General features: G+C 68.7%; 109 protein-coding genes and 1 tRNA gene (2 of these 110 only partly in view). 59 read left to right on the forward strand and 51 right to left on the reverse strand.

Annotated elements, in window-relative coordinates:
• On the reverse strand, positions 1-1,213 hold the 5' portion of the coding sequence (locus tag ATO4_RS01305; protein WP_083589572.1) for a hydantoinase/oxoprolinase family protein. It extends 881 nt beyond the left edge of the window; 1,213 of the gene's 2,094 nt are visible here — the first part of the coding sequence; it begins with the start codon at positions 1,211-1,213; its stop codon lies beyond the left edge, outside the window.
• A 338-nt stretch (positions 1,214-1,551) separates the two neighbouring features.
• Between ATO4_RS01305 and ATO4_RS01310 the strand changes: the two genes are divergently transcribed.
• The 5 genes from ATO4_RS01310 (at position 1,552) to speB (ATO4_RS01330) (ending at position 7,014) form a co-directional block, all read left to right on the forward strand.
• Positions 1,552-2,568: a TRAP transporter substrate-binding protein gene (locus tag ATO4_RS01310; RefSeq protein WP_210191005.1), complete on the forward strand. Its 1,017-nt coding sequence runs from the start codon at positions 1,552-1,554 to the stop codon at positions 2,566-2,568.
• Between the two features lie 16 nt (positions 2,569-2,584).
• A complete protein-coding gene (locus ATO4_RS01315) occupies positions 2,585-3,193 on the forward strand; it encodes a TRAP transporter small permease (protein ID WP_083589573.1) in 609 nt (202 codons plus the stop codon).
• A 55-nt stretch (positions 3,194-3,248) separates the two neighbouring features.
• Positions 3,249-4,550: a TRAP transporter large permease subunit gene (locus tag ATO4_RS01320; RefSeq protein WP_083589574.1), complete on the forward strand. Its 1,302-nt coding sequence runs from the start codon at positions 3,249-3,251 to the stop codon at positions 4,548-4,550.
• A 205-nt stretch (positions 4,551-4,755) separates the two neighbouring features.
• Entirely contained in the window at positions 4,756-5,919 is a 1,164-nt protein-coding gene (locus ATO4_RS01325; RefSeq protein ID WP_083589575.1) for an SRPBCC family protein, read from the forward strand.
• A 138-nt stretch (positions 5,920-6,057) separates the two neighbouring features.
• Positions 6,058-7,014 (forward strand): agmatinase, encoded by a 957-nt coding sequence (speB, locus tag ATO4_RS01330; RefSeq protein ID WP_245308506.1) that lies wholly within the window; start codon positions 6,058-6,060, stop codon positions 7,012-7,014.
• A 30-nt stretch (positions 7,015-7,044) separates the two neighbouring features.
• Here speB (ATO4_RS01330) and argE read toward each other — a convergent pair whose 3' ends face one another.
• Complete coding sequence (gene argE, locus ATO4_RS01335) at positions 7,045-8,193, reverse strand: acetylornithine deacetylase (RefSeq protein ID WP_083589576.1); 1,149 nt, start codon at positions 8,191-8,193, stop codon at positions 7,045-7,047.
• 203 nt (positions 8,194-8,396) lie between these two features.
• Here argE and ATO4_RS01340 point away from each other — a divergent pair, with 203 nt between their 5' ends.
• Positions 8,397-9,902 (forward strand): MFS transporter, encoded by a 1,506-nt coding sequence (locus ATO4_RS01340; RefSeq protein ID WP_083589577.1) that lies wholly within the window; start codon positions 8,397-8,399, stop codon positions 9,900-9,902.
• Positions 9,903-9,909: 7 nt separating this feature from the next.
• Here ATO4_RS01340 and hutU read toward each other — a convergent pair whose 3' ends face one another.
• From hutU to hutI, 3 genes are read right to left on the reverse strand one after another with little or no spacing between them, the layout of a single operon-like run.
• A complete protein-coding gene (gene hutU / locus ATO4_RS01345; protein ID WP_083589578.1) occupies positions 9,910-11,589 on the reverse strand; it encodes a urocanate hydratase in 1,680 nt (559 codons plus the stop codon).
• Positions 11,590-11,602: 13 nt separating this feature from the next.
• Positions 11,603-13,138, reverse strand: coding sequence for a histidine ammonia-lyase (hutH, locus tag ATO4_RS01350; RefSeq protein ID WP_083589579.1), 1,536 nt, complete (start codon positions 13,136-13,138; stop codon positions 11,603-11,605).
• Positions 13,135-14,373 (reverse strand): imidazolonepropionase, encoded by a 1,239-nt coding sequence (gene hutI, locus ATO4_RS01355; protein WP_083589580.1) that lies wholly within the window; start codon positions 14,371-14,373, stop codon positions 13,135-13,137. The genes hutH and hutI overlap by 4 nt, the downstream gene beginning before the upstream one ends.
• 90 nt (positions 14,374-14,463) lie before the next feature.
• Here hutI and ATO4_RS01360 point away from each other — a divergent pair, with 90 nt between their 5' ends.
• Entirely contained in the window at positions 14,464-15,822 is a 1,359-nt protein-coding gene (locus ATO4_RS01360; protein WP_083589581.1) for a formimidoylglutamate deiminase, read from the forward strand.
• Between the two features lie 72 nt (positions 15,823-15,894).
• On the opposite strand, the gene ATO4_RS01365 is transcribed toward ATO4_RS01360, so the two are convergent.
• Positions 15,895-16,686 (reverse strand): DUF459 domain-containing protein, encoded by a 792-nt coding sequence (locus ATO4_RS01365; protein WP_139802182.1) that lies wholly within the window; start codon positions 16,684-16,686, stop codon positions 15,895-15,897.
• Positions 16,687-16,930: 244 nt separating this feature from the next.
• Here ATO4_RS01365 and ATO4_RS01370 point away from each other — a divergent pair, with 244 nt between their 5' ends.
• The 3 genes from ATO4_RS01370 to ATO4_RS01380 all read left to right on the forward strand — a co-directional run bounded on the left by ATO4_RS01370 (position 16,931) and on the right by ATO4_RS01380 (position 20,822).
• On the forward strand, positions 16,931-18,553 hold the full coding sequence (locus ATO4_RS01370; protein ID WP_139802183.1) for a GDSL-type esterase/lipase family protein: 1,623 nt from the start codon (positions 16,931-16,933) through the stop codon (positions 18,551-18,553).
• A gap of 460 nt (positions 18,554-19,013) precedes the next feature.
• Entirely contained in the window at positions 19,014-20,483 is a 1,470-nt protein-coding gene (locus ATO4_RS01375) for an MBOAT family protein (RefSeq protein WP_083589584.1), read from the forward strand.
• A 12-nt stretch (positions 20,484-20,495) separates the two neighbouring features.
• A complete protein-coding gene (locus tag ATO4_RS01380; RefSeq protein ID WP_083589585.1) occupies positions 20,496-20,822 on the forward strand; it encodes a hypothetical protein in 327 nt (108 codons plus the stop codon).
• 182 nt (positions 20,823-21,004) lie between these two features.
• Here the strand turns inward: ATO4_RS01380 and rpsD are convergent, their stop codons facing one another.
• Positions 21,005-21,622, reverse strand: a complete 618-nt coding sequence (gene rpsD, locus ATO4_RS01385; protein ID WP_083589586.1) for a 30S ribosomal protein S4 — start codon at positions 21,620-21,622, stop codon at positions 21,005-21,007.
• 364 nt (positions 21,623-21,986) lie between these two features.
• Here rpsD and ATO4_RS01390 point away from each other — a divergent pair, with 364 nt between their 5' ends.
• A complete protein-coding gene (locus ATO4_RS01390; protein WP_083589833.1) occupies positions 21,987-22,232 on the forward strand; it encodes a DUF2188 domain-containing protein in 246 nt (81 codons plus the stop codon).
• 251 nt (positions 22,233-22,483) lie between these two features.
• Here ATO4_RS01390 and ATO4_RS01395 read toward each other — a convergent pair.
• A tRNA-Leu gene (locus ATO4_RS01395) sits at positions 22,484-22,568 on the reverse strand.
• Between the two features lie 166 nt (positions 22,569-22,734).
• Between ATO4_RS01395 and lipB the strand changes: the two genes are divergently transcribed.
• A complete protein-coding gene (gene lipB, locus ATO4_RS01400; protein WP_280940472.1) occupies positions 22,735-23,484 on the forward strand; it encodes a lipoyl(octanoyl) transferase LipB in 750 nt (249 codons plus the stop codon).
• A 97-nt stretch (positions 23,485-23,581) separates the two neighbouring features.
• On the opposite strand, the gene ATO4_RS01405 is transcribed toward lipB, so the two are convergent.
• The gene (locus ATO4_RS01405; protein WP_083589588.1) at positions 23,582-23,860 is read right to left on the reverse strand and encodes an acylphosphatase; all 279 of its coding nucleotides are present in this window, start codon (positions 23,858-23,860) and stop codon (positions 23,582-23,584) included.
• Between the two features lie 77 nt (positions 23,861-23,937).
• Positions 23,938-24,897, reverse strand: a complete 960-nt coding sequence (locus ATO4_RS01410; protein ID WP_083589589.1) for a DMT family transporter — start codon at positions 24,895-24,897, stop codon at positions 23,938-23,940.
• A gap of 77 nt (positions 24,898-24,974) precedes the next feature.
• Here ATO4_RS01410 and ATO4_RS01415 point away from each other — a divergent pair, with 77 nt between their 5' ends.
• The 4 genes from ATO4_RS01415 (at position 24,975) to ATO4_RS01430 (ending at position 28,322) form a co-directional block, all read left to right on the forward strand.
• Entirely contained in the window at positions 24,975-25,421 is a 447-nt protein-coding gene (locus ATO4_RS01415) for a YaiI/YqxD family protein (RefSeq protein ID WP_083589590.1), read from the forward strand.
• A gap of 128 nt (positions 25,422-25,549) precedes the next feature.
• A complete protein-coding gene (locus ATO4_RS01420; protein WP_083589591.1) occupies positions 25,550-26,449 on the forward strand; it encodes a cytochrome b/b6 domain-containing protein in 900 nt (299 codons plus the stop codon).
• Positions 26,446-27,228, forward strand: a complete 783-nt coding sequence (locus ATO4_RS01425) for a molybdopterin-binding protein (RefSeq protein ID WP_083589592.1) — start codon at positions 26,446-26,448, stop codon at positions 27,226-27,228. Before ATO4_RS01420 ends, ATO4_RS01425 begins: the two co-directional genes overlap by 4 nt.
• 122 nt (positions 27,229-27,350) lie before the next feature.
• Positions 27,351-28,322, forward strand: a complete 972-nt coding sequence (locus ATO4_RS01430) for a diguanylate cyclase (protein ID WP_139802184.1) — start codon at positions 27,351-27,353, stop codon at positions 28,320-28,322.
• 70 nt (positions 28,323-28,392) lie between these two features.
• Here ATO4_RS01430 and ATO4_RS26805 read toward each other — a convergent pair whose 3' ends face one another.
• The 9 genes from ATO4_RS26805 to pdxH form a co-directional block, all read right to left on the reverse strand.
• Entirely contained in the window at positions 28,393-28,977 is a 585-nt protein-coding gene (locus ATO4_RS26805; RefSeq protein WP_139802185.1) for a hypothetical protein, read from the reverse strand.
• Positions 28,978-29,175: 198 nt separating this feature from the next.
• Positions 29,176-29,925, reverse strand: a complete 750-nt coding sequence (locus ATO4_RS01445; protein ID WP_083589595.1) for an ATP12 family protein — start codon at positions 29,923-29,925, stop codon at positions 29,176-29,178.
• A gap of 79 nt (positions 29,926-30,004) precedes the next feature.
• Positions 30,005-30,670, reverse strand: coding sequence for an HAD-IA family hydrolase (locus ATO4_RS01450; RefSeq protein ID WP_083589596.1), 666 nt, complete (start codon positions 30,668-30,670; stop codon positions 30,005-30,007).
• Between the two features lie 7 nt (positions 30,671-30,677).
• On the reverse strand, positions 30,678-31,664 hold the full coding sequence (locus ATO4_RS01455) for an RluA family pseudouridine synthase (RefSeq protein ID WP_083589834.1): 987 nt from the start codon (positions 31,662-31,664) through the stop codon (positions 30,678-30,680).
• 212 nt (positions 31,665-31,876) lie between these two features.
• Positions 31,877-33,277, reverse strand: coding sequence for an NAD(P)(+) transhydrogenase (Re/Si-specific) subunit beta (locus tag ATO4_RS01460; RefSeq protein WP_083589597.1), 1,401 nt, complete (start codon positions 33,275-33,277; stop codon positions 31,877-31,879).
• 13 nt (positions 33,278-33,290) lie between these two features.
• Positions 33,291-33,713, reverse strand: coding sequence for a proton-translocating transhydrogenase family protein (locus tag ATO4_RS01465; RefSeq protein WP_083589598.1), 423 nt, complete (start codon positions 33,711-33,713; stop codon positions 33,291-33,293).
• Positions 33,713-34,945 (reverse strand): Re/Si-specific NAD(P)(+) transhydrogenase subunit alpha, encoded by a 1,233-nt coding sequence (locus tag ATO4_RS01470; protein ID WP_083589599.1) that lies wholly within the window; start codon positions 34,943-34,945, stop codon positions 33,713-33,715. Before ATO4_RS01470 ends, ATO4_RS01465 begins: the two co-directional genes overlap by 1 nt.
• 83 nt (positions 34,946-35,028) lie before the next feature.
• On the reverse strand, positions 35,029-35,253 hold the full coding sequence (locus ATO4_RS01475) for an aa3-type cytochrome c oxidase subunit IV (RefSeq protein WP_083589600.1): 225 nt from the start codon (positions 35,251-35,253) through the stop codon (positions 35,029-35,031).
• 103 nt (positions 35,254-35,356) lie between these two features.
• Positions 35,357-35,977, reverse strand: coding sequence for a pyridoxamine 5'-phosphate oxidase (gene pdxH / locus ATO4_RS01480; protein WP_083589601.1), 621 nt, complete (start codon positions 35,975-35,977; stop codon positions 35,357-35,359).
• A gap of 66 nt (positions 35,978-36,043) precedes the next feature.
• Here pdxH and ATO4_RS01485 point away from each other — a divergent pair, with 66 nt between their 5' ends.
• The gene (locus tag ATO4_RS01485) at positions 36,044-36,475 is read left to right on the forward strand and encodes an RT0821/Lpp0805 family surface protein (protein ID WP_176222816.1); all 432 of its coding nucleotides are present in this window, start codon (positions 36,044-36,046) and stop codon (positions 36,473-36,475) included.
• On the opposite strand, the gene ATO4_RS01490 is transcribed toward ATO4_RS01485, so the two are convergent.
• Entirely contained in the window at positions 36,462-36,743 is a 282-nt protein-coding gene (locus ATO4_RS01490) for a hypothetical protein (protein WP_083589603.1), read from the reverse strand. The two genes, ATO4_RS01485 and ATO4_RS01490, sit on opposite strands and share 14 nt — an antisense overlap.
• A gap of 19 nt (positions 36,744-36,762) precedes the next feature.
• Between ATO4_RS01490 and ATO4_RS01495 the strand changes: the two genes are divergently transcribed.
• The 4 genes from ATO4_RS01495 (at position 36,763) to ATO4_RS01510 (ending at position 40,089) form a co-directional block, all read left to right on the forward strand.
• Positions 36,763-37,722, forward strand: a complete 960-nt coding sequence (locus ATO4_RS01495) for a DnaJ C-terminal domain-containing protein (RefSeq protein ID WP_083589604.1) — start codon at positions 36,763-36,765, stop codon at positions 37,720-37,722.
• Positions 37,723-37,862: 140 nt separating this feature from the next.
• On the forward strand, positions 37,863-38,684 hold the full coding sequence (gene fabI / locus ATO4_RS01500; protein WP_083589605.1) for an enoyl-ACP reductase FabI: 822 nt from the start codon (positions 37,863-37,865) through the stop codon (positions 38,682-38,684).
• Positions 38,685-38,804: 120 nt separating this feature from the next.
• Positions 38,805-39,416 carry a histidine phosphatase family protein gene (locus tag ATO4_RS01505; RefSeq protein ID WP_083589606.1) on the forward strand — a complete coding sequence of 204 codons (612 nt, stop codon included), beginning with the start codon at positions 38,805-38,807 and terminating at the stop codon, positions 39,414-39,416.
• A gap of 67 nt (positions 39,417-39,483) precedes the next feature.
• Entirely contained in the window at positions 39,484-40,089 is a 606-nt protein-coding gene (locus ATO4_RS01510; RefSeq protein ID WP_083589607.1) for a TIGR00730 family Rossman fold protein, read from the forward strand.
• 48 nt (positions 40,090-40,137) lie between these two features.
• Here the strand turns inward: ATO4_RS01510 and ATO4_RS01515 are convergent, their stop codons facing one another.
• From ATO4_RS01515 to ATO4_RS01525, 3 genes are all read right to left on the reverse strand, one after another.
• On the reverse strand, positions 40,138-40,446 hold the full coding sequence (locus ATO4_RS01515; RefSeq protein WP_083589608.1) for a DUF6105 family protein: 309 nt from the start codon (positions 40,444-40,446) through the stop codon (positions 40,138-40,140).
• Entirely contained in the window at positions 40,446-41,000 is a 555-nt protein-coding gene (locus ATO4_RS01520; RefSeq protein ID WP_083589609.1) for a hypothetical protein, read from the reverse strand. The genes ATO4_RS01515 and ATO4_RS01520 overlap by 1 nt, the downstream gene beginning before the upstream one ends.
• Positions 41,001-41,136: 136 nt before the next feature.
• Positions 41,137-42,792 carry an acyl-CoA dehydrogenase family protein gene (locus ATO4_RS01525; protein WP_245308507.1) on the reverse strand — a complete coding sequence of 552 codons (1,656 nt, stop codon included), beginning with the start codon at positions 42,790-42,792 and terminating at the stop codon, positions 41,137-41,139.
• A 78-nt stretch (positions 42,793-42,870) separates the two neighbouring features.
• Here ATO4_RS01525 and ATO4_RS01530 point away from each other — a divergent pair, with 78 nt between their 5' ends.
• From ATO4_RS01530 to dprA, 4 genes are all read left to right on the forward strand, one after another.
• Positions 42,871-43,824: an aspartate carbamoyltransferase catalytic subunit gene (locus tag ATO4_RS01530; protein WP_083589611.1), complete on the forward strand. Its 954-nt coding sequence runs from the start codon at positions 42,871-42,873 to the stop codon at positions 43,822-43,824.
• Positions 43,824-45,143: a dihydroorotase gene (locus ATO4_RS01535; RefSeq protein WP_083589612.1), complete on the forward strand. Its 1,320-nt coding sequence runs from the start codon at positions 43,824-43,826 to the stop codon at positions 45,141-45,143. Before ATO4_RS01530 ends, ATO4_RS01535 begins: the two co-directional genes overlap by 1 nt.
• Before the next feature lie 118 nt (positions 45,144-45,261).
• Positions 45,262-45,876 carry a glycerol-3-phosphate 1-O-acyltransferase PlsY gene (gene plsY, locus ATO4_RS01540; protein ID WP_245308508.1) on the forward strand — a complete coding sequence of 205 codons (615 nt, stop codon included), beginning with the start codon at positions 45,262-45,264 and terminating at the stop codon, positions 45,874-45,876.
• A 79-nt stretch (positions 45,877-45,955) separates the two neighbouring features.
• Complete coding sequence (gene dprA / locus ATO4_RS01545) at positions 45,956-47,119, forward strand: DNA-processing protein DprA (RefSeq protein ID WP_083589614.1); 1,164 nt, start codon at positions 45,956-45,958, stop codon at positions 47,117-47,119.
• A 24-nt stretch (positions 47,120-47,143) separates the two neighbouring features.
• On the opposite strand, the gene ATO4_RS01550 is transcribed toward dprA, so the two are convergent.
• A complete protein-coding gene (locus ATO4_RS01550) occupies positions 47,144-47,341 on the reverse strand; it encodes a hypothetical protein (RefSeq protein WP_083589615.1) in 198 nt (65 codons plus the stop codon).
• A gap of 247 nt (positions 47,342-47,588) precedes the next feature.
• On the opposite strand from ATO4_RS01550, the gene topA reads away from it, so the two are divergent.
• The 6 genes from topA (at position 47,589) to rpmG (ending at position 55,613) form a co-directional block, all read left to right on the forward strand.
• Positions 47,589-50,387, forward strand: a complete 2,799-nt coding sequence (topA, locus tag ATO4_RS01555) for a type I DNA topoisomerase (RefSeq protein ID WP_083589616.1) — start codon at positions 47,589-47,591, stop codon at positions 50,385-50,387.
• A gap of 4 nt (positions 50,388-50,391) precedes the next feature.
• A complete protein-coding gene (gene rnr, locus ATO4_RS01560) occupies positions 50,392-52,659 on the forward strand; it encodes a ribonuclease R (RefSeq protein WP_083589617.1) in 2,268 nt (755 codons plus the stop codon).
• Positions 52,656-53,096 carry a DUF983 domain-containing protein gene (locus tag ATO4_RS01565; protein ID WP_083589618.1) on the forward strand — a complete coding sequence of 147 codons (441 nt, stop codon included), beginning with the start codon at positions 52,656-52,658 and terminating at the stop codon, positions 53,094-53,096. Before rnr ends, ATO4_RS01565 begins: the two co-directional genes overlap by 4 nt.
• A complete protein-coding gene (locus ATO4_RS01570; protein WP_083589619.1) occupies positions 53,093-53,863 on the forward strand; it encodes a hypothetical protein in 771 nt (256 codons plus the stop codon). Before ATO4_RS01565 ends, ATO4_RS01570 begins: the two co-directional genes overlap by 4 nt.
• Before the next feature lie 183 nt (positions 53,864-54,046).
• Positions 54,047-55,219, forward strand: a complete 1,173-nt coding sequence (locus tag ATO4_RS01575) for an MFS transporter (RefSeq protein ID WP_245308527.1) — start codon at positions 54,047-54,049, stop codon at positions 55,217-55,219.
• Positions 55,220-55,445: 226 nt separating this feature from the next.
• The gene (gene rpmG, locus ATO4_RS01580; RefSeq protein WP_083589621.1) at positions 55,446-55,613 is read left to right on the forward strand and encodes a 50S ribosomal protein L33; all 168 of its coding nucleotides are present in this window, start codon (positions 55,446-55,448) and stop codon (positions 55,611-55,613) included.
• Positions 55,614-55,948: 335 nt separating this feature from the next.
• On the opposite strand, the gene ATO4_RS01585 is transcribed toward rpmG, so the two are convergent.
• Positions 55,949-56,824: an NAD(P)-dependent oxidoreductase gene (locus ATO4_RS01585; protein ID WP_083589622.1), complete on the reverse strand. Its 876-nt coding sequence runs from the start codon at positions 56,822-56,824 to the stop codon at positions 55,949-55,951.
• 213 nt (positions 56,825-57,037) lie between these two features.
• On the opposite strand from ATO4_RS01585, the gene speB (ATO4_RS01590) reads away from it, so the two are divergent.
• The 3 genes from speB (ATO4_RS01590) to argC all read left to right on the forward strand — a co-directional run bounded on the left by speB (ATO4_RS01590) (position 57,038) and on the right by argC (position 60,469).
• Positions 57,038-58,006, forward strand: a complete 969-nt coding sequence (speB, locus tag ATO4_RS01590) for an agmatinase (RefSeq protein WP_083589623.1) — start codon at positions 57,038-57,040, stop codon at positions 58,004-58,006.
• Positions 58,007-58,154: 148 nt separating this feature from the next.
• Positions 58,155-59,294, forward strand: coding sequence for a DegT/DnrJ/EryC1/StrS aminotransferase family protein (locus ATO4_RS01595; RefSeq protein ID WP_083589624.1), 1,140 nt, complete (start codon positions 58,155-58,157; stop codon positions 59,292-59,294).
• Between the two features lie 119 nt (positions 59,295-59,413).
• A complete protein-coding gene (gene argC, locus ATO4_RS01600) occupies positions 59,414-60,469 on the forward strand; it encodes an N-acetyl-gamma-glutamyl-phosphate reductase (RefSeq protein ID WP_083589625.1) in 1,056 nt (351 codons plus the stop codon).
• A gap of 25 nt (positions 60,470-60,494) precedes the next feature.
• Here argC and ATO4_RS01605 read toward each other — a convergent pair whose 3' ends face one another.
• The 3 genes from ATO4_RS01605 to ATO4_RS01615 form a co-directional block, all read right to left on the reverse strand.
• On the reverse strand, positions 60,495-60,797 hold the full coding sequence (locus ATO4_RS01605) for a type II toxin-antitoxin system RelE/ParE family toxin (protein WP_210191006.1): 303 nt from the start codon (positions 60,795-60,797) through the stop codon (positions 60,495-60,497).
• A 6-nt stretch (positions 60,798-60,803) separates the two neighbouring features.
• Entirely contained in the window at positions 60,804-61,070 is a 267-nt protein-coding gene (locus ATO4_RS01610) for a type II toxin-antitoxin system ParD family antitoxin (protein ID WP_083589627.1), read from the reverse strand.
• Between the two features lie 165 nt (positions 61,071-61,235).
• Positions 61,236-62,009 (reverse strand): dienelactone hydrolase family protein, encoded by a 774-nt coding sequence (locus ATO4_RS01615; protein WP_083589628.1) that lies wholly within the window; start codon positions 62,007-62,009, stop codon positions 61,236-61,238.
• Positions 62,010-62,284: 275 nt separating this feature from the next.
• Between ATO4_RS01615 and ATO4_RS01620 the strand changes: the two genes are divergently transcribed.
• Positions 62,285-62,827, forward strand: a complete 543-nt coding sequence (locus ATO4_RS01620; RefSeq protein ID WP_083589629.1) for a formaldehyde-activating enzyme — start codon at positions 62,285-62,287, stop codon at positions 62,825-62,827.
• 130 nt (positions 62,828-62,957) lie between these two features.
• On the opposite strand, the gene ATO4_RS01625 is transcribed toward ATO4_RS01620, so the two are convergent.
• Positions 62,958-64,058 (reverse strand): COX15/CtaA family protein, encoded by a 1,101-nt coding sequence (locus ATO4_RS01625; RefSeq protein WP_083589630.1) that lies wholly within the window; start codon positions 64,056-64,058, stop codon positions 62,958-62,960.
• Between the two features lie 120 nt (positions 64,059-64,178).
• Between ATO4_RS01625 and ATO4_RS01630 the strand changes: the two genes are divergently transcribed.
• Positions 64,179-64,388, forward strand: a complete 210-nt coding sequence (locus tag ATO4_RS01630) for a DUF2842 domain-containing protein (RefSeq protein WP_083589631.1) — start codon at positions 64,179-64,181, stop codon at positions 64,386-64,388.
• Positions 64,389-64,413: 25 nt separating this feature from the next.
• Here the strand turns inward: ATO4_RS01630 and ATO4_RS01635 are convergent, their stop codons facing one another.
• Positions 64,414-65,202, reverse strand: coding sequence for a hypothetical protein (locus ATO4_RS01635; protein WP_083589632.1), 789 nt, complete (start codon positions 65,200-65,202; stop codon positions 64,414-64,416).
• Positions 65,203-65,489: 287 nt separating this feature from the next.
• Here ATO4_RS01635 and ATO4_RS01640 point away from each other — a divergent pair, with 287 nt between their 5' ends.
• On the forward strand, positions 65,490-66,053 hold the full coding sequence (locus tag ATO4_RS01640) for a polysaccharide biosynthesis/export family protein (RefSeq protein WP_083589835.1): 564 nt from the start codon (positions 65,490-65,492) through the stop codon (positions 66,051-66,053).
• Between the two features lie 48 nt (positions 66,054-66,101).
• On the opposite strand, the gene ATO4_RS01645 is transcribed toward ATO4_RS01640, so the two are convergent.
• The 4 genes from ATO4_RS01645 to ATO4_RS01660 all read right to left on the reverse strand — a co-directional run bounded on the left by ATO4_RS01645 (position 66,102) and on the right by ATO4_RS01660 (position 70,836).
• On the reverse strand, positions 66,102-67,466 hold the full coding sequence (locus ATO4_RS01645; RefSeq protein ID WP_083589836.1) for a nucleotide sugar dehydrogenase: 1,365 nt from the start codon (positions 67,464-67,466) through the stop codon (positions 66,102-66,104).
• Positions 67,467-68,243: 777 nt separating this feature from the next.
• On the reverse strand, positions 68,244-69,446 hold the full coding sequence (gene pcaF / locus ATO4_RS01650; RefSeq protein ID WP_083589633.1) for a 3-oxoadipyl-CoA thiolase: 1,203 nt from the start codon (positions 69,444-69,446) through the stop codon (positions 68,244-68,246).
• Positions 69,446-70,132: a 3-oxoacid CoA-transferase subunit B gene (locus ATO4_RS01655; protein WP_083589634.1), complete on the reverse strand. Its 687-nt coding sequence runs from the start codon at positions 70,130-70,132 to the stop codon at positions 69,446-69,448. The genes pcaF and ATO4_RS01655 overlap by 1 nt, the downstream gene beginning before the upstream one ends.
• Entirely contained in the window at positions 70,129-70,836 is a 708-nt protein-coding gene (locus tag ATO4_RS01660; RefSeq protein WP_083589635.1) for a 3-oxoacid CoA-transferase subunit A, read from the reverse strand. The genes ATO4_RS01655 and ATO4_RS01660 overlap by 4 nt, the downstream gene beginning before the upstream one ends.
• Before the next feature lie 161 nt (positions 70,837-70,997).
• Here ATO4_RS01660 and ATO4_RS01665 point away from each other — a divergent pair, with 161 nt between their 5' ends.
• The 6 genes from ATO4_RS01665 (at position 70,998) to hutC (ending at position 75,998) form a co-directional block, all read left to right on the forward strand.
• Positions 70,998-71,759 carry an IclR family transcriptional regulator C-terminal domain-containing protein gene (locus ATO4_RS01665; protein WP_083589837.1) on the forward strand — a complete coding sequence of 254 codons (762 nt, stop codon included), beginning with the start codon at positions 70,998-71,000 and terminating at the stop codon, positions 71,757-71,759.
• A 361-nt stretch (positions 71,760-72,120) separates the two neighbouring features.
• On the forward strand, positions 72,121-72,957 hold the full coding sequence (locus ATO4_RS01670) for a transporter substrate-binding domain-containing protein (protein WP_083589636.1): 837 nt from the start codon (positions 72,121-72,123) through the stop codon (positions 72,955-72,957).
• Positions 72,958-73,059: 102 nt separating this feature from the next.
• On the forward strand, positions 73,060-73,701 hold the full coding sequence (locus tag ATO4_RS01675) for an amino acid ABC transporter permease (protein ID WP_083589637.1): 642 nt from the start codon (positions 73,060-73,062) through the stop codon (positions 73,699-73,701).
• Positions 73,698-74,366 (forward strand): amino acid ABC transporter permease, encoded by a 669-nt coding sequence (locus ATO4_RS01680; RefSeq protein WP_083589638.1) that lies wholly within the window; start codon positions 73,698-73,700, stop codon positions 74,364-74,366. Before ATO4_RS01675 ends, ATO4_RS01680 begins: the two co-directional genes overlap by 4 nt.
• The gene (locus ATO4_RS01685; RefSeq protein ID WP_083589639.1) at positions 74,363-75,205 is read left to right on the forward strand and encodes an amino acid ABC transporter ATP-binding protein; all 843 of its coding nucleotides are present in this window, start codon (positions 74,363-74,365) and stop codon (positions 75,203-75,205) included. Before ATO4_RS01680 ends, ATO4_RS01685 begins: the two co-directional genes overlap by 4 nt.
• A gap of 46 nt (positions 75,206-75,251) precedes the next feature.
• Positions 75,252-75,998 (forward strand): histidine utilization repressor, encoded by a 747-nt coding sequence (gene hutC / locus ATO4_RS01690; RefSeq protein ID WP_083589640.1) that lies wholly within the window; start codon positions 75,252-75,254, stop codon positions 75,996-75,998.
• A gap of 91 nt (positions 75,999-76,089) precedes the next feature.
• Here hutC and ATO4_RS01695 read toward each other — a convergent pair whose 3' ends face one another.
• The 4 genes from ATO4_RS01695 to ATO4_RS01710 form a co-directional block, all read right to left on the reverse strand.
• On the reverse strand, positions 76,090-77,031 hold the full coding sequence (locus tag ATO4_RS01695; protein WP_083589641.1) for a polysaccharide deacetylase family protein: 942 nt from the start codon (positions 77,029-77,031) through the stop codon (positions 76,090-76,092).
• Positions 77,028-77,774 carry an aspartate/glutamate racemase family protein gene (locus ATO4_RS01700; RefSeq protein ID WP_083589642.1) on the reverse strand — a complete coding sequence of 249 codons (747 nt, stop codon included), beginning with the start codon at positions 77,772-77,774 and terminating at the stop codon, positions 77,028-77,030. The genes ATO4_RS01695 and ATO4_RS01700 overlap by 4 nt, the downstream gene beginning before the upstream one ends.
• A gap of 167 nt (positions 77,775-77,941) precedes the next feature.
• Entirely contained in the window at positions 77,942-78,730 is a 789-nt protein-coding gene (locus ATO4_RS01705; protein WP_083589643.1) for an SDR family oxidoreductase, read from the reverse strand.
• On the reverse strand, positions 78,720-79,667 hold the full coding sequence (locus ATO4_RS01710; RefSeq protein ID WP_083589644.1) for a dihydrodipicolinate synthase family protein: 948 nt from the start codon (positions 79,665-79,667) through the stop codon (positions 78,720-78,722). The genes ATO4_RS01705 and ATO4_RS01710 overlap by 11 nt, the downstream gene beginning before the upstream one ends.
• Before the next feature lie 565 nt (positions 79,668-80,232).
• Between ATO4_RS01710 and ATO4_RS01715 the strand changes: the two genes are divergently transcribed.
• The 8 genes from ATO4_RS01715 to bchE all read left to right on the forward strand — a co-directional run bounded on the left by ATO4_RS01715 (position 80,233) and on the right by bchE (position 89,901).
• Positions 80,233-80,445 (forward strand): cold-shock protein, encoded by a 213-nt coding sequence (locus tag ATO4_RS01715; protein WP_083589645.1) that lies wholly within the window; start codon positions 80,233-80,235, stop codon positions 80,443-80,445.
• A 607-nt stretch (positions 80,446-81,052) separates the two neighbouring features.
• Entirely contained in the window at positions 81,053-84,520 is a 3,468-nt protein-coding gene (locus tag ATO4_RS01720; protein WP_083589646.1) for a DEAD/DEAH box helicase, read from the forward strand.
• A 118-nt stretch (positions 84,521-84,638) separates the two neighbouring features.
• Positions 84,639-85,217 (forward strand): DUF1499 domain-containing protein, encoded by a 579-nt coding sequence (locus ATO4_RS01725; RefSeq protein ID WP_176222817.1) that lies wholly within the window; start codon positions 84,639-84,641, stop codon positions 85,215-85,217.
• Between the two features lie 267 nt (positions 85,218-85,484).
• Complete coding sequence (locus tag ATO4_RS01730; RefSeq protein ID WP_083589648.1) at positions 85,485-86,396, forward strand: DMT family transporter; 912 nt, start codon at positions 85,485-85,487, stop codon at positions 86,394-86,396.
• A 69-nt stretch (positions 86,397-86,465) separates the two neighbouring features.
• Positions 86,466-87,080 (forward strand): hypothetical protein, encoded by a 615-nt coding sequence (locus tag ATO4_RS01735; RefSeq protein WP_083589649.1) that lies wholly within the window; start codon positions 86,466-86,468, stop codon positions 87,078-87,080.
• Positions 87,070-87,432, forward strand: a complete 363-nt coding sequence (locus ATO4_RS01740; protein ID WP_083589650.1) for a transcriptional regulator — start codon at positions 87,070-87,072, stop codon at positions 87,430-87,432. Before ATO4_RS01735 ends, ATO4_RS01740 begins: the two co-directional genes overlap by 11 nt.
• Before the next feature lie 146 nt (positions 87,433-87,578).
• Positions 87,579-88,298, forward strand: a complete 720-nt coding sequence (locus tag ATO4_RS01745; RefSeq protein ID WP_083589651.1) for a di-trans,poly-cis-decaprenylcistransferase — start codon at positions 87,579-87,581, stop codon at positions 88,296-88,298.
• Between the two features lie 61 nt (positions 88,299-88,359).
• Positions 88,360-89,901, forward strand: a complete 1,542-nt coding sequence (gene bchE, locus ATO4_RS01750) for a magnesium-protoporphyrin IX monomethyl ester anaerobic oxidative cyclase (RefSeq protein WP_083589652.1) — start codon at positions 88,360-88,362, stop codon at positions 89,899-89,901.
• A gap of 27 nt (positions 89,902-89,928) precedes the next feature.
• On the opposite strand, the gene ureG is transcribed toward bchE, so the two are convergent.
• The 3 genes from ureG to ATO4_RS01765 all read right to left on the reverse strand — a co-directional run bounded on the left by ureG (position 89,929) and on the right by ATO4_RS01765 (position 91,766).
• Positions 89,929-90,561, reverse strand: coding sequence for an urease accessory protein UreG (gene ureG / locus ATO4_RS01755; RefSeq protein WP_083589653.1), 633 nt, complete (start codon positions 90,559-90,561; stop codon positions 89,929-89,931).
• Positions 90,558-91,229: an urease accessory protein UreF gene (locus ATO4_RS01760; protein WP_245308510.1), complete on the reverse strand. Its 672-nt coding sequence runs from the start codon at positions 91,227-91,229 to the stop codon at positions 90,558-90,560. The genes ureG and ATO4_RS01760 overlap by 4 nt, the downstream gene beginning before the upstream one ends.
• Before the next feature lie 93 nt (positions 91,230-91,322).
• The gene (locus ATO4_RS01765) at positions 91,323-91,766 is read right to left on the reverse strand and encodes an urease accessory protein UreE (protein WP_083589654.1); all 444 of its coding nucleotides are present in this window, start codon (positions 91,764-91,766) and stop codon (positions 91,323-91,325) included.
• A 369-nt stretch (positions 91,767-92,135) separates the two neighbouring features.
• Here ATO4_RS01765 and ATO4_RS01770 point away from each other — a divergent pair, with 369 nt between their 5' ends.
• Together ATO4_RS01770 and ATO4_RS01775 are read left to right on the forward strand one after the other, a co-directional pair.
• Entirely contained in the window at positions 92,136-92,648 is a 513-nt protein-coding gene (locus ATO4_RS01770; protein ID WP_139802187.1) for a hypothetical protein, read from the forward strand.
• Complete coding sequence (locus ATO4_RS01775; protein WP_083589656.1) at positions 92,645-93,832, forward strand: GGDEF domain-containing protein; 1,188 nt, start codon at positions 92,645-92,647, stop codon at positions 93,830-93,832. The genes ATO4_RS01770 and ATO4_RS01775 overlap by 4 nt, the downstream gene beginning before the upstream one ends.
• A 106-nt stretch (positions 93,833-93,938) precedes the next feature.
• On the opposite strand, the gene ureC is transcribed toward ATO4_RS01775, so the two are convergent.
• A complete protein-coding gene (gene ureC, locus ATO4_RS01780) occupies positions 93,939-95,651 on the reverse strand; it encodes an urease subunit alpha (protein WP_083589657.1) in 1,713 nt (570 codons plus the stop codon).
• A 205-nt stretch (positions 95,652-95,856) separates the two neighbouring features.
• Here ureC and ATO4_RS01785 point away from each other — a divergent pair, with 205 nt between their 5' ends.
• Complete coding sequence (locus ATO4_RS01785; RefSeq protein WP_083589658.1) at positions 95,857-96,279, forward strand: hypothetical protein; 423 nt, start codon at positions 95,857-95,859, stop codon at positions 96,277-96,279.
• A gap of 271 nt (positions 96,280-96,550) precedes the next feature.
• On the forward strand, positions 96,551-96,988 hold the full coding sequence (locus tag ATO4_RS01790) for a hypothetical protein (RefSeq protein WP_083589659.1): 438 nt from the start codon (positions 96,551-96,553) through the stop codon (positions 96,986-96,988).
• Positions 96,989-97,280: 292 nt separating this feature from the next.
• On the opposite strand, the gene ATO4_RS01795 is transcribed toward ATO4_RS01790, so the two are convergent.
• Positions 97,281-97,586, reverse strand: a complete 306-nt coding sequence (locus ATO4_RS01795) for an urease subunit beta (RefSeq protein ID WP_083589660.1) — start codon at positions 97,584-97,586, stop codon at positions 97,281-97,283.
• A 124-nt stretch (positions 97,587-97,710) separates the two neighbouring features.
• Complete coding sequence (locus ATO4_RS01800; RefSeq protein ID WP_083589661.1) at positions 97,711-98,286, reverse strand: HupE/UreJ family protein; 576 nt, start codon at positions 98,284-98,286, stop codon at positions 97,711-97,713.
• A gap of 387 nt (positions 98,287-98,673) precedes the next feature.
• Between ATO4_RS01800 and ATO4_RS01805 the strand changes: the two genes are divergently transcribed.
• A complete protein-coding gene (locus tag ATO4_RS01805) occupies positions 98,674-98,943 on the forward strand; it encodes a hypothetical protein (protein WP_083589662.1) in 270 nt (89 codons plus the stop codon).
• Positions 98,944-99,155: 212 nt separating this feature from the next.
• Here the strand turns inward: ATO4_RS01805 and ATO4_RS01810 are convergent, their stop codons facing one another.
• The 5 genes from ATO4_RS01810 to argH form a co-directional block, all read right to left on the reverse strand.
• Positions 99,156-100,520, reverse strand: coding sequence for an aspartate aminotransferase family protein (locus ATO4_RS01810; RefSeq protein ID WP_083589663.1), 1,365 nt, complete (start codon positions 100,518-100,520; stop codon positions 99,156-99,158).
• A 901-nt stretch (positions 100,521-101,421) separates the two neighbouring features.
• Complete coding sequence (locus ATO4_RS01820; protein WP_083589665.1) at positions 101,422-104,160, reverse strand: TIGR02302 family protein; 2,739 nt, start codon at positions 104,158-104,160, stop codon at positions 101,422-101,424.
• A gap of 227 nt (positions 104,161-104,387) precedes the next feature.
• Positions 104,388-105,662 (reverse strand): diaminopimelate decarboxylase, encoded by a 1,275-nt coding sequence (gene lysA, locus ATO4_RS01825; RefSeq protein WP_083589666.1) that lies wholly within the window; start codon positions 105,660-105,662, stop codon positions 104,388-104,390.
• A 4-nt stretch (positions 105,663-105,666) separates the two neighbouring features.
• Complete coding sequence (locus ATO4_RS26810; RefSeq protein WP_139802188.1) at positions 105,667-106,035, reverse strand: hypothetical protein; 369 nt, start codon at positions 106,033-106,035, stop codon at positions 105,667-105,669.
• The gene (argH, locus tag ATO4_RS01835) at positions 106,032-107,435 is read right to left on the reverse strand and encodes an argininosuccinate lyase (RefSeq protein WP_083589668.1); all 1,404 of its coding nucleotides are present in this window, start codon (positions 107,433-107,435) and stop codon (positions 106,032-106,034) included. Before argH ends, ATO4_RS26810 begins: the two co-directional genes overlap by 4 nt.
• Before the next feature lie 32 nt (positions 107,436-107,467).
• Between argH and ATO4_RS01840 the strand changes: the two genes are divergently transcribed.
• On the forward strand, positions 107,468-108,169 hold the full coding sequence (locus ATO4_RS01840; RefSeq protein WP_083589669.1) for a TlpA family protein disulfide reductase: 702 nt from the start codon (positions 107,468-107,470) through the stop codon (positions 108,167-108,169).
• 25 nt (positions 108,170-108,194) lie between these two features.
• Here ATO4_RS01840 and ATO4_RS01845 read toward each other — a convergent pair whose 3' ends face one another.
• Positions 108,195-108,650 carry a MarR family transcriptional regulator gene (locus ATO4_RS01845; RefSeq protein ID WP_083589670.1) on the reverse strand — a complete coding sequence of 152 codons (456 nt, stop codon included), beginning with the start codon at positions 108,648-108,650 and terminating at the stop codon, positions 108,195-108,197.
• 246 nt (positions 108,651-108,896) lie between these two features.
• On the opposite strand from ATO4_RS01845, the gene ATO4_RS01850 reads away from it, so the two are divergent.
• Together ATO4_RS01850 and ATO4_RS28040 are read left to right on the forward strand one after the other, a co-directional pair.
• Positions 108,897-109,322, forward strand: a complete 426-nt coding sequence (locus tag ATO4_RS01850) for an organic hydroperoxide resistance protein (protein WP_083589671.1) — start codon at positions 108,897-108,899, stop codon at positions 109,320-109,322.
• 118 nt (positions 109,323-109,440) lie between these two features.
• The gene (locus ATO4_RS28040) at positions 109,441-109,563 is read left to right on the forward strand and encodes an AbrB/MazE/SpoVT family DNA-binding domain-containing protein (RefSeq protein ID WP_210191007.1); all 123 of its coding nucleotides are present in this window, start codon (positions 109,441-109,443) and stop codon (positions 109,561-109,563) included.
• A gap of 379 nt (positions 109,564-109,942) precedes the next feature.
• On the opposite strand, the gene ATO4_RS01860 is transcribed toward ATO4_RS28040, so the two are convergent.
• Positions 109,943-110,156, reverse strand: the 3' end of a protein-coding gene (locus tag ATO4_RS01860) for a 3-hydroxybutyryl-CoA dehydrogenase (protein WP_083589672.1). 668 nt of this gene lie beyond the right edge of the window; the window shows 214 of its 882 coding nt (coding positions 669-882); its start codon lies beyond the right edge, outside the window — the gene reads right to left on this strand; its stop codon occupies positions 109,943-109,945.

Here is a 110,156-nt window from a genome sequence, read left to right on the forward strand (position 1 = left end):
TGCCCGCAGCCGCCGCGTCGAGCTGCATCGTGCCGCCGGCAAAGCCGTCGGGGTCGAGCCGGCCGAGCGTCAGGTCGGCGTCGGTGACGGTCGGCTCGGTGCCGCCGCGCCCATAGGCGACCGGGCCGGGCTCGGAGCCGGCGCTGTCCGGCCCGACGGTGATGCGCCCCAGCCCGTCGAGGCGCGCGATCGAGCCGCCGCCGGCGCCGATCTCGATCATCTCGATCACCGGGATGCGCAGCGGCAGGCCGGAGCCCTTGGCGAAGCGCGACTGGCGGTCGACCTCGAAGACGCGCGCGGTCTGCGGCGTTCCGTCGTCGATCAGGCAGATCTTCGCCGTGGTCCCGCCCATGTCGAAGGAGAGGACACGGGCTTCGCCGCAGGCTTTGGCGACCTCCGCCGCGAGGATCGCCCCGCCCGCCGGGCCGGACTCGACCAGCCGCACGGGGAAGCGCCGCGCCGTCTGCAGCGTCGTCAGGCCGCCCCCCGACGTCATCAGGAGCACCGGTGCCGTAAAGCCCTCCGCCTGCAGCCGCTGTTCGAGGCGCCCGAGATAGCCTGCCATCAGCGGCTGCACATAGGCGTTGACGGCGGTCGTCACCGTGCGCTCGTATTCGCGCGCCTCGGGCGAGACCTCGCTGGAGATCGAGATCGAGATGTCCGGCAGTGATCTGGCCAGGATGTCGCGCGCCCGCGCCTCGTGGTCGCCCCGCGCATAGGCATGGATGAAGGCGATCGCCAGCGCCTCGACCCCGGCCGCCGCGATCGCCGGCACCAGCACTTCGACCGCCGCCTCGTCCAGCGGCTTCAGGACCTCGCCGTCATAGGCGACGCGCTCGGGCACGGTGAAGCGCAGCGCTCGCGGAACCAGCGTCCGCGGCTTCTCGATGCCGAGATCGTACTGGTCGTAGCGGTCCTCGTAGCCGATCTCGAGAACGTCGCGAAAGCCTTCTGTCGCGACGAGCGCCGTCTTGGCGCCCTTGCGCTCGATGATGGCATTGGTCGCCAGCGTCGTGCCGTGCAGCACGAGGCCGACGTCAGCGGGCATGAGCCCATGGGCGGCAAGGAGCCGCATGACGCCGTCGATCACCCCCTCTTCCGGCGCCTTGTGCGTCGTCAGCACCTTGGTGGCGCCGATCGCGCCCGCTCCCGTGTCGAGCGCGACGTCGGTGAATGTCCCGCCGATGTCGATCGCCAGCCGCGCATTTGCCATTCCGGATCACCTCGCTTCCGATTCCGGGCGGGAGGCTAGCATTGCGCCACGGGTTTCTGGTGCTGAAATACTAGGCAAGTTGCAGCTGAAACTTTACCCCCTTAGCGGCGACGGTCGGTCCGGCAGACGCGGCCGGACGCTGCCGCGGACCGATGCGACGCCTGCCGCCCAGCCGATGGGACGAGTTCGTTCTCCCGCCTCCCGCCCCCGTTTCCGCTGTTTGCCGCCCGCCCCGGCAGCCCGCCTCTGCCTATGCCTCCCGGCCTTGCCGGCGGCTGGCACGCGACGTGCAACAGGCGAGGCGAACGGCAAACGCGCCACAAGGAGTGGGGAACACGATGACATCGACAGCCAAGGCCATGATTGCCCGCGCGGCATTCGCAATGACGGTGGCCGCGAGCGTCCTCGCGCCGGGGGTGGTCGGCCCTGCGGCGGCGGCGGAATGGATCATGGCCTCCGGCTATCCCGAGGAGAACTTCCTGACGAAGAACGTCCGGCTGTTCATCGACGAGGTCGGGACGAAATCCGACGGCGCGCTCACCATCGACCTTCAGCCCAACGACTCGCTGATCAAGATCGACTCGATCAAGCGCGCGGTGCAGTCCGGCCAGATCCCGATCGGCGAGATCCGGCTCGGCATCTATGGCAACGAGGACCCGATGTACGTCCTCGGCGGCCTGCCCTTCATCGCTCCGACCTATGCCGACGCCTGGGACCTGAAGGACGCGCAGAAGCCCTATTTCGACAAGATCTTCGACGAAGCCGGCATGAAGGTGCTGTTCTACCAGCCCTGGCCCGGCCAGGGCTTCTACACCTCGTTTCCGGTGACGTCCCTCGACGACTTCAAGGGCGTCAAGCTCCGGATCTACTCGACCGCGACGCAGAAGATGGGCGAACTCCTCGGATTCCAGGCGACGGTGTTGCCCTTCGCCGAGATCCCCCAGGCGTTTTCCACCGGCCTGATCGCCGCGCTATTCACCAGCCCGCAGACCGGCATCGACATCCAGGCCTGGGACTACACGAAGTACTTCACCGACACCGGCGCGATCTATTCCAAGAACGCGGTGATCGTCTCCAAGGCGGCCTGGGACGAACTCGACGAGAAGACGCAAGGGGTAATTCTGGAAGCCGCCAAGGAGGCCGAGGCCCGCGCCTGGACGATGAGCAAGGAGGTCAACGACGACCAGCAGAAGATGCTGGCCGACAACGGCATGACGGTCAGCCCGGCGCCCGAGGCGGTGATCGACCGGATGAAGGAGATCGGCAAGGTGATGCTCGCCGACTGGGAGGCGACCGCGAGCCCCGAGGCGCTGGCGGCGGTCAAGCCCTATTTCGAGAAGCGGGGGATGGAGTGAGCCGGGCGCGCCGTCGATGAGCGATCCCGCCACGTCGTCGAAGCCGGGCGATCCGGCAGCACCGCCGGCGGGGAGCCTTCGCCGGCTCCTCGACGGCCTCTATCTCGCCAGCGGCATTCTCGCCGGCCTGTTCCTCGCCGCGATCGGCGCCACCATCGTGGCGCAGATCGCCGGCCGGCTGATCGGCTGGACCATCGATTCCACCGAGCTCGCCGGCTTCTGCATGGCGGCGAGCACCTTCCTCGGCCTCGCCTACACGCTGAAGAGCGGCACCCATGTCAGGGTCAACCTCCTGATCCGCCGGCTCCCGGCGCCGTTGAAGCGCCCCGCCGAGATCGGCTGCTGCCTCGTCGGCATCGTCGCCTCGGCCTATTTCACGTGGTTCGCTCTCCAGCTCGTCCTCCAGTCCTGGCGGTTCGGCGACACCTCGCCGGGCCTTCTCGCCGCGCCCTTCTGGATCCCCCAGGCCGGCATGGCGATCGGCGGCGCTCTCCTAGTGATCGCCTTCCTCGACGAGATGACGATCGTCTGGCGGGGCGGACAGGCCGGCTACGAGAGCGAGGAAGCCGTGCTCGACCAGTTCGAGCCGGACGGCCGCGCCCCGGCCCTCGAGGTGCCGTCGTGACCGGCCGGGCCGCCGCGACGGCCGCCCCCGCAAGCAACGAAGGGCTGTCGCTCTGATGTCCGCCGGTCTCCTCGCCTCCGTCCTGTTCGTCGTCATGCTGGTGCTGCTCGCCGGCGGGGTGTGGATCGCCATTGCCCTCGGCCTCGTCGGCTGGGTCGCGATCGAATTCTTCACCGCCGCGCCCGCAGGCTCGCTGCTCGCCTCAACGGTCTGGGATTCCAGCTGGAACTGGGCGCTGACGGCGCTTCCCCTGTTCATCTGGATGGGCGAGATCCTGTTCCGCACGCGGCTGTCCCAGGACATGTTCACCGGGCTGTCGGCCTGGCTCGGCTGGCTGCCCGGCCGGCTCGTCCACGTCAACATCATCGGTTGCGGCATCATGGCCGCGGTGGCGGGATCCTCCGCCGTCACCTGCGCCACCGTCGGGCGCATCTCGCTGCCCGAACTGAAGAAGCGCGGCTATGACGAGAGCCTCATCATCGGGACGCTGGCCGGCTCGGGCACCCTCGGCCTCCTGATCCCACCCTCGATCATGCTGATCGTCTACGGCGTCGTCTCGCAGCAGTCGATCTCGCGGCTGTTCATGGCCGGCGTCCTGCCCGGCCTCCTGCTGATCGCCCTGTTCATGGGCTACGTCATGCTGCGCGCCGTGCTCGATCCGGACAAGACGCCGGTCGAGACGGAAACGCTGAGCCTGAAGGAGAAGCTCTCCCGTTCCCGCTTCCTGATCCCGGTGCTGCTCCTGATCGTCGCCATCCTCGGCTCGATCTATGGCGGCTACGCCACCCCCACCGAGGCCGCCACGGTCGGCGTCATCGGCGCGCTGATCCTCGCGGCCTTTTCGGGAAGCCTCGACCGGCACACGCTGCTGGAGACGCTGCTCGGAGCGACCCGCACCTCCTGCATGATCACGCTGATCCTCGTGGCCGCGGCCTTCCTGACCATGGCGATGGGCTTCACCGGCATCCCCCGCCATCTCGCCCAGTGGGTCGAGACGCTGGAGCTCAGCCCCTATGCGCTGATCGCCGTCCTGATGGTGTTCTACATCATCCTCGGCTGCTTCCTCGACGGCGTCTCGATGCTGGTCCTCACCGCCACCGTCGTCCTGCCGATGGTGAAGGACGCCGGCATCGACCTGATCTGGTTCGGCATCTTCGCCGTCATCGTCGTCGAGATGGCGCAGATCACCCCGCCGGTGGGCTTCAACCTCTTCGTCCTGCAGGGCATGAGCGGGCGCGACATCGTCCAGGTCGCCAGGGCCTCGATGCCGTTCTTCTTCCTGATGATCCTCGGCATCGTCATCATCACGATCTTCCCGGGCATCGTGACCTTCCTACCCCAGACGATGATGCGATGAGCCACCGGCTCCGACCGTGCGCGAGCAAGGAACGGCCCGAACGGCGCTGGCTGGCAGCCGGAAAAGGCGTTAGAACGAAGACGAGATCGCGACCGTCCACCCGCCGGAAGCACCGGCAGCCACCGGGCCTGCCTCGGGCCCTGCCGCGATACCGGCGACCCGGCCCTGCCGCCCGCCGCCCACCCGCCGCTTTGGGGTTCGAGCCATGAACGTCCACGATCCGCAGTTTTCGGCCTCTCCCGCCGACGAGCTCGCCGCCAACGTCGCCGTCCCGCTCGAGGCGGCGCGGGCGATGCCGAAGTCGGTCTATACCTCGCCGGACTTCCTCGCCCAGGAACTCCAGCACATCTTCGCGAAGGAATGGCTCTGCGCCGGCCGCGCCGATGCGCTGGACGGGCCGGGGGCGTATCTGACCATGGAGATCGCCGGCGAGCCGGTGATCGTCCTCAGGGACAGGGACGGCGCGCTGCGGGCGATGTCGAATGTCTGCCGCCACCGGATGTCGACCATGCTGCAGGGCCGTGGCACCGTGCGGGCGATCGTCTGCCCTTACCATGCCTGGACCTACAATCTCGACGGGACCCTGCGCGGCGCCCCGGCAATGGCCGCCAACGAGAGCTTCTGCCGGTCAGAGATCGCGCTGCCCGAGATCCGCTGCGAGGAATGGCTCGGCTGGATCATGGTGTCGCTGGACCCGGACGCCCCGAGCCCGGCCGGGCGGCTGAAGGACGTCGAGACCCTGGTCGGCTATCTCGGCATGGAGAACTACACCGAGACCTTCCGCGAGGAGCATCGCTGGAACACCAACTGGAAGGTGCTCGCCGAGAACTTCATGGAGAGCTACCACCTGCCGGCCTGCCATGCCGGGACGATCGGCGGATCCGCCGAAGACCTGATGACCATGGCACTGCCGGAAGGCACCGAGGCCTTCAACTACCATTCCATCCTGCGCAACGATTCCGTGCCGCTCGCCCTCGCCCACCCGGACAACACCACCCTCACCGGCGACCAGCGCCGCACGACCTGGCTACTGTCGATCTATCCGGCGCTCTTCATCTCCCTGACGAACGGCTATTTCTGGTATCTCAGCCTGCATCCGGACGGGCCGGACCACGTCCGGATCCTCTATGGCGGCGGCATGTCGCCGGACTATGTCGGGGACCCGGAGGCCAGGCAGCATTTCGTTGCGGTCAAGGCGTTGCTCGACGACGTCAATGTCGAGGATCGCGGCTGCACCGAACGGGTCTACAAGGGGCTCTGCAGCCATCTCGGCGAACCGGGTCCGCTGTCGCATCTGGAGCGGCCGAACTTCGAGTTCGCCCAGTACATCTCGCGGCGGATCGAGGCGGGCCGAGCCGGGTCTGCCTGACCGCCCCGTCGTCCTGCCCCCGATCGCCTCGCACTGCGGCTCCGGCCGCTGTCGTCGCTCCGCCTTCCGCGCCGTCGACGACCCAGAGGTTCATTTCACCTGTCCACATTCCCGCATGTCCATGAGCTGAGTTCAACCGTGACCGACCAATCCCGCTTCCGGCCGCTCGATTCCGCCAAGGTGCCGCGCTTTGCCGGCCCCGCCAGCTTCATGCGCCTGCCGCTGGCCCGGCCCGACGAGGTGGACATCGCCCTCGTCGGCGTTCCCTTCGACGGCGGCACGAGCAACCGCACCGGCGCCCGCCACGGGCCACGGGAAATCCGCAACCAGTCGAGCCTCGTGCGCCCCTATCACCACACGACGCTGCGCTCGCCCTTCGATGTCGCCCGCATCGCCGATTGTGGCGACGCGCCGGTGAACCCTGTCGATGCGACGGACAGCCTCGAGCGGATCACCGGCTTCTTTCGCGAGATCCGCGATGCCGGCGCCGTCCCGCTGACCGCCGGCGGCGATCATCTGGTCACCCTGCCGGTCTTACGCGGCCTGTCCCGCGGCACACCCCGCGCGCTCATTCATTTCGACGCGCATTCCGATACTTACGACGAGTTCTTCGGCAATCGCTACAACCACGGCACGCCCTTCCGCCGGGCCGTCGAGGAGGGTCTGCTCGATCCCAAACGCATGATCCAGATCGGCCTCAGGGGCGCGATCTCGGACGCCGCCAACTACGACTTCGCCAGGGCCGAAGGCATCCGGATGATCTTCATCGAGGAGCTGATGGCGCGGGGCGTTGCCGACGTCATGGCCGAGGCCCGGGAGATCGCCGGCGCGGGCGAGACCTACGTCTCCTTCGACATCGACATCATCGACCCGGCCTTCGCGCCGGGCACCGGCACGCCGGAGATCGGCGGCGTCACCACCTTCCAGGCGCAGGCGCTGGTGCGCGAGCTGGCCGGCGTCGACATCGTCGGGGCGGACGTCGTCGAGGTCTCGCCGCCGCTCGATCCGAGCGGCATCACGGCGCTCACCGGCGCGACGATGCTGTTCGAGCTGCTCTGCGTGATGGCCGGGGCGGTCGCACGCAGCCGGGCATGATGCTGCGGGCGGCGCCGCTCGGGCCGCCGCTCACAGGCCGGCTTCGAGACGGTCGAGCAGCGCATCCAACATCGCGTCGCAGCGGGCGAGCTGCGCCTCGGTGACGAATTCGTCCGGCCGGTGGCCCTGGTCCATCGAACCCGGCCCGCAGATCACCGCCGGAATACCCGCAGCTTCCGAGAACAGCCCGCCCTCGGTGCCGAAGGCCACCTTGATCGTGGCGTTCGCCCCCGTCAGCGACTTCACGAACCGCACGACCTCGGCGCCCGGCGCGGTGTCGAGGCCCGGATAGCCGCGCGTCGTCTCGATCGCGATCGCAGCGTCGGGGTCGCCGGTCTCGGCGACGATCCGCCCGGCCTCCCGCTCCAGCCGGGCGATCAGCCCGTCCGGATCGTCGGCGGCCAGGTAGCGGATCTCGAAATCCACCTCGGCATGGTTCGGCACGATGTTCGGACTCGTTCCGCCGGCGATCCGGCCGACATGCAGCGTCGTGTAGGGGATGTCGTAGTCGTCGTCCTTCGCCCCGTGCTCGGCCACCTCGGCCTGCAGGTCGCGCACGGCGCGGGAAAAGTCGGCGGCGAGATGCAGCGCGTTCATCGCCTTCGGCGCCAGCGCCGTGTGGCCCTCGCGGCCGTGGCAGCTGGCGCGGTAGAAGCCCTTGCCCTTGTGGCCCGTCGCGACCTTCAGCTCCGTCGGCTCGCCGACGATGCACATCAGCGGCCGGACCGGCGCCCTGGCGAGGATGTCGACGAGGTCGCGCACGCCGATGCAGCCGATCTCCTCGTCATAGGAGAGCGCCAGATGCAGCGGCGTCTTCAGCTCCCGGCGCGAGGCCCGCAGGGCCGCCGCCACCGCGCAGGCGACGAAGCCCTTCATGTCGGCGGTGCCGCGGCCGTAGAGCCGCCCGTCCTTTTGCGTCAGCCGGAACGGCTCGACCGTCCAGGCCTGCCCCTCCACCGGAACCACGTCCGTATGGCCGGAGAGCATCACCCCCGGCACGCCCTCGGGTCCGATGGTGACGAAGAGATTGGCCCTCTCGCCGCTCTCGTGACGCACCCAGTCCAGCCGCGCGCCGGCGGCGGTGAGCAGCCCCGCGACATGGTCCAGCAAAGGCATGTTCGGCGTTCGCGACAGGGTCGGAAAGGCGATCAGGCGCTCGAGGATGGGAAGGGTTTGCATGATGGCATGACTCGCTGGAGGAGATGGCGGTCACAGTCGCTTGGCTGGCGCCGCGAGGCAAGCGGCGTTGCGGGCGGGGTTGCGTGCTGCGGCGCTGCGGGCCTTGCGAAGAACCGTGATCGCGCGGGGATGCATCTTTCCCATCCGGGCATCCGGAATATGTAAGGCGGATAACCTTTTGTCGCCCGCAGTCGATCTCCCCCATGCAGCAGCCCGAAGCGTCCCCCGAAGAGGCGGAGACCACACCGCCCGCCAGTCCGCGCGGCAGCTTCTTCGCCATCTTCCCTTCGATCGTCCTGCCGATGTTCCTCGCGGTCGTCGACCAGACGATCGTCGCGACGGCGCTGCCGGCGATTGCCGCCTCCCTCGGCGAGGTGGACCGCCTGTCCTGGGTGGTGGTGTCCTACCTCGTCGCCACCACCATCGCCGCCCCGGTCTATGGCCGGCTCGGCGACGTCTTCGGCCGCCGGCGGCTGATGGTCGTCGCGCTGGCGATCTTCATGGTGGCCTCGGTGCTCTGCGCCCTGTCCACCGACATCGTCACGCTGACGGCGGCGCGCATCCTCCAGGGCGCCGGCGGCGGCGGGCTGATGACGCTCTCCCAGGCGCTGGTCGGCGAGGCGATCCCGCCGCGCGACCGGGCGCGCTACCAGGGCTATCTCGCCACCGTCGCCGTGTCGTCGAGCGCCTTCGGGCCGGTCGCCGGCGGCTTCCTGACGGAGCATTTCGGCTGGCAGTCGGTGTTCCTCGTCAACCTGCCGGTCGGCATCGGCGCCGTCCTGATGACCCTCCGGCTGCCCGACCGGCGCGGCACCGGCGAGCCCTTCCGCTTCGACACGCTCGGCCTCTTCCTTTTCGCCGCCTTCATCGCCTCGACGCTGATCATGCTGGAAGAGGCCCAGCAGATCGCTTCCGGTGCCTTTCTGACGCCGGTGGCGCTCGGCGTCCTCGCCGTCACCGCCGTCGTCCTCCTGGTGCGCTGGGAGCAGCGGACGCCCTCGCCGCTCCTGTCGATCCCGCTTCTGAAGCACCCGGCGATCTGGCGCTGCGACGGGCTGGCGGCCTGCCACGGCGCCATGCTGGTGTCGCTGATCACCTTCCTGCCGCTCTACTACCGCATGGTCCACGGGGCCTCGGCCGCCGAGACCGGCCTCCTGCTGCTGCCGATGACCATCGGCATCGGGATCGGCTCGCTCACCACCGGCCGCATCGTCGGGCGCACGGGGCAGACGGCGATCTACCCGTCGGTCGGCCTCACTCTGGTGACGATCGCGCTGGTCGCGACGGTGCTGGTGGCGCCGAGCCTCGATTCCGTCGCCCTCGCCTGGTGCTTCGGGGCGATCGCCATCTGCATGGGAACGGTGATGGGCGTCGTCCAGCTGACCGTCCAGCTCGCCTCGGGCCGCGAACAGCTCGGCGCCGGCGCCGCCACGGTGCAGTTCTCGCGCTCCCTCGGTGCCGCCGTCGGCACGGCGACGGTGGGCACCGTGCTGTTCGCCACCATGACCCACGCCAACCCCGCCGCGGGCGAGGCCTTCGCCCATGTCCTGCAGGAGGGCCCGCAGGCCCTTCAGGGCCTCGCCGCCGCCCAGCGAGCCGCGATCACCGACGGCCTCGAGGACGCGTTCCGCAACGCCTTCCTGTGCATCGCGGGCTTCGGGTGCCTGGCGACCGGCCTCGCCTGGACGCTGCCGATCCGGCGGATCTAGCTGGCGTTCAGCCGAGGATGCCCGGCAGCTTCAGCCCCTTCTCCGTCGCACATTCCAGCGCATCCTCGTAGCCGGCGTCGGCATGGCGCATGACGCCAGTGGCCGGGTCGTTCCACAGGACGCGTTCGAGGCGCCGGGCCGCATCCTCGGTGCCGTCCGCGACGATCACCATGCCGGCATGCTGGGAAAACCCCATGCCGACGCCGCCGCCATGATGCAGCGACACCCAGGTCGCTCCGGAGGCGGTGTTGAGCAGGGCGTTGAGCAGCGGCCAGTCGGAGACCGCGTCCGAGCCGTCCTTCATCGCCTCGGTCTCCCGGTTGGGCGAGGCGACGGAGCCCGAATCCAGGTGATCCCGGCCGATCACCACCGGCGCCTTCAATTCGCCCGAGGCGACCATCTCGTTGAAGGCGAGGCCGAGGCGATGCCGGTCGCCGAGCCCGACCCAGCAGATCCGCGACGGCAGCCCCTGGAAGCGGATGCGCTCGCGCGCCATGTCGAGCCAGTTGTGCAGATGGGCGTCGTCGGGCAGCAGTTCCTTCACCCGCTGGTCGGTCCGGTAGATGTCCTCGGGATCGCCCGAGAGCGCCGCCCAGCGGAACGGCCCGATGCCCCGGCAGAACAGCGGCCGGATATAGGCCGGCACGAAGCCCGGAAAGGCGAAGGCGTCGTCGACCCCCTCCTCCAGCGCCATCTGGCGGATGTTGTTGCCGTAGTCGACGGTCGGAACTCCGGCTTTGTAGAGGTCGAGCATCGCCTTCACATGGACCGCCATGGACGCCTTTGCGGCCCTGGTGACGGCCTTGGGATCGCGCTCGCGCTTCTCTTCCCATTCGGCGAGACTCCAGCCGGCCGGCAGGTAGCCGTTGACCGGGTCGTGGGCCGAGGTCTGGTCGGTGAGGATGTCGGGCCTGACCCCGCGCCGCACCATTTCCGGCAGGATCTCCGCCATGTTGCCCAGAAGTGCGACCGAAACAGGCTTCCTCGCTGCGGCCGCCTCCGCCATCATCGCCAGCGCCTCGTCGAGATCGGCCGCCTGCCTGTCGACATAGCCGGTCTTCAGGCGGAATTCGATCGAGGACGGGCGGCACTCGACGGCGAGGCAGGAGGCGCCGGCCATGGTGGCGGCCAGCGTCTGCGCCCCGCCCATGCCCCCCAATCCGGCCGTCAGGATCCAGCGACCGGAGAGGTCGCCGCCGTAATGCTGGCGGCCCATCTCGACGAAGGTCTCATAGGTGCCCTGCACGATGCCCTGGGAGCCGATGTAGATCCACGAGCCGGCCGTCATCTGGCCGTACATGGCGAGGCCCTTCTTATCGAGCTCGTTGAAATGGTCCCAGGTCGCCCAGTGCGGCACGAGGTTGGAATTGGCGATGAGGACGCGGGGTGCGTCCTTGTGGGTCCGGAACACCCCCACCGGCTTGCCGGACTGGACCAGCAGCGTCTCGTCGCTCTCCAGCTCGCGCAGCGCCGCGACGATGCGATCGAAGCTCGCCCAGTCCCGCGCCGCCCGGCCGATGCCGCCATAGACGACGAGTTCGCCCGGCTTTTCCGCGACCTCGGCGTCGAGATTGTTCATCAGCATGCGCAAGGGCGCCTCGGTGAGCCAGCTCTTGGCCGAAATCTCGCTGCCGCGAGGCGCGGAGATCCGGCGGGCGTTGTCGAGGCGGGGGGTCGGACCGGTCATGGGCTGGGTCTCCTCAGGCGAGCGTCGGCAAGGTGAGCGGGGCGACGGCGTCGATCAGGGCGCCGGAGACGACGAGTTCCCGGGCCGCCACGATGTCGGGATGGAAATGCCGGTCGTCCTGAAGCGTCGGGACTTCCGCGCGCAGCAGCCGGCGCACCGCCTCGAGGGGCGGGCTGGATGAGAGCCCGCCGACGAGGTCGCAGCCCTGCGCCGCGGCCAGCAGCTCGATCGCGACGACGTTCGACAGGTTTTCCGCCATAGCCAGCAGGCGCCGGGCGCCATGGGCCGCCATGGAGACGTGGTCTTCCTGGTTCGCCGAGGTCGGGATGGAATCGACGCTTGCCGGGTAGGCTCGCTGCTTGTTCTCCGAGACCAGCGCGGCGGCGGTCACCTGCGGGATCATGAAGCCGGAGTTGAGCCCCGGCTTCGGCGTCAGGAAGGCCGGCAGCAGCGACAGCACCGGATCGACCAGCAGCGAGACCCGCCGCTCGGCGATCGAGCCGATCTCGCAGATCGCCAGCGCGATCATGTCGGCGGCGAAGGCCACCGGCTCGGCGTGGAAGTTGCCGCCGGACAGGGCCTCGTCCGCATCGGCGAAGATCAGCGGATTGTCGGAGACGCCGTTCGCCTCGGTTTCCAGCGTCACCGCCGCCTGGCGCAACAGATCGAGTACGGCGCCCATCACCTGGGGCTGGCAGCGCAGGCAATAGGGATCCTGCACGCGCTCGTCGCCGACCCGGTGCGAGGCGCGGATCTGCGACCCCTCCATCAGCATCCGCAGCGCCTCGGCCGTCTCGATCTGCCCCTTGTGGCGGCGCAAGGCGTGGATGCGCGCGTCGAAGGGCGTGTCGGAGCCTCTGGCGGCGTCGGTCGACAGCGCCCCGGTGACGAGGGCGGACTGGTAGAGCCGTTCCGCCGCAAACAGGCCCGCCAGCGCGCTGGCGGTGGAAAACTGCGTGCCGTTGAGGAGTGCCAGCCCTTCCTTCGGGCCGAGCACGACGGGTTCGAGCCCGGCCGCCCGCAGCGCCTCCTCCGCCGGCATGCGGACATCGCCCGAAACGATCTCGCCGACGCCGATCATCGCCGCCGTCATGTGGGCGAGCGGCGCGAGATCACCCGACGCCCCGACCGAACCCTGGCAGGGCACCACGGGAGTCAGCCCCCTAGCGAGCATGGCCTCCAGCAGCTGAACCGTCGACAGCTGCACGCCGGACGCACCCTGCGCCAGCGACGCCAGCTTCAGCGCCATCATCAGCCGGGCGACCGGCACCGGCATCGGCTCGCCGACGCCGGCGGCATGGGAGAGGACGATGTTGCGCTGGAGCGTCTCCAGGTCCGCCTCGCCGATGCGGACGCTGGCGAGCTTCCCGAAGCCGGTGTTGATGCCGTAGACCGGCTCGCCCCGCGCCAGGATCCGGCGCACGGCAGCGGCGGAGGCTTCCACCAGCGGAAACGCCGCCGGGTCGAGGGACGGCACGGCGCCGCGGTAGATCGCGCGCCAGCCGGCGAGCGGGACGTTGCCCGGCTCGATCATCACCACATCGGTCATCTGCCCCTCCAGACACGGGCATGGAGCGGATTGAAACCCATGCGATAGACGAGTTCGGCCGGGCTCTCGATGTCCCAGATGGCGAGGTCGGCGGACTTGCCGGCATCCAGCGTGCCTGCCTCGGCCTCGAGCCCCAGCGCCTTCGCCGCATGGCGGGTGACGCCGAGGAGGCACTCGTCGACGGTCATGCGGAACAGCGTCGCCGCCATGTTCATGGTCAGGAGCAGCGAGGTCAGCGGCGAGGTGCCGGGATTGCAGTCGGTCGCGACGGCCATCGCCACGCCCTGCCGGCGGAAGCTCTCGATCGGCGGGACCTTGGTCTCGCGGATGAAATAGAAGGCGCCCGGCAGCATCACCGCGACGGTGCCGGCCCTCGCCATCGCGGCGGCGCCGGCCTCGCTGGTATATTCCAGGTGATCGGCCGACAGCGCGCCGTAGCTGGCGGCGAGCGCTGCGCCGGAGAGGTCGGAGAGCTGGTCGGCATGCAGCTTCACCGGCAGCCCGGCGGCCCGCGCGGCGTCGAAGACCCGGGCGATCTCCTCCGGCGAGAAGGCGATCCCCTCGCAGAACCCGTCGACCGCGTCGGCGAGGCCCGTAGCGGCGATCGCCGGCAGCATCTCGCCTGCGACCTTCGCGATGAAGCCCGCCTTGTCGCCGGCATGTTCCGGCGGCAGCGCATGGGCGCCGAGGAAGGTCGTGCGCACCCTCACCGGCCGTTCCGTGCCCAGGCGGCGCGCGGCGCGCAGGCTCTTCGCCTCGTTCTCGGTGTCGAGCCCGTAGCCGGACTTCACCTCGATCGTGGTGACGCCCTCGGCGATCAGCGTGTCGAGCCGGGGCAGCGCCTCGGCGACCAGCCGGTCCTCGCTCGCCTCCCGCAGGGCTCTGACCGAGGAGACGATCCCGCCGCCGGCCCTGGCCACTTCCTCGTAGCTCGCCCCCGCCAGCCGCAGCTCGAATTCCCGGGCGCGGTTGCCGGCCCAGACGAGATGGGTGTGGCAGTCGATCAGGCCCGGCGTGATCCAGCGGCCTTCGCAGTCGACGGTCTCGATGCCCCCGGTCGGCTCGAGCAGGGCGGCGGGGAGCTCCGCCTCCGGTCCGGCGAAGGCGATCCTGCCGGAGCTGGCGAGCACCGCACCCTTCTCGACGGTCCCGAGCCCCGGCCTGTCGGCCCGCATGGTGGCGAGCCGGGCATTGCGCCAGAGTTTCGGCGGCGGATTATGATCGATGGAGGCCATGGCGCACCCTTGGTCGAGAGGCTCGCTTTTCATCATGTATAGACATAATATCCGGCCTCGCAAGCCGGAGATGCAGACGAGGAGGCCGAAATGCCGACGATCCATGCCGAGACCGCCCTCACCCCCGACGGCTGGAGGACGAACGTCCGGCTGGAGATCGAGGGTGCTCGCATCGCCGCGGTCAGGCAAGGCCCGCCGCTGCCCGGCGACGAGCGCGCCGCGATCCTCGTGCCGGCCATGGCGAACCTTCACAGCCACGCCTTCCAGCGGGCGATGGCGGGGCTGGCGGAGATGCGCGGCCCCGGCACCGACACCTTCTGGGTCTGGCGCGAGACGATGTACCGCTTCGCCCTCGCCATGACGCCGGACGAGGTCGCGGCGGTGGCCGCGCAGCTCTATGTGGAGATGCTGGAGGCCGGCTTCGGCTCGGTCGGCGAGTTCCACTATCTCCATCACGACCATGACGGCCGGCCCTATGGCGACCTCGGCGCCATGGCCGGCGCGATCGCGGCGGCCGCCGGCGAGGCCGGTATCGGCCTGACGCTGATCCCCGTCCTCTACGCCCATGCGACCTTCGGCGGCGCAGCGCCCCATCCGGGCCAGAGGCGCTTCATCTGCGACCGCGACACCTTCGCCCGCCTCGTCGAGGTATCAGAGGACGCGCTGGCCGATCTTCCCGGCGGCGTCCTCGGCGTTGCCGCCCACAGCCTGCGCGCCGTCACCCCCGACGAACTCGCCTTCGCCGCCAAGCTCCGGCCGAATGCGCCGATGCACATCCATGCGGCCGAACAGGTGAAGGAGGTCGAGGATTGCCTCGCCTGGTCGGGCCGGCGCCCGGTCGAATGGCTGCTGGAACATGCCGGGCTCGACCGGCGCTGGTGCCTGATCCATGCGACCCACATGACACCCGGGGAGACGAGTCTGCTTGCGCAAAGCGGCGCGGTCGCCGGTCTCTGCCCGATCACCGAGGCGAGCCTCGGCGACGGCTTCTTCCCGGCGCCCGAGTTCAAGGCGGCCGGCGGGAGCTTCGGCATCGGCTCGGATTCGAACGTCCTGATCGGCATCACCGACGAACTGCGCCAGCTCGAAACCGCCCAGCGCCTCCACCGGCAGAGCCGCAACGTCCTTGCCCAACCCGGCGCCTCCACCGGCCATGCGCTCTTCACCGCGGCGCTCGCGGGCGGGTCGCAGGCGCTCGGCCGGCCGGCACCCGGGATCGCCGAGGGCGGACCGGCCGATCTCGTCTCCCTCGACGCCGACCATCCGGCGCTGGTCGGCAAGTCCGGCGACGCCCTCCTCGACGCCTGGATCTTCGCCGCCTCGCGGCCGGCGGTCGACGGCGTCTGGGTCGCCGGCGAAAGGCGCGTCAGCGGCGGACGGCACTATGCGCGCGAGGCGGTGTTCCGGCGGTTTCGCTCGGCGGTGGAGACGCTGGCGGCACGGGTCTGACGCGAAGATGCGGCAGCGGCTCATCGGCTGTTCGGCGAGACGCCGGCATGCCGCTGTTGCCGCCGTCGCGGGTTAGAAATTCAGGTCCTTGCGAAGCGCATCGAGGGCGATCCCGGCATAGACCTGATAGCCGAGCGGCGTGAAGTGGACGCCGTCGCTGGCCCGGATGATCTTGCTGGAGCCGTCGAGCGTATAGGTCTCGGAATAGTCCCCGTCCGCGCAGGCAAAGGCACCCCAGGCGTCGATGAAGGTGGCGCCGTTGGCCTCGGCCACCTCCCGGAAGATCTGGTTCAGATAGGCGTAGTCCTCTTGGAACCGGTTCTTGCGGGTGATCGGCAGGCTCAGCCAGTAGACCTTGATCCCCTTGTCGCTGAAGGCCTTGACGATCTTCGCGACCCGGGTCCGATAGCGCTCCTCCCAGGCGTCCTGCTTGTAGTGGTAGGCCTTGCCGTTCTCGCGGATGGTCTGAAGGTCGTTGGCGCCGAAGACCAGGAGCGCCGCATCCATCGCCCGGTCCGCCAGCTTGCCGGCCGCCTCGGGCCAGTCGTAGCGATCGCTGCGGGCGATGCCGGTATTGACCCGGGCGTATTTGGTCACGGCGACATTGGCCTCGCTGCGGACGAGCTGGGCGAGGCCCGCATAGACGCCTTCCCCGAGCGAGTCGCCCAGGACGGCGATGTGGTAGTCGCGCGGCTGCGCCACTGCGGCCGACGCGGCGGCGATCGTGTCCTCGTCGCCCCCCGCCTTCGCGGCGACATCGATCGCCGCGGCGGGCTGCAGCGAGACGAGGCAAAGCATGAGGGCCAGCGCCCAGGCGGACGAGCGGGACACGTCCCGCCTCCCCCTGCTGACGAAGAATTTCATCGAGAGGATCTCCCTGTTGACCTCGCTGCCCCGGCGGAGCGCGAATATACCGCCGCCCCGCCGCAAGATGAAGTTAACCGCGGCCCCGGTCGAACTTTTGCCGTGTTCGTTGCATTTTTAGCATTGACGGGGGTGAAGCGCCGGATCGGGGGGCGTTCACGGAAAATTACCCAAAACCATCGAGGCTCGACGAGCGGGCCGATTTTTTGTCGTGGAGACACATCATCACGGATTGGGGGCAAGCGTGACCGAACGGAACAGTCAGGCGCTCGCGGCGAGCGGCATGGGGCCTTACGCCGGCGCGCGTCGCCACGGGGCGTCCCGGCAGATCGCGGTCCTGATGGCCGCGGCGGCACTCTTCGCCGGCTGCACCGACAGGTCGAGGGACCTCGAAGAGGCGTTGCGTTCGGTGAAGCCCTCCACCAGCACCCATCAGCAGGCTGACGCATCGGAGCCGGCGCTGCCTCGCGCGGAACGTCTCGCCGCCGGTAAGTCCGGCCGTATTCTGCGCCAGGCGGCGACCGATCGGGCGCAGGCCGAGAAGGTGATGGCCGCCGTCGCGCCGCCCGCGCCGCTTCTGACCGCCGAGCTCGGCTCCCGCGTCGTCGCCGGCGCTGCGGCGCAGTCCGGCACCCAGCGCCCGGCCCATCCGCTGCTGATGGCGACCGCTTACGGATCCGACGGGCTGAACCGCGGACTGACCCCGCCCGACCTCGTCAAGCGCAAGGGGGTGGAGATGCCCACCGGGGACGACGGCCCGCTCGCGAGATTCCATGCCAAGCTCGCGGCGCTGAAGAACGGCACGCGGCGCGAACCCGTCACCATCCTCCATATCGGCGATTCCCACGTCGCGGCAGACTCCTTCACGCGGGGCATCCGCTCGCGCCTCCAGGCCGCCTATGGCGATGCGGGCCGCGGCCAGGTCATCCCGGCGAAGGTGTTTCCCTATGCCGGCGCGGCCCAGGTCTCGATGGACCGCTCCGGCCCCTGGCAGGCGGCGTCCAGCCTCAAGGTGAAGTCAGGCCCCTACGGCGTCTCCGGTATCAGGCTCTCATCGAGCGCGAAGAGCGCGAAGATGACGCTGTCGAGCGAGACCGGCCCGTTCGACTGGGCCTCGGTCACGATGGTCACCGGCCCGAAGGCCGGCGGCGTGACGATCAGCGCGGGGGGCAAGAGCCAGACCTTTTCGGCCCGCGCCGACAAGCCCGGCTCGACCACCGTCCGGCTCGCCGCAAAGGCCGACAGCGTCACCGTCAGCCCGGCCGGCGACGGCACCACGACGATCCTCGACTGGGGCACCGGCCGCGATGTGCCGGGCGTGCGCTACGTCAATTTCGGCATCGTCGGCGCGACGGTCGACGTGACGAAGCGCTGGGACGAGACCCTCGTCGCCAACGACGTCAGGGCGATCGCGCCCGACCTCATCGTCTATGGCTACGGCACCAACGAGGGCTACGACGACAATCTCGACCTCGCCGCCTACCGCAAGACGGCCGCCCGCTTCGTTTCCATCTTGAAGGCCGCCGCGCCGCAGGCCGATCTCGCCTTCGCCGGCGCCGCCGACGGCCTGACCCGGCGCTCCAGCCGCGGCCCGGCCTGCGCCGGCGGCTGGCGCTCGCCGATCAAGCTCGCCGGCGTGCGCGAGACGATCGAGCAGTTGGCCAGGGACGAGAATGCCGGCTTCTGGGACTGGTCGGAAGCGATGGGCGGACGCTGCAAGATCGATGCCTGGGCCGAGCGCGGCCTCGCCGCCAAGGACCGCGTCCATCTGACCGCGAAGGGCTATGACCGCAGCGCCGAGAGCTTCGTCGACGGCCTGCTGCTGCCGGCCTCCAAGGGTGACACGCCGGTCGCGTCGCTGAACTGACGGGACCGTTCGCGCCGCGCCGGCCGAGCGCCTCGCTCCATCCTGCCGTGATCTCGCGCCCCGAGTGGGTTCTTTCGTCAGAGCCTTGCGAAGGACGCAGAGCCTTTCGAAGGCCTTTGGCAAGGCCGGCGCAGAGACTGGACGTGCGGCCGTCGCCGATGCTCCTTGGCATCAACTCTGCCGATCCCCCGCGCAGATGCACGGCTGTCGCCGCAACCCTTGGAGCTGCGGGAGCCGACTCGCCAGCGCAAGGGCCCGATCACGATCCTTCCCGTCGACGCATAGGCCGCCCACCGACATCTGCCGCTGCGTCGCCTGAGCGACAGCACCGGAAACATCATTAACGAAGACTGTCGTTTTCCTCCCCAATCTTCCGGCCGCTGGCGCTTTCGCCAGCGGGATGGGTTAGAAGCGCCAGACCGTTCCGGCCGCTTCCTTTCCCGCCCCAAGGCTCGCCGACTTGCTGTTCCCGACGCTCGATTTCGCCGTGTTCTTCCTGGTGGTCTTCGCGCTCGCCTGGGCGATGCGGACCATGGCCTCGGCCCGCAAGTCGCTGCTGCTCGCCGCGAGCTACGTCTTCTACGGCTACTGGGACTGGCGGTTCTGCTTTCTGCTCCTCGCAGCGTCGCTGATCGCCTGGGTGGCGGGCCTTGCCATCGATCGGACCGATGGAGAGAGGCAGAGACGGGCGGTGGTCGGCGCCTCCGTCGGGCTGCTGCTCGTCATTCTCGGCTTCTTCAAATATTACGGCTTCTTCCTGGAATCCCTCGGGGATGTCCTGCGCCAGCTCGGCGTCGCGCGGGACCTGCCGCTGATGGCGGTCATCCTGCCGGTCGGCATCTCCTTCTTCACCTTCCAGGCGATCTCCTACATCGTCGACGTCTACCGCCGGGAGATCCCGGCGCAGCGATCGCCGCTCGATCTCCTCCTCTACGTCTCGTTCTTTCCCCAGCTCGTCGCCGGGCCGATCGTGCGGGCGCGCGATTTCCTGCCACAGCTCGATGAGCGGCCACGGCTGACGCGCTTCATGCTGTCCTACGGGCTGGTGCTGATCGTGGTCGGGCTGTTGAAGAAGATGGTCGTCGCCAACTGGCTGGCGACCCACCTCGTCGACGACGTCTTCCTGGTGCCCGACGCCCACGACACGCCGACGCTGCTTCTCGCCGCCTATGGCTATGCCGTGCAGATCTATTGCGACTTCTCCGGCTACAGCGACATGGCCATCGGCACGGCGGCGCTGCTCGGCTATCACTTCCGCGAGAATTTCCGCCAGCCCTATCGCGCTGCCTCGCTGCAGGAATTCTGGCGGCGCTGGCACATCTCGTTGTCCGAGTGGCTGCGGGACTATCTCTACAAGCCCCTCGGCGGCAGCCGGAACGGCAAGCTCGCCACCTATCGCAACCTGTTCCTGACGATGTTCCTCGGCGGCCTGTGGCACGGGGCGGCCTACAACTTTGCCATCTGGGGCGCGATGCACGGTGCGGCCCTCGGCCTCGAACGGGCGGTGCGCGAGCGCCTCTCACCCCGCCACGGCAGTTCGCCCGATGCCGCGTTCAGGCGCATCGCCCGGTCGCCGCGGCCCTGGCACGGCCATGGCATCGTCCGCGTCCTGGCGGTTCTCGCGACCTTTCATTTCGTGACGCTCGCCTGGATCTTCTTCCGCTCGGCGGATCTTCAGACGGCGCTCGCCTACCTGTCCGGGCTGATGGCGGCGAGCGGCGGCTTTGCGGCATGGACGCCGTTCCACCTCCTCCTCGTCTTCCTGCCGCTGGCCTTCCACTTCACGCCGCACGATCTCGACCTTCGCTGCGGCCGGGCGATCCGCCGCTGGCCGACGGCGCTGACCGCCCTCGCCTTCGCCTTCGCTCTCGTGGTCATCCAGTGGATCTCACCGGCCGGCACGGCGCCCTTCATCTATTTCCAGTTCTGACCGGGAGCACCCATGGCCACCCTGCCCCCTCGTCCCGCCGCGAAGGCCAGCCGCCTCGCGAGGCTGCGCCGGGACACCGCATCGAACGTTGGCGCCGGCCTTTCGATCTTCCTCACGGCGCTCGTCGCCCTGGCGATCTTCCGCTCCGCCGATCTCGTCAGCGTCACCTACGACCTGCCGCCGGGCGAGACCAGCGAAGCCGTGATCGCGGCGGCAGAGGCGTGGAACGGCTGGATGGAAGCGATCGGTGCGGCCGGTGTCAGCCAGCGCGCCACCGAGATCGTCGAGGCCTTCGCCAGCGGCGAGCTGTTCCTGCCTCGGGAGCCGGAAGGGTCCTGACGACGCCGGCAGCGGCCGGCGACGACACGGAACGAGAGGCGGAGGACGGGGCGCGGATACCACGTGGCGCCGACGAATGAGCACGGCCCGCCATTCCGCCCGTCCCGCCGTTCTCGCATCCGTACGCACAAAAAAAGCCGCGCACGATGGCGCGGCTTCGATTTTCGGCAATTCTGGCTGGATCAGCGCGAGTAGAACTCGACCACCAGGTTCGGTTCCATCTGGACGGCATAGGGCACGTCGTGGAGGCCGGGAACCCGCGTGAAGGTCGCGACCATCTTGTGGTGGTCGGCGTCGATGTAGTCCGGCACGTCGCGCTCGGCGAGCTGGGTCGCCTCGATGACGGCGACGTTCTGCTTGGACTTCTCGCGAACCTCGATCACGTCGCCGGGCTTGCAGACGTAGGACTGGATGTTGGTCCGGACGCCGTTGACGTTGACATGGCCGTGATTGACGAACTGGCGCGCGGCGAACACCGTCGCCACGAATTTGGCGCGGTAGACGATGGCGTCGAGCCGGCTCTCGAGCAGGCCGATCAGGTTCTCCGAGGTGTCGCCCTTGCGGCGCGCGGCCTCGTCGTAGATCTTGCGGAACTGCTTCTCGCGGATGTCGCCGTAATAGCCCTTCAGCTTCTGCTTGGCGCGCAGCTGCACGCCGAAGTCGCTGACCTTGCCCTTGCGGCGCTGGCCGTGCTGGCCGGGGCCGTACTGGCGGCGGTTCACCGGGGACTTCGGGCGTCCCCAGATGTTCTCGCCCATGCGGCGATCGATCTTGTACTTCGCGGATGTGCGCTTGGTCATCGCATTTCCTTTTGGTGAAACAACAAGGCCCGCGGTCGCCCACGGGCCGGTCCAGGAAACGCGCCCTCCTCTACCCCTCTTCAGGGACTGACAGAGCGGCGTGGGCACAAACCGACGCCACTCACGGGACACGTTGAAAACCGGCAGAAGCAGGGCTTCAGCCGGTTGCAGGGGTTGTTAGACCGTGTGCGAGGGGCCTGTCAACTCCGCCGCGGCCGCAAGCCGGGGAAAAGCGGCCGGGATCTCTCCGGCAGTCGCCCTCCTTGCCGGCAGCCGAATCGAAAGCATGTCGGTCGGAGTTGCCCGAGCCCGCCTTCACACCGATGGGGTCGGGACGATTGCGACTGCCATGGAGAACAGCCTGATGGCCCAGATCACCTACCACATCGTCGAGCATGACGGCGGCTTCGCCTACAAGCTGGACGACGTCTTCTCGGAGACCTTCGGCACCCACGACGAGGCCTTCCTCGCCGCCCGGGCCGCGGCGATGCGCCAGCAACGCCCCGGCGAGGCGGCCGGCATCGTCTGGGAGGATGCGGCCGGCAAGTGGCACGCCGAGGTCTCGTCGGGATCCGACAGGCCGCAGACGGCCGTCCAGGACGATACCTGAGAGCACAGGCATGCCCGTGACGCGCGCTGTGCGTCGCGGGCCCATGTCGTGACCGCAGGAAGAGTGTGCGCCGGCTCGCCCGGCACGCCGCGTCGACCCGGCTGCGGCGCCGCTTCCGCGGACAGCAGCGATCCGCCGGCCGGAATCCGCACGCGGCAAAGCGCGACGCCCGCCGAGGCCGGCAGCCATCCGCTTGATTCGTCTGGCCCGATTGTTCTTCATGATCCTGGATTCTCCCAGGAGAACAAGGCTGGTGCGGTCGAGAAGACTCGAACTTCCACGGGTTGCCCCACAGCGACCTCAACGCTGCGCGTCTACCAATTCCGCCACGACCGCACGCCGTGTCACCGCGGCTGTTCGCCATCGGTGGCGGGCGTGTAACAAGACTTGCCGGGCCGCACAAGGCTTATCTTTTCCGCCGCTGTGGAAATCGCATGAAGGTCGGCTCAGTGGGCGGCGTGCCGGAGCCATTCCCGTTTCGGACAGGAACGGGAATGGCTATATGCCGGGGATGGAACCCCGCGCCCCGATCCCGTCCGCGCCGCGCCTGTCGGCGGCAACCGACCGATTCTTCGCCCTTGCCGGCTCACCGCCGGTCGAGTGGCTCGTGATGGACGGCCTGACATCCTATCAAGACGCGCTCGAGGCGATGGAGACGCGCGTTGCCGCCATTGCCGACGGCCGTGCCCGCGAAGCGGTGATGCTGGTCGAACACCCGCCGCTCTACACGGCCGGAACCGGCGCCAGCGACGGCGACCTCCTCGACCGGCGATTCCCGGTGTTTTCGGCCGGCCGCGGCGGCCAGTACACCTATCACGGCCCCGGCCAGCGGGTGGCCTACGTGCTCCTCGACCTGAAGCGCCGGCGCCAGGACGTGCGCGCCTTCGTCGCCGCGCTGGAAGCCTGGATCATCGCCACCCTCACCGAGTTCCACATCGTCGGCGAGCGGCGGGAGGACCGGGTCGGTGTCTGGGTGCGGCGGCCGGAGCGCCCGCTGGCGCCGGACGGCGCCGTCGCGGAGGACAAGATTGCGGCGATCGGCATCCGGGTGCGCCGGTGGGTCACCTTCCACGGCATCTCGCTCAACGTCGATCCCGACCTCGACCATTTCTCCGGGATCATACCCTGCGGTATCCGGGGCCACGGCGTCACCAGCCTCGCCGACCTCGGCACGCTGGTCTCGATGCCGGAGGTCGATTCGCTCCTGCGAAGCAATTTCGAGGCGATCTTCGGGATGACGTCCCGGGACTGACCATGCGGACGCGACGGTCCCGCCAGGTTGCGGGCGGTCGGGCTGAGCTGCGGCCCGGTCCGGGCGGCTCCGGGCGGATCCGAATCGCCGCCGGCCGTCACTCCGAGCGGCGGATCTCGAAGTCGCCGCCGTAGCTTTCCACCTCTCGAAGGATCGCGACGTCCTTCACGCTGCTGCAGGCCGGGCCCTGCCTCGCCGCCTCGAGCATCGCATCGACCGCCGCCTCGTCGCCGCTGAACACCGCCTCGACCGCTCCGGCCCGCGTGTTGCGGACCCAGCCGGACAGGCCGAGGCGGCGGGCCTCCTCGTCGCACCAGGCGCGGTAGCCGACGCCCTGGACGCGGCCGGTGATCTCGACGTGAACGCTCTTGCTCATGATGCCCCTTGCTCGTTCCATGGTTTCGCGACCGCACGGGGATACTAGCGCTGGCGGTGTGGCGGGCGAATCCGCGATCAATGCGGCGGCGGCACCCGGCCCGGCGCCGCCCCGGGCGCCGACTGGCGCTCGCGCCAGACCACGAAGAGCCCGGAGCCGACGATGATCGCCATGCCGATCCACTTGGCGAGATCCGGCAGGTCGCCGAAGAACAGGTAGCCGAAGCCGATCGCCGTCAGCATCTCGACATAGCCGAGTGGCGCCAGCACCGAGGCCGGCGCCAGCCGGTAGGCGAGGATGAACAGGAGGTGCCCGACGGTTCCGACGAGCCCCGCCATCGCCAGCAGCCACCAGGCCGTCGCCGACTGCGGCCAGGCGAAGCTGAGCTCGTCGATGCCGCTGCCCTGCGCCGCCGCCAGTGCGGCGGCCAGCGCCAGCCCGCCGACGAGCCCGGCATAGACCATCATCGCCAGCGGACTGGTGCCCCGCGACACCTTCCGGCTGAGGATCAGGTAGAGCGCGACGGCGAAGGCTGCCGTCAGCGGCAGCAGCGCGGCGAGACCGAAGACCGCGTAGCTCGGCCGGATGATGATCATCGCTCCCAGAAAGCCGACGGCGACCGCCACGATCCGCCGCCAGCCGATCGTCTCCTTCAGGAACAGCGCCGAGAGCAGCGTGACGATGAGCGGCTCGACCAGGAACACCGCCGTGGCGTCGGCGAGCGGCATCAGGCGGAGCGCCCCGAAGAAGCTCAGGGTCCCGACGGCGAGCAGCAGCCCGCGCAGGACGTTGAGCCAGGGCCGCGTCGTCTTCAGCCCCATGATCCCCTCGGTCATGAGGACGATCGGCAATGTCAGCGCCGCCTGGATCAAGAGGCGCCCCATGCCCACCTCGCCCGGCGACATCGCGTGGGTGGTCACCAACATCTTGCCGAACACGTCGAGAAGCGGAATGAAGGCGGCGGCGGCGATCATGATCGCCATGCCCTTCAGCGTCTCGGCGGGCGTATTGTCGTAGGATTGTGTCATCTCGGCCATGGGGCTTCATGACATGCCGCGCCGAGCCCCGCCACCACTGGTGCGGCGGGCCAGCGAACGAACATAGAGAGAGAGCCATGACCACCGTCTATGTCGACGCGGATGCCTGCCCGGTGAAGGACGAGGCGATCGAGGTGGCGATGCGCCGGGGCGCCGACGCCGTGCTCGTCTCCAATGGCGGCATGCGGCCGTCGCGGTTTCCCGACGCGCGAATCGTCGTCGTGCCGGAAGGGGCGGACGCCGCCGACGACTGGATCGTCGACAATTGCGGCGAGGCGGACGTCGTCGTCACCGCCGACATTCCCCTCGCCGCCCGCGCGCTGGAGGCGGGCGCCGCGGTGCTCGGGCCGACCGGCCGCGAGTTCACGGCCGAGACCATCGGGACGGCCCTGTCCATGCGCGCCTTCAAGCAGCATCTGAGGGAAACCGGCGAATCGAAGGGCTACAATGCCAGCTTCACGGCGGCGGACCGCTCGCGCTTCCTGCAGGCCCTCGACCGCATGCTGGCGCGGATCAGCCGCTGACGAACCGTTCGGGCGCCTGATCACGATCGGGCGAGGCGGTTGAAACGTTGCGGCGCCCGCGGCGAAGTGTTGCTCGACGTCGCAGCTCCCGCCTCCCCGGGGCGCGAGATCGCAAACGGAGCATCCCCATGGCGGCGACCAAGGTCGATCTTGCAGAAGAGCCGGAAGAGGCAGTCGCGAAAGGCCCGTCCGCGGCCAGCGCCGCCGCCCGGCCCGAGGACCACGACGCGGGCAGGTCCCTCGTCTATCGCCAGAGGCTCGCCACGCGGCTCACCCACTGGATCTGGGCCGTCTGCCTGTTCTTCATGCTGTTGTCCGGCCTGCAGATCTTCATGGCGCGGCCCGATCTCTACATCGGCCAGCAGTCCGGCTTCGGCTTCGACAACACCATCCTGTCGATCGGCGCCCGCCAGGTCGGCGGCGAGGCGCGCGGCGTGACGACGGTCTTCGGCCACGCCTTCGACACGACCGGCTGGCTCGGCCTCGTGCCGCAGGGCGGCCAGATGGCGGCCAAGACCTTCCCCGGCTGGCTGACCATTCCCGGCTACCGGGACCTTGCCACCGGCCGCGTCGTCCACTTCTTCTTCGCCTGGGTGCTCGTCGCAACGCTTTTCGTCTGGCTGTTCGCCAGCCTGCTCAACGGCCATCTGCGCGAACTCGTCCCGACGCTCCGCGACCTGAAGCGACTGCCCCGCGACGCCGCCGACCATCTGCGCCTGCGCTTCCATCATGGCCGCAGCTACAACGTCCTGCAGAAGCTCTCCTATGCGTTTGTCCTGTTCATCGCCCTGCCGCTGATCGTCCTCACCGGCCTCACCATGTCGCCGGGGGTCGTGGCGGACCTGCCGTTCCTGCTCGACCTATTCGGCGGCCGGCAGACGGCGCGCACCATCCACTTCGGGCTCATGCTGGCGCTCGTCCTGTTCTTCCTCGTCCATGTCCTGATGGTGGTCCTCGCCGGGCCGTTCAACGAACTGCGCTCGATGATCACCGGCTGGTACCGCACCCAACCGGAGAAGCGCCGATGACCCGCCTCACCCTCTCGCGCCGGCGGTTCCTCACCGGCGCCACCGTCGCCGCGACGGCGCCGCTCGCCGGCTGCTTCGATTCCCTCGGCGATCGCCAGTCGGCGGTCCGGGGCGTCCTCGAGACCGCCAATTCCCTCACCTACCGCGTCCAGCGCATGCTGCTCTCCAGCGACGACCTCGCAAGGGAATATGCCGAGAGCGAGATCCGCCAGCCGCAGCGCCCGAACGGCACCACCAACCCCCGCGACGCCGGCTACCTGCAGCTGGCGGCCGACGACTTCCGCGCCTTTCGCCTGACGATCGGCGGCCTCGTCGAGACCCCGCGGGAGTTCGGCCTCGACGAGCTCCGCGCCATGCCGTCCAGAACGCAGATCACCCGCCACGACTGCGTCGAGGGCTGGAGCTGCATCGCCAAATGGACGGGCGTGCCGCTCGCCATGGTCCTCGATCAGGCCGGGGTCCGGCCCGACGCCCGCTTCGTCGTCTTCGAATGCTTCGATACGATGGAGAACGGTTTGGCCGGCCCGATCCGCTACTACGAATCGATCGACCTCCAAGACGCCCGGCACCCCCAGACGATCCTCGCCTATGGCCTGAACGGGCAAGCCCTGCCGGTTGCCAACGGAGCGCCGCTGCGTGTCAGGATCGAGCGGCAGTTGGGATACAAAATGGCAAAATATATCCGGTCGATTACTGTAGCCAGCCACCTTACCACCTTTGGCGAGGGAAATGGCGGATACTGGGAAGACCGCGGATACGAGTGGTTCGCGGGAATCTGACCGTGCGTTCGCCGCTTTTCATCGCGGCACATTGCTGGTCAAATGGAATTTGAACATTGGGTTAAGTATTTTTTATGGAACGTCTGCTTTGCTGATCGGAACGAAATGGGAGATCGTTTCGGATGAAGGCGACGAAACAGCACCGGGACTTCGCAATCCGTCTCATGGAGCATCTGGTCGTGCCGACCTTCGTCCTCGACGAAACCGGGCACGTCCTGATCTGGAACCGATCCTGCGAGCGGCTGACCGGGATCGAAGCCCGCGACGTCATCGGCACCAGGGACCACTGGAAGGGCTTCTACACCGAACAGCGCGCCTGCCTGGCGGATCTGGTGATCCGCAACGCCGCCGAAGAGATCGGCGACCTCTACATGGTCGACTGCTCGACCGAGCCCGATCGCGGGATCTATTCCGCGGAGAACTGGTGCCATCTGCCGACCGCCGGCGGCCTGCGCTACCTCGCCATCGACGCCGGGCCGATCCATGACGAGGCAGGCCGACTGATCGCGGTGGTCGAGACGCTGCGCGACATCACCGTCCAGAAGGAGGCCCAGGACAAGCTGGAGGTCCTCGCAAGGCAGGATTCCCTGACGGGAATTCCCAATCGCCGGCTGTTCGACGAATACCTCGTCGGCGAATGGCGGATCGCCACGGCGACCGACCGGCACCTCGCCTTGCTGATGATCGATATCGATCACTTCAAGGCCTATAACGACACCCTCGGGCATCTGGCCGGCGACGTCTGCCTCCAGCAGATCGCGAGGATCGTCTCCAACGAGACCCGCCGCGACTGCGACGTCTGCGCCCGTTACGGCGGCGAGGAATTCGCGGTGATACTGCCGCGAACTGACCTTGCGGGCGCGCTCGTCGTCGCCCGCCGCATCACCAAGGCGGTCGCGAAAGCGAAGATCCGCAATCCGGGAGTGGGCAAGGGCGCCAATCTGACGCTCAGCATCGGCGTCGCCTCCTATGACAAGCAATGCCGGCCGGAGACCCCCATCGAGCTCCTGGCAGCCGCCGACGCCGCGCTCTATGCGGCGAAGGACGGCGGGCGGGCCCGCGTCCACGCCTGGCGGGAGAAGCTGGCGGCGTAGCGCGCAAAGCCTGACGCCTGCCTCCCCTTGCAAGGTCAGGCGAGGCTCCGCGTCTTTCGCCGCCCTCGCCTCAGGACGTCGGGATGGCCTGCGGCTCGGCCACGGGAGCGCCTTGCGGCGCGGGCACCGTCGCGGGCTTGGCGGCAGGCTGCGCCTTCACCGCCGGAACATGGCCCGGCGGCCCGTAGATCTTCCGCTCGAGATCGACGCTGTAGCCGTCGATGAGCTGCTGGTCGACGAGCGCCTTTTCCTGCATCAGCGAGATCGCCGCGCCGACGATCCCGTTGATCGCGCCATCCTGCACCTGGTTGAAGGCCTGCGTCTTCAGCGGATTGCCGGCAAGATCGGCGATGGTGATTTCGGTTCCGAGGGTATTGGCGCTGCCGACCAGGACAGACATGACGGCATTCTTGTAGGCGACCCTCTGGATCTCGATGTTCACCGTCGACGGCTTGCCGGCCGGGTCCTTGCCGACGATCTTCTGGCTGACCGCCGCCTGCAGCCGCGGGCCGATTTCGGTCTCGCTCTTGACCGTCGGGGCGGTCGTCACCGTCACGCGCTGGATGTTCAGCGGTCCCGTCTCGTCGACGATCGGTTTTGCGCAGCCGGCCAACAGAACCACGACGGCAATGACGCAATATTTCAACGAACTCATTTCGGCATTTCCCTCCGAAGACTTGCAGGATGCAGTCCTGCGTAGAGGGAGATCGCGGTTTGCGGCAATGTGGCGGGCCGGAAAAGTTAAGAAATCCTTGCGGTGACGCGAAGATCGGTGACCTTTCGACAGTCACCGCGTGATTTTCGCAACAGCTTGGCGTTGCAGTCTGCCAGCGGCGGTCGAATCGGCCGCGCCTCAGGTCTGTTCCGTCATCGGCGAATGCGCCGCCAGCACCAGCGTCGCCGCCTGCATCTCCTGCCGGCGCCTTTCGCGCAGCGCCATCGCCTCGTCGTCGGCGCCCCACTGCTCGATGTTCCAGTCCTCCTCGAGATTGGCGAGCGCCCAGGCCTCCTCGGCGGGCAGCCGGCCATCGGCGACGGCCAGCGCCAGCAGCGCCGAACCGGTCAGGGTGGTGACCTGGTGGAGCGCGGCGACGCCGAAGCCTTCGTCGAAACGCTCCAGATGCGCCTTCACCGCGGCCAGCGACGCCTGCGGCTGGGCGACGTGCATCACCCCCTCGGCGAGCAGGAACCGCGCCCCCAGGCGCTCCTCGGCCCAGGCGAGGAGCGGATCCCACAGCTCGCGCTGGCGCGTCACCAGCCGCTCCGGCGCATCCGCCCGGTAGAACAGCATGTCGGTCTCGGCGAAGCGGCCGATCTCGGCGCGCACCGGCCCGGGATCGGCGAGGACGCCGTCGAGGATGGTGTTGACGAGCCGCGTCACCGGCATGGTCGCGGGATCGATGCGCTCGCTCTGCCCGTCCCACTCCCTGGCGATCGCCTCGGCGACGTCCCTCGCCGGCACCGCGAGCGACCGACGCGCCGGCGTCTTCACCGGCCGCCCGTCGAGCAGGACGGCATGGCCGGCCGCGGTCTCGGCGACGGCGACTTCCCGGTAGAAGCGCTTGGGAAGCTCCGGGCGGGCGAAGGGCTGGTTGTTCGACATGAAAAGAGCCTCTTTCGAAGAGATCCGGGACAGGCGGCGCGCTCGGCGGCTCGTCCCTTTCCTATCGGCGTTGCAGCGGTCAGGCGGCGAGGAACCGGTCGAGCGAGCGCGCCAGGGAGACGACGTCGGACGCGATCTCGTCGGCCCCCGCGCCGCGCATCAGCGCCACCGAATGGCTGCCCCAGTCGACGCCGATCGCCCGCGCCCCGGCCGCCTTCGCCATTTCCATGTCGAAGGTGGTGTCGCCGACGACGACGGCATGCCCGGCCGGGATGCCGAATTCGGCGCAGCATTCGGTGACCATCGCCGGATGCGGCTTCGACGGGCAGTCGTCGGCGGTCCGCACCGCATGGAAGCAGTCGGTCAGGCCATGATGGGCGGTCAGCGCCGCGACGCCCCGCCGGGACTTGCCGGTGACCATGCCGACGAAGACGGCGTCGCGCGCGGCGAGCTCCCGCACCAGCTCGGCCATGCCGGGAAACAGCGCCTCGGTGAAATCCTCCCGCGCCCGCTCGGCGCGGTATTCGATCCGGTAGCCTTCCGCCACGGCCCGGACGCTCGCCTCGTCCAGCGACGGGCGCAGCGCATGCACGGCCTTGTCGAGGGAGAGCCCGATGATCGCCCGGGTCGCCTCCGGCGCCGGCGGCTCCAGATCGAAGCGGCGGAAGGCCTGCTCCATGATCCTGCAGATCAGCCCGGCACTGTCGGCGATCGTGCCGTCGCAGTCGAAGAGAACGGCCTTCATGGTGGGCTCAGTCCCCGAGCTGGGCTTCGTCGAAGCCGAACAGGTTGAAGGTCTGCACCATGTGCGGCGGCAGCGGCGCGACCTGGTCGATCACCCCGCCGGACGGATGCGGGATCACGATCCGCCGCGCATGCAGGTGCAGCCGCTTCTGGACGCCGCCGGGAAACTCCCAGTTGGTGTCGTGCTCGAAATATTTCGGATCGCCGAGGATCGGGTGGCCGATATGGGCGGCATGGACGCGCAGCTGGTGGGTGCGCCCGGTATGGGGCTGCATCTCCAGCCAGGCGAAGTTCTGCGCCAGCTGGTCGATCACCCGGTAGTGGCTGAGGGCGTGGTCGGCCCCGTCGTCGCCATGCTTGCCGACGCGCATCCGGTCGCCGTCCGGCGTCTGCTCCTTGACGAGATAGGTCGAAATCCGCCCGTCATGGGGCACCGGCACGCCCTTGACGATGGCCCAGTAGTGCTTCTGCGTATCGCGCTCGCGGAACGCCTTGGTGAGCGATATCGCGGCGCCCCGGGTCCGCGCCACAACCAGGATGCCGGTGGTGTCGCGGTCGATGCGGTGGACGAGCCGGGGCTTCTCGCCCTTCTTGTTGCGCCAGGCCTCGAGCATCTGGTCCATGTGGCGCACGATGCCGGAGCCGCCCTGCACCGCAAGGCCTGCCGGCTTGTTGAAGACGAAGACCTTGTCGTCCTCGTAGATCAGCATCTTCGACAGGACGTCGGCGTCCTCCCGGTGCTTCATCGTGTTGGCGGTGAGCGGCCGCGTGTCCAGGCTCTTGGCGTCGCTGCCGACCGGCGGGACGCGGATCATCTGGCCGGGCTCGACGCGGGTGTCGGATTTCGCCCGGCCGCCATCGACGCGGATCTGCCCCGAGCGCAAGAGCTTCTGCAGGTGGCCGAAGCCGAGGCCCGGATAGTGAAGCTTGAACCAGCGGTCGAGCCGCAGCCCCGCCTCGTCCGCCTCCACCCGTTTCTGCTCGACCGTCGCCATGTTCTTGCACGCCTCGTTCATCCGGCCGGCCCGGGCCGACGCGCATCGCGCGCCGCCCTTCGCCGGTCCTCAAGCCCGTCTCCTAATGAAAGCCGGGACAATGGGCAATGAATGGCGGCGAATTGGCGTGATTTGACCTTACCGGGGCGCGGCAAAATGCAGAAAGGGCGCCGTCGCCGGCGCCCTTTCCGTCTCGTCCTGTTGCGTCTCGTTCAGCGATCGAGCGCCTTGACGATGTCTTCGACCATCTTCTTGGCGTCGGCCAGAAGCATCATCGTGTTGTCCTTGTAGAACAAGGTGTTGTCGATGCCGGCATAGCCCGAGCCGAGCGACCGCTTGATGAACAGGCAGGTCTGCGCCTGGTCGACATTGAGGATCGGCATGCCGTAGATCGGCGAGGTCTTGTCGTCGCGGGCCGCCGGATTGGTCACGTCGTTGGCGCCGATGACGAAGGCGACGTCGGACTGGGCGAATTCCGAATTGATGTCGTCGAGTTCGAAGACGTCGTCATAGGGAACGTTCGCCTCGGCGAGCAGCACGTTCATGTGGCCGGGCATGCGGCCTGCCACCGGATGGATGGCGTATTTGACCGTGACGCCCTCTTCCTTCAGCTTGTCGGCCATCTCCCGCAGCGCATGCTGGGCCTGGGCGACCGCCATGCCGTAGCCCGGCACGATGATCACCTTCGAGGCGTTCTTCATGAGATACGCCGCGTCGTCGGCCGAGCCCTGCTTGATCGTCCGGTCGCCCATGTCCTGCGCCCCGGCGGGGCCGGAATCGCCCCCAAAGCCGCCGAGGATGACCGAGACGAAGGAGCGGTTCATCCCCTTGCACATGATGTAGGAGAGGATCGCGCCCGACGAGCCGACCAGAGCGCCGGTGATGATCAGCGCCAGATTCTGCAGGGTGAAGCCGATGCCCGCCGCCGCCCAGCCGGAATAGGAGTTCAGCATCGACACGACGACCGGCATGTCCGCCCCGCCGATGGGGACGATCAGGAGGACGCCGAGGGCGAGCGAGACGAGGACGATCAGCCAGAAGACGAGGTGGCTCTCGGTGACCGCGAACCAGACCACCAGCACCACCAGCAGGACGCCGAGAGCGATGTTGATGGCGTGGCGGGACGGCAGCATGATCGGCTTGCCGCTCATCCGCCCGTCGAGCTTGAGGAAGGCGATGACCGAGCCGGTGAAGGTGATGGCGCCGATGGCGACGCCGATCGACATTTCCACCAGCGCCTGGCCGTGGATCGCGCCGACGGCGCCGATGCCCATGGATTCCGGCGCATAGAGCGCGGCCGCCGCGACCATCACGGCGGCGAGGCCGACGAGGGAATGGAAGGCGGCGACGAGCTGCGGCATCGCCGTCATGGCGATGCGCCGGGCGATGACCGCGCCGGCGGTGCCGCCGATGGCGATGCCGACGACGATGAGGGCGAGCCCGCCGAAGGACGGGCCGGCAAGCAGCAGCGTGGTCAAGACGGCGATCGCCATGCCGACCATTCCCATGACGTTGCCCTGGCGGCTGGTCGTCGGATGGGAGAGGCCCCGGAGCGCCAGGATGAACAGGACGCCGGAGACGAGATACAGGAACGCAGCGGTGGATTCGGACATGATCTCTACCGCCTCACTTCGTCTTTTTCTTGTACATCGCCAGCATGCGCTGGGTGACCAGGAAGCCGCCGAAGATGTTCACCGAGGCGAGAATCAGCGCGATGAAGCCGAAGGTGGTGGCCAGCCCCGAGGCCGACAGGCCGACGGCGAGCAGGGCGCCGACGACGATGACCGAGGAGATCGCGTTGGTGACCGACATCAGCGGCGTGTGCAGCGCCGGCGTCACCTGCCAGACGACGTAGTAGCCGACGAAGATCGCCAGGATGAAGATCGCGAAGTGGAAGACGAAGGGGTCCGTCCCCGTATGCGCGGCCACGGCCACGGCATCGCCCATCCCCTCGCCGATCATCCGCTCGACGCCCTGGCGCGCCTGGCTGATCGCGGCGCCCGCCTCGTTGAGCCGTTGCAGCGTGTCCTGCGCGGTGTCGTTGCCCATCAGTTGCCTCCCCCGGCAGCTCGTTCCTGTGCTCCGGCAGCGGCGTCCGGCGCGGCCTTGGTCTCTGCGCCACTCCCGGCGACTGCCCCGGCCGTAGCCTCGGCTCCGGCGGGTGCGAATCGCGGATGCACCACCTTGCCGTCCCGGGTCAGCAGCGTCGCCTTGACCAGCTCGTCCTCGAAGTCGATCGCCAGCGCGCCGGTCTCCTTGTCGAGCATCGTCTCGAGAAAGGCCGACAGGTTCTTGGCATAGAGCAGCGACGCGCTGGCCGAGATCCGGCCCGAGACGTTGGTATAGCCGATGATCCGCGCCGGCCCGGCCTCGACGATCTCGCCGGCCTTCGAGCCCTCGACATTGCCGCCGCGCTCGACCGCGAGGTCGACCAGCAGCGAGCCGGGACGCATCGACGCCACCATGTCGGCGGAGACGAGACGCGGCGCCGGACGGCCCGGGATCAGCGCCGTGGTGATGACGATGTCCTGCTTGGCGATGTGGGCGGCGACGAGCTCGGCCTGCTTGGCCTGATACTCCTTCGACATCTCCTTGGCGTAGCCGCCGGCGGTCTCGGCCGCCTTGAACTCGTCGTCCTCGACGGCGACGAACTTCGCGCCGAGGGATTCGACCTGTTCCTTGGTGGCCGGCCGCACGTCGGTCGCCGTCACCACCGCGCCGAGGCGGCGGGCGGTGGCGATCGCCTGGAGGCCGGCGACGCCGACGCCCATGACGAAGACCCGGGCGGCGGGAACCGTGCCCGCCGCGGTCATCATCATCGGGAACGCCCGGTCGAACTCGTGGGAGGCGTCGATCACCGCGCGGTAGCCGGCGAGATTGGCCTGGGAGGACAAGACGTCCATCACCTGGGCCCGGGTGATGCGCGGCATCAGCTCCATGGCGAAGGCGAGGATGCCGGCCTCGGCCATCCTGCCGAGCGCCGCCTCCTCGCCATAGGGATCCATGATGGCGATGACGATCGCGCCGGACCGGTAGGACGAGAGCTCCTCGTCGCCGGGTCGGCGCACCTTCAGGACGACGTCGGCCGACGCCGCATCGGCCGCGCTGCCGATCGTCGCGCCGGCGCTCTCGAAGGCGGCGTCGGTGATCCGCGACGCGGCGCCAGCGCCGCTCTCGACGACGATCTCGGCGCCCCGCCCGGTCAGTTTCTTGATGCTATCCGGGGAGGCTGCGACGCGCGTCTCGCCGTCGGTCCTCTCCTTCGGAACGAAGATCTTCATGTGGCTGTCCCTCCCCCTGCCAGCTCAAGAGCTCCCGTGCCGGCCGCGTCGCCCCGCTGACGCGGGGCCGGGCCGCACGAGGCTCAGCGCAGGGCGAACCAGCCGATGGCGAGAACGACGATGAAGCCGAGAAGCGACGTGATCACGCCGCTGCCCATGATCAGGCCGAGCATCATCCCGACGAGCAGCGCGACCAGGAAGACCGAGCCCCATTTGAACATGCCGACGAAGAGCGCGTAGGTCTTCTCGTGCTCCGGATAGTCCATCTCGGCGGCGTTCGTCGTGTCGATCTTCAATTCCCCGGCCATGGCAGCCCTCCCATCCTGTCAATCCCCCGGACATACACGAAAGCGCGCGCCGCTGGCAACGCGCTCTGCGCACGAGGCGGATGCGCGCCGCCGGCGCCGTTCCTCACGGGTAGAGGCGGACGATGTCCCAAGGCGCGTCGAGCGAATCGCGGGTGAAGACGATGCGATCGTGCAGGCGGAAGGCGCCGTCCTGCCAGAACTCGATCGACAGCGGCATCAGCCGGAAGCCGGACCAGTGGGGCGGACGCGGGATCTCGTCCTCGGCGTATGTCGCATCGAGTCGATCGACCTCCGCCTGGAGCTGTGCCCGGCTCTCGAGCGGCCGCGACTGCTGCGAGGCCCAGGCGCCGAGCCGGCTGACCCTTGGACGGCTGGCATAGTAGGCGTCGGCCTCGGCCTCGGTGACCACCTCGACGGGCCCGCGCAGGCGCACCTGGCGGCGCCGGCTCTTCCAGTGGAAGCACATCGCCGCCTTGCGGGTGGCCAGCAGCTGCCTGCCCTTGGCGCTCTCGAAGTTGGTGTAGAAGGCAAAACCCCGCGCGTCGACGCCCTTGAGCAGGACCATGCGCACGTCCGGCAGGCCGTCCGTGTCGACGGTGGCGAGCGAAAGCGCGTTCGGGTCGTTCGGCTCGCTGTCCGCGGCCTCCCGCAGCCAGCCGTCGAAGAAGGCGAAGGGGTCTGATCCGACGGCGGTTTCATCGAGTCTTAAGGGTTGTTCGGTCATCTGTGATACTGCCTCGGAGGTCACGGCGCGGCGACGATTCGCCGGGCCGAACGAAATATGAGATCGATGCTGCGATACAACACGGTTTGGCTCTTGGCTTTGACGGCAGGTCTCGGCGGCTGTGTCGTCGCGGGGCCCAGTGTCGAGGACACCCTCCTCGATCCGACCGTCACAGGGTCGGTCGCGCCGCAGCCGGCGCCGGACCCTGCGGCAGGCGATATCGATGTCGTATCGGACCGCCGGATCGTCCGCAACGCGGTTTCCGCGGCGGACATCGACGCGGCCGCCGACAAGGGTGCCGGTCGCTACGCCTGGTCCAATCCCGAAACCGGTTCGAGCGGCGTCATCACCACGCTCAGCCAGGAGCGCCAGGGCGACAACATCTGCCGCTCCTTCGAGACGTCCCGCCAGCGCTTCGACGGGATCGCGCTCTACCAGGGCCGGGCCTGCGCGGTCGGAGCCGGGGAATGGGCGCTGATCGAATTCACCAAGCGCTGAAGACCCGGGAGCGCTGCCGACCCGCCCGATTCGCCGGGTCCATGACCCGCAATCCCCGCAACCCCAGCGACTGCGCGAGACCACCGGACGCGCGGAGCGCCCGCTGCGCCGACACGATCGCCGTGGCCGGAACAGCGCCGGCTTCCACCAAAAAGCTGCCGGAATGACGAAGCTGCGTCGGGACGATCTTCAATTTGCCCGCCCCAGTCGTCATATAGGAGGCGATTGCGACGGTGCCGGACGCGCCGTCCCCGCCATTCATGCCCATCTGAAGGAACTGACAGCCTATGCGCGATCCCTACGCCGTGCTCGGCGTCGCGAAGTCGGCGAGCGAAAAGGAGATCAAATCGGCCTTTCGCAAGCTGGCGAAGAAGTATCATCCGGACGCCAACTCCAACGATCCGACTGCCGCCACCCGCTTCAACGAGGCCAACCAGGCCTATGAGATCATCGGCGACAAGGAAAAGCGCGCCCAGTTCGACCGGGGCGAGATCGACGCCGACGGCAAGCCGAAGTTCCAGGGCTTTGCCGGCGCAGATCCGTTCGGTGCCGGCGGACCGTTCGCCGGCGGCAGGTCGCGGCCGGGCGGCTTCGAGTATCGCTCCTCCACCAAGGCCGAGGACTTCGACGCCGACAGCATCTTCTCCAGCCTGTTCGAAGGGGCCTTCGGCGGCGCCGGCGCCAAGCGCCCGTCGGCGAAGGGCGGCTTTTCCGGCGCCCGCAGCGGCGCCTCGAAGGGCGCCGACATCACCGCCGAGCTGACCATCGGGCTCGACGACATCGTCTCGAACGAAAAGGTCGAGGTCGCCTTCGCCTCCGGCAAGAAGCTCGCCATCCGCCTGCCGATGGGCGTCGAGGACGGCCAGACGATTCGGCTGCGCGGCCAGGGCCAGGCCTCCCCGGGACTGGGGGACAGCCCGGGCGACGCGCTGATCACCATCCGCATCGCGCCGCATGGCCGCTTCAAGATCGAGGGGCGGGACCTGCGCTGCAGCGTCGACGTGCCGCTTCGCACCGCGGTCCTCGGCGGCCGGCTCGAGGTCGAGACGCTGGACGGCCGGGTGGCACTCAACGTTCCGGCCTGGACGAATTCCGGCAAGACCTTCCGGTTCAAGGGCAAGGGCCTCACGACGAAGGAGGGCGGCCGGGGCGATCTCTACGTCAAGGCGGAGATCCAGCTGCCGCAGGGCGACCGCGAGCTCGAGGCACTGATGCGCGAGCGCTCGAGGGAGCCGGCGGCGGGCTGAGCGGGCCTGCCGCGGCCCGAGCGCACTCCCCGGGGGATGCCGACCCGGGAAGCCCCGGCGTGCTTGAAGCCCCCTCACCTCTGTGCCATACCGCCGCCGCAAGACGATTTCGGCAAGGACCCACTGGAGGATAGCGCGCCATGGCTGCATCGAACGGTCTGATGGAAGGCAAGCGCGGCCTCGTGATGGGGGTTGCCAACAACCGTTCGATCGCGTGGGGCATCGCCAAGGCTCTCGCCGACGCCGGTGCCGATCTGGCGCTGACCTACCAGGGCGACGCCCTGAAGAAGCGCGTCGCGCCGCTCGCCGACGAACTCGGCGCCTTCCTCGCCGGCCATTGCGACGTCACCGACGATGCCACCGTCGACGCGGTGTTCGCCGAGGTCGAGGCGCGGTGGGGCAAGCTGGACTTCGTCGTCCACGCCATCGCCTTCTCCGACAAGGACGAGCTCACCGGCCGCTACGTCGAGACGAGCCGGGAAAACTTCCGCAAGACCATGGACGTCTCGGTCTATTCGCTGACCTCGATCACCGCGCGGGCCGAGAAGCTCATGGGCGGTGGCGGTTCGATCCTGACGCTGACCTATTACGGCGCCGAGAAGGTGATGCCGCACTACAACGTCATGGGCGTCGCCAAGGCCGCACTGGAGGCCTCGGTGCGCTATCTCGCGGTCGACCTCGGCAAAAAGGCGATCCGCGTCAACGCCATCTCCGCCGGGCCGATCAAGACGCTGGCGGCCTCCGGCATCGGCGACTTCCGCTACATTTTGAAGTGGAACGAGTACAACGCGCCCCTGAAGCGCACGGTGACCATCGACGAGGTCGGCCAGTCGGCGCTCTACCTCCTGTCCGACATGTCGCGCGGCGTCACCGGCGAGGTCCACCACGTCGATTGCGGCTACCACACGGTCGGCATGAAGGCCGTCGACGCACCCGACATCTCGGTCGTCAAGGACGACTGACTGCGCATGAACGAGGGGCTTCGCCCCGCCTTTTCCATGGATTGAACCGGCAATCGGTCGGTCGCGGCTGCCCTGTCCGGGCCCTGCGATGCGGTCATGCCAGCGCGGGATGAGCCGAGGATGAACCAGGAACTGCTGCTCGCCAAGCCGGAACTCTTCATCTGCCGGCACGGCCAGACCGACTGGAACGCCGAGGGCCGGCTGCAGGGCCAGGTCGAGGTTCCGCTGAACGACACCGGACGCGCGCAGGCCCGGCGCAACGGACGCCATCTCCATGCGGTGCTGGGCGATCGGGCCGGGGACTTCGCCTTCCTCGCCAGCCCGCTCGGCCGGGCCTCCGAGACGATGCGGATCATCCGCTCCGAACTCGGCCTCGACCCGGACGACTTCCCCACCGACGAGCGCCTCGTCGAGCTCGACTTCGGCGGCTGGGGCGGCGCGACCATGGAGGAGATCGCCGAATTCGACGCCGAGGGCATCAGGCGCCGCAAGAAGGACAAGTGGGGCTTCGTGCCGCCCGGCGAGACGGCGGAATCCTACGCCATGCTCGCCGAGCGGGCCCGGCCGGTCTTCGAGGCCATCGAGCGCCCGACGATCCTCGTCGCCCATGGCGGCATCACCCGCTCGTTCCTGGCGCTCTACACCGGTCTCGACGGCCAGGAAGCGGCGCGCATCGACATCCCGCAGGACCAGATCCTGCATGTCGCGAACGGCCGCGCCGCCTGGGTGTGACCCCGGCTGCCGCCCGGCCTGGCCGCGACGCTTGATTTCTCCCTCCCGCCGTCGGACCCTTGATGCCATGAACACGATTCGATCCGTCTGCGTCTATTGCGGCTCCTCCGCCGGCAACAGCCCCTCCTACATCGCCGCCGCGGAGAGCCTCGGCGCCGGCATGGGGCGGGCCGGCCTCGAGCTCGTCTATGGCGGCGGCACTCGCGGCATCATGGGCGCCGTCTCCGACGCGGTGCTGGCCGCCGGCGGCAAGGTCACCGGCATCATCCCGCGGTTCCTCATCGACATGGAGGCGACCGAGCGCGAGCTGCAGCGGCTCGACGAGCTGATCGTCACCGAGGACATGCACGAGCGCAAGCACATCATGTTCCAGCGCTCCGACGCCTTCGTGGCCCTGCCCGGCGGCATCGGCACGCTGGAGGAGCTGGTCGAGATCATGACCTGGAGCCAGCTCGGCCGGCACGAGAAGCCGGTGGTGATCGCCAATGTCGACGGGTTCTGGAACCCCCTCGCCCGGCTGTTCGAACACATGCGGGAGGAAGGCTTCCTGCATTCGGCCGACAAGCTGAAGCCGCTGGTGATCGACCGCGTCGAGGACATCGTTCCGACGCTGATGAAGCACGGCCTCAGCGACGGCGGCGAGGGCCGCGAAGAGATCATCGAACGGATGTGATGGCCCCGGACGGCGGGGAGCCTCGGTCGCGCTAGCGGGGTCCGGAGGTCAGCGACCCTGGACGCTGTGCCGCTCCACTGCACGGCCAGCCCACCAGGCGGCGATCCGCCTGCGCCGCCGGAACGCGACGATTCCTGTGACGAGGGCCGTGTCGAGCCCGATGCCGGCCGCCAGCATCGCCGGCAGCCTGTCCGGCTCGACGCCAAGCAACTCGCCATAGACCAGGAAGACGCCTTCGTTCAGATCCCGCGAGAGATAGACGCCCCCGAAGGTCCGGCCGACATCGGCCAGCGACAGGAAGTACCAGCCGAAGGCGGCGACGAGTGGCGTGAACCAGAGGATCAGCAGCGCGCGCATCAGCGGTTGTCGGGATCGTTGCCGTCGCGGCGGTTGCGTTCCAGGATCGCCGCCCGCTTGGCTTCTTCCAGATGCGCCATCACCGCCTCGAAGGTGGCGTCGCCCTCAGGATCTTCCCGGTCGGCGATGATGTGGTCGAAGAGGAGCGCCACGAAGCCGAGGGCGATGAACAGGGTCACCAGCGGCCCCTCGCCGAACATCGCGGCCGCCGGCGATCCCGAGAGCGCCAGCGCGGCATAGAACCCGAACAGCGCCGAGAAGGTCGCCGCCGCGAAGGGCTCGGCGATGCGCTCTTGGACACTCACCAGCTGCAGCACGCCCGCGATGCTGACCGCGAAAGCGATGGCGAGGGCGAGCAGCACGGCCGCAAGGCCGACGAGGTCCTGCTGCGGGACGCCGAGCACGGGAAACTGCGCGCCGGCCAGGAGGTCGGCGCCGAACGATCCGAACAGAACCTGCGACAGGCCCGCCTCATGGGCGCAGCGCACGGCGGAGACGGCGCAGAAGCCGGCCCAGCCGGAAAGGGCGAATACGGAAGCGATCCGTTGCGTCACCGAAGTGCTCCGTCAGCGTGGTTACCAATCGGTTAACGCAAGTCTCGCCCTTTGGTTTGCTGCCGGCAACTCATTCCGCCCGACATGCTTAACGGCCCCGCCCTCGCAGGCCTTCGCGGCGACCCGCTGCGCCGCCTCAGCGCAGGGGCGGATAGAGATCGTCGATGATCGCCCGCAGGTCGTGCCGCAGATCCACCACCCCGTAGGTGTGGCTGAAGACGCCGCCGAGCCGCGTCTCGGCGAAGGCGGCGGCGATCGGCCCGAGGCCGAGCCGCCTGAGCGTCCCGGCGGCGGCGGCCAGCGCCATCTGCTCGGCGAGCAGCCGGCAGGCGCCCTCGTCCGACACCACCATGGCGACGGCGGCGCGCAGGACGTCCGGCGTGCGCCCGGCCATCTCGCCGAGATCCGCCTCGATCGTCGCGATCACCGTCTCGAAGGCGTCGGGATCGCGCTTCAGCACCCGCAACAGGTCGAGGGCGACGACATTGCCGGAGCCCTCCCAGATCGCGTTGACCGGCGCCTCCCGGTAGGCCCGCGCCAGCCGCCCGTCCTCGACATAGCCGTTGCCGCCGAGGCACTCCATCGCCTCGTAGGCGAAGGCCGGCGCCAGCTTGCAGACCCAGTATTTCGTCACCGGCGTCATCACCCGCGCCCAGGCCCTTGCCTCGCCATCGCTGTCGTCATTGTCCCGCCGGTCGAGCGTCTCGGCGAGACGGAAGGCGAGCGCCGTCGCCGCCGTCGAATCGAGGGCGAGGTCGCCGAGGACGCGGATCATCTGCGGCTGGTCGATCAGGAACTTTCCGAAGACCTGGCGCTCGCGGCAATGATGGACGGCTTCGCGCAATGCCCCGTGCATCAGCCCGGCGGAGGCCAGCGCGCAGTCGACGCGCGTCAAGGTGACCATGTCGAGGATGGTGGCGACCCCCCGCCCCTCCTCGCCGACGAGCATCGCCTCCGCCGCGACGAATTCGACTTCGGAGGAGGCGTTCGAGCGGTTGCCGAGCTTGTCCTTCAGGCGCTGGAAATAGAGGCCGTTGAGCGAGCCGTCGGGGCGCCGGCGCGGCATCAGGAAGCAGGTCGGCCCGGCGTCGGTGTTGGCGAGCACCAGGAAGCCGTCGCACATCGGCGCCGACAGGAACCATTTGTGGCCGGTGATGGCGTAGCGCCCGTCGCCGAGCGGCTCGGCCCATGTCGTGTTGGCCCGCACGTCGGTGCCGCCCTGCTTCTCGGTCATGCCCATGCCGAGGGTGAGGCCGGCCTTCTCCAGCGGCGGCTTGACGCCGGGATCGTATTGCCGCGAGGCGATCAGCGGCAGCCAGGCCGCCTTCAGCGCCGGCGCCGCGGCGAGCGCCGCGAGCGCCGCGGACGTCATGGTGACGGGGCAGAGATGGCCGCATTCGACGCCGGCGGTCATGACGAATCGCGCCGCCCTCGCCTGGTGGCGGATCCCCGCCTCGCCGTCCGGCCCCTGCCAGATCGAGGCCGTGAGACCTTCGGCGATCGAGCGGCGCATCAGCGCGTGATAGGCGGGATGGAAGTCGACCATCTCCAGCCGGTGACCCTTCTCGTCGAAGCGCCGCAGCGCCGGCTTTTCCGAATTGGCGAGCCGGGCGAGGTCGTGGGCCTCGTGCGAGCCGCAGAACCGGCCGTGCTGGTCGAGGGAGACGATCACGTCGGCCGGGAACGACGCCGTCAGGAGCTTCAGCAGCGGATCGGAGCGGTAGGCGTTGAAGCCGGCATAGTCTGAGGACTGGTTGAACACCGCGTGGGTGGCGACGTGGTTCGCATCCATGTCTCGCTGCCTCGTCATGCAATTGCGGCGGCGCGTTGTTGCCGCGGTTTCGACAAACCCTTATAGCCCTCGTTCGTCATGATCGCACCCGCTCAAAGCTCCCCGTCCCGTCGCCATCTGCTTGGCATTGCCAATCTTTCGCCCCAGGACATCACCGCCCTCCTCGATCTCGCCGAGGCGGAGGTCGCCGTCTCCCGGCAGACCGAGAAGAAGAAGTCGGTCCTCAAGGGCCGGACCCAGATCAACCTGTTCTTCGAGGCCTCGACCCGCACGCAGGCCTCGTTCGAGCTGGCCGGCAAGCGGCTCGGCGCCGACGTGATGAACATGTCGGTGGCGAGTTCCTCGGTGAAGAAGGGCGAGACCCTCATCGACACCGCGATGACGCTCAACGCCATGCAGCCGGATATCCTCGTCGTGCGGCACCATTCGGCCGGCGCCGTCGCGCTGCTCGCCCAGAAGGTCGCCTGCTCGGTGGTCAATGCCGGCGACGGCGCCCACGAGCACCCGACCCAGGCCCTCCTCGACGCCCTCACCATCCGCCGTCACAAGGGCCGCATCGCCCGGCTGATCGTCGCCATCTGCGGCGACGTCCTGCACAGCCGCGTCGCCCGCTCCAACATCCTCCTCCTCAACGCCCTCGGCGCCGAGGTGCGCGTCGTCGCCCCCTCGACGCTTCTGCCGAGCGGCATCGAGCAGATGGGCGTCAAGGTTTTCCGGCGCATGGACGAGGGCCTGAAGGACGCCGACGTGGTGATGATGCTGCGGCTCCAGCGCGAGCGCATGGAGGGTGCCTTCGTCCCCTCGGTCCGGGAATATTTCCGCTATTTCGGCCTCGACGCGGCCAAGCTCGCCTATGCCAGGCCCGACGCGCTGGTGATGCATCCCGGCCCGATGAACCGCGGCGTCGAGATCGCTTCGGAGATCGCCGACGGCCCCAACAGCGTCATCGAGGAACAGGTCGAGATGGGGGTCGCGGTCCGCATGGCGGTGATCGAGACGCTGATCGGAACCTCGCCGGAGGGACAGTCGTGATGGCAACTCCGCTCGTTTCACCGCTCGTCCCGCCTCTCGTCATCGAGAGGGCCCGCATCGTCGATCCCGCCCGGCGGCTCGACGCCGTCGGCACCGTCGTGGTGATCGACGGCCGCATCGCCGCCGCCGGTCCGGAGGCCCTGAACCAGGGCCGCCCGGAGGGCGCCACGGTGATCGACGGCTCAGGCCTCAGCGTCATCCCCGGCCTCGTCGATGCGCGGGTCTTCATCGGCGAGCCCGGCGGCGAGCACCGCGAGACCATCGCGTCGGCCTCCCGCGCGGCTGCCAGCGGCGGCGTCACCTCGATCCTGACCATGCCGGACACCAATCCGGTGATCGACGACGTCGCCATCGCCGAATTCGTCATGCGCACCGCCCGCGACACCGCCCTCGTCAACGTCTTTCCCGCGGCGGCCCTCACCAAGGGCCTCGCCGGCCGGGAGATGACCGAGATCGGCCTCCTCGCCGAGGCCGGGGTGAAGGCCTTCACCGAGGGCCGCAAGACCCTGGCGGACCCCGCCCTGATGCGGCGGATCATGACCTATGCCCGCGACTTCGGCGCCATCGTCATGCACGAGACCCAGGATGCGGCGCTCGCCGGCAACGGCGTCATGAACGAGGGCCTCTACGCCTCCTGGCTGGGCCTGCCCGGCATCCCCGGAGAGGCCGAGCTGATCCCGCTGGAGCGCGACCTGCGCCTCGCCGCCCTCACCGGCTGCCGCTATCACGCGGCGAAGATCTCGCTCGGCGAATCGGCGGCCGTCGTCAGGGCCGCCAAGCGGCGCGGCCTCGCCGTCACCGCCGGCGTCTCGGTCAACCATCTGTCGCTGAACGAGAACGACGTCGGCCAGTACCGCACCTATTTCCGCCTCTCCCCGCCGCTGCGCCGCGAGGACGACCGGCTCGCCATGGTCGAGGCGCTGGCCGACGGCACCCTCGACATCATCGTTTCGTCCCACGACCCCCAGGACACCGACGACAAGCGTCGCCCCTTCGCCGAGGCCGAGGCCGGCGCGATCGGGCTGGAGACGCTGCTGCCGGCGGCGCTGAGGCTCCACCATTCCGGCGCGGTGCCGCTGATGCGGGTGATCGAGGCGATGACCGCCGCTCCGGCCGAGCTCCTCGGTCTCGACCGCGGCACGCTGAAGCCCGGCGCCCCGGCCGATCTCGTCCTCGTCGATCTCGACCGGCCCTTCGTCTTCACCGAGGATCGGATCCGCTCCCGGTCGAAGAATTCCGCCTTCGAGAACGCCCGCTTCGAGGGACAGGTCTTGCGGACGCTGGTTTCGGGCCGCACAGTCTTCGAGGCGGCCGACTAGGGCCGCGGGCAGGCGACCGCCCGCGGTTGCGGTTGTCCGATGATGTCCGAAACGACGAACTGCCCTGTCGCCGACGCGCCTGATGCGCCCGGCGAGACGATCGAACGGGAGAGACCGCTTGCTGGACGTTGCGTCCCTTGATGTTTTGTGGGTGATCGCCTGCGCCGCCGGCGGGTATCTGTCCGGCTCGATCCCCTTCGGCCTCGCCCTCGGCTATCTCTTCGGCCTCGGCGATATCCGCACCATCGGCTCCGGCAACATCGGCGCGACCAATGCGCTGAGGACCGGCAACAAGGCGATGGCGGCGCTGACGCTCCTCGGCGACGTCCTCAAGGGCACCGTGCCGGTGGCGCTGGCGCTGGCCTATCTCGGCCCCGTCTACGCCGCCATCGCCGGCGTCGCGGCGTTCCTCGGCCATCTCTTCCCGGTCTGGCTCCGCTTCAAGGGCGGCAAGGGCGTCGCGACCTATCTCGGCGTCCTCCTCGGCATCGCGCCGATCGGCGTCGTCGTCTTCGCCATCGTCTGGCTGTCGACCGCCTATCTCACCCGCTATTCCTCGCTGGCGGCGCTCGCGGCGACGCTCCTCGTCCCGATCGCCTATGTCTTCCTCGGCTATCCGGCGGCGGCCCTCCTGACGGCGATCCTCACCGTGCTCGTCTATGTCCGCCACCACGCCAACATCCGCCGGCTCGTCGCCGGCAGCGAGCCGAAGATCGGGGCGAAGAAGGCGTGACACCCGTGCGGACCGCTCGCCCCCGACAGGATCTGCGGCCACGACGGCCGGTTTCCGAACGGGGCGCGGGGGCCGCGCCATGAGCCTTCCCGCCGCGCCGCGGCGCGGCGTCGTCTTCACCGAGGAGATGCGCCTCGCCTGGCTGCGGCTGATCCGCAGCGAGAATGTCGGCCCCGTCACCTTCCGCGAACTGATCAACCGCTACGGCAGCGCCGCCGCCGCCCTCGAGGCCCTGCCGGACCTTGCGGCGCGCGGCGGCAGGCGGATCGTCGTCTGCGGCGAGACTGCCGCCGCCGAGGAAATGGCCCGGGCGCAGAAACTCGGCGCCCGCTTCGTCTGCCTCGGCGAGCCGGATTATCCGAGGCATCTGCGAACCGTCGATCACGCGCCGCCGGTGCTCGCCCTGATGGGCGACGCCGGATGCTTCGACAGGCCGGCGCTCGCCATCGTCGGCGCCCGCAACGCCTCGCTGTCCGGCATCAAGCTCACCCGCATCTTCGCCACCGGCGTCGGCAGTGCCGGTTTCGTCGTCGTCTCCGGCCTTGCCCGCGGCATCGACGCCGCCGCCCACGACGCGGCGCTCGCCACCGGGACGGTCGGCGTCTTCGCCGGCGGGCTGGACCGTCCCTATCCGCAGGAAAATCGGCCGCTGATGCGCCAGATCATCGACCATGGCGGCGCCCTGGTGTCGGAGATGCCGTTCGGCTGGACGGCGCGCGCCATCGACTTTCCCCGCCGCAACCGGCTGGTCGCGGGGCTGTCCCTCGGCCTTCTGGTGGTGGAGGCGGCGCTGCGGTCCGGCTCGCTGATCAGCGCCCGGCTGGCCGGCGAACTCGGCCGCCTGGTCTTCGCGGTTCCCGGCTCGCCGCTCGATCCCCGCGCGGCCGGCGCCAACCGGCTGATCCGGGACGGGGCGATCCTCGCCTGCGAGCCCGCCGACGTCCTCGAGGCGCTGACGCCGCTGGCCGAGCGGGCCGACGGATCGGAAGACGGGTCCCTGGACGAGCCCGCCCGCGACGGTCCGCCGCTCGAGGGCCTGCCCCTCGAGGCAACAGGCGACGAGCCCGTCCGCGGCGAGCGCGAGCGGATCGTCGAGACCCTCGGGCCCACCCCCGTCGCCATCGACGAGATCATCGCCCATACCGGATCGAGCCCCGGCATCGTCCAGCTCGTGCTCCTGGAGCTCGACCTCGCGGGCCGGCTGGAGCGCCATCCCTCCGGCATGGTGTCGCTGCTGCTGTAGCCCGGGCCGCAAGGCCGGGACGGGTCAGCCGGGCCGTCCGGACGCCTTGCCGCCGGAGCTTTCCTCGAGCCGCGCGAGCCGCTCGTCGACTTCCAGCTTCCCCATGTCGAGAAAATAGAGGAGCATGTCCCCTTGGGCGACACCTGACACAACCTTGAGCTGCTCAAGCATGTCGCGGACATATTCGAGATTTTCGCGGATTTCGCCGGTTCTGCTGCTCATCGCCCCTAAACTCGCTGGAGCCCCCGAATTGCTGTCGCGGAAAGGACAAGGGCCATGACGTTTTCAACTCATGGCGAGGTTATAGACATTTTCGTGTAATGGTTGCAACGGCCAGGGGTGCTTTCCGCGCCGCACTTGACCGTTCCGGCCGGACTGTCCATCTGACGCATGCCCAGCGCCGGCTCCCGAACCGAATCGGCGCGATCCGAGCCCTTATCTGCCAAGACATTTCACGAACAGGATACTTATGGACGTCGTCATCGTCGAATCGCCGGCAAAAGCGAAGACGATCAACAAATATCTGGGCAGCGGCTACAAGGTCATTGCTTCCTACGGCCACGTCCGCGACCTGCCGGCGAAGGACGGGTCGGTGCGTCCGGACGAGGATTTCGAGATGAGCTGGGAGGTCGGCAAACCCTCCCAGAAGCGGCTCAACGAGATCGCCCAGGCGGTGAAGGGGGCGGATGCCCTGGTCCTCGCCACCGACCCCGATCGCGAGGGAGAGGCGATCTCCTGGCATGTGCTGGAGGTGCTGCGCCAGAAGAAGGCGATCGGCAAGAAGCCGGTCAGCCGGGTCGTGTTCAATGCGATCACCAAGAAGGCCGTGCTCGACGCCATGGCCAATCCGCGCCAGATCGACGAGCCGCTGGTCGACGCCTATCTGGCCCGCCGCGCGCTCGACTATCTGGTCGGCTTCACGCTTTCCCCGGTCCTGTGGCGCAAATTGCCGGGCGCCCGGTCGGCGGGCCGCGTCCAGTCGGTGGCGCTGCGCCTCGTCTGCGACCGCGAAGCCGAGATCGAGCGGTTCAAGCCGGAGGAATACTGGTCGATCATCGCCCATCTGGCGACGCTGCGCGGCGACGGCTTCGACGCCCGGCTGACAGCGTTCGACGGCGAGAAGATCCAGCGCCTGACCATCGGCAACGGCGACATCGCCGGCACGATCAAGCGCATGCTCGACCAGGCGACCTTCACGGTCGACAGCGTCGAGGCCAAGCCGACACGGCGCAATCCCGGGCCGCCCTTCACCACCTCGACCCTACAGCAGGCCGCCTCGGCCAAGCTCGGCTTCTCGGCCTCGCGCACCATGCAGGTCGCCCAGCGTCTCTATGAGGGCATCGATCTCGGCGGCGAGACCGTCGGCCTCATCACCTATATGCGAACCGACGGCGTGCAGATGGCGCCGGAGGCCGTCGATGGCGCCCGCAAGGCGATCGGCGGCAGCTTCGGCCCGCAATATGTCCCGGACAAGCCGCGCTTCTATTCGACCAAGGCGAAGAACGCCCAGGAGGCCCACGAGGCGATCCGACCGACCGAGTTCACCCGCACCCCGCAGGAGGTGAAGCGCTTCCTCGACCCGGACCAGTTCCGCCTCTACGACATGGTCTGGAAGCGCAGCATCGCCAGCCAGATGGCGTCGGCCGAGATCGAGCGCACCACCGTCGACATCGATGCCAAGGGCGACGGCAAGACGGCCAAGCTCCGCGCCTCGGGCCAGGTGATCAAGTTCGACGGCTTCCTCGCCGCCTATGTCGACCACCGCGACGATTCGAAATCGCCCAGCGACACCGACGACGAGGGCGACGACGCCCGGCTGCCGCAGATGGCGGCGAAGGAGAACGTCGAGCGCCGCTCGGTCGATGCCGACCAGCATTTCACCGAGCCGCCGCCGCGCTTTTCCGAGGCCTCGCTCATCAAGCGGATGGAAGAGCTCGGCATCGGCCGCCCCTCGACCTATGCCGCGACCCTGCAGACCCTGCAGGACCGCGAATACATCGTCGTCGACAAGAAGAAGCTGCTGCCGGAGGCGAAGGGCCGCCTCGTCACCGCCTTCCTGCACAATTTCTTCGAGCGCTACGTCGAATACGACTTCACCGCCGAGCTGGAGGAGAAGCTCGACAAGATCTCGGCCGGCGAGCTCGCCTGGAAGGACGTGCTGCGCGACTTCTGGAAGGATTTCTCCAGCCATGTGGAGGGCACCAAGGAGCTGCGGGTTTCCGACGTCCTCGACGCCCTGAACGAGGAACTCGCGCCGCTGGTCTTCCCGCCCCGCGAGGACGGGACGGAGCCCCGCGCCTGCCCGCGTTGCGGCGAGGGCAAGCTGTCCCTGAAGCTCGGCAAGTTCGGCGCCTTCGTCGGCTGCTCCAACTATCCCGACTGCGGCTATACCCGGCAGCTCGGGACGAGCTTCTCGGCGGACGGCGCCGACGGCGAGACCGCCGACGGGCCGAAGGATCTCGGCACCGACCCCGAGACCGGCGAGCCGGTGACGCTGCGCTCCGGCCGCTTCGGACCCTATGTCCAGCGCGGCGAGGCCAAGGAGGCCAAGCGCTCGTCCCTGCCCAAGGGCTGGCAGGCCTCGGAGATCGACCTGGAGAAGGCGCTGCGCCTGCTGTCGCTGCCGCGCGAGGTGGGCGTGCATCCGGAAAGCGGCAAGCCAATTCTTGCCGGTCTCGGCCGCTACGGGCCGTTCCTGCAGCATGACGGCATGTACGCCAATCTTGACACCATCGAGGACGTCTTCGAGGTCGGCCTCAACCGCGCCGTCACCGTCATCGCCGAAAAGAAGGAAAAGGGTGCGCGCGGCCGCGGCAAGCCTGCGGCGCTCGCCACCCTCGGCGAGCACCCGACGCTCGGCGGCGAGATCACCGTGCGCGACGGCCGCTTCGGCCCCTATGTGAACACCGGCAAGATCAACGCCACCCTGCCGAAGGGCAAGGATCCGGCGTCGGTCACGCTGGAAGAGGCGATCCAGATCCTCAGCGAGCGGGCCGAGAAGACCGGCGCCAAGACCTCCGGCGCCAAGAAGAAGGCGGCGCCGGCGAAGAAGGCAGCCGCCAAGAAGACGACGAACGGCAAGGACGACGCGGCGGAGGACGGCGCGGCGAAGCCAGCGAAGGCTCCGGCCAAGACTTCGGCCAAGACTTCGGCCAAGGCCAAGCCGGCGGCGAAGGCCAAGCCGGCGGCGGCCGCGAAGCCCGGCGCGGCCGCGAAGACGAAGGTTCCGGCGGACGCTTCCGACAGCGTCCCCTGGGACGCGGACTGAGGCCATGGCGCGACGCAAACCCGGCCAGGACGAGGTGCCGGCGCTGACCAGAGAGGCGGTGCTGCGCTTCGTCGCCGACAATCCCGGCCGCGCGTCCAAGCGCGAGATCGCCAAGGCGTTCGGCGTCAAGGGTGACGATCGCATCGCCCTGAAGATGTTCCTTGCCGAACTGCAGTCCGAGGGCGTTCTGGCCGGTGACCGCCGGCGGTTCAAGACGCCGGGCGCGCTGCCGCCGGTGGGCGTCTTCGAGATCCGCCGCCGCGACGAGGACGGCGCCCTCCTCGCCGAACCCGTCACCTGGGACCGGACCGAGGACGGCGATCCGCCGACGGTTCCCGTCCGCGTCGACCGCGACAAGGGCCCGGCGCCGGGGGTCGGAGAGCGGGTGCTCGCCCGCGTCGTCGAGGACGAGGGCGAGGAGCGCCATCTCCGGATCATCCGCGTCCTCGAAAAGCGCCGCAGCCTGGCGCTCGGCGTGTTCCGGGCGACGCCCGGCGGCGGCGGCCGGGTCGAGCCGGTCGAGCGCAAGCAGTCCGAATTCACGATCCCGCCCGGCGACACGAAGGATGCCAGGGACGGCGACCTCGTCGAGGTCGAGGCCGGCCCGCGGCACCGGATGGGGCTTCCGGTCGCCACCGTCATCGAGGTGGTGGGCTCGATCGCCTCCGAACGGGCGATCTCCTCCATCGCGCTCCACGCCCACGGGATACCCCACGTCTTCCCGAAGGCCGTCCTCGAAGAGGCGGAACAGGCCGGTCCGGCCAGCATGAAGCAGCGCGAGGATTGGCGGAGCCTCCCCCTCGTCACCATCGACCCCGCCGACGCCAAGGACCACGACGACGCGGTCCATGCCGTGCCGGACGAGGATCCGGCGAATGCCGGCGGCTTCGTCGTCACCGTCGCCATCGCCGACGTCTCCTGGTACGTCCGGCCGGGCTCGCGGCTCGACAACGAGGCCCGCATCCGCGGCAATTCGGTGTATTTCCCCGACCGCGTCGTGCCGATGCTGCCGGAGCGCATCTCCAACGATCTCTGCTCGCTGAAGGAGGGGGTCGACCGCCCTGCCCTCGCCGTGCGCCTCGTCATCGGCGCCGATGGCGAGAAGCGGCGGCACGAGTTCCACCGCATCATGATGCGCAGCCGCGCCAAGCTCGCCTATGAGCAGGCGCAGGCGGCGATCGACGGGGCCGGCGGCGACGTCGAGCCGGACGTCCTCGAGACCGTGCTGAAGCCGCTGTGGCAGGCCTACCGGCTCGTCCGCCTCGCCCGCGAGCGTCGTCAGCCACTCGATCTCGACCTGCCGGAGCGGCGCCTGAAGCTCGATGCGGCGGGCCGGGTCGAGACAGTCGTCGTGCCGATGCGCCTCGACGCCCACAAGCTGATCGAGGAGTTCATGATCCTCGCCAACGTCGCCGCGGCCGAGGCTCTCGAGAACAAGCGCCAGCAGCTGATCTACCGCGCCCACGACGCGCCGTCCCTGTCCAAGCTCGAAGGGCTGCGCGAATTCCTGAACACTTTGGAGATCCCGCTCGCCAAGGCCGGGTCGCTGCGCCCCTCCCACTTCAACCAGATCCTGTCGCGGGTGAAGGGCGGCGACAACGAATCGCTGGTCAACGAGGTGGTGCTGCGGTCGCAGTCCCAGGCGGTCTACACGCCGGACAATCTCGGCCATTTCGGGCTCAATCTCGCCCGCTACGCCCATTTCACCTCGCCGATCCGCCGCTATGCCGACCTCATCGTCCACCGTGCGCTGGTGACGGCGCTGGGTCTCGGCGAAGGCGGCCTGTCGAAGGAGGACGAGGAACTCCTGGCGGAGACCGCCGAGGAGATCTCGCGGGCCGAGCGCCGGGCGATGGCGGCCGAGCGCGACACCGTCGACCGGCTGATCGCCCATCACCTGGCCGAGCGCGTCGGCGAGAGTTTCGAGGGGCGCGTCGCCGGCGTCACCAAGTCCGGCCTGTTCGTCCAGTTGCCGACCTATGGCGCCGACGGCTTCGTCCCGATCTCCACCCTCGGCAACGAGTATTTCCACTTCGACGAGGTCTCCCGCAGCCTCGTCGGCGACCGCTCCGGCCATGGCTATCGCCTTGGCGACACGGTCGAGGTGCGCCTCGTCGAGGCGCTGCCGCTGGCAGGGTCCCTGCAGTTCGAGATGCTGAGCGAGCCCCGCAAGCTGTCGCGCTCGACGGGCTCGTTCCACAAGACGCAAGGCCGCGGTCGGTCGAAGGCCCGCGACCGGAATGCAGGATCGAAGGTAAGGAAACGCAGATGAGTGACACGCACAACGCGGCCCCCGCCGAAGCCGGCGAATGGCGGCCTTCCGCAGACCGCCCGCTCGGCACCTCGCTCTGGCGTGGCTTCAAGTGCCGCTGTCCGCGCTGCGGCGAAGGGCGCCTGTTCAAGGGGTTCGTCAAGTCGGTCCACGAGTGCGACGCGTGCGGCCTCGAGATCCATCACCACCGGGCCGACGACCTGCCACCCTATCTCACCATCTTCATCGTCGGCCACATCGTGGTTGCCGGCTTCATGGCGGTGGAGGAAACGGTCCAGCTGACAATGTGGCAGCATCTGGCCGTCTGGGTTCCCGTCACGGTGCTCCTCAGCCTCGCCCTGATGCAGCCCCTGAAGGGCGCGACCATCGGCCTGCAATGGGCGCTGAGGATGGGCGGCTTTTCCGACACCGCAGAGCCCGAGGAGGAATTCGGGTGACCAGCGACGCGCGGCTGGAGACGCTCGAGGCCGAGCGCCTGCAAATCTCGGCCGGAGCGGGCGATGGCGCCGCGACGACGGTGCGCGATGCCGCGACGCTGATCATCGTCGACGAGCGCGCGGCGACGCCCCGCGTGCTGATGGGCCTCAGAGGCCGCGCCCACGTCTTCATGGCCAACCGCTTCGTCTTTCCGGGCGGGCGGGTCGAGGCCGAGGATCTCGACCTCGCGGCGGCCCTTCCCCTCGGCGACGACGCCCTCGCCCGCCTGTCGGGCGCGGTTTCCGGCGGCTTCACCTCACGCCATGCCGCGGCGCTCCCGCTGGCGGCGATTCGCGAGACCTTCGAGGAGACCGGGCTCCTGATCGGCCACGAGGCGCCGGTCGCGGCCAGCTTCCCCGCCTCCTTCCCCGCCTCCTTCGCCGCCTTCGCCGAGCGCGGCCTCGCCCCCGCGGCCTCGTGGCTGGTGCCGATCGCCAGGGCGATCACGCCGGAGGGCGCGCCGCGCCGCTTCGATACGCGGTTCTTCGTCATCAATGCCTCACGTCTGGCCGCTATCAGCGAGGTCTTCGACCCGCCCACCGACGAATTCGACGAGATTCGATGGGTTTCGGTGACGGCGCTCGATGACTACTCCCTGGCGCCGATCACCCGCACGGTTCTCGGCGACGTCATGACACGGATCGCCGACGGTTCGTGGCTGGATGTTTCATGCAGAATGCCGTTCTACCGCGTCGTCGACGGCCGCTTCCAGAAAGACCTGATCTGACCATGACGATCCTGTCCGACCCCGTGGCGCGAACGCCTTCAGGAGCCTTGACGGCGACCGCCACGGCTTGCGATCGGCAGGCCGGCCGGAGTGCCGCTCGGCCGGGCGGTGCGACGGCATGGCGGGGTCGGACGGAACATCAGGGTCGGGAATAGAATCGTGGAACGATCGACTGCGGACGACATCGTCGCCGAAGCCGAAGCGGAACTCCAATCCGTCGACTGGCGATCCGCCGCGGCGGCCATCGCCTCGATCAGCGCGGTCGGCATCGCCCTCGGCCTCGGCCTGCCGCTGCTCTCGGTGATTCTCGAGCGGCGCGGCATCTCCTCCTCGATGATCGGCCTGAACGCGGCCGTTGCCGGCGCCGCCTCCCTTCTGGCTGCCGCCACCATCACGCCGATCGCGGCGCGGCTGAGCGTTCGCCTGACGATGCTCATCTCCATCATCCTCGCCTGCCTGTCGTCGGTCGGCTTCTACGTCTTCAGCGAATTCTGGATGTGGTTTCCGCTCCGCCTGGTGTTCCACTTCGCGATCACGGCGCTGTTCGTGCTGTCGGAGTTCTGGATCAACGCGGCGGCCCCGCCGCGCAAGCGCGGGCTGGTCCTCGGCATCTATGCGACCGTTCTGTCGCTCGGCTTCGCGTTCGGGCCTTGGATCTTCTCCCAGACCGGCTCGGAGGGCTTCCTGCCCTTCGGCATCGGGGCGGGCGTCATCCTCGCCTCGGCGATCCCGCTCCTCATCGCCTGGCATCGCCAGCCGATCATCTCCAAGGACCGCAAGCAGGGCTCGTTCTGGCGCTACATCTTCGCAGTCCCGACCGCCACCGGCGCGGTGCTGATCTTCGGCGCGGTCGAGGCCGGCGGCTTCACGCTGTTTCCCGTCTTCGGCGAGCGTGTCGGCTTCACCGAATCCTCCGCTGCCCAGCTCCTGACGGCCATCGGCATCGGCAACGTCCTGATGCAGATCCCGATCGGGCTGATGTCGGACCGCGTCCGGGACCGCCGCACGCTGTTGTCGATCTGCGCCGGCGTCGGGCTCGTCGGCACGCTCTGCCTGCCGATCCTCGCCGAGGACTGGTGGCTGATGGCGGGCGTGTTGTTCCTGTGGGGCGGCGTCGTCGCCGGCCTCTATACCGTCGGCCTCGCCCATCTCGGCGCCCGGCTGCCGGCGGCGGACCTTGCCGACGCCAACGCCGCCTTCATCTTCTGCTATTCCATCGGCATGCTCGTCGGCCCGCAGGTGATCGGCACGGCCATGGATCTGTTCGGGCCGAACGGCTTTGCCTGGTCGCTGGCGATGTTCTTCGCGATCTACCTGACCCTCGCCATCGCGCGGATGTTCGCGGCGCGGCCGTAGCGGGCGCAAGATGCGTTCGAACCGGCGTTCCACCCTTGACAGTGAGGCGCCCATGGCTATTGTCCGGCCGAATTGACCGGCGCCGAGCGACGGGCAGCCCGCTATCATACGCGGAACGCCATGCGGCTCGGCCGGCGACACATCCACCGGCGCAGGCCAGCGGTCGATTGCGGAAGGGGTTTGCCCGACCGGGATCGTTCCTGCGTAGCATCATTCGAGGAAGACCATGGCCAAGGCGACCACCATCAAGATCAAGCTGCTCTCCACCGCGGACACCGGCTTCTTCTACGTGACGAGCAAGAACTCGCGCACGATGACCGACAAGATGACCAAGACCAAGTACGACCCGATCGCGCGCAAGCACGTCGAGTTCCGCGAGACCAAGATCAAGTAAGAGCCGGCTTCCGGACGCCCCCGGCGTTCGAGGCACCTTTCGGATCGAGCGAATCGAGAACGGCCGTGGCAGGGTTTTCCCGCCACGGCCGTTCTGCGTTGGGTTCGGCCCCGCCATCTGGCGAAAACAGGCGCCTTGAACATCGAAACCCGAGCGCCCTCATCCTGAGGTGCCGCCGCAGGCGGCCTCGAAGGGCGAGGGCGCGGGGCGCCTACGCCAGCGTGCTCCGGCGCGTCGAACTCGGCGCATGACGCCCCTCGCCCTTCCAGGCTCCGCCGGCCACAGGCCGGCTTCACACCTCAGGATGAGGGGCTTCGGGACCGCCCCGGCGACCATCACCCAATCGGCTGGCGCTTCACCTTCGTCAGGGCCGTCTCGAACGCTTCGTCCGGCACGAAGAAGTCAGCCATCGGCACGCCGGTCTCGGGGCCGTATTTGGCAAAGTCGGTGACGCCTTCCTCCATCAGGACGAGTTCGTCGACGAGGAAGCGCCCGGTATACTCGCGAGACGGCTTCGTCAGGATCGCATGCGCGGCGTCCGCCACGATGTCTGCCGACCGGCTCATCGAGGCCAGCGGCGCGCCGCCGAGGACGTTCCTCACCGCCGCCGTGTCGATCACCGTCAGCGGCCAGAGCGAGTTGGCGGCGATGCCGTCGGCCTTCAGCTCCTCGGCGAGCCCCAGCGTCACCATCGACATGCCGAACTTCGCCATCGAATAGGCGACATGGCCGGAAAACCACTTCGCCTGCATGTCGAGGGGCGGCGACAGCGTCAGGATATGAGGGTTCTCGGCCTTCTTCAGATGCGGGATGCAGCATTTGGAGACGAGGAACGTGCCCCGCGCATTCACGCCGTTCATCAGGTCGTAGCGCTTCATGTCGGTCGACAGCGTATCGGTCAGCTGGATCGCCGAGGCGTTGTTGACGCAGATGTCGATGCCGCCGAAATGCGCGACGGCCTTTTCGACCGCGGCCTCCACCTGGGCGTCGTCGCGGATGTCGCAGAGCACCGCGAGCCCCTTGCCGCCCGCTGCCTCGATCTCCGCGACGGCGGTGTGGATCGTGCCGGGCAGCTTCGGATGCGGCTGGTCGGTCTTCGCCGCGATGACGACGTTGGCGCCGTCCCGCGCCGCCCTCAGCGCGATGGCGAGGCCGATGCCGCGCGATCCGCCGGACATGAAGATGGTCTTGCCGTTCAAGGTGCCGGCCATGGTTCGTCTCCTCCGATTGACGTTTACGTCAAAGTGGACCGCGACGGGCGATGACGCAAGCGCTGTTTGCCGCGCGGCGAGGCTCTTGCGCGACCGTGACGTCCGATGGCCGAGAAAATCCACCGCCTGTCGCATCCTTGCGCCGACCGGTCCGACTTTTCGCCGCCCCGCCCTAACTGCGTCGGCGACGAGACCTGACGAGAGGCCCGAGACATGTCCGGCAAATCCATCGATCACGCTTTCACCGCCGAAAGCGCCACCGGCGCGGCGAGCGATCCGACCTATGCCGGCGCCCTCTCCTTCATGCGCCGGCGCTATACCAAGGACGTCTCGGGCACCGACGTCACCGTCTGGGGCGTGCCCTTCGACAGCGCCGTGTCCAATCGCCCGGGCGCCCGTTTCGGGCCGCAGGCGCTGCGGCGAGCCTCCGCGATCTTCGACAACGATCCGCAATATCCCTTCGACCGGGATCTCTTCGCCTCCCTCGCGGTCGCCGACTATGGCGACTGCCGGCTCGACTACCGCCTGCCGGAGACCGCCCATGCGACGATCGAGGCTGAGGCAGCTTCCATCCTGAAAGCCACCGGCTTCCTCCTGACCCTCGGCGGCGATCACTCGATCACCTACCCGCTCCTGAAGGCCCATGCGGAACGCCGCGGCAAGCTGTCGCTCCTCCAGTTCGACGCCCATCAGGACACCTGGCCCGTCGCCAGCGGGGCGGACGGCAGCCCCCGCGTCGATCACGGCTCCTTCGTCGCCCAGGCCGTCGTGGACGGGCTGATCGACCCGGCGACCTCCATCCAGGTCGGCATCCGCACCCATGCGCCGGAGACCTGCGGCATCGAGATCCTCGGCGGCGAGACCATCGAGGAGATGACGAGCGCCGCGATCGCCGAGCGGATCCATGCGCGCACCGGCGGCACCGACGTCTATCTCACCTTCGACATCGACTGCCTCGACGCCGCCTTCGCGCCCGGCACCGGCACCCCTGTCGCCGGCGGCCCGTCCAGCGCGAAGATGCTGGCGGTGCTGCGGCATCTGAAGAACCTGCAGCTTATCGGCGCCGACGTCGTCGAGGTGTCGCCGCCCTACGACCACGCCGACATCACCGCCATCGCCGGCTCGACGGTGGCCATGTACGTCCTCGGCATTCTGGCAGAAAAGAAGGCCCACGCGACGTGAAACCGGCAGAAGAAGCTCGCGATCCATCACCGTCGTAAGCTTGCGACACCAAACTTGAGTGGCACCGCGGCCGATTTTGGCTCACCTCTCTGCCTGGCCAGCCCAGGCGATTCGCGCTGTCCACCCGTTCTCCGAGGGGCCCCCGAGCATGCAGACCATTCCCTTCATCGATCTTGCCACCCAGCGCGACCGGATCCGGGCCGGCGTCGACCGGCGGATCGCCGCCGTGCTCGACCACGGCGCCTTCATCATGGGGCCGGAAATGCGCGAGCTCGAAGCCGAGCTGTCGCGCTTCTACGGCATGGAGCACACGCTCACCTGCGCGTCGGGCACCGACGCCCTCGCCTTGCCCCTGATGGCCTGGGACATCCGGCCGGGCGATGCGATCTTCTGCCCGAGCTTCACCTTCGCCGCGACCGCCGAGGTCGTCGCCTGGCTCGGCGCGACGCCCTATTTCGTCGATGTCGACGCTGCGACCTTCAACATGGACGTCGACAGCCTCGAGGCCGCGATCGCCGAGGTCGAGGCGGAAGGCAAGCTGAAGCCCCGCGCGATCATCGCGGTCGATCTCTTCGGCCAGGCGGCGGACTATCCGGCGATCCGCAAGGTCGCCGACGCGCACGGCCTCAAGCTCATCTCCGACGCCGCGCAGGGCTATGGCGGCACGATCGACGGCAAGATGTCCAGCGTCTGGGCCGACGTCGTGTCGACCAGCTTCTTTCCGGCCAAGCCGCTCGGCTGCTATGGCGACGGCGGTGCCGTCCAGACCAATGACGGCGAGCTTGCGGCGATCATGACCTCGCTGCGCGTCCACGGCCAGAATCTCGACGACAAATACGACAACATCCGCATCGGCATGAACGGCCGCATGGATACGCTGCAGGCGGCGATCCTGCTCGAGAAGCTGGCGATCTTCGAGGACGAGATCGAGGCGCGTGCCCGCATCGCGGCGCGCTACACCGACCGGCTCGCCGGCGCCGTGACGCCCCAGGCGCTGCTGCGCGACGCCGTCTCGACCTGGGCCCAGTACACGGTGCGCCTGCCGGAGGGCGTCGACCGCACGGCCGTCCAGGCGCGGCTGCGCGAGGCCGGCGTCCCAACGGCGATCTATTATCCCAAGCCCCTGCACCGCCAGACCGCCTATCGGCATTTTCCGGTGGCGCGCGGCGAACTTCCCGTCTCCGATGCCCTGTCGCGGGACGTCATCAGCCTGCCGATGCACGCCTATCTCGGCGCGGAGGCGCAGGACCATGTCGTCGAGACGCTGATCGCCGCGGTCGGGGCCTAGCCGTCTGCACTCGGACGCGCCGCCCCTCTGGACGCGGCCGGCAAATGCTGTAAACCCGCCGCATTCCCGGGCGCCCCATGCGATCGAGCCAGCCCGCCCGGCAATCCACGGAGACGGCCATGGTTGAGAAGATCAGGATCGGCGTTCTCGGCGCCAGCGGCTACACGGGCGCCGATCTGGTGCGCCTCGCCGCCCGCCATCCGAACATGGAGATCGCGGTCCTGACCGCGAACAGCCATGCCGGCAAGCCGATGCGCGCCGTCTTCCGCCACTTCGCCCACATCGACCTGCCGGATCTCGTCACCGTCGACGAGGCCGACTGGGGTTCCGTCGACGCGGTGTTCTGCGGCCTGCCGCACGGCACCACCCACAAGATCACCCGCGAGATCTTCTCCAGCCATCCGAACGTCAAGATCATCGACATGTCGGCGGATTTCCGGCTGCGCGATCCGGCGATCTACCAGGACTGGTACAATGTCGAGCACACGGCCACCGACATCCAGCCCGAGGCCGTCTACGGCCTGACCGAGGTCTACCGCGACGCGATCCGCGACGCCCGGCTGATCGCCTGCCCCGGCTGCTACCCGACGGCCGTCCTCCTGTCGCTGATCCCACTCGCCAAAGCCCGGCTGATCGATGCGTCCGACATCGTCATCGACGCCAAATCCGGCGTCTCCGGCGCCGGCCGCGGACTGAAGGAGAACACCCTCTTCTGCGAGGCCGGTGAGGGTCTGTCCCCCTATGCCGTCGGCAAGCACCGGCACATGGCCGAGATCGAGCAGGAGGTCGGGCTTGCCGCCGGAATCGCCGACCTGCGCGTCAACTTCACCCCCCACCTCATCCCGATGAGCCGGGGCGAGCTCTGCACCAGCTACGTCAAGCTCGCCACCGGAGCAACCGCGGACGACCTGCGCGACCAGCTCGTCGAGACCTATGCGAAGGAGCCCTTCGTCACCGTCGCCGACGAAGGCGTCCTGCCCCAGACCCAGATGGTGCGCGGCTCGAACTACGTCGTCGTCAACGTCGTCCCGGACCGCATCCCCGGCCGGGCGATCGTCATCTCGACGCTGGACAATCTGGTGAAGGGCTCCGCCGGACAGGCGATCCAGAACTTCAACGTCGCCTACGGCATCGAGGAGACGACGGGCATCGAGCAGCTGCCGCTGTTTCCTTGAGCGACAATCGGTTCGGCGGCATCGATCAGTGGTCGCCGAGCCAAGAGTCGACATTGCGCCCGCCCCAGTAGACACCGAGGATCGTGACAGCCTGCGGATCGACCGAAAAGGCAATCGTCACCCGTCGACGAAACCCCACCAGGCGGAGACCGGGCCGGAGATCGTCTCGTGCCCGCCCGCGATCGGGGAATTGCGTCAGGCCGGCGCAATACTCGATGATGGAATCAACGAAAGCTGCGGCAGTCGTCACGGAGCTTCGCGCGGCGATGTAACCTTCGATGGCGTCCAAATGCTCTGTCGCTTCGAAAGAGAAGATGACCGCACGCACCGCCAGTCAGCGAGCGTTGCGGCGAGCGCGTCTTGCAGCGAGTTCCTCTTTGACTTCCGCCGCTGAAAAACCGCGCGACGGGTCACGCTTCATGCGGTCATAGGTCGGCACGACGTCCTCCTGGAGCCAGCGCTCCAGATCATCGTCTCCGCGATTGAGAGCCCTCAGGCCCTCCTCGATCACTTCGCTCGAACTCTCGTATTCCCCCGACGCCACCTTTCGTCGAACAAAGCCTTCCATCTCTTCCGACAGCTTGATCGTGAGTTCAGACATGAGAGGCCCTCAATTCCACAACGCACGGAGACAATAACTCAGGCCTTGGCGTCTCGCCATCTAGCCATTCGCGTTCCAGGTTGAGCGACCGTCAAACGCAAATCGCCGGCCAGTCGTTTCCGACAGGCCGGCAATTCGAGATCTGAATGAGACGATCGTAAGAGCTCAGCTCTCCTTCGCCAGATACCGCGTCATGAAGCTCTGGAACGCCTCCCACGACTCCTCGTCCGCCACCTCGCGGTAGCGATCGGAGCCGAACACGGTGAAGGCGTGCGGCGCGCCGGAATAGACCTCGAGTTCGTAGGTGATGCCCTTCTCCTCCAGCGTCTTGGCGAGCGCCGTCGCCTCGTCGACCGTCACCGAGGTGTCGCCGCCGCCTTGGGCGATCAGGATCGGCGCGGTGCCGTCCGGATAGCTCTGCCCCTCGGGCGTCGCCAGCGTGCCGTGGAAGCTGGCGTAGCCGGCGACGTTCTCCGCTTTCCCGGAGCGGGCGAGTTCGAGGACGCCGGCCCCGCCGAAGCAGTAGCCCATGACCACCGCCTCGGTCTCGCCCGACTGCTCGCGCGCCGTTTCGAGGCCTGCGGTGACGCGGGTGAGCATGGCTTCCCGGTCCTCGTAGAGCTTGCCGGTCTCGGCCTTGCGCGCGTCCATGCTCTCCGGCCGGTTGCCCTTGCCGAACATGTCGAGGGCGAAGGCGTCGTAGCCGAGCTCGGCCAGCATGTCGGCGCGCTTCTTCTCGTAGTCGGTGAGGCCGTCCCAGTCGTGGATGACGAGGACGAGGCCCTTCGCCTCGCCGCTGGCGGGGGCGTAGTAGCCCTCGTAGTCGGCGCCGGCGGCCTGGTAGGTCACCGATTCGCCGGCCATGGCCGGCGCGGCGGCAACGGCCGCGAGTGCGGCACCCAATGCAGTCCCGAATGCGAGCCTGGCGGTGATCGTCATGCTGGTCCCTCCTCTGAAATCTCGTCAGGCGCAAGGGTAAGGGACGATCCGCGTCAGGCGAGCGACGGAGCGCCGAAATCGGCCCCCTCACCGTTCAAAGCTTCGTGCAACCGTCCGTGATCGCGGGCCTTTCGGCTGCCTCGGCCGAACGCGAAAAAAATCCGCTCGCAAATGCTCCGATCGGGCTCGGACAGCGGCGAGACGATTGCGCTTCGCCCGCGACTGTCGCATCGCTGGCGGACAACTCCTGTCTTCGAGACGAAGGGCGACAGACGATGAACGAGATCTGGTTCCGCACCGGCGAGGCGACGGTGCTCGCGGCCGAGGGCCAATATACCGACGCCATGCCGGAGGTGCTGATCGGCTCGGTGAAGGGGCCGGTCGGCCAGGCCTTCGCCGGCATGATGGGCCAGGTCCAGGGCCACACCCGCATGTTCGTCGTGCGCGACATCAACCAGATGGTCCGCCCGGCCACGATGATGACCACCAAGGCGACGATCGAATCGCTCGCCTATGTCGAACTCCTCGGCGGCGTGGTCCAGGCGGCGACGGGCGACGCCATCGTCGACTGCCTCATCGACGGCACGCTGCCGAAGGAGATGGCCGACGAGATCTGCATGATCATCATGATCTGGCTCGATCCGCGCTGCGCCGACCATGCCGAGCTCGACCAGGCGGATCTCTACCGGACCAATTACGAGGCGACCAAGCTCGCCATCGCAAGGGCCATGACGGGCGAGCCGAGCGTCGAGACGCTGATCGCCAACCGCAAAACCGTCAAGCACTACGCGCTGGACGGCGTCGTCGATTACGACTGAGGGCGGGACGGGGTCGGCGCACTGCCTCTACGAGATGCCGGTTCTTCGACGGACTTGGTGTCGTAGCCGATGCCGCACGGCATCGGCAGGCAGATGAAAAAATGCGGCCCGCCCGTCCTCGCAATGACCGTCAGGCGGTCAGGGCCGCAGGCCGGGCGCCCACCGCCGGATACCCGCCCTGCAGGCTGCGCGCATGGATCACCGCCGCCGCCAGCACGATCAGCCCGCCGGCCTGGTGCATCAGCGCCAGATCGATCGGCACGACCATCAAAAGCGTAGCGATGCCGATCCCCGCCTGGGCGACAACGAGGCCGAGAAGAACGACCGCCCCTCGCGCATGCCGCGTGCCCGGCTCAGCGCGCCACAGCGTCAGCGCGTGGGCGAGAGCTGCCGCAAGCAGCAGATAGGCGCCGCAGCGGTGGACGAACTGCACGGTCAGATGGCTCTCGAAGAAGTTCCGCCAGACCGGCTCCATCGCCAGGAGGCCGGAGGGAATCAGCGAACCGTCCATCAGCGGCCAGGTGTTGTAGATGAGCCCGGCCCGCAGCCCCGCGACGAGGCCGCCGAGATAGATCTGGACGAGTGCCAAGCCGAGCAGAGCGATCGCAAAGCGTCTCGAGAAACCAGGCGCTCTTTCCACATGGGGTCGCGCCTTCAGCCCCCGCGCCACCCAGAGCGTTGCCGCGAAGATGATGCAGGCGATCGTCAGATGGGTGGCGAGCCGGTACTGGCTGACCTCGGTGCGGTCGACGAGGCCCGAGGCCACCATCCACCAGCCGATCGCCCCCTGCAGGCCGCCGAGGCAGAGCAGGCCGACGAGCCGCGGCTTCAGGAACGGCTCCAGCCGCCCCGTCATCCAGAAGAAGGCGAGCGGCAGGGCGAAGACGATGCCGACGCCGCGGGCGAGCAGCCGATGGCTCCATTCCCACCAGTAGATGGTCTTGAACCCGTCGAGGCTCATCCCGCGATTGATCTGGTCGTATTGCGGGATCTTCTTGTAGAGCTCGAACTCTTCCTGCCATTCCGCGGCCGACAAGGGCGGGATCACGCCATGGATCGGCTTCCATTCGGTGATCGACAGGCCGGATTCGGTGAGGCGCGTCGCGCCGCCGACGACGACGAGGGCGAAGACCACCAGCGCGACGACGTAGAGCCAGAGGCGCACGGCTTTTCTGTCGCGTTCGCGGCTGGTTGCGGGCTGGTGTTCGAGGCTATAGGCAAGGGTGCTCATGGATGACGGCTTTGCACCCAAAGGCGGCCGCGATCAAGAACGAGCCGTGGGGCGAACGGTCGCAAGGCCGTGAAGGCCCGGCGGCGGGCGCAACCTCGACACAGCTCCAGGGAGGCAACGATGCCGGTCAGGCTGAAGAAGTTCATCGGCACGATCGTCCTGATCCTGCTCGTCGTCGTCTATGCCGTCCTGGCGACCGCCTATGCCTCGCTGCATCTGGCGGATGCGAGCGGCTGGGTCCACCTTCTCTACTTCTTCTTCACCGGCATTCTCTGGGTCGTGCCCGCGATGGTCCTGATTCGCTGGATGGAGACGAAGCCGAAGGGCTGAGGCCCCCGCCTTCCCCTCTCGGCTCTCAGCCCTCGCCCTGGCGGCGCAGCATCGGCATGAAGACGATGTCCTCGATCCCGATCTGGCGGAGTTCGTCGGCGACGTCGATCATCCGGTCGTCCACATGCGGCAGGCCGGCGATGACGACGGCTGTGTGCTCGTCGAGCAGCGCCGGAAGGTCGGGGACGTCCAGCGCCTCGACCTCGATCACCGTGTAGTCGTAGGCCTCGGCGAAGGCATCGAGGACGGTCACGAGATGCTCGAGGGCCGCGGTGTCGGCCGTCTCGAGTTCGAAGCCGCCCGAGGGAACGAAGTGGGTCGAGGTGTAGTGGTCCCGGTAGATCACCTCCGCCAGCCCCGCACCGCCGGACAGGAGGTCGCCGTAGCCGCTGCAGTCCTGCGGCAGGCCCATGCGCGCGGCGAGCGAGCCGTTCGGCGTCAGGTCGATCAGCACCGTCGCGCGGCCGGCGCCGGAGAGCCGGCGCGCCAGTTCCAGGCCCCCGAGGCTGCCGAGGTCGCGATGGGTCGAGACCACCACGAGCCGGAAGATGTCGGTGCCCTGCACCGCCGAGGCGAGTTCGTTGGCGGTCGCGATCTGCTCGCCTGGCGCGGCGGCGTCGCTTCCGGACGGCTGGCCCGCAGGGGTCTTTGAGCCAGCCCCGCCCGCACCCTGGCGACCTGCCGCCGCGGGCCCCTTCGGCTGCGAACCGTGGCGGGCGTGCCCCTTGCGGGCATCGTCCCCGCTTTCGTCCCCGGCGGCGTCCCCCCTGGCATCAACGGTGGCCATCATGGCGGTCGACTGGTCGGTGATCATCACGTCTCTCCGGCAGGGCGATGAGGAGCGCGTCACCGACGATCGACCGGCATCGCGGCTCCAGCGGGACGCGAGATCCCGCCGGGCATCCGCCGGCGACCCCCGAGCGCGAACTCCAGACAGGCGCTTCAGGTTGCGCAGGAGACTGCACGCCAGACGTAACGGTCCGGTTAAGTTGCTTTCCACGGCGTCTTCGCGACCCCGGATTTACCGGAGCTTAACCCTAACGAATTAATACCCGAGCCATGCGGTCGTCATCCTGCGTCCGCTCAACGGGCAAGCGCTTCATGAAACACCTGCGGCTGGCAATCCTCGCCCTCTCGGCCCTGATGCTTCTTCCGGCCTGCGCGTCCTACACGCCGGCACCCGACGCGTTCCACCAGAGCATCGAGCAGCCGTACCGCCTCGACAGCGGCGACAGACTGAAGGTCGTCGTCTTCGGCGAGGAGGGCCTGACCAACAGCTACGCCGTCGACAAGGCGGGCTTCGTCGCGCTGCCGCTGGTCGGCGAGGTTCCCGCCCGCGGCCGCAGCCCCGAACAGGTGCGCCAGGAGATCACCCAGCGCCTCGCCGAAGGCTATCTCAACAAGCCGGACGTGACGGTGCAGGTCGAGCAGTACCGACCGTTCTTCATCATGGGCGAGGTCGCCAATGGCGGGCAATACACCTACGTCCCGGGCATGACGGTCCAGAACGCCATCGCGGTCGCCGGCGGCTATACGCCCCGCGCCGAGCAGGACAGCATGGACGTGACGCGGGAGAGCGGCGGCCAGATCCTCACCGGGCGGATGGTTCCGACGGATCCGCTGATGCCCGGCGACACCGTCTATGTCCGCGAGCGCTGGTTCTGAGCCGCCCCTGACACGATCACCCCCGCCCCGACGCCCCGAGCAAGCCCCTCAGGCCCTGACGACCCGCGCCTGCAGCTCGGGCGACAGCTTGCGCGTCGCGCCGCGGCTGTCGACGACCAGCGGCACGGTCTCGACCAGCATCTGGATGTCGACCGCGTCGTGGTCCGTGGCGATCAGCGCCGCGTCGTAGCGCTCCAGAGCGGTCCGGCTCCACGCGATCGAGCGACGCCCCTCGAATTCGCCGTGCTTGCGGGTCCGTCGCATCACCGGCACGAAGGGGTCGTGGTAGTCGATGATCGCGCCGCGCTCCTCCAGCATCTCCATCAGGACGAGGGACGGGCTCTCGCGCACGTCGTCGACGTTCTTCTTGTAGGCGAGGCCGACGACGAGGATGCGGGCGCCGCGGATCGGCTTGCCGAGCCGGTCCGACAGGGCCTCGACGAGCCGGGCGACCACCCATTGCGGCATGCCCGAGTTGATTTCGCCGGCGAGCTCGATGAAGCGGGTGTGGATGCCGAACTCCCGCGCCTTCCAGGTCAGATAGAACGGATCGACCGGGATGCAGTGGCCGCCGATGCCGGGGCCCGGATAGAAGGGCATGAAGCCGAAGGGCTTGGTCTTGGCCGCGTCGATCACCTCGAAAACGTCGATGCCCATCTTGTCGAAGATCACCTTCAGCTCGTTGACGAGGGCGATGTTGACGGCGCGAAAGACGTTCTCGGTCAGCTTCACGGCCTCGGCGGTGCGCATCGAGGGGACGCGCACGACCCTCTGCGACACCGCCGCATAGAGCGCCTCCGCCATGTCGCCGGCGGCCTTCGAATCGGCGCCGACGACCTTCGGGATGGTGGTTGCGTCGAAGTCGGGATTGCCGGGGTCCTCGCGCTCGGGCGAATAGGCGATGGCAAAGTCCCTGCCCTGCTTCAGGCCAGACCCGCGCTCGAGGATCGCGGCGAGGAGATCCTCGCTGGTCATCGGATAGGTGGTGGATTCCAGCGTCACCAGATGGCCGGTCGCCAGATGCGGCGCGATCGCCGTGGCCGTGGCCGTGACGAAGCTCATGTCGGGGTCGCGATAGGTGGTCAGCGGCGTCGGCACGCAGATGACGATCGCGTCGACGTCCGACAGGCGGGAATAATCCGTCGTCAGCACCGAGCGGCCGGAGGCGACCAGCGCCGCGATCCGCTCCGGCGCGATGTGGTGGATGTAGCTCTCGCCCGCCTCCAGCCGGGCGATCTTCTCCGGATCGATGTCGAAGCCGAAGGTGCGAAAGCCGCTGGCGTGGAAGGCGAGCAGCAGCGGCAGGCCGACATAGCCGAGACCGATGATCCCGACCGCCGCCTCACGCCTTCCGACCCGACCGACGAAGGCCGCGGCCAGGGCTTCGAACTCGGGAGATTCTTCCGTCTGCATCGGCATGACCCCAGCAAGCACTCGTCCGGTGGGACGAATTTCCCCCTCACTGGCGCAATCGGGTGGCCGCCTGCAAGGGCGTCGCGACGGATGGCCGATGTCGGAGGGGATTGAAGGCGGTCGCGGGGGGTGCCTGCCTCATCGGATGAATCCGGCCGGGCCGGGTTGAACCTCGTCATCCCCGGTCCCTTCACTGCAGGATGACGCGGCGTGCCACCGCCACGCCAGGGACGTTTCACCAAGGGCGCCGGCGGCGACGAGAGGCCGCGAATCCCAGCGCTTCGCCATTCTCGGACCCCGTCCCGAGAATCCAGGGATCGTCGGGCGCATTTCGTTTCAGCTGCAGAAGGCGGAGGCGGGGATCTTGCGGCGGCTGCCCCTGGATTCTCGGGACGACGGGGCCCGACAAGATTCACACGTCTCGTCCGGCTGCGTCGGCAGTCGTCCATGCCACCCGACATCGGCATGGAAGAACGGACGCAGAGCTGGAAGCGTCGTCATCCCGGCCCCCGAGCCGGGATCCATTCCTCGACATTGGAACGGCCTTTCGCTTCAGAACGAACAATCTGTCGGCCAGCCGCGAGCGCAACGGCGTCGACGATTTGGACTGGATCCCGGCTCGGGGGCCGGGATGACGACGCGGTGGTGGTTCTCTCCATCCTGCGACGTCGGTTCGTCGCGCCGGATGCCGGCCGCAACGCCGGCGCCGATGCTGCAGGGCCTGGCCCCAGGATGACGCGTTGGGACGACCCCGCAGCAACGCGGTCGCCCCTGCCCTCACGCCCGCTCGAGCGCGATGGCGATCCCCTGCCCGACGCCGATGCACATGGTGGCAAGCGCCCTGCCCTTGCCGGTGAGCTGAAGCTCCAGCGCCGCCGTGCCGGCGATGCGGGCGCCGGACATGCCGAGGGGATGGCCGAGGGCGATGGCGCCGCCGTTCGGGTTTACCCGCGCGTCGTCGTCGGCGATGCCGAGATCGCGCAGGGTCGCGAGGCCCTGGGAGGCGAAGGCCTCGTTCAGCTCGATGACGTCGAATTCCTCCACCGACAGCCCCAGCCGCGCCATCAGCTTCCTGGAGGCCGGGGCCGGGCCGAAGCCCATGATGCGCGGGGCAACGCCGGCCGTCGCGCCGCCCATGATCCGGGCGATCGGCGTCAGGCCGTGGGCCTTTACGGCGGCTTCGGAGGCGACGATCAGCGCCGCCGCGCCGTCATTGACGCCGCTGGCGTTGCCGGCCGTCACCGAGCCGCCGTCGCGGAACGGCGCCTTCAGCTTGGCCAGCGCCTCCAGCGTCGTGTCGGCGCGCGGATGCTCGTCGGTGTCGACGACCTTCGGATCGCCCCGGCGCTGGGCGATCTCGACCGGGACGATCTCCCGGGCGAAACGGCCGCTCGCCATCGCCTTCGCCGCCTTCTGCTGGGAGCGGAGGGCAAAGAGGTCCTGATCCTCGCGGCTGACCGAAAAGTCCTCGGCGACGTTCTCGCCGGTCTCGGGCATCGAATCGATGCCGTACTGCTGCTTCATCAGCGGATTGACGAAGCGCCAGCCGATCGTCGTGTCGTAGATCTCGGCGGAGCGGCTGAACGCGGTCTCCGCCTTGCCCATGACGAAGGGCGCCCGCGACATGGATTCGACGCCGCCGGCGATGGCGAGGTCGAGTTCGCCCGCCTTGATCGCCCGGGCCGCCTGGATGATCGCGTCCATGCCGGAGCCACAGAGGCGGTTGATCGTCGTCCCCGGCACGCTCTCCGGCAGGCCGGCCAGCAGCGCCGCCATGCGGGCGACGTTGCGGTTGTCCTCGCCGGCCTGGTTGGCGCAGCCGTAATAGACCTCCTCGACGGCGGTCCAGTCGATGTCGTGGCGCTTGGTCAGCGCCCGGATCGGCAGCGCTCCGAGATCGTCGGCGCGGATCCCGGCGAGCGCTCCGCCGTAGCGGCCGATCGGCGTGCGGACATAGTCGCAGATGAAGGCATCGCGCATCAGGAAAGCTCCGGAACCTCTAGATCGCCGACGCCGCCCTCGACATGGAGCTTCGCGCCGGTCACCGATTGAAGATCGTCCATCGACAGATGGGGCAGTTTTTCGACGAGCACAAACCGCTGATGGGCGATGTCGACGTCGATCACCGCCAGGGACGTATAGACCCGTGTGACGCAGCCGACGCCGGTCAGCGGGAAGCTGCAGGCCTCGACCAGCTTCGGCTTGCCGTCGCGGGTGACGTGATCGGTGAGGACGGCGACGCGCTTCGCCCCGTTGACGAGGTCCATCGCCCCGCCGACCGCCGGCACGCCCTTGTCGCCCACCCGCCAGTTGGCGAGGTCGCCGTTTTCGGCGACCTGCAGCGCGCCGAGAATGGCGACGTCGAGATGGCCGCCGCGGATCATCGCGAAGCTCGTCGCATGGTCGAAGAAGGCGGCACCCGGCTTCAGGGTGATCGCCTTCTTGCCGGCATTGATAAGGTCCCAGTCCTCCTCGCCCTTCTCCGGCGCGCGGCCGAAGCCGAGGACGCCGTTCTCGGTGTGGAAGATCGGCTCGCGGCCCTCGATCGTGTAGGCCGCGACCTTTTCCGGAAACCCGATGCCGAGATTGACATAGGCGCCGTCCTCGATGTCCTGCGCGGCGCGCCAGGCGATCTGTTCCTGGTTGAGCTGTCCCTGGATATTCATGGGTAGCGCGCCTCCGCCTGGTTCAGGACTTCTTCCTGCTGGGGATTCGGAACCTCGACCAGCCGGTTGACGAAGATGCCGGGGGTGACGACGGCTTCCGGATCGATGCCGCCGGCCGGAACCAGCCGGCTCACCTGGGCGATGGTCGTGGCCGCCGCGGTTGCCATCAAGGGATTGAAGTTGCGGGCCGCCAGCCGGTAGGTGAGATTGCCGTAGGGGTCGCCCAGCTCGGCCTTGACCAGCGCGAAGTCGGCCTTCAGCCAGCGCTCCTGGACATAGGGCTTGCCGTCGAACTCGGCCGTCGGCTTGTTTTCGCCGAGCTCGGTGCCGTAGGCGGTCGGCGTATAGAAGGCGGGAATGCCCGCTCCGCCGGCCCGGATGCGCTCGGCGAGCGTTCCCTGCGGCACCAGTTCGAGCTCGATCTCGCCAGCGAGATAGCGGTCGGTGAACGCCTTCGGATCCTTGCTCTTGGGGAAGGAGCAGATCAGCCGGGCGACCATCCCCTGCTCGATCATCGCCGCAAGGCCCACATGGCCGTTGCCGGCATTGTTGTTGATCACCGTGAGGTTCTTCGGCCCGGCGTCGATCAGCGCATGGATCAGCTCGATCGGCGCGCCGGAGCCGCCGAAGCCGCCGATCATCACGGTCGCGCCGTCGAGGATGTCGGCGACGGCTTCTGCCGTCGTCGCGAAGCCTTTGTTCACGCGGGGGTCCTCCTTCCGATCCTTGGCACCACCCGGCCGGCTGCGTCGGCGCGGCCGGCGAACGGAGTGCACCCGCTGGAATTACCGCCCTCGCCCTCGCCGCGCCATGGCGCGTGGGGCGCATGTTGATCGTTGTTCACATCATGGGCAAACTGGTGCGCATGTTGAACAAACCCACCGATTTCGTCGCCTCCCTCGCCAAGGGGCTGAAGGTCATCGAGGCGTTCCGGGCGGAGCGGCCGCGGCTCGCCGTCGTCGACGTGGCAAAGGCGACGGGGCTCGACCGGGCGACCGCCCGGCGCTGCCTGTTGACGCTCAATGCCCTCGGCTATGCCGACTACGACGGCAAGTTCTTCTCGCTGACGCCGCGAATCCTGCGCCTCGGCATGGGGGCGCTGGCGACCCTGCCTTTGCCGCAGATCGTCCAGCCTTGGCTCGACCAGCTGTCCGAGCAGATCGGCCAGTCCACCTCCGTGGCGATCCTCGACGAGACCGAGGTGGTCTATATCGCCCGCGCCGCGCAGAAGCGGGTGATGGCGGTCGGGCTGATGCCCGGTTCGCGCCTGCCGGCGCACGCCACCTCCCTCGGCCGGGTGCTGCTCGCCGCCCTTCCCATGAACGAGGCGCGGGCGCTGGTCGAGAGGGCCGACCTGACACCCCGCACCGTCCGCTCGCTGACCACCCCCGCCGAGATCATGGCGGAGCTGGCACGGGTGCGCGAACAGGGCCACGCGATCATCGACCAGGAAGTGGAGATCGGCCTGCGCTCGATCGCCGTTCCGGTCCTCGACGCCCGCGGCCGCACGGTGGCGGCGCTGAACACCGGCGTCGCCGCGGTCCAGGCGGGGCCCGAGGATCTCGCTCGCGACTATCTGCCGGCGCTTCTCAAGGTCCAGGAGGGACTGCGGCGGGTGCTCCACTAGGCCGCTCGCGTCGCCACAGGCCTTCGCGCTCCTCGTCCGATACTGGAAATATCCGCCGCAAACCTCTGCACGATATCGAATTTTTCCCGCCGCAGACCCGGTCTCCGGGCCAACCGTGCAGACGCATTCGGCCCATGGCGGCGCGCGCGAGCCATCGCTGAAACCGCTTCGGCCCTTTCGATCGCTGGGACCCCCACCGCTCGCCGCAGGTTTCACGCCCACCGGCCCTGCTGACCAAAATTTTCGCTCTTTCGCTTCTGCTCAAATGTTGACATTCTGAAGCAACCCGACTTCATTATGTCTAGACTTAATCGTCGCGGCCGACAGGGGCGTGGCGCGGTTCCTCGGACGGAGACATGGGATGAACAAACGCTTCCTGATGAAGGCGATGCTTTCGCTGGCCCTCGCGCTGCCGCTTGCAGCTCCCGTGGCCGCCCATGCCGAGGATGCGCTGGCCCGCGTCAAGGCGGCGGGTTCGATGAAGGTCGGCACCGAGACGGCCTTCGCCCCCTTCGACTTCATCGACGAGGCGGGCGCCCATGCCGGCCTCAACGTCGATCTGTTCACCGAGATCGGCAAGGAGATGGGCGTCGAGATCGACTGGGTGACGCTGCCCTGGGACGGCGTCCTGCCGGGTCTCGAGGCCGGCCAGTTCGACATGGTCGCCGGCCCCGCCACCATCACCAAGGCCCGGGTCGAGCGCTACCGCTTCCTGTCGCCGATCGCCGAGGCGACCGTCGCCCTCCTGAAGCAGGCCGGCGACGATTCGATCCAGAAGCCGGAGGACATCGCCGGCAAACTCGTCGGCGCCGGCAAGGCGACGGCCCAGCTCGCCCAGGTCCAGGCCTACGGCGAGACCCTGCCGGGCGGCATCGAGACCCGCGAATATGTCGGCTTCAACGAGGCTTATGCCGATCTCGCCGCCGGCCGCATCGTGGCGGTGGCGAACTCGCTGCCCAACATCGCCTATGTCGCCCAGACCCAGCCCGACGTCTTCGCGGTGGTGAAGCCGGCCTTCGGCCAGCCGAGCTATTTCGGCTACATCGGCACCAAGAAGCCCGAGGACCAGTCGCTGCTCGACGCCGTGGACGCCGCGATCATCAAGATCAAGCAGGACGGCCGCATGACCAAGCTCCAGGAAAAGTGGTTCGGCACCACCTTCGAGACGCCGAACGAGGTTCCCGAGCCCAAGGTCTGACGGCCCGGCCGATCCCTCTGTGAAGCCGGTCCCCGAGTGAAGGAGATCCGCGCGCAGCGCCGCGCGGAGCTTCTCGACCCTGCGTGACGAAGAAGGCGGGCGATGTCCTGGAGATTGTTCGAGCTGATGCTCTGGGCGGCCGGCTACACCGTGCTTCTCAGCGGCATCTCGATCGTCATCGGCCTCGGGCTCGGGTTGTTCGTCTGCGCCGCCAAGCTCTCCCCCAAAAAGGCGCTGTCGCTCCCCGCGACGCTGTTCATCAGCTTCTTCCGCGGCGTGCCGCTGCTGGTCCAGCTGCTTCTGATCTACAATCTCCTGCCGGCGATCGGCATCATGGTGCCGAGCGTCGTCGCCGCCGTCGTCGGCCTGTCGCTCTGCACCGCCGCCTACCAGGCCGAGAACCTGCGCGGCGGCTTCAACAGCGTGCCGAGGGGCCTCATCGAGGCGGCCGAGATGGTCGGCCTCTCGCCCTTCCAGCAGCTGCGCCGCATCCGCGCGCCGATCGCCCTCCGGCTCACTCTGCCCGCCCTCGTCAACGAGGCGATCCTGATCCTCAAGGCCTCCTCGCTGATCTCCATCGTCGGCGTCATCGAATTGACCCGCATGGCCCAGAATCTCGCCGCCAGCACCTACAAGCCGCTGCTGTTCTATTCGGTCGCCGGCGGCCTCTATCTCGTCATCTGCTGGACCGTCGCCGGCGGCGGCAGCATCGTCGAGCGGATGACGAAGGCCGGCCGCACATGAGCCTCGATTTCGCGCTGATGGCCGACAAGATGCCGGAGATCCTCGCCGGCCTCTGGGTGACGATCTGGGCCTGGCTCGTCGCGACCATCCTCGGCGGGGGCCTCGGCTTTCTCGTCGCGAGCGCCCGCCGCTACGGCCCGGCGCCCCTCGACTGGCTGCTGAAGCTCTATGTCGAGGTGCTGCGCGGCACGCCGTTCCTCGTCCAGCTGTTCCTCCTGTATTTCGGCGGGCCCTTCATCGGTCTCCGGCTCGAGCCGATCCCGGCCGGGCTGATCGGCCTCACCATCTATGCCTCGGCCTATTTCTCCGAGATCTTCCGGGCCGGCTTCCAGGCGGTTCCCAGGGGCCATGTCGAGGCGGCGCAATGCGTCGGGCTGTCGCGCGGCCAGATCCTGCGGCGCATCCTCCTGCCGGAAATGACGATGCTCGTCCTGCCGCAATGCGTGAACATGGCGATCATCCTGATCAAGGAAACGGCGATCCTCTCGATCATCACCGTGCCGGAGATGACCGGCGTGATCAGCGCCATCGGCTCGCAGCAATATGCCTTCGTCGAGGCGATGTTCCTCCTGGCGATCTTCTACTGGGTCCTCGTCGAGATCTGCGGCTATCTCGGCCGCCTCGCCGAGGCCCGGCTCTCCAAGTTCAGGTTCGCCGTGCCATGAGTAACGCCCCTCTCGCCCCGACCCCGGCCGCGCAAGCCGCTCCGGACACCGCCACCCCGGCGGTTCTGGTGAAGGGCGTCACCAAGCGCTTCGGCGAGACCGAGGTCCTGCAGGGCATCGACCTCACCGTCCCCGCCGGCGCGACCACCTGCCTGATCGGCCCCTCGGGCTCCGGCAAGTCGACGCTCCTGCGCTGCATCGCCTTCCTGGAGGAGGCGACCACCGGCACGATTGCGATCCATGGCGATCCCCTCGGCTTTGCCGAAGCGCCGAACGGCCAGCGCACCCGCCTCTCGCCGCAGACCATCCGCGAGGTGCGCTCGCGCATCGGCATGGTGTTCCAGCAGTTCAACCTGTGGCCCCACATGACGGCGCTCGGCAATGTCTGCGAGGCGCTGGTGACGGTGCGCCGGATGAAGCGAAGCGACGCCGAGGCGCGTGGCATGGCGCAGCTTCGCCGCGTCGGCCTCGAGAACCGGGCGAAGCACTACCCGTCCGAACTCTCCGGCGGCCAGCAGCAGCGCGTCGCCATCGCCCGGGCCCTGGCGCTCGATCCGGAGATCCTCTTGTTCGACGAGCCGACCGCCTCGCTCGATCCCGAGCTGACCGGCGAGGTGCTGAACGTCATGCGGGATCTCGCGGCCTCCGGCATGACGCTTCTGGTCGTCACCCACGAGATCGGCTTTGCCGCCTCGGTCGGCCAGCGCATCGCCTTCCTCGACCACGGCCGGCTGCTCCTCAACGGCTCTCCCCGCGAGGTCTTCGGCGAGCCGCGCCATCCCCGCCTCGCCCAGTTCCTCGAGACCTATCTCGACCGCGGCGCCGCGGCGCTCCTGTGACCAGAGCCATGCCTGCCGATCCTTCCGGCGAACCGGGCCTTCGCTGATGGTCGCAGCCCCCTCGTCGCAGCGCCCGGAGCCTGGCCGGCGCTCCCTGCACCAGACGATCCGCGCCGAGCTCGAAGGCCGGATCCTCTCCGGCGAATGGCCGCCGGGCACCCAGATCCCGTTCGAGGAGGATCTGGCGCTGCGCTACGGCTGCTCGCGCATGACCGTCAACAAGGTGCTGACCCAGCTCGCCTCGGCCGGGCTGATCGAGCGGCGGCGCAAGGCCGGCAGCTTCGTGCGCCGGCCGAACTCCCATTCGGCGGTCCTGCAGATCGTCGACATCCGCAGCGAGGTCGAGGCGCTGGGTCTCGCCTACGGGTTCGAGATCCTGCGCCGCACGGTTCGGGAGGTCGCGACGGCCGACGACGGCCGGCTCGACCTGTCCCCAGGCGCCCGCCTCCTCGACATCGTCTGCCGCCACGACGCGGCGGGCCAGCCCTTCTGCCTCGAACAGCGGATCATCAATCTCGACGCGGTGCCGGAGGCGGCCTCCGCCGATTTCGCCAGGCAGTCGCCGGGCGCCTGGCTCGTGTCGCGCATCCCCTGGTCCAGCGCCGAGCACCGGATCCGCGCCGCCGCGGCGAGCCCGCAGGAAGCCGCGACGCTGCGCATCGACGCCGGCACCCCCTGCCTGGTGATCGAGCGGCGGACCTGGGACCAGGACCGGCCGATCACCCATGTCCGCCTGACCTATCCGGGCGAGAGCCACGAAATGGTCGCGCGCTTCGCCCCCACATCCGGCTGAGACCGGCAGGTCCGGCGCCAGCGTCTTTGCCCAGAGGCCCATGGCGACAGCGCCGATGCAATGTCGGCCGGCAACACCGGAAGCGCCCGCATCACGCCACCGTCGAGGCGCCCTCCACCGGCACGAACGCCGGCAGCCCGACGGCCGCGCGCCAGTGCGCGGCGATCTCCGCCCGCGTCGCGATCCACGCCTCGCCCGAGGCCGCCAGCCCCTCCAGCAGGGCCTCGAGCCCGGCGATCCGCGCCGGCCGGCCGATGATCCGCAGATGCAGCCCGATCGACAGCATCCGCGGGGCCTTGCGGCCCTCCTTGCGCAGCCGCTCGAAGGCGTCGAGGCAGTAGCCGGAAAAGTCGGCGGCCCGAACGAAGGCGCCACCGGGCTGGAAGCGCATGTCGTTGGTGTCGAAGGCATAGGGCATCACCACATGCTCCCGCCCGCCGACGCTGGCGAGATAGGGCATGTCGTCGTCATAGGCGTCGGAATCGTAGAGGAAGCCGCCATGCTCGACGAGGAGCCGGCGGGTGTTCACCGAGGATGCCGAGCGGGTGTGCCAGCCGACGGGCGCCCGCCCGGCGATCTCGGCGAGCCGCCGGTGCGTCTTTGCGATGATCGCCCGCTCCGCCTCCTCCGCCATGCCGGCGTGACGCTCCCAGCGCCAGCCATGGGCGGAAATCTCGTGACCACGCGCGGCCGCGTCGCGGATCAGAAAGGGCGAGCGCTCCGCCGCCCGGCCGCAGGTCGAGAAGGTCGCGCGGACCCCATGGTCGTCGAGGAGCCCGGCGATGCGGTCATAGCCGGCTCGCGGGCCGTATCCGTAGTGGCTTTCGAGGCAGGGATCGGGCTGTCGCCCGACATCGTCGACCACCTCGTAGATCGGCTCGTTGCGCTCGTCGCCGTCGGCGACCGAGAGTTCGGCCCCCTCCTCGACATTGACGACCAGCGACACCGCTACCTTCGCCCCGTTCGGCCAGGCGACGGCGGGGGGATTGTGCCTCGAGCCGGCGAAGTCGCGGCGGTCCGGGGCGGCGCTCACGCCCGATGCTCCAGCCGCGCCGCAAGGGCCGGCGAAAGGCCCTTCGCCGGCTTGGCGGCCGGCCGCTGGAACGCTCCCGCCGTCGGCTTGGTCGCCCCCAGCGCCAGGACCGTCTCGGCCTGCCGCACCGCCGCCGCGATCGGATCGACCACCGGCACCGGGATGCGGTGGGCGACCCGGGCGGCAAGCCCCGCCAGCGGCGCCCCGCCGAGAATGATCACGTCGGCGCCCGCCTCGACGGCGCGCAGCGCCAGCGTCACCAGCCGCTCTTCATGTTCCTGCTGGACCGTCGCCAGATCGGCGAAGGGCTCGTCGTTGGCGACGATCGCGGCGAGGCGCCCGGTCATGCCATGCAGGGCGACGCAGTCGTGATACCAGTCGCCGAGGTCCGTCGCGAAGGTCACGATGGCGAACCGCCGCCCCAGCATGCAGGCCGTCAGCATCGCGGCTTCCGACATGCCGATCACCGGAAAATCGAACAGCTGCCGCGCCGCCAGGATACCGGGATCGCTGAAGGCGGCGATGATCGCGGCGTCGCAGGACGGGCCGTGTTCGGCGAGCATCTCCAGGCAGATCGCTCCGCCGATCAGCTCTTCCACCCGGTTCGACAGATACGGGAAGCCACGCGGCGCCGTCAGCCCGACGAGTTCCGTCAGGGGCGAGGCGACCTTGCGCCCGGAGGCGAGCAGCAGCTCGGTCACGGAGGCCGACATGTTGGGATTGGCGATCAGGATCTGGGGCATCGGCTCTCCTCTAGCGTCCGGATGCCGGTCATCCGGCAAGCGATCGGTCCCTCTCGCCGCGTCGGGGCGCATGACCGGTTCCTGTCCGATCATGCGCCAAAACCCCTGCGAGGCAAGCTGCCGCAGTGCGGAAACAGCCCCGCCCGGCCCCGCTGCCGCCCCGCCTCCTAGACCGAGCGGATCGCCCCGCCGTCGCAGCGGATCAGGCTGCCGGTGACATAGCCGGCCCTCGCACTGACGAGGAACGCGGCCACCGCGGCGAACTCTTCCGCCTCGCCGTAGCGCTGGGCCGGGATCGACAGGCGCGCCGCCTCCCGGATCGCCTCGACCGGCTTGCCGGTCCGCTTGGCATTGGCCGCGTCGAGCTCGTCGACCCGCTCGGTCTGGATGCGGCCGGGCAGCAGCATGTTGACGGTGACGCCGTCGGCGGCGACCTCGTTCGCCAGCGACTTCGTCCAGCCGACGAGCGCCGAGCGCAGCGTGTTGGAATAGGCGAGATTGGGGATCGGCTGGATCACGCCCGAGGAGCCGACCGTCAGGATGCGGCCGAAGCCGGCCTGCCGCATGGCCGGCAATGCGCGGGTCGAGAGGTCGATGACTCGCGTCACCATCATCTGGAACTGGCTTTCCAGCACCCCGACGGAGAGGTCCGCCGCCCCGCCCGGCGGCGGCCCGCCGGTGTTGTTGACGAGGATGTCGATGCCGCCGAGTTTCGCATCGGCCGTCTCGAGCATCAGGTCGACGAAGCCGGCATCGGCGAGGTCGGCGGCGACGAAGTCCGCCCTGCCGCGCCCCCTGGCGTTGATCGCCTCGACATTGTCCCGCAGTTTCTCGGCGCTGCGCCCGCACAGGAGGACGTTCGCGCCCTCTGCGGCGAGCGCCTCGGCGATGGCGAGGCCGAGCCCGCGCGAGGAGGCGAGGACGAGCGCCCGCCGGCCTTCGATCTCAAGATCCATGGGAGAGCCCCTTCACCTTGTCCTCGAGCCGCGCGATCAGCCGCATCAGCTCGGCGTGGTCGGTCGCCGTCAGCTTCGGCCCCGGCGCCCGCGTGCGCGCACAGGCGATCGCGCCGCGGTGATGCAGCACGGCCTTGCGGACGGCGAGGCCGGTGCCCGGCTGCTGCTCGTATCGCAAAATCGGCAGATAGGCGTCGAAGACGTCCTCGGCCCGGTCCGCGTCACCGGCCTGATGGAGGTCCACCACCTCGACCAGCATCTCCGGATAGGCAAAGCCCGTCATCGCCCCGTCGGCGCCGCGTGCGAGCTCCTGCGGCAGATACAGCCCGCCATTGCCGCAGAGGATCGACAGGCGCGGCGTGTCGGCCGTGCCGGAGCGGCCCCGCACCGCCGAAACCTTGGCAAGGCCCGGCGCATCCTCGTGCTTCAGCATGACGATCTGCGGGCATTCCCGCGTCAGGGTCAGGATCGTCTCGGCCGAGATCGGCACGCCGGTGGTCTGCGGATAGTCCTGCAGGCAGACCGGAACGTCCGGCCCCAGCGCCTCGCAGACCTGATGGAAATAGCCGCGCACCCGGTCCTCGACGGCCGGCCCCGGCGTCGGCGCGACCATGACGCCGGCAGCTCCCTCGTCCATGGCGAAGCGCGCGAGGGAGGCGAGATTGTCGAGGCCGGGGCTGGAGACGCCGACGATGACCGGGATGCGGCCGTCGATCCGCCGGAGGATCCGGCTGGCGACGCCCCGCGCCTCCTCGGCGGTCAGCTTGTTGGCCTCGCCCATGATGCCGAGGATGGTCATGCCGGTGACGCCGCAGCCGAGATAGAAGTCGACAAGGCTGTCGAGGCTCGCATCGTCCACCGCACCGGTCTCGGTGAAGGGCGTTGCGGCGATGATGTAGACGCCGCGCGAATGGCGGTCGATACGGTGGGCGGACATCGGTCCCTTTCTGGTCGTCGTCGTGGCTCTTGCGGGTCCGGCAGCGGGCACGTCGGGCGAGCCGGTCCTTGCCCGGCCGGATGGCGGGCGGCAACGTGTTTCCTACCGGATCATCCGGCGGCGCGTCGAGCCGCCGGTTCGGCATCCGCTGCCGATCGCGCCTCCCGTCCCGTCCTGAAACGAGGGAGGCCCCATTGCGGGGGCGCAAGGCGGGGCCGCAACTGAAGATCGCCGCCCCGACGGCGGCTCGCGGCCGATGCACGGCGCCGATGCACGGCATTGTGCATCCGGCTCTTCAAACTTGTGTGCGCGCCGCGATCGCCTGCAGCGTCGCCATCCGCCGCCGCGCGGCGCCACTTCTTTTCGCCTGTCATCGCACCATGATGACCAGCGGACCTTGTATGGGAAAAAAAGAAGTGGCATATGTCCTCCGTCGATGGACGGATGAATTGCTGGGCGTCACGCTTTGACGGCGCCGAACCCTACCATTTCCTTCGAATGATCGATTGATCGAGGCGAGCAATACTGCGAACCTTGCACGTAGATATTAGCGAAAGGGTATCCCATGACCACGGGAACCGTAAAATGGTTTAATGCTGACAAGGGCTTCGGCTTCATCGCGCCCGACAACGGCGGCAGCGATGCCTTCGTCCACATCAGCGCTGTCGAGCGCTCCGGCCTGAACGGCCTCAAGGACGGCCAGAAGGTCTCCTACGAGCTCGTCGCCGATCGCAAGACCGGCAAGATGTCCGCGGAAAATCTCGCGACCATCTCCTGATCCGTCTCGCCGCGCGCCACTCTGGTGCCGCGCGGCGCTGATCTCGACGAACCGTCTCTGCCGTCGCCCGACTTCGCCGTCGACCGACAGGCGCAGGCGGTTTTTCGGCGTTTGCACCGACGCGCGGTCGTGACATCGACCGGTTTTCTCGCTCGCGGGACGGACGTCGCCGGTTGATCCGGCCATGACGGGCCTGTCCATGACAGGCGCGCAGCCGCCGCCCCGTCGCCGACGGGCCCGCCTCCGATACCTCCCCCTTTCGACCACCGAATCGATCGCGGCTCGTCCCGCGCCGCCTGCATCGACCCGCCACGGTTTCGCCCGATCTGTTGGATCGGGCGGCTCCAGTGGGACGTCCGGATTCCAGCTCCGCTGGGAGCATGATCCCGGAACGTGGGAAGCGGTTTTCGGGAAAGATCATGCGGCAACAACAAGATGGAGCGGGATGTCGATGGCAGCCGATCATCCCGCTCTGGCCCAGCGGCCGCCCTTGGCGGATCTTCCTGAACCTCCGGGACCGCATCCGCGGCGGGACCCGCGACTGTCCGGTCCGAGACCCGTTCCCGCTTGCCATCACGGACGAGGCGCATAAACCTTCGCGAACCGGATGAAACAGACGGGCGAGGCGGTGACCTATTCGCGAGACGACGTCAGGCGGGCGTTCGACGAGGCAACGTTTCTCAGGGCCGAGGCATATCACCGCAAGGCCCACGTCATCGCTTTTTCCTGGACGGGCGAAGGCAGCCTGACGGCCACAGTCCAGGGAAGCGGCAGGCAAGTCTACAGCCAGACGGTCGAGGTCTCCGGGACGCCGCAGGGGCGATTGCGCGTCACCGGCTCCTGCACCTGCCCCGTCGGCTTGCACTGCAAGCACATCGCCGCCGCGCTTCTCGCCGCCCGGACCAGCGGCGCCCCTGCCTTGCGACGCGAGGCGGCCCCTGATGGCCCGGCGGCGCCCCCGTCGCCCGCGCCACCGGCGACGGCCAACCCCGCGACGTCCGGCAAGGCGCGACCGGCGGTCGAGGCCGCGCTGCCGCCGGACGTCGCCGACTGGTTCGAGCGTCTGACACGGACCGAGGAGCGGGCCAGCGACGATTATCCGCCCAACGTCCAGAAGCGACTGGTCTATGTCCTTTTCGCAGATCCGTTCGGCGGGCTCCAGCCGCGCCTCGGCCTGAGAATCAAGTCGGCGCGGCTTCTCAAGAACGGCACCTTTTCGGCGACTGTCAGCGACTATGACGGGTCGAAGTTTCGTTTCAGCGAGCCGCCCCGCTTCGTCCGGCCGGCCGACGCCGCCATCCTGCGACGCATCGAAACGATCCAGTACCGCACGGAGGGGGTCGCCGGCGCCCTGCGCTCGGAAATCGGCCCGGCGGTTCTCGCGGACATCCTCGAAACCGGCCGGGCCCGCTGGGGCGACGTCAACGGCCCGGTCCTCGGCCCCGGGCCGGCGCGCGAGGCCCGGATCGAATGGGTGAGCGACGGCAGGACCTCGCTGCATCCAAGGCTCGCCCTCGTCGCCGAGGGCGACGATCCGGCGTCGCTCGACTCCGCCGACCTTGTGCTCCTCAACGCCGTCCCGCCGGTCTATGTCAGGCCGTGCCAGGGCCGGATCGGCGAGCTCGAGACCGGCCTCGCTCCGGCGGTCGTCAACCTGCTGCTGGAAGCGCCGGCCGTTCCCGCCGCTTCCGTCGCGCTGCTCGGCGAGAAGTTCCGCCGCTCGGGCACGGCGATCGCCCGCGCCGCGCCGCCCATCCTCGACGATCCGCTGGTCGTCGACGGTGCGCCCCTGCCGATCCTGAAGCTGACGAGCGCCAGGCTGCCGGCCGCAGGCGGCTTCTACCCCTTGCATGGTGGCTGGGGCTTCCACGAGACCGTCCCCATCGCTCGCCCGGTCTTCCGGTATGACGACTTCGATGTCGCCGCCAGCGAAGGCGCGCGGGTGGTCGATCGGATGAAGGGCAACCGGCCGGCCGAGATCCATCGCGACGCAAAGCGCGAGAAGCGCGCCCTCGAGGCGCTCGCCGCCGCCGACCTCGTCAAGCTCACGAAGCTTCGGCGCACCGTCCCGCCCGAACATCGCGGCGACCTCGGCCTCGACGGCGGCGAACTCGACTGGCTGGATTTTCTCCATGACGACGTGCCGCTGCTCGAATCCTCCGGGTGGCGTGTCGAGATCGCCGACGACTTCCCGATCAAGCTCCTGCGCGGCAGCGGCGGCGCCTTCGAGGCCGACATTCGGGAGAGTTCCGGCATCGACTGGTTCGAACTCGATCTCGGCGTCGTCGTCGACGGGGAGCGGATCGACCTCGTCGCGCCGCTGATCGCCTATCTGGCCGAGGGGATGCTTTCCACCGACGACCCGTCGGCGCTGGATGCCGAGACGATCGTCCATCTGTCGCTCTCGGACGGCCGCTACCTGTCGCTACCGTTCCAGCGCCTTCGCCCGATCATCGAAACCCTGTCGCTGCTGTTGAGCGGCCTTGGCGGCGGGTCCGGAAAGGGCCCCCTGCGATTCTCCGCCCTCGACGCCGCGGCCCTCGCCGCCCTCGAAACCGCCGACGAGCTGAGGGGCGCGACCTGGACCGGCGGCGAGCGCGTGCGCGCCCTCGGTGCGGCGTTGCGCGAGGCCGGTGGCATTGCCGATGTAGCACTCCCCGACAGCTTCCGGGCGACGCTGCGGCCCTATCAGGCGAGGGGCATCGCCTGGCTGAGCTTCCTCGCCGATGCCGGCCTCGGCGGCATCCTCGCCGACGACATGGGGCTCGGCAAGACCGTCCAGGCGCTGGGCCTCATCGCCATCGAGAAGGCGGCCGGGCGCCTCGCCGCGCCGGTGCTGGTGATCGCCCCGACGAGCCTGATGGTCAACTGGCGGCGCGAGGCGGAGAAGTTCTGCCCCGATCTGCGGGTCCTGACCCTGCAGGGCAGCGACCGCAAGTCCCGCTTCGACGAGATCGATGGAAGCGACGTGGTGCTGACGACCTATCCCCTGATCGCCCGCGACCACGAGGTGCTCGACCAGCGCCAGTGGCACATGATCCTCTTGGACGAAGCCCAGACGATCAAGAACCCGAATGCCGCGACGACGAAGCTCATCCACCGGCTGAAGTCGTCCCACCGCTTCTGCCTGACCGGCACGCCCCTCGAAAACCACCTCGGCGAATTGTGGTCGCTGTTCCACTTCGTCGCCCCCGGCTTTCTCGGCGACCTGAAGCGCTTCAACCAGACCTGGCGCGCGCCGATCGAGCGAAACGGCGATACCGCAAGGGCGAAGATGCTGGCCGCTCGGGTGAAGCCCTTCCTGCTGCGCCGGACCAAGGACGAGGTCGCGACCGACCTGCCGGCGAAGACGGAGATCGTCGAGCGGGTCGAATTCGGGTCCGCCCAGCGCGATCTCTACGAATCCGTTCGCCTCACCATGCACGACAAGGTCGTCGCCGCGCTGGCCGAGAAGGGCCTTGCCCGCAGCCGGATCGTGGTTCTCGACGCCTTGTTGAAGATGCGCCAGGCCTGCTGCGATCCGCGGCTGGTGAAGCTCGCCAGCAAGCCGGCGGGACGCCCCGGATCGGCCAAGCTCGACCGCCTGATGGAGATCGTCACCGAGCTCCTCGCCGAGGGACGACGGATCCTGATCTTCTCGCAATTCACCTCGATGCTGGATCTGATCCGGCCGCTGCTCGATGCGGCGGGCGTTCGCTATGCCCTCCTCACGGGCGACACCAAGGACCGCGAGAGCCAGGTCGTCGCCTTCCAGGACGGCGCGGTGCCGGTGTTCCTCGTCAGCCTGAAGGCCGGCGGCGTCGGCCTCAATCTCACCGCGGCCGACACCGTGATCCTCTACGACCCGTGGTGGAACCCCGCGGTGGAAAACCAGGCCATCGACCGGGCCCACCGGATCGGCCAGGACAAGCCGGTCTTCGTCCACAAGCTGGTCGCCGTCGGGACGATCGAGGAAAAGATCGAGATGCTGAAGGTCCGCAAGCAGGCGCTGGCGGAAAGCATCTTCGACCATGACGGTGCTCCGACCCTGTCGATCACCGAGGACGACATCGCCATGCTCTTCGCCGACGCCTGACCGCTGCGGCCGCAGCTTGCCGTCCTCCCGGCGCTCTTCGGGATCCACATGCGCCCGCGGCCGGAACCGCGCCCATCCGCCCGCGTTTCAGCCCAACCTTCGAAGGCGAGCCCCGTCGATGTCCCAACGCCCGTCATCTCCCCTTTCGTCGAACCGGCGGTCGCTGCTGTTCGGCGTCCTCGGCGTCGCCGCCATCGCCGCGGCAGGCTTTGCGCTCGTGGGGCCGCGGCGGGTCTGGACCCTTGTCGGCGGTCCGGCCGACCAGGGGCCGGTGGATTTCACGACGCTGACGCGCCGGTCCGTCGCAAATGATTCGCTCGCCTGCTCGCCCGGCACCTGCAGCCAGGAGACCGACTTCGACCTGCCGGCCTTTCGCACGCCGCCCGCCGTCCTGATGCGGCGGCTCGACGCGGTCGCGGCGGCGATGGCGGCCGAGCGGGTCGACGAGGATCTCGATCCCCTCTATCGCCGCTACGTCTTCCGCAGCCGGGTCCTCGGCTTTCCGGATACCCTCGACGCCCGCGCATCGAGCGCCGGCGACGGGGAAACCACGCTCCGGCTCTATTCCCGCTCGCTGCTCGGCAGAGGCGACTTCGGCGCCAACCGCCGGCGACTGCGGCAGATCGCAGATGATCTCCAAGGCGCGGCGTCCGTCGCGGGACGCGGCGCGGCGCCGACGGTCGCAGGGCTCCGATAGCCATTCGCGGGCAGCGACGCCCGAGGGCAGCCGCCGCCGAGCCTGCGACCCGGCAAAACGGCCGGCGCCGTTCCCCCCGTCTTCACGGATCGCGGCTTCCGGGCGGCGGCAAAGTCTCCGAGAGCGGGATGAGATGAGCTCCGCTCATCATCTCGCTCTATCGTCCCGTTTGCGCCTGATCTTTCCCGAAAACCGGTTCCCACTTTTCGGGATCATGCTCTAAGAGGGCCTGCCTCGCCATCCTCCCTCACGCCCTCCGGATCGTCCTTGACCCGCCTTCGCGCCAATGTCCTCCTGCTCGTCGCCGGCGCCGTCTGGGGCATGGGCTTCGTCGCCCAGTCGACGGCGATGGACGCCCTAAGCCCCTGGGCCTTCATCGCGGCGAAGTTCGCGCTTGCCGCCGCCGCCCTCGCGCCGCTCGCGGCGCTGGAATCCCGGCGCCAGCCCGTCGCCCTGCCCCTGTCGATGCTCGGATGGTTCGCCCTTACCGGCGGAGCGCTGCTTCTCGCCGCGATCACCCAGCAGATCGGCATCGTCACCACGACCGTCACCAATTCCGGCTTCCTCACCGGCCTCTATGTCGTGCTGACGCCGATCCTCGGGCTCGTCCTCCTCAAGCAGATGCCGCATTGGGTCGTCTGGCCGGCAGCGGCGATGTCCTTCGCCGGCATCGCGCTGCTCGGCGGCGGCAGCCTGTCGGCGCTGAACACCGGCGACCTGTGGACCATCGCCTCCGCGGTGTTCTGGTCGCTGCAGATCATGCTGGTCGGCACCATCGCCGCCTCGTCGGGCCGCCCCTTCCTGTTGTCCTTCGTCCAGTTCGCCGTCACGGCGCTGGGCGCCACCGTCGGAACCCTCGTCCTCGAGGCGCCGGCGCTCGGCGATTTCGCCGCGGCGCTCCCCGAGATCGTCTATGGCGGCATCTTCGCCACCGCCCTCGCCTTCACCCTGCAGGTCTTCGGCCAGAGCCACACGACGCCGGCCCAGGCCTCGATCTTCCTCTCCTCCGAAGCCCTCTTCGCCGCCCTCTTCGGCGCCATCTTCCTTGCCGAACGCATTGCGCCGATCGGCTATCTCGGCTGCGCGATGATCCTCCTCGCCATGCTGGCGGTCGAACTGGTGCCGCTGTCGGCCCTTGGCCGCCGGTCGCAGCCAGTCTCCGGCCCGCGCGACGCCTGAGCCTCGAAGCGCTTGCCAAGCTCGGCAACAGCGTGTACTTTGCATTATAAAGCACTTGGGAGATCGACCATGCGAGACGTCGAGAAGGCCCTCATCGACATTGCCGACATCCGCAGCCGGATCGCCGCGACGACGACGTTCCGCGGGTTCGGCCCCCACGCCCTCGGCCTGACGGGCATCCTCGCCCTTAGCTGCGCGCTCTGGCAGCACCTGTCGGGCGTCGACGCCGTGACCGACCCGCTGGGATTCTTCCTGACCTGGATCGTCGTCGCGGTGGTCTGTGTCAGCCTCGTCGGCGCCGAGGTCATCGTGCGCTCGCGCCGCCATCACGGCGGCATGGCCGACCAGATGATCCATCAGGCGATCCAGCAGTTCCTGCCGGCAGGCGCCGCCGGAGCCGCGCTCGCCGCGATTCTCGGCCGCTTCGCCCCAGAGGCGATCTGGCTGCTGCCCGGCGTCTGGGCGCTGTTCGTCAGCCTCGGCCTGTTCGCCGCGGTCCCCTCGCTGCCGCGCGGAGCGATGCTGGCCGGCGGCTGGTATTTCGTCTCCGGCTGCGTCGTCCTGATGCTGGCGGCACCGGAAGGGGCGATCTCGCCCTTCATGATGGGCCTTCCCTTCGCCGTCGGCCAGTTCCTGCTGGCGGCGATCGTCCATCGCGCCTCGGGAGACGACGATGCCGCCTGAAGCCCCCTATGCCTATGACGGTCTCGACCGGGTGATCCACGAAAAGGCCCGGCTCGGCATCATGACCTCCCTCGTCAGCCGCCGTAAACCGATCGCCTTCGGCGAGCTGAAGCGCCTCTGCGGCCTCACCGACGGCAATCTCTCCCGGCATCTCCAGGTGCTGGAGGAGGCCGGCCTCGTTGCCATCGACAAGGGCTTCGAGGGCAAGCGGCCGCTCACCACCTGCCGGCTGACGGCCGAGGGACGAGAGCGTTTCCTCGACTATCTCGCCATCCTCGAAAAGGTGATGCGGGACGCGGCGGCAGCGAGCGAGCCGGAACCCGACGCTGCGGCCCGGCCAAGGCCGGCCTGACGTCCCGGGCAGTCCCGCATGCCGGGGCGGCCCCGAATAGGCCAACCATCGAGCGCGCGTGACGCGCCCATCATCCCTCCAGACCGCCGGCGGCATTCCGCTGCCGGACCGCCAACACGCGTCTCCTCCTGCCCGAAAGCTTTACAATGCAAAGTAATCTGCCAAACCTTCACCTCGGCATCATCATGGACGGCAACGGCCGCTGGGCGACCGCCCGCGGCCTGCCGCGGGGCAAGGGCCACGAGGCCGGCGTCTCCGCCATCCGTCCGATCGTCGAGGCGGCGCCGGATCATGGGATCGGCACCCTGACCCTCTACGCCTTCTCCAGCGACAACTGGCGCCGCCCGGAGACGGAGGTCGCGGGTCTGATGGCGCTGATGCAAGGCTATCTCGGCGACGAGACGAGCGCCTTCGCAAGACAGGGCATCAGGCTGTCCGTCGTCGGCAGGCGGGACCGGATCGGCCCGAAGCTCGCCCGGCTGATCGCGAGGAGCGAGGCTGAGACGGCGAAGGGCCAGCGGCTGCATCTGCGCATCGCCTTCGACTATTCCGCCCGCGAGCGCCTCCTGGCCGCCGCCCGCGAGGGCCACGGCGCCATGACCGAGCGGGCCTTTGCGCGGCTCGTCACCGGCGACGGCGCGCCGGATCTCGACCTCCTCCTGCGCACCGGCGGCGAGAAGCGCCTCAGCGATTTCCTGCTCTGGGAGAGCGCCTATGCCGAACTCTTCTTCACCGGGCGGATGTGGCCGGATTTCTCGCCCGCGGATCTCGCCGGCGTGATGCGCGAATTCTCCCGGCGCCAGCGCCGCTTCGGCGGCCTCGCCGGACCCGCCGCCGCCGCCCCGGGCCTCACCCGCGCCGCCTGAGACGTCTCCCGCCCCCTCGCCGCACGACCTGCTCGCCGAAAATCCCTCGGAAGGAACCCGCATGCGCATCGTCCTCGTCAACGTTCCCCATCCCGCCATCGGCAGCCGCATTCCCGACGATCACCTGCCGCCGCTCGGGCTGCTCGCGATCGGCGGTCCGCTGATCGACGACGGCCACGAGGTCCGGCTGATCGACGCCGAATTCGGCCCGATGCCGATCGCCCGGCTGGTCGCGGAGATCGTCGAGGCCCGGCCGGACGCGGTGCTCTTCGGTCACTCCGGCTCGACCTCCGGCCATCCGGTGATCACCGAGGTGGCGCAGCGCGTGTCGGTGCTCCTGCCACGGGCGGCCATCGTCTATGGCGGCGTCTTCCCGACCTATCACTGGCGGGAGATCCTCGAGGACGAGCCCTGGGTCACGGCGATCGTGCGCGGCGAAGGCGAGGAGACGGCGCGCCGGCTGATGCGCGCGCTGGAAGACGAAACGCCGCTGATCGCCGTTCCCGGCATCGCTTTCCAGGGAGAATCCAGCCCGGTCGCGACCGCGCCCGCTGCCGTCATCGCCGATCTCGACGCCTGCCGCATCGGCTGGGAACTGATCGACCATGCCCGCTACAGCTATTGGGGCGGGCTCCGCGCCGTGGTGGTGCAGTTTTCCCGCGGCTGCCCGCATCTGTGCAACTATTGCGGCCAGCGGGGCTTCTGGTCGCGGTGGCGCCACCGCGATCCCATCCGTTTCGCCAGCGAGATCGCCCGCCTCCACCGCGAGCACGGGGTGAAGGTGTTCAACTTCGCCGACGAGAATCCGACTGTGTCGAAGAAGGCCTGGAAGGCGTTTCTCGAAGCGCTGATCGCCGAGGAGGTGGACGTCGTCCTCGTCGGCTCGACCCGGGCCGACGACATCGTCCGCGACGCCGACATCCTGCCCCTCTACAAGCGGGCCGGCTGGCAGCGCTTCCTCCTCGGGCTGGAAACCACCGACGAGGCGACCATTCAGCTCATCCGCAAGGGCGGCACCACCACCACCGACCGCGAGGCGATCCGGCTGCTGCGCCAGAACGGCATCCTGTCGATGGCGACCTGGGTGGTCGGCTTCGAGGAGGAGCGGGACCGGGACCTCTGGCGCGGGCTGCGGCAGCTCCTCTCCTACGATCCCGACCAGATCCAGCTGCTCTACGTCACGCCGCACCGCTGGACGCCGTTCTTCCGCCTCGCCGCCGGGCGCCGGGTCGTCCAGACCGATCGGCGGCGCTGGGACTACAAGCACCAGGTGCTGGCAACGCCGATCCCGGCCTGGCGGGTGCTGTTGTGGGTGAAGCTCACCGAGGCGGTGCTGCAGGGCCGGCCGAAGGCGCTGATGCGGACCTATCTGCACCAGGATCCGGACCTGCGCCACGCGATGCGCTGGTACGCCCAGATGGGAAGACGGGTGTGGCCCTACGAGATCGTCAGCTTCTTCTTCCGCAGGCCCCGCACCGCCGCCGGCCCGACGCTCGCGCAGTTCTGGGGCGCAGCGCAGGATCGCGAGGAGTATGCGATGACGCGCGCCGTCACTGCCCCAAGGCCGGTCGAAGCGCAGGCAGCGCGCGAGGCTGCGGCCTGATCGCCGATCGGCCGGCCGGGTCGCTGGTCAGGCGGCCCGTTCCAGCCGCGGAAGTCCGCCGGTGGCGGCCAGGAAGTCGACGATCATGTCGAGACCTGCGCCCCGCGAAAGGTCCGCGAAGACCGTCGGCAGGCTGCCCCTGCCCTTGTCGGCGTCGGCGCGCATCCGGTCGAGGTCGGCGCCGACATAAGGGGCAAGATCGGTCTTGTTGACGACGAGGAGGTCCGAGCGGGTGATCGCCGGGCCGCCTTTCCTCGGAATGTCGTCGCCCTGGCAGACCGAGATGACGTAGATCGAGAGATCCACGAGATCCGGCGAGAAGGTGGCGGCGAGGTTGTCGCCGCCGGATTCGAGGAGGATCAGGTCGAGCCCGGCATGGCGCCGGTTGAGCTCGCGGATCGCGGCGAGATTGATCGAGGCATCCTCGCGAATCGCGGTATGCGGGCAACCGCCGGTCTCGACGCCGATGATCCGGTCGGCGGCGAGCGCCTGCATCCGCACCAGCGCCTCGGCGTCCTCGCGGGTGTAGATGTCGTTGGTGACGACGCCGATCGACCAGCGCTCGCGCGCCGCCTTGCAGAGCTTTTCGGTCAGCGTCGTCTTGCCGGAGCCGACCGGGCCGCCGATCCCGACCCTGAGCGGGCCATTCCTGGATGTCATGAACGAAAGAGCCTCGTTGAGAGCGTTTCGTGCCGCATCGCGGCGATGTCCGAGACTAGGGCGGCCGACCCCAGCTCGTCCAGCGCCGATCCGGCGGCGCGCCGGGCATTCGCCACGACGGCCGGGGACAGATCGCGCAGCACCGTCACCCATTCGCTCTGCCCGAGGGGAACGAGACGCACCGCCGCCGACACCAGGGATGCCGAAAGATTGTGGGCATAGGCGACGAGGCTGCCGGCGAGCGGCAGACCCGCATGGCAGGCGACGGCTCCGGCCACCACCGGCAGCGGCATCTCCGCGCCTTCGCCGGAGAGCGGCCAGCCGGCGCCTTCCGCGCGGATCCACGGCCGCGCGGCAGCGAGGAAGGCCGCGCCGAGGGTCAGCGTCTCCCGGCGCCGCTCGGCGCTGCCGGACAGGGCCGTTGCCAGCTCCGCGAGGCCGGCAAGCGCTTCCTTGTCGCCGTCAGCCGCGGCGCGGTGCGCCTGCGCCATGAGGACGAGATCGTTCCAGCCGCTGCCCCGCGCAAGAAGCACCTCCACCCAGCCGCGAACCGCGCCCGCATCGGCGACCCGCCCTTCCCGCACCGCCGCCTCGAGCCCGTGGGAATAGGCAAAGCCGCCGGTCGGAAAGGCCGGGGAAAACAGCGTCATCAGGGTCGCGAGATCCATGGCGCCGTCGCAGGCGTCGGGATCGCGTCCTCGCGCCACCGCTGTCTGCTGCAGATCTGCCCGTTCGAGGCCGGCGCCCCTCACCACGCCGCCTCAGCCGTCATGGTGATGGGCGTGATAGGCGCCGCCTTCCGGATCGAACGCCGCTTCGGTCTCCTCGACTGCGGCGCCGAGGCCTTCCAGCATCGTGCGGATCACCGGGTCGCGGCGGATCAGCAGCCGGTCCGCGAAGATCTGCGCCGGAAGGTGGCGGTTGCCGATCTGCCAGGCGAGCGTGACGAGATGGGCGGTATCGCGGGCCCGGACCGCATAGAGCGGCTCCGGCTTGGCCTTGACGCCGATCACCCGGCCGTCGTCGAGCAGGATGCCGTCGCCGTCGAGCAGGAGTGTCGCCTCCGGCAGGTCGAGCAGGAAGGCGATGCCGCCGTCGGAGACCATCGCCATGCGGCGGCGATGGCGGGCGGTTTCGTCGAGCGTGATCGTATCGGCCGGATCCGACCACTCGCCCTGCCTGACGACGCTGTTTCCGACGATCATGAAGCTTTCCTTCGATCCCGAGTCTCGCGAGGGACGTCGCGGCTCCGTTCGCGCAACCTAGTGCCGAGGCAGGGCGAGCGGAAGCGTTGTTTCCCAGGGCCCGCAACCCTTCCTGGCGCTGGAGGGGCGACGAGACCGCCTTCCCCCGCGCGCCGCCTCGCAGCGAATGTAAGGCAGGCAAGCAAACGGGCCCTCCTCAAACCGCGATTCACCTTATCTATTCAAGTCATTGAAGAAGAAAATGACAGGCCGAGTGCAGTCTGACCCCATGCGACGAGCACCATGAAAGGTAGCAGTGAGCTTTACGGAAAGTTAGCCCGAGTGGAGGAAGTTGCTTCTCGAAACCAACGGCGTCAGGGAGCCATCGGAGTGCAATCGATCAGCCGACGCGCCATGCTCACGGGAATCTCGGCGACGGCGCTCTGCGCCGTCGCTCCGCCTGCGCTGGCCGCCGGCGACATCGACGATCCGGCGACTCCCATGGTCACGGTCACCGACGGCGGCGGCAGGACGATGGCGCTGAGCCGGAACGACCTCGCCCGCATCGAGCAGACGCGGTTCGAGACGACGGCTCCCTTCATGACGACGCCGCGGCGCATGGAAGGCCCGTCCATCGCGGCGTTGCTGCGGAGTTTCGATCCTGACAGGACCTTCGAGCGCGTGGAGATCGCGGCGCTCGACGCCTATCTCGTCGCGGCCGACGTCGCATCACTCGTCGCGGACGGCGCCATCCTCGCCATCCGCCAGGACGGCGCCTTCCTGCCCGTCGCCGACAAGGGGCCTGCCCTCCTGATCTTCCCCTTCGACGACCGGCCGGCCCTGCAGGACAAGCGCCACTACGGCCTGTGCATCTGGCAGATCGCAGAAATCCGGCTTTCATGATCAGGCGTTGGCTGAAAGCCCCCCACAGCCTCGACCGCGCCGTCGGACTGTTGCTGATCGCGACCTGCATGCTCGCGGCTTTGGCCGTTCTGACGAGCATGCAGATCCAGCGCAATCAGCGGGAAATCCTGAGGATATCCAGCTACGACCTGCCCTATGTCTACGCCCGCACCCAGGTCGAGATCCTTCGGCTGCAGGCGGCGATCGGCAACGCCCTCGTCGACGACACCTCCTCGACCCCGCCCAGGCTGCATTGGGCGATCGTCAAGAGCCGCGTCTCGACCATCCCGGTGGCCGTCGGACCGATCGACGTTCCGGAAGCGGCTGTCGCCTCCCGCAATCTCGACCGGACGCTGAACACGATCGAACCGCTGATCGCCTCGCTCGGCGAGACCAACAACGGCATCAAGGCGCTGACGCATCTCGATCGCTCGGTCCGCGAGTTCACGCAGCTCGCCTCCCTGGCCAATGTCCGACAGACGCTGCTCTTCGAGCGCGAGCAGGGCGTCCTGTCACGCACGATGGCATGGCTCAGCGTGAACCTCGTGCTTCTGTGCCTGAGCGGCTTCACCATGCTTTTGCTGGTCTTCCGCCGCAAGCGGCAGCTCCGGGAGATCGCCGTGACGGACGTGTTGACGGGGCTGCCGAACCGGGCGGCCATCCAGAACTGGCTGCCGGGCAATGCGCGGCCCGTGACGATGGCGCTCGCCCTCGTCGACGTCGACAAGTTCAAGCAGGTGAACGACGAGCTCGGCCATGCCACCGGCGACGATCTCTTGCGCAGGCTTGCGGATGTCTTGAGGGATCAGGCGGGGCCCGGCACGCTGGCGGCCCGGCTCGGCGGCGACGAATTCGTCGTCATGTTCACGGGCGACGATGCCCGGCAAAGGGCCCGCCGTCAGTGCGCCGCGATCACGCGCGCGTTCCACCATGCCTCCCGGACGACCGGTTTCGCCAGGGTCACCCTCAGCATCGGCATTGCGGTCGGCGAAGTGGCGTCGGTTCCGGACATCGAGCAACTGATGACCCAGGCCGACCGCGCGATGTATGTCTCGAAGCGGAAGGGCGGCGACGGACAGACGTTTTCGGCGGAAGACTGCCCCTGCCACCTTTCTGCCGATCCGCTTCCGATGGCCAATGAAGACGCGCCCGTCTTTGCGTCGAGGCAGCTCGAGCAGGTCTGACGCCGCGCGCCCTCACCGGCATCCCGATCCCCGTTCCGGCCTGCAGAACCGCCCGGGGCGCTCCGTCGCGCAACACCCTCTTCTTCCCCGTTGCCGGAACTGCGGATCAGAACAGGAAATAGCGCTGGGCCATCGGCAGTTCCCTCGCCGGCTCGCAGGTGAGAAGCACGCCGTCGGCGCGCACCTCGTAGGTCTCCGGGTGGACCTCGATCCGCGGCGTCGCCGCATTGTGGATCATCGCGGACTTGCCGATGCCGCCGCGGGTGTTGGTCACCGCCAAGAACGTCTTCTCGCAGCCGAGCGCGGCCTTCAGCCCCCTGTCCATCGCGGCCTGCGAGACGAAGGTGACGCCCGTCGCGCCGACCGCCTTGCCGAACGCGCCGAACATCGGCCGGTAGTGCACCGGCTGCGGCGTCGGGATCGAGGCGTTCGGATCGCCCATCGGCGCCGCCGCGATCATCCCGCCGATCAGCACCATCATCGGCTTGACGCCGAAGAAGGCCGGATCCCACAAAACGATGTCCGCCCGCTTGCCGACCTCGATCGAGCCGATCTCGCGGCTCATCCCCTGGGCGATGGCCGGGTTGATCGTGTATTTCGCGACATAGCGCTTCGCCCGGAAATTGTCGTTGTCGCCGGTCTCCTCCGGCAGCCGGCCGCGCTGGCGCTTCATCTTGTCCGCCGTCTGCCAGGTCCGGATGATCACCTCGCCGACCCGGCCCATCGCCTGGCTGTCCGACGCGATGATCGAGAAGGCACCGATGTCGTGGAGGATGTCCTCGGCGGCGATCGTCTCCTTGCGGATGCGGCTTTCGGCGAAGGCGATGTCCTCGGGAATCGACGCGTCGAGATGGTGGCAGACCATCAGCATGTCGAGATGCTCTTCGAGGGTATTCACCGTGTAGGGCCGGGTCGGGTTGGTCGAGGACGGCAGGACGTTCTCCAGCCCGCAGACCTTGATGATGTCCGGTGCGTGGCCGCCGCCGGCGCCTTCGGTGTGGAAGGCGTGGATCGTCCGGCCCTTGAAGGCGTCGACGGTGTTTTCGACGAAGCCCGATTCGTTCAGCGTATCGGTGTGGATCATCACCTGGACGTCGTGGTCGTCAGCCACCGACAGGCAGTTGTCGATCGCCGCCGGCGTCGTGCCCCAGTCCTCGTGCAGCTTGAGCGCGCAGGCACCACCCTCGATCATCTCGACCAGCGGGGCCGGCAGCGAGGCGTTGCCCTTGCCGGAAAAGCCGATGTTCATCGGGACGGAATCGACCGCCTGGATCATCCGTGCCAGATGCCACGGCCCGGGCGTGCAGGTTGTCGCCAGCGTGCCGTGGGCCGGGCCGGTGCCGCCGCCCAGCATCGTCGTGACGCCGGAAAACAGCGCCTCGTCGATCTGCTGCGGGCAGATGAAGTGGATGTGGCTGTCGAAGCCGCCGGCGGTGACGATCTTGCCCTCGCCGGCGATCGCCTCGGTGCCGGGGCCGACGATGATGGTCACGTCCGGCTGGGTGTCGGGATTGCCGGCCTTGCCGATGGCGGCGATGCGCCCGTCCTTCAGCCCGATGTCCGCCTTGTAGATGCCGGTATGGTCGAGGATCAGCGCGTTGGTGATCACCGTGTCCACCGCGCCGTCCGCCCGCGAATGCTGCGACTGGCCCATGCCGTCGCGGATCACCTTGCCGCCGCCGAACTTCACCTCCTCGCCATAGGTCGTCAGGTCCCTCTCGACCTCGATGAACAGCTCGGTATCGGCGAGCCGCACCCTGTCGCCGGTGGTCGGGCCGAACATGGCGGCATAGGAAGCGCGGGAGATCTGGGCGGGCATGGCGTCTCTCTCGTGGATACCGGCGGGACTTCGGCTCGCAGGCACGGCGCGGACCGCGCTGCAGCGCAACCAGCATATGTCGGTCGCGAAAGCTTGTCTTCACTCATCTGCCGTGATCGCCGACGCTCGTCCGCGACCCGTCTTCGAGAGAGAGCGACTGGTTTCAGTCGGCGTCCGGGACCATATCCCTCGAAAAGGACCAGCCATGCGCAACCTCGCTCTCATCGCGGCACTCGCTGCCGCAGCCGCCACCGCCCCCGCTCTGGCGCAGCCCTACGATCCCGGGCCGCAATTCAGCGTGCCCGGCTCCTCGGTCTCCGGCATGCGGATCGGCGGCGCGCCGCCGAAGCTGCAGTCGCGCAGCGTGCCCAACGCGCCGGTGTTCGGCGACACGGTCGAGGAGCGCTACTATGGCCGCCCCTATGACGACAGCTACCTGCATCCGCGGATCCCGCGCGGCTCGAGCGAGGCCGGATCGATCCAGCGGCGCGCCCGGCAGGGCGATCCGGGCCTCGATCCCGGCCGCGCCGGCGAGTTCGCGCGCAGCGGACCGAACGCCATCGGATCGAGCGAGGTCACCCGCGACCGCACACGAGGATCGGGCAGCCGCGCCGTCATCCGGAAATAGAGGGATGCCCCGCCTGACACGCTGGGCTACGGTGCCAGCGGCGGGCTGCCCCACGCAGGCCGGAGCGGATGGGAACCAGCCGCATGCCGTGCGATTGTGCCAGCGACACATTCCGGCAGCATCCGCCCGGCAGTATCGACAAGCTGGCATCGTCGGACGCAGGGCCTGTCATGATTCGGCGCGACCGGCCCCGCGAGCATCCCGGAACGGTCGTCTTGACAGAGGCGCGGCCGTCGGCAGCATCAAGCCTCGCACTCGATGGAGACATGCCATGTCCACGAAGACCATCCGCCGCCTCGCGATCGCCGGTCTGATCGCGGCAGCAACGATTGCCGGTCCGGCAGCCGCCCAGGGCATCGGATCAGGATCCTCGTCGATCGGCGGATCCTCCTCGATCGGCAGCGGCATCCAGTCCGGCAACACCGCCTCGCCGGATTCGACCCAGCTCCGCGCCACGGAAGGCGACGCGACGATCAACAGCTCCAACGTCGACGCCATCGCCCGCTCGGGCAACATCGGCACGTCCTCGGCCACGACCTTCGGCTCGGATGGCGGCCTCTCGAACAGCTCGGACTATTCGCTGCAGCTCGCGCCGAACCCGGGGCCGATGCCGAGGCTCCCCTCCCCCAAGGTCGGGATCGATCTCGGAGCCATCAGGGCCGGCCTCGACGCAGCACCCAGCGCGACGCCGGACGCCGCCGGCAACTGACCGCGCGTCCCCGGCGCGCCAGGATCCACACGGTCGGCGGCGGGTGCGCGTCGCCCCGCTGCGCACGGCCGGCGAGAGTCGGCCGAAGCCTCCGAAGGCGCGTCGAACCGCCCCGTCCCGACAATCCAGGACAGGGCTGCAAACACGTGATCCTGCTGGCAAAACTTACACAGGCGAGCGTCTTGGCTGCACCTCGTGACGGTGCAGAGACATGGCCCGGGAAAACGCCGCAGCGTCGCAGCCAAGGCCACCCTTCCGACAACCGACGCGGAATGCCCCGCGTCGCCGCCGCCTACAGCGCGCCCATCACCTTCGCATTGAAACCATACACCTTGCGCGCGCCGCGCAGGGGAACCAGCGTCACGTCCCGCGTCTGGCCGGGCTCGAAGCGCACGGCGGTGCCGGCGGCGATGTCGAGGCGCATGCCCCGCGCCGTCTCGCGATCGAACTGCAGGGCGGGATTGGTCTCGGCGAAATGATAGTGGCTGCCGACCTGCACCGGCCGGTCGCCGGTGTTCGACACGGTGAGCGCAACGGGTTCCTGCCCCTCGTTGAGCGTCAGCTCGCCTTCCATGGTGATGACTTCGCCGGGAATCATGGATGACGGTCCTTCCGATCGCGGAACGAAAACGGGCCCTGGGGGCTGGCATCTGACCCGGCAGATTGGATCCACCGAACGTATCCCGCGCCGATCATGCCGGCGCGGGACGGTGTTCGCCCCCTCAGGCTGCGAACAGCATCAGGCCGGCCGCGGCGCCGAGGAGACCGACCGCCCGAATGGCGATCGGCTGCGCGTGGCGCACCGCGGTCGAGCCGAGCATGAGCCCGCCGAGATGCAGCGCCGCCGTCGCCAGCGCGAAGCCGCAGGCGTAGGACAGCGCACCGGCCGCACCGAGCTCGGAGCCGTGGGCATGGCCGTGGAAGACGGCGAACAGGCCGACGATCGCCGCGGCGCCCGCCGCCGGGATCCGCACGGCCAGCGCGATCAGGAGACCGATGGCGACGACGGAGGCGAGGATCGCCGGCTCGACGAGGGGCAGCGAGACACCGGCCATGGCGAGGCCGAAGCCGACCAGCATCATGACGACGAAGGCCGCGGGAATCACGAGGCGGGCGGCGCCCTTGAAGGTCGCGGCCCAGACGCCGACGAGCAGCATCACGACGATATGATCGAGGCCGGTCAGCGGATGCGAAACGCCGGCGAGCAGCGATCCGTGCTCGGCCGGGTTGAGATGGGCGAAGGCCGGCAGCGGCGTCGCGAGAACCGCGGCAGCGGCAAGAAGAGTGCGTTTCGGCATGAAGTCCCTCGTGATTGGTCGACCGGCGCCCCGACTTGGGTCGCGCCCCAGCCGTCGATGTCTGCGTCATGGATCCCGTTGCCTCGGCCGCTGAGACGGCCGGGCCACGGGTGCCGGCGATGATGTTGTCGGCTGCCGCCGCTGTCAAAGGCTTTTTCGCAGCTGCACAGACTTCGTTCATCCTGCCGAACGAATCTGCCCTCCAGCGGTTGTGGATATCGCCGGATCGGCCTGTGGGGACCCGGCCCGCGCCCCCGGGGAAACCCGGCGCTCACATTTTCGTTCTATTGCCATGAGGTCGCCTCGGCGACACATTAACGCTAGGGAAAGCGCAAAGCGCCGACGCCAATGATCGGAGCAGCTTTCCGCAACAGGTTGGAGCAATCCATGAGCCGTCGCACCGTTTGCGGCCTCATCGCTTTGAGCGTCGCAGCTGCCGTTGCCGGGTTCGCCGCCCCGGCCGGCGAGAGCCACCCGCTGATCGTCCGGGTCGTCACCATTGGCGGCGAGACCGGCCCCGCCTACTATTCCCTGGTGGAACAGGGCTACCGCTTCCTGGGCCGCGAGCCGTCGGCCGATCGGATGATGGCCGACGCCGGCTCGCCCTCCGAGCCGGGTGGCCCGTCGATGAAGACGCTCGAGACCGCCTCCCACTGAGGTCGGAGCCGACCCCCTCCGTGCCGCAGATTCTCCCCTTGTGGAGATCATCCCGCCGGTCGGTCAGGGCAACATTTCAGATCGATGCCGGCGCTTTCAGGACTCACGTGCCGGTCCTGCCGGGCGCGCACGGCGCGCGCCCTCGCCCCATTGCTTGGGCCCCTTGTCTTGGAGCCCCGTGTCCGGGGCTCATGTCTGGGCCGATGCGTCGCTCACAGCGTCGCCTGCAGTTCGTCGAGTCCCTTGCGGGTCGCCGCGACGATGGTGTCGACATGCTCGCGCTCGACGATCAGCGGCGGGCAGAAGGCCAGGGCATCGCCGATCGCCCGCAGGATCACGCCGTTCGCCTGGATGAAGCCGAAGGCTTTCGCCGCCAGCGCGCCCGCCGGCTGCACGGAGCTCTTCGCTGCCTTGTCGGTGACGAGCTCGACCGCCGCGATCAGGCCGACGCCCCGCACCTCGCCGACCAGCGGGTGGTCGAGGAGCGTGCCCAGCTGCGCCTGGAAATACGGCGCCATCTCCGCCGCGTGTTCCATCAGCCCCCGCTCCTCGATGATCGCGAGGTTCTCCAGCGCGACGGCCGCCGCGACCGGATGGCCCGAGGCCGTGTAGCCATGGCCGAAGGTGCCGATCTGGGAGGATTCGTCGGCGACGGGCTGGTAGACCCGGTCGTTGATCAGCAGCGCCGAGATCGGCAGGTAGGACGAGGACAAAGCCTTCGACAGCGTCATGATGTCCGGCTCGATCCCGTAGGTCTCGGAGCCGAAGGTCCGGCCGGTGCGGCCGAAGCCGCAGATCACCTCGTCGGCGACAAGCAGGATGTCGTGTTTCTTCAGGACCGCCTGGATCTTCTCCCAGTAGGTCTTCGGCGGCACGATGACGCCGCCGGCGCCCATCACCGGCTCGCCGATGAAGGCGGCGATCGTCTCCGGCCCCTCGGCCATGATCAGCGCCTCGAGGTCGGCGGCGCAGCGGCTGGCGAAATCCTCCTCGCTCTCCCCCTCGTGGCCCTCTCGCCAGTAATGCGGGCAGGTCGTGTGGAGGATGCCCTCCATCGGCAGGTCGAAGGAGCGGTGGTTGTTCGGCAGGCCGGTCAGGCTGGCGGAGGCCAGCGTCACCCCGTGGTAGCCCTTGATCCGGCTGATGATCTTCTTCTTCAGGGGCTGGCCGAGCGCGTTCGAGCGATAGCGCACCAGCTTGATCATGGTGTCGTTGGCTTCGGAGCCGGAATTGGTGAAATAGGCCTTCGACATCTTCACCGGCGCCATGGCGATCAGCTTCTCGGCGAGCTCGATCGCCGGCACATGCGACTTGTGGGTGAAGGTGTGGTAGTAGTTCAGCTTCTGCATCTGCCGGCTGGCGGCGTCGGCGAGCCGCTTCTCGCCGAAGCCGATGGCCACCGACCACAGCCCCGCCATCGCCTCGATGTAGCGCTTGCCGTCGGTGTCGGTGACATGCATCCCCTCGCCGCTCTCGATGACGATCGGACCGACCTCCTCGTGGCGGCGGGCATTGGTGTAGCTGTGCATGTGATAGGCGACGTCGCGCGCCTCGATCGAGTTCGGCTGCAGGGTCATCGACAAAACTCCCGGGGAGGATGGCAAACCCGGAGCGTCGCGCGGTGCTCGGCCGCGTCCGGGGAGGGTCGGCGCGCCGGCGCGACCCGTCGCATCGACTTATAGGGCCGCGCCGGCCCCTCCGCCATGGCCCGGGTGCGCGAGGCCCGCAGCCGCTGCCATGGGATCGCAAGGGCGCCGACAGGAACGGCGTGGCGTCGAAACCCGCGGCCTCGTCAGTCTCGCCCCCGTGCCGACACATTCGCGTGTGTCGAAACGTTCCTCCAGATCAGCGCCTTACGATGGAAATCGAAGACGCCTGGGCGCGAAGAGAGAAGGCGCCAGCCTCAACACGTCGTCATTCTCGGCCCCCGTCTCTCCAAGATTCACACATCTCTCAAGGGCTTCATTGGCAAGTCGGTGCCAAGCGGTGTCACCGTTGAAGGGGTTGGCGAAACCCCGCGGTTTCGTCATTCTCGGGCCCCGTCCCGAGAATCCAGGGGCAGCCGCCGCGATATCCCCGCCTCCGCCTTCTGCAGCTGAAGCCGCCTTCTGCAGCTGAAGCGCAACGCGCCCGACGACCCCTGGATTCTCGGGACGGGGCCCGAGAATGACGAGGCGTTGGGGCTGGAGCCTTCCTTTTCTCCGCCCCCGGCGTCTCCAATCTCAATCGCAAGATACTGTCTTGGAGGAACTTCTTGGGATGTGTGAACGCTGTAGGGCCCGTGCCGAGAATCCAAGAGCAGCGCCTCGGACACCCGATCCTGCTCAATGAACTCTGCCGAGCCATTGCTGAAAAACATGCCCCGGGAGCCCATACCGAGGAAGCGTCGAACCCGGCTGCTCCCTGAGGCGCCTCCCCAGCGAACCGGCAAACCCAAACCCTTCACCACGCGCCGCTCGCACGTGGCGCGTCACCCGCTCACGGCGTCTGCAGCAGCCGCTCCAGATACTCCCGCTCCTGCTGGGGCGAGAGCTGATTGCCGAGCCGCTTGCGGATCTGGTCGAGGATCCGGCGGGCGCGCTGGGTGTCGATTTCGTCGGGCACGCCGACGTCCTGACCGAAGTCCGGCCCTTGCGTGTTGCGCTGGCGGCCGAGGGGGTCGCGGCTCGACTGGTTGCTCTGCCGCCCCCCGAAGCCCGGGCCCTGCTGGCCCTGCCCGGGCTGCTGGCCCTGCTGCATCGCCTGCTGCATCTGCTGCATCATGTCCTGGGCGCCGCGCCGCAGGGCTTCCAGCGCCTTGCCCTGGTGGCCGAAGGCCTCGCCGTCGCGGCCCTGGCCGAGCGAGCCTTCGGCGTTGCCCATTTCCTCGCCGGCCTCGCCGAACTCCTGGGAGGGCTGCATGCCCATGCCCTCGAGCTCCTTGCCCATGGCCTCCAGCTCCTGCTGCAGCTGGCCCTGCTGCTTCTGGAGCTCCTTCAGCATCTCCTGCATCTCTTCGGCGGTCATCTCGCCGCCCTGCTGCTGGCCGCCATCCTGCTGGGGCTCGCCCTGCTCACCCTGCTGCTGCTGTTGCTGATCCTGCTGGCCCGGCTGCTGCTGGCCTTCCTGCTGGCGCCGGTATTGCTGGCGCCCGAGGTCGTAGGTCTGGTCGCGCAGCTGCTGCTGGCGTTGCAGCAGCTCGCCCATCTTGTTCATCTGCTGCTGCATCGGGTTCTGCTGGCCCTGCTGGCCCTGCTGCTGCTGGCCGGGCCGCATGGCCTGCAGGTTGTCCATCATCTGCTGCAGTTCCGACAGGAGCTGCTGGGCGGCGTCCTTCGAGCCGGACTTCGCCAGATCCTCGATCCGGTCGAGCATCTTCTGCAGATCCTGCGGCCGGATTTCCTGAAGGTTCTGCGCCTGCATCTCCTGCTGGCTCATCGGCGGCATGTTCTGCATCTGCTCGGCAAGCGCCTGCATGTATTCCTGCATCGCCTCGCGCAGCTCCTGCATGAGCCGGTCGATCTCCTCGTTCGAGGCGCCGTTCTCCAGCGCCTCGGCCAGCTCTTCCCGCGCGTCCCTGAGGCGGCGCTCGGCGAGCGACAGGTCGCCGTCCTCAATGCCGAGGGCGATCTCCCACATGAAGTCGGCGGCCGATCGCAGCGTGTCGTCGTCGCGGGCGGTGGCGATCCGGGTCCGCACGGCCTTCAGCGCGAGATAGTCCGACGGGTTGGGGATGAACTCGTCGCCGCGCAGCGTCACGGCGTCGAGCATGTCGACGACGCGCGGCGCCCGGTTGGCGTCGAGGGCGAGGATGCGCCGCTGCTCGACCACGGCCTTGGCCAGCGGATTGAGGAAGCGGCGCTCGGGCAGCGTGATGGTCTTGGTCTCCGAGCGTCCGGTCTGGCCGGCATCGTCCTCGGCGAGAAGCGTCAGGGCCACCTTGGCCCCGGCATAGGGGCTCTCCGTCAGGTCGACGCTGGATTTCGCCTCGTTCTTGCCGTTGCCGCGCCGCGGCACCGACAGCCGGATCTCCGGCGCGGGATAGAGCGGGCGCGCGCCAGCTGCTCCGGCACCCTCCAGGGCGATCTCGCCACGCGCCTTGCGCACGCCGTAGTCGTCGGCGGCTTCATAGGCGAGTTGCAGGGCGCCGTTCTTGGCCTCGCTCGGCTCCTGCGTGAAGGCGATCGTCGGATCGTTGTCCGCAACGACGTCGAAGCGCCAGGCGCCGAGCGAGGAGAAGCCCGTCGCGACGTCGAGCGACCCGCCCTCGGCGATCGTGTACTCGTAGTCGCGCGGGCCGCCCGCTGCCGGCTCGGCATCGGCTTCGGTCCTGGCGCCGGTCCCGGCGTCCGTGGCGGTCGTCGTCCCCGCCTCGCCCGCAGCCGCTTGCGTGTCGCCCTGATCCGGCCGTGCCGCAGCCTCGGCGGCGGCCCTGGCGGCCGCAACCTCCGCCGTCGAGGGAACCTCGCTCGCCGGAGCGCCCTCGCGCGTCGGCTGGAAGGTCACCTCGACATTGTCGCCGTCGCTGATGCGCAGGGAGAACACCGAGCCTTCCGGGACGGTGACCGGCGAGGTGTCGGCGGCCGACAGGAAGATCGGCGCGCGCCGCGTATAGGCCGGCGGCGTCACCCAGGCATCGACGCGGCGGCCGGCGGAAGCTTCCGTCACCGGCTGCAGGAAGGCGTCACCGATTCGCCCGCCATCCGGGCCGAAGGAAAAGCCGAAGGCCGTCACCAGCAACAGCGCGACGACGGCCCGCAGGCCGATGGGATCGAGCCGCTCGCTGCGGGTCTCGGGCGCGCCGCCGGACAGGTGCTTCAGCTCGCGCTCCATGCGCCGCTGGTGCTCGCGCCACAGCGCCTGCGCGAAGGGATCGTCGCTCGCCGGGCGCTCGCCCTGGGTGCGCAGCGGCTGGTGATGGAGGCGGCTGGTCGATTCGATCCGCCGGTCGACCTCGAGACCGGAGGGCAGACGCAGCCGGCGCGGGCCGACGGCGAGCATGCCCAGCGACAGGATCGCCAGGATCGCGATCAGGCCGACCACGCCGAGACGCAGAAGGTCCGGCATCATCCGGAAGAGGCCGAACCAGGCCAGCGAGACGAACAGCGCCGCGGCGCAGGCAAAGCCGAGGATCGCCGGCCAGGAGCGCTCGAGCAGCATCGCGGCGAAGGTCGCCCGGCGCGTCCATCCGAGCCCCCGGGTCGGCTGCCATTTGTCTGCCGCGCCGCTCTCAGCCATGCCCTGCCCCGTCTTGCGCCATCAAGCACCAACCCTAGCAGGATTTGAGGCGAAGTGGAGGCGCCTGACGGGACTGTGAAGAGGCCGTGCGGTCAGAGGGTTGCGGGCGGCGGATCAGGATGCCGCGGGGCGTCGACCGCAGGCTGGCGCGCCGCAGCGGGCGGTGCCCGGACCGTCCGGATCAGGCGACCTGACCGGTCGCCGGCCGCCGGCCATGGGCGTGTGCCCTACTGCGAGCCGTCGAGCCAGTCCGGCAGCCGGTCGAGACCGACAAGCTCGTCGATGGTCTGGCGCGGCCGCACCAGCGCATAGGCCCCGCCTTTGACCAGCACTTCGGCGACGAGGGGCCGGGTGTTGTAGGTCGAGGACTGCACGGCGCCATAGGCGCCGGCCGAGGAGACGGCGACGAGGTCGCCGGGTTTCACCCGCGGCATGTCGCGGTCCCTGGCGAGGAAATCGCCGCTCTCGCAGACCGGGCCGACGACATCCACGGTGAAGCGGTCCGCGCCCGCCGGCTCGTTGACCGGCAGGATGTCGTGCCAGGCGTCATAGAGGGTCGGGCGGATCAGGTCGTTCATCGCTGCGTCGAGGATGACGAAGGTCTTGCCCTCGGTCTCCTTCACATAGATCACCCGCGAGACGAGAATCCCGGCATTGGCCGCGATCAGCCGTCCCGGCTCGAACACCACCTGGCAACCGAGGTCGCGCACGTGCCGCTTGACGATCTCGGCATAGGCCGGCGGCTCCGGCGGCGGCTGGTTGTCGCGCCGGTAGGGAACGCCGAGGCCACCGCCGAGATCGACATGGCTGATCGGATGGCCCTTGCCGCGCAGCGTGCGCACCAGGGTGGCGAGGCGGTCGAAGGCCCGGTCGAAGGGCTCCAGCGCCTCGATCTGGCTGCCGATATGCATGTCGATGCCGGTGACGGCGATGCCGGGCAGCTCCCGCGCCCGCTCGTAGACCGCTTCGGCGCGGTCGTAGGCGATGCCGAACTTGTCGGACTTCTTGCCCGTCGAGATCTTGGCGTGGCCGCCGGCATCGACGTCGGGATTGATCCGGAACGAGACGTTGGCGGTCAGCCCCGCCTCGCTCGCCCGCGCCGAGATCGCCTCGAGCTCGGGCTCCGATTCGACGTTGAAGCAGAAGATGCCCGACGCCAGCGCGACGTCGATCTCGGCGACGGTCTTGCCGACGCCGGAGAACATGATCTTCTCTGCCGGAATGCCCGCCCGCAGTGCCCGAATCAGCTCGCCGCCCGAGACGACGTCGGCGCCGGCGCCGAGCCTTGCCAGGGTCGCCAGCACCGCCTGGTTGGAATTCGCCTTCACCGCGTAGCAGACCAGCGCATCGATGTCGGAGAAGGCGCCGGCGAAGACGCGGTAGTGCCGCTCGAGGGTCGCCGTCGCGTAGCAGTAGAACGGCGTTCCGACCTCGGCCGCGATGGTCTCGACCGGCACGTCCTCGGCGTGGAGCCTGCCGTCCCGGAATTCGAAATGGTTCATGGCGTCAATTCAGCAGGGGATCGAGGACGAAGGGCTTCGGCGGAACCTTGTTCCGCGACACCTCGGCGGCGCTGATCGAAAGGTTCTTGTTCGAGGCGGTCAGGGAGGTCGGCTTCAGGAGCCCGGCCGTGTCGCGGCTATTGGTCCGGCTCTGCGACGTCGCCACGACCGGCGGCACCTCTCCCGTGGTCGGGCCGACCGGCAGGTTCTTCACGCCGCACCCGGCCAGAAGGCTCAAGGCAACAAGGCTCGCAGATAGCAGTTTCACGGATCGCTCTCTCATTGCCGGATGCCGCGCGCTCCCCGCGCCCTGGCCGATCATCGGCACGGTGATAGCGGTTTCCCGCCGCAAAAGCATCCGCTCATGGCTCAATTTCCCTCGGTTGCGAGGCGCTGTCGCCAGTAGGACACTTGTTCGCGGACATTGTCGGGCGCGGTGCCGCCGAAACTCTTGCGGCTCCTCACCGACGCATCGACCCCGAGCACCGCATAGACGCTCGCATCGATCCGGCTGTCGAGGGATTTGAGCACGTCCAGCGGCAGGTCCTCCAGGCCGAGGCCGGAGCTCTCCGCCAGCGAGACCGCCCGCCCGGTCACGTGATGGGCCTCCCGGAAGGGCAGCCCCGCCTCGCGCACCAGATAGTCGGCAAGGTCCGTCGCGGTCGAGAAGCCGTGGCCGGCCGCCTTGCGCATCGCGTCGACATTGACGGAGAGGTCGCGGATCATGCCGGTCGCGGCAGCCAGCGCCAGCGCCAGCGAATCGATCGCGTCGAAGACCTGTTCCTTGTCCTCCTGCATGTCCTTGGAATAGGTCAGCGGCAGCCCCTTCATCACCGTCAGGAGCGAGACCAGCGCGCCGTTGATCCGGCCGGGCTTGGCCCGCACCAGCTCGGCGGCGTCGGGATTGCGCTTCTGCGGCATGATCGAGGAGCCCGTCGAAAACGCGTCCGACAGCTTCACGAAGCCGAATTGCGGCGTCGACCAGATGACGATCTCCTCGGCGAGCCGCGACAGATGGGTGGCACAAATCGCCGCGACCGACAGGAACTCCAGCGCGAAGTCGCGGTCCGACACCGTGTCGAGGGAATTGCGCGTCGGCGTCGAGAAGCCGAGCGTCTTGGCCGTCCTGTGGCGGTCGATGGCAAAGCCGGTGCCGGCCAGCGCCGCCGCGCCCAGCGGGCTCTCGTCGAGGCGCTTCAGCGCGTCGCGGCAGCGCGAGCGGTCGCGCGCCGCCATCTCGACATAGGCGAGGCAATGATGGCCGTAGGTCACCGGCTGGGCCACCTGCAGATGGGTAAAGCCCGGCATCACGGTGTCGGCATGGGCCTCGGCCTTGTCGAGCAGCGCGGCGATGAAGTCGCCGAGGCTGACCTCCAGCGCCTGGAAAGCCGCCCGCACATGCATGCGAAAATCCAGCGCCACCTGGTCGTTGCGCGAGCGCGCCGTGTGCAGCCGGCCGGCGGCCGGGCCGATCAGCTCGGCCAGCCGCTGCTCGATATTCATGTGGATGTCCTCGAGCCGTCGCGAGAACGTGAACGTGCCGGCCTCGATCTCGGCCTCGATCTTCGCCAGACCATCGACGATCAGGGCGGCATCTTCGGCGGCGATGATGCCCTGCGCCCCGAGCATTTCGGCATGGGCCTTGGAACCGGTGATGTCCTCGCGGTAAAGCCGCTTGTCGAAATCGATCGAGGCGTTGATCTCCTCCATGATCGCGTCGGGGCCGGAGGCGAAGCGTCCGCCCCACATCTCGTTGCTGGTTTTCTGGCTCATCGGTACCGTCTGGACGAAGGAGTGATCGAAGTATGACGCAGGAACGTTCCAGGGGGTCTGGCAGGCGCCTCGCCGCGATCGCGGGTCTGGCGCTGGTCCTCGGCATCGCGGTTGGCGTCGGCGTGCTATACGTGAGCGAAACCGGGTCTGGCAACGCGGTCGCCTCGTCCTGCCCGCTGGACGAGCGGTTCACGGCGGCGATCGACGCGACCGCGAGCGGCGAGGTCGCGGCGGTGCGGGCGCTGGAAACGTCCTTCGACGCAAGGACCATCGCCTTCCAGGATGAGGCGGGCAAAACCGTCTCCCTCGCCGACTTTGCCGGACGCACGCTCCTCGTCAATGTCTGGGCGACCTGGTGCGGCCCCTGCCGGGCCGAGATGCCGGCGCTCGACGCGCTGGAACGGACGAAGGGCGGCGACGACTTCGCCGTCGTCCCGATCAGCGTCGACATGGGCGACATCGCCAAGCCGAAGCAGTTCTACGCCGAGACGAACCTCTCCACCCTGCCGCTCTATCACGACGGCTCGCTCTCGACCTTCAACGACCTGAAGTCCAAGGGCCTCACCCTCGGCCTGCCGGTCTCGCTCATCGTCGCGCCGGACGGCTGCGCTCGGGCCGTCGTCGCGGGCCCCGCCGAATGGGCGAGCCCCGATGCGATCCGGCTGATCGAGGCGGTGACGGGCTTGGGTGCAGCGACGGGGACGGACAAGGAGGCTGCCAGGCTGGGGGCCTGACAGTCTACCGCAGGCGCGGCTGATCCTACCGCTGGCGCGGCTGATCGGCCGCCGCGGCCACCGCGTCGCGCAGCGCCCGAACCTCGCCGTTCAGCGCCTGCAGCCGCTCCGGCGACATCGCCGAGGCGGCGACGAGGCGCTCGCCGATCCGGCGCGTGACGCTGCGCACCGCCCGGCCCTCCCCGGTCAGCGTCACCAGAACCTGCCGCTCGTCCCTCGGATTGCGCTGGCGGGTCAGGAGGCCGGCTGCCTCGAGCCGCTTCACCAGCGGCGTGATGGTGCTGGATTCCAGCGCCAGCCGCTCGGCGATCGTCCCGATGGTCAGGCCGTCCTCCTCCCAAAGCGTGCCGAGGACGAGATATTGCGGATAGGTGATTCCGGCCTCGTCCAGCACCGGCTTGTAAAGCCGCCCGATCGCCATCGAGGCACCGTAGAGGGCGAAACACAGATGGTCGTCGAGGGGCAGGCCAGTGTCCGTCATGATGTCTCGGTCTCGGTGTCTCTGTCTCGGTGTCTCGGTCTCGGCGTCTCGTCGCGGCTGGAGGGCGGCTGCCTGGAGGCGGTGGCGAGAAACCGGTCCAGCCGCCATGCCATATGGGACGCAGCGGGGACGATGGCACCTCGCACGATTAATTATCACGATAATGTTTATCGACACAGGACGCGGTTGGAGCTAGATATTGCTTATCGCGATAAACGATATCGCAGCTCACAAGGAGATCCCGACATGCCCGTGGATGTCATCTACAAGACCACCGCCACCTCGACCGGCGGCCGCGACGGCGCCGCCCGTTCCGACGACGGCTCGGTGGACGTGAAGCTCGTCGTGCCGAAGGAGATGGGCGGCCCCGGCGGCGTCGGCGCCAACCCCGAAAAGCTGTTCGCGGCCGGCTATTCCGCCTGCTTCCTCGGCGCCATGAAGGCGGTCTCCTCCAAGGTCGGCGTCAAGGTTCCCGCCGATGCGACGGTCACCGCCGAAGTCGGCTTCGGCCCCCGCTCGGAAGGCGGCTACGGCATCACCGCAAATCTCACCGCCACCCTCCCCGGCGTCGACCGGGAGGCCGGCGAAAAGCTCATGGCCGCGGCGCACGAGGTCTGCCCCTATTCCAACGCCACCAGAGGCAATGTCGACGTCGGCCTGACGCTCGCCTGAGCCTCCTCAAAACACCTGTCATCGACGGCGCGGCACTCACGAGGGTGCCGCGCCGTCACGCGCTTGTGGCCGGCTACGCGCTTCCGTCGTAGATTTCCGGAGTATCGGAGACAGCGCCATGCCGATCACATTGACCGTCACCGAAACGGGCGAAGTCACCCTCGACCGGGAATTGCTCGACCCTTTGGGCGTTAAGCCCGGTGAGGAGATCGAAGCAGAACTCGACGTTGGCGGCAGCTGATCCTGAAGGCCGAAACTCAAGCCCGGACTGCTCGGATCGAAGACGCCTTCGGCAAGCTGAGCCATCTTGCGACGGGGCCTGCACCAACAATCGAGGAATTGAACGAGATCATCGCAGACGCTTGGGCCGGCAGGCGGTGACGTGAGCCCCCTCATCCTGAGGTGCGACGCCGAGCGAAGCGAGAAGGAGCCTCGAAGGGCGAGGGGGCGGCTCCCGAAGTCGCGGCGTTCATCATGGAAGCGGCACGACGAACTCGCCCAACCGCACGGCCCGACATCGCAGAGCGGCGTCCCGCTCCCTCGCCCTTCGAGGCTCCCCCGCTCTGCGAGCGGGCTCGCACCTCAGGATGAGAGAGTTCGTGTATCGCGTTCCCTGACCTTCACCGCGTCGGCACCGGCTCCTCGCCGCGATAGTCGTAGAAGCCGCGGCCGGACTTGCGGCCGAGCCAGCCGGCTTCGACATATTTCACCAAGAGCGGGCACGGCCGGTACTTGGAGTCCGCCAGCCCGTCATGCAGCACCTGCATGATCGACAGGCAGGTGTCGAGGCCGATGAAGTCGGCGAGCTGCAGGGGGCCCATCGGATGGTTGGCG

The organism is Aurantimonas sp. 22II-16-19i, from assembly GCF_002088275.1.
Classification (GTDB): domain Bacteria; phylum Pseudomonadota; class Alphaproteobacteria; order Rhizobiales; family Rhizobiaceae; genus Jiella.

Excerpts from the sequence above, each read along its gene's own strand:
- ATO4_RS01410 (WP_083589589.1), bottom strand. The coding sequence starts at position 24,897 with ATGGCCGAGATGACACAATCCTACGACAATACGCCCGCCGAGACGCTG.
- ATO4_RS01445 (WP_083589595.1), bottom strand. The coding sequence starts at position 29,925 with ATGTCGAACAACCAGCCCTTCGCCCGCCCGGAGCTTCCCAAGCGCTTC.
- ATO4_RS01430 (WP_139802184.1), top strand. The coding sequence starts at position 27,351 with ATGAAGGCGACGAAACAGCACCGGGACTTCGCAATCCGTCTCATGGAG.
- ATO4_RS01850 (WP_083589671.1), top strand. The coding sequence starts at position 108,897 with ATGCCCGTGGATGTCATCTACAAGACCACCGCCACCTCGACCGGCGGC.
- dprA (WP_083589614.1), top strand. The coding sequence starts at position 45,956 with ATGAGCCTTCCCGCCGCGCCGCGGCGCGGCGTCGTCTTCACCGAGGAG.
- lipB (WP_280940472.1), top strand. The coding sequence starts at position 22,735 with ATGCCGGGGATGGAACCCCGCGCCCCGATCCCGTCCGCGCCGCGCCTG.
- ATO4_RS01525 (WP_245308507.1), bottom strand. The coding sequence starts at position 42,792 with ATGGATGCGAACCACGTCGCCACCCACGCGGTGTTCAACCAGTCCTCA.
- ATO4_RS01320 (WP_083589574.1), top strand. The coding sequence starts at position 3,249 with ATGTCCGCCGGTCTCCTCGCCTCCGTCCTGTTCGTCGTCATGCTGGTG.
- ATO4_RS01655 (WP_083589634.1), bottom strand. The coding sequence starts at position 70,132 with ATGAATATCCAGGGACAGCTCAACCAGGAACAGATCGCCTGGCGCGCC.
- ATO4_RS01565 (WP_083589618.1), top strand. The coding sequence starts at position 52,656 with ATGAGTGACACGCACAACGCGGCCCCCGCCGAAGCCGGCGAATGGCGG.
- ATO4_RS01425 (WP_083589592.1), top strand. The coding sequence starts at position 26,446 with ATGACCCGCCTCACCCTCTCGCGCCGGCGGTTCCTCACCGGCGCCACC.
- ATO4_RS01615 (WP_083589628.1), bottom strand. The coding sequence starts at position 62,009 with ATGACGATCACCGCCAGGCTCGCATTCGGGACTGCATTGGGTGCCGCA.
- argC (WP_083589625.1), top strand. The coding sequence starts at position 59,414 with ATGGTTGAGAAGATCAGGATCGGCGTTCTCGGCGCCAGCGGCTACACG.
- ATO4_RS01620 (WP_083589629.1), top strand. The coding sequence starts at position 62,285 with ATGAACGAGATCTGGTTCCGCACCGGCGAGGCGACGGTGCTCGCGGCC.
- ATO4_RS01420 (WP_083589591.1), top strand. The coding sequence starts at position 25,550 with ATGGCGGCGACCAAGGTCGATCTTGCAGAAGAGCCGGAAGAGGCAGTC.
- rpmG (WP_083589621.1), top strand. The coding sequence starts at position 55,446 with ATGGCCAAGGCGACCACCATCAAGATCAAGCTGCTCTCCACCGCGGAC.
- ATO4_RS01390 (WP_083589833.1), top strand. The coding sequence starts at position 21,987 with ATGGCCCAGATCACCTACCACATCGTCGAGCATGACGGCGGCTTCGCC.
- ATO4_RS01535 (WP_083589612.1), top strand. The coding sequence starts at position 43,824 with ATGGCAACTCCGCTCGTTTCACCGCTCGTCCCGCCTCTCGTCATCGAG.
- ATO4_RS01630 (WP_083589631.1), top strand. The coding sequence starts at position 64,179 with ATGCCGGTCAGGCTGAAGAAGTTCATCGGCACGATCGTCCTGATCCTG.
- ATO4_RS01785 (WP_083589658.1), top strand. The coding sequence starts at position 95,857 with ATGCGCAACCTCGCTCTCATCGCGGCACTCGCTGCCGCAGCCGCCACC.
- fabI (WP_083589605.1), top strand. The coding sequence starts at position 37,863 with ATGGCTGCATCGAACGGTCTGATGGAAGGCAAGCGCGGCCTCGTGATG.
- ATO4_RS01715 (WP_083589645.1), top strand. The coding sequence starts at position 80,233 with ATGACCACGGGAACCGTAAAATGGTTTAATGCTGACAAGGGCTTCGGC.
- ATO4_RS01760 (WP_245308510.1), bottom strand. The coding sequence starts at position 91,229 with ATGGATCTCGCGACCCTGATGACGCTGTTTTCCCCGGCCTTTCCGACC.
- ATO4_RS01665 (WP_083589837.1), top strand. The coding sequence starts at position 70,998 with ATGTTGAACAAACCCACCGATTTCGTCGCCTCCCTCGCCAAGGGGCTG.
- ATO4_RS01680 (WP_083589638.1), top strand. The coding sequence starts at position 73,698 with ATGAGCCTCGATTTCGCGCTGATGGCCGACAAGATGCCGGAGATCCTC.
- pcaF (WP_083589633.1), bottom strand. The coding sequence starts at position 69,446 with ATGCGCGATGCCTTCATCTGCGACTATGTCCGCACGCCGATCGGCCGC.
- ATO4_RS01685 (WP_083589639.1), top strand. The coding sequence starts at position 74,363 with ATGAGTAACGCCCCTCTCGCCCCGACCCCGGCCGCGCAAGCCGCTCCG.
- ATO4_RS01490 (WP_083589603.1), bottom strand. The coding sequence starts at position 36,743 with ATGGGCATGAATGGCGGGGACGGCGCGTCCGGCACCGTCGCAATCGCC.
- ureG (WP_083589653.1), bottom strand. The coding sequence starts at position 90,561 with ATGACATCCAGGAATGGCCCGCTCAGGGTCGGGATCGGCGGCCCGGTC.
- pdxH (WP_083589601.1), bottom strand. The coding sequence starts at position 35,977 with ATGACCGAACAACCCTTAAGACTCGATGAAACCGCCGTCGGATCAGAC.
- ATO4_RS01635 (WP_083589632.1), bottom strand. The coding sequence starts at position 65,202 with ATGATCACCGACCAGTCGACCGCCATGATGGCCACCGTTGATGCCAGG.
- hutU (WP_083589578.1), bottom strand. The coding sequence starts at position 11,589 with ATGACCGGTCCGACCCCCCGCCTCGACAACGCCCGCCGGATCTCCGCG.
- ATO4_RS01700 (WP_083589642.1), bottom strand. The coding sequence starts at position 77,774 with ATGCCCCAGATCCTGATCGCCAATCCCAACATGTCGGCCTCCGTGACC.
- ATO4_RS01465 (WP_083589598.1), bottom strand. The coding sequence starts at position 33,713 with ATGGGCAACGACACCGCGCAGGACACGCTGCAACGGCTCAACGAGGCG.
- ATO4_RS01840 (WP_083589669.1), top strand. The coding sequence starts at position 107,468 with ATGACGCAGGAACGTTCCAGGGGGTCTGGCAGGCGCCTCGCCGCGATC.
- ATO4_RS01485 (WP_176222816.1), top strand. The coding sequence starts at position 36,044 with ATGCTGCGATACAACACGGTTTGGCTCTTGGCTTTGACGGCAGGTCTC.
- ATO4_RS01625 (WP_083589630.1), bottom strand. The coding sequence starts at position 64,058 with ATGAGCACCCTTGCCTATAGCCTCGAACACCAGCCCGCAACCAGCCGC.
- hutH (WP_083589579.1), bottom strand. The coding sequence starts at position 13,138 with ATGACCGATGTGGTGATGATCGAGCCGGGCAACGTCCCGCTCGCCGGC.
- ATO4_RS01360 (WP_083589581.1), top strand. The coding sequence starts at position 14,464 with ATGCCGACGATCCATGCCGAGACCGCCCTCACCCCCGACGGCTGGAGG.
- ATO4_RS01510 (WP_083589607.1), top strand. The coding sequence starts at position 39,484 with ATGAACACGATTCGATCCGTCTGCGTCTATTGCGGCTCCTCCGCCGGC.
- ATO4_RS01795 (WP_083589660.1), bottom strand. The coding sequence starts at position 97,586 with ATGATTCCCGGCGAAGTCATCACCATGGAAGGCGAGCTGACGCTCAAC.
- ATO4_RS01720 (WP_083589646.1), top strand. The coding sequence starts at position 81,053 with ATGAAACAGACGGGCGAGGCGGTGACCTATTCGCGAGACGACGTCAGG.
- ATO4_RS01845 (WP_083589670.1), bottom strand. The coding sequence starts at position 108,650 with ATGACGGACACTGGCCTGCCCCTCGACGACCATCTGTGTTTCGCCCTC.
- ATO4_RS01640 (WP_083589835.1), top strand. The coding sequence starts at position 65,490 with ATGAAACACCTGCGGCTGGCAATCCTCGCCCTCTCGGCCCTGATGCTT.
- ATO4_RS01505 (WP_083589606.1), top strand. The coding sequence starts at position 38,805 with ATGAACCAGGAACTGCTGCTCGCCAAGCCGGAACTCTTCATCTGCCGG.
- ATO4_RS01705 (WP_083589643.1), bottom strand. The coding sequence starts at position 78,730 with ATGGATCTTGAGATCGAAGGCCGGCGGGCGCTCGTCCTCGCCTCCTCG.
- ATO4_RS01675 (WP_083589637.1), top strand. The coding sequence starts at position 73,060 with ATGTCCTGGAGATTGTTCGAGCTGATGCTCTGGGCGGCCGGCTACACC.
- ATO4_RS01530 (WP_083589611.1), top strand. The coding sequence starts at position 42,871 with ATGATCGCACCCGCTCAAAGCTCCCCGTCCCGTCGCCATCTGCTTGGC.
- ATO4_RS01460 (WP_083589597.1), bottom strand. The coding sequence starts at position 33,277 with ATGTCCGAATCCACCGCTGCGTTCCTGTATCTCGTCTCCGGCGTCCTG.
- argE (WP_083589576.1), bottom strand. The coding sequence starts at position 8,193 with ATGCAAACCCTTCCCATCCTCGAGCGCCTGATCGCCTTTCCGACCCTG.
- ATO4_RS01495 (WP_083589604.1), top strand. The coding sequence starts at position 36,763 with ATGCGCGATCCCTACGCCGTGCTCGGCGTCGCGAAGTCGGCGAGCGAA.
- ATO4_RS01595 (WP_083589624.1), top strand. The coding sequence starts at position 58,155 with ATGCAGACCATTCCCTTCATCGATCTTGCCACCCAGCGCGACCGGATC.
- speB (WP_083589623.1), top strand. The coding sequence starts at position 57,038 with ATGTCCGGCAAATCCATCGATCACGCTTTCACCGCCGAAAGCGCCACC.
- ATO4_RS01735 (WP_083589649.1), top strand. The coding sequence starts at position 86,466 with ATGCGAGACGTCGAGAAGGCCCTCATCGACATTGCCGACATCCGCAGC.
- ATO4_RS01775 (WP_083589656.1), top strand. The coding sequence starts at position 92,645 with ATGATCAGGCGTTGGCTGAAAGCCCCCCACAGCCTCGACCGCGCCGTC.
- ATO4_RS26805 (WP_139802185.1), bottom strand. The coding sequence starts at position 28,977 with ATGAGTTCGTTGAAATATTGCGTCATTGCCGTCGTGGTTCTGTTGGCC.
- lysA (WP_083589666.1), bottom strand. The coding sequence starts at position 105,662 with ATGAACCATTTCGAATTCCGGGACGGCAGGCTCCACGCCGAGGACGTG.
- ATO4_RS01475 (WP_083589600.1), bottom strand. The coding sequence starts at position 35,253 with ATGGCCGGGGAATTGAAGATCGACACGACGAACGCCGCCGAGATGGAC.
- topA (WP_083589616.1), top strand. The coding sequence starts at position 47,589 with ATGGACGTCGTCATCGTCGAATCGCCGGCAAAAGCGAAGACGATCAAC.
- ATO4_RS01725 (WP_176222817.1), top strand. The coding sequence starts at position 84,639 with ATGTCCCAACGCCCGTCATCTCCCCTTTCGTCGAACCGGCGGTCGCTG.
- hutI (WP_083589580.1), bottom strand. The coding sequence starts at position 14,373 with ATGGCCTCCATCGATCATAATCCGCCGCCGAAACTCTGGCGCAATGCC.
- ATO4_RS01380 (WP_083589585.1), top strand. The coding sequence starts at position 20,496 with ATGGCCACCCTGCCCCCTCGTCCCGCCGCGAAGGCCAGCCGCCTCGCG.
- ATO4_RS01470 (WP_083589599.1), bottom strand. The coding sequence starts at position 34,945 with ATGAAGATCTTCGTTCCGAAGGAGAGGACCGACGGCGAGACGCGCGTC.
- ATO4_RS01325 (WP_083589575.1), top strand. The coding sequence starts at position 4,756 with ATGAACGTCCACGATCCGCAGTTTTCGGCCTCTCCCGCCGACGAGCTC.
- ATO4_RS01310 (WP_210191005.1), top strand. The coding sequence starts at position 1,552 with ATGACATCGACAGCCAAGGCCATGATTGCCCGCGCGGCATTCGCAATG.
- ATO4_RS01800 (WP_083589661.1), bottom strand. The coding sequence starts at position 98,286 with ATGCCGAAACGCACTCTTCTTGCCGCTGCCGCGGTTCTCGCGACGCCG.
- rpsD (WP_083589586.1), bottom strand. The coding sequence starts at position 21,622 with ATGACCAAGCGCACATCCGCGAAGTACAAGATCGATCGCCGCATGGGC.
- bchE (WP_083589652.1), top strand. The coding sequence starts at position 88,360 with ATGCGCATCGTCCTCGTCAACGTTCCCCATCCCGCCATCGGCAGCCGC.
- ureC (WP_083589657.1), bottom strand. The coding sequence starts at position 95,651 with ATGCCCGCCCAGATCTCCCGCGCTTCCTATGCCGCCATGTTCGGCCCG.
- ATO4_RS01645 (WP_083589836.1), bottom strand. The coding sequence starts at position 67,466 with ATGCAGACGGAAGAATCTCCCGAGTTCGAAGCCCTGGCCGCGGCCTTC.
- ATO4_RS01790 (WP_083589659.1), top strand. The coding sequence starts at position 96,551 with ATGTCCACGAAGACCATCCGCCGCCTCGCGATCGCCGGTCTGATCGCG.
- ATO4_RS01550 (WP_083589615.1), bottom strand. The coding sequence starts at position 47,341 with ATGAGCAGCAGAACCGGCGAAATCCGCGAAAATCTCGAATATGTCCGC.
- ATO4_RS01365 (WP_139802182.1), bottom strand. The coding sequence starts at position 16,686 with ATGAAATTCTTCGTCAGCAGGGGGAGGCGGGACGTGTCCCGCTCGTCC.
- ATO4_RS01610 (WP_083589627.1), bottom strand. The coding sequence starts at position 61,070 with ATGTCTGAACTCACGATCAAGCTGTCGGAAGAGATGGAAGGCTTTGTT.
- ATO4_RS01450 (WP_083589596.1), bottom strand. The coding sequence starts at position 30,670 with ATGAAGGCCGTTCTCTTCGACTGCGACGGCACGATCGCCGACAGTGCC.
- ATO4_RS28040 (WP_210191007.1), top strand. The coding sequence starts at position 109,441 with ATGCCGATCACATTGACCGTCACCGAAACGGGCGAAGTCACCCTCGAC.
- argH (WP_083589668.1), bottom strand. The coding sequence starts at position 107,435 with ATGAGCCAGAAAACCAGCAACGAGATGTGGGGCGGACGCTTCGCCTCC.
- ATO4_RS01515 (WP_083589608.1), bottom strand. The coding sequence starts at position 40,446 with ATGCGCGCGCTGCTGATCCTCTGGTTCACGCCACTCGTCGCCGCCTTC.
- rnr (WP_083589617.1), top strand. The coding sequence starts at position 50,392 with ATGGCGCGACGCAAACCCGGCCAGGACGAGGTGCCGGCGCTGACCAGA.
- ATO4_RS01820 (WP_083589665.1), bottom strand. The coding sequence starts at position 104,160 with ATGGCTGAGAGCGGCGCGGCAGACAAATGGCAGCCGACCCGGGGGCTC.
- ATO4_RS01710 (WP_083589644.1), bottom strand. The coding sequence starts at position 79,667 with ATGTCCGCCCACCGTATCGACCGCCATTCGCGCGGCGTCTACATCATC.
- hutC (WP_083589640.1), top strand. The coding sequence starts at position 75,252 with ATGGTCGCAGCCCCCTCGTCGCAGCGCCCGGAGCCTGGCCGGCGCTCC.
- ATO4_RS01740 (WP_083589650.1), top strand. The coding sequence starts at position 87,070 with ATGCCGCCTGAAGCCCCCTATGCCTATGACGGTCTCGACCGGGTGATC.
- ATO4_RS01765 (WP_083589654.1), bottom strand. The coding sequence starts at position 91,766 with ATGATCGTCGGAAACAGCGTCGTCAGGCAGGGCGAGTGGTCGGATCCG.
- ATO4_RS01585 (WP_083589622.1), bottom strand. The coding sequence starts at position 56,824 with ATGGCCGGCACCTTGAACGGCAAGACCATCTTCATGTCCGGCGGATCG.
- ATO4_RS01670 (WP_083589636.1), top strand. The coding sequence starts at position 72,121 with ATGAACAAACGCTTCCTGATGAAGGCGATGCTTTCGCTGGCCCTCGCG.
- ATO4_RS01810 (WP_083589663.1), bottom strand. The coding sequence starts at position 100,520 with ATGACCCTGCAGCCGAACTCGATCGAGGCGCGCGACGTCGCCTATCAC.
- ATO4_RS01745 (WP_083589651.1), top strand. The coding sequence starts at position 87,579 with ATGCAAAGTAATCTGCCAAACCTTCACCTCGGCATCATCATGGACGGC.
- ATO4_RS01315 (WP_083589573.1), top strand. The coding sequence starts at position 2,585 with ATGAGCGATCCCGCCACGTCGTCGAAGCCGGGCGATCCGGCAGCACCG.
- ATO4_RS01455 (WP_083589834.1), bottom strand. The coding sequence starts at position 31,664 with ATGGCGACGGTCGAGCAGAAACGGGTGGAGGCGGACGAGGCGGGGCTG.
- ATO4_RS01405 (WP_083589588.1), bottom strand. The coding sequence starts at position 23,860 with ATGAGCAAGAGCGTTCACGTCGAGATCACCGGCCGCGTCCAGGGCGTC.
- ATO4_RS01415 (WP_083589590.1), top strand. The coding sequence starts at position 24,975 with ATGACCACCGTCTATGTCGACGCGGATGCCTGCCCGGTGAAGGACGAG.
- ATO4_RS01805 (WP_083589662.1), top strand. The coding sequence starts at position 98,674 with ATGAGCCGTCGCACCGTTTGCGGCCTCATCGCTTTGAGCGTCGCAGCT.
- ATO4_RS01340 (WP_083589577.1), top strand. The coding sequence starts at position 8,397 with ATGCAGCAGCCCGAAGCGTCCCCCGAAGAGGCGGAGACCACACCGCCC.